The organism is Streptomyces sporangiiformans, assembly GCF_005768555.2.
GTDB lineage: Bacteria > Actinomycetota > Actinomycetes > Streptomycetales > Streptomycetaceae > Streptomyces > Streptomyces sporangiiformans.
The window spans coordinates 1-96,774 of the sequence record NZ_VCHX02000177.1 but is presented as its reverse complement, the minus strand read 5'-3'; the positions used below and the strand labels follow the sequence as shown (position 1 = coordinate 96,774).

At 68.5% G+C, this 96,774-nt stretch carries 97 protein-coding genes and 10 pseudogenes; 55 read left to right on the top strand and 52 right to left on the bottom strand.

Annotation, left to right across the window (positions count from 1 at the left end; genetic code table 11):
- Both FGD71_RS31870 and FGD71_RS31865 read right to left on the bottom strand, forming a co-directional pair.
- Positions 1–166, bottom strand: a 166-nt coding sequence (locus tag FGD71_RS31870; RefSeq protein WP_140935995.1) for a transposase, incomplete at its 3' end; no start/stop codon positions are given.
- Positions 167–293: 127 nt separating this feature from the next.
- Positions 294–833, bottom strand: a complete 540-nt coding sequence (locus FGD71_RS31865) for a Ku protein (RefSeq protein ID WP_119104012.1) — start codon at positions 831–833, stop codon at positions 294–296.
- Between the two features lie 68 nt (positions 834–901).
- On the opposite strand from FGD71_RS31865, the gene FGD71_RS31860 reads away from it, so the two are divergent.
- The 6 genes from FGD71_RS31860 to FGD71_RS31835 all read left to right on the top strand — a co-directional run bounded on the left by FGD71_RS31860 (position 902) and on the right by FGD71_RS31835 (position 8,558).
- Positions 902–1,753 (top strand): IS5 family transposase, encoded by an 852-nt coding sequence (locus FGD71_RS31860; RefSeq protein WP_119104011.1) that lies wholly within the window; start codon positions 902–904, stop codon positions 1,751–1,753.
- Positions 1,754–1,958: 205 nt separating this feature from the next.
- Complete coding sequence (locus tag FGD71_RS31855; protein WP_119104010.1) at positions 1,959–4,517, top strand: MMPL family transporter; 2,559 nt, start codon at positions 1,959–1,961, stop codon at positions 4,515–4,517.
- A gap of 139 nt (positions 4,518–4,656) precedes the next feature.
- Complete coding sequence (locus tag FGD71_RS31850) at positions 4,657–5,967, top strand: sensor histidine kinase (RefSeq protein WP_119104009.1); 1,311 nt, start codon at positions 4,657–4,659, stop codon at positions 5,965–5,967.
- Between the two features lie 328 nt (positions 5,968–6,295).
- The gene (locus FGD71_RS49760) at positions 6,296–6,421 is read left to right on the top strand and encodes a hypothetical protein (RefSeq protein WP_276147169.1); all 126 of its coding nucleotides are present in this window, start codon (positions 6,296–6,298) and stop codon (positions 6,419–6,421) included.
- A gap of 370 nt (positions 6,422–6,791) precedes the next feature.
- Positions 6,792–7,733: an SGNH/GDSL hydrolase family protein gene (locus tag FGD71_RS31840; RefSeq protein ID WP_119104007.1), complete on the top strand. Its 942-nt coding sequence runs from the start codon at positions 6,792–6,794 to the stop codon at positions 7,731–7,733.
- Between the two features lie 114 nt (positions 7,734–7,847).
- The gene (locus tag FGD71_RS31835) at positions 7,848–8,558 is read left to right on the top strand and encodes a response regulator transcription factor (protein WP_119104006.1); all 711 of its coding nucleotides are present in this window, start codon (positions 7,848–7,850) and stop codon (positions 8,556–8,558) included.
- Positions 8,559–8,642: 84 nt separating this feature from the next.
- On the opposite strand, the pseudogene FGD71_RS31830 reads toward FGD71_RS31835, so the two are convergent.
- Positions 8,643–9,453, bottom strand: a pseudogene (locus tag FGD71_RS31830) (IS701 family transposase); the annotation flags it as partial.
- Between the two features lie 53 nt (positions 9,454–9,506).
- A complete protein-coding gene (locus FGD71_RS50285) occupies positions 9,507–9,968 on the bottom strand; it encodes a hypothetical protein (protein WP_478131756.1) in 462 nt (153 codons plus the stop codon).
- A 663-nt stretch (positions 9,969–10,631) separates the two neighbouring features.
- Here FGD71_RS50285 and FGD71_RS48065 point away from each other — a divergent pair.
- From FGD71_RS48065 to FGD71_RS31810, 3 genes are read left to right on the top strand one after another with little or no spacing between them, the layout of a single operon-like run.
- On the top strand, positions 10,632–11,465 hold the full coding sequence (locus FGD71_RS48065) for an ABC transporter substrate-binding protein (RefSeq protein ID WP_119104005.1): 834 nt from the start codon (positions 10,632–10,634) through the stop codon (positions 11,463–11,465).
- Complete coding sequence (locus tag FGD71_RS31815) at positions 11,449–12,279, top strand: amino acid ABC transporter permease (RefSeq protein ID WP_240436870.1); 831 nt, start codon at positions 11,449–11,451, stop codon at positions 12,277–12,279. The genes FGD71_RS48065 and FGD71_RS31815 overlap by 17 nt, the downstream gene beginning before the upstream one ends.
- A complete protein-coding gene (locus tag FGD71_RS31810) occupies positions 12,279–13,046 on the top strand; it encodes an amino acid ABC transporter ATP-binding protein (protein WP_119104004.1) in 768 nt (255 codons plus the stop codon). Before FGD71_RS31815 ends, FGD71_RS31810 begins: the two co-directional genes overlap by 1 nt.
- A 1-nt stretch (position 13,047) precedes the next feature.
- On the opposite strand, the gene FGD71_RS31805 is transcribed toward FGD71_RS31810, so the two are convergent.
- Positions 13,048–13,485 carry an Lrp/AsnC family transcriptional regulator gene (locus tag FGD71_RS31805; RefSeq protein ID WP_119104022.1) on the bottom strand — a complete coding sequence of 146 codons (438 nt, stop codon included), beginning with the start codon at positions 13,483–13,485 and terminating at the stop codon, positions 13,048–13,050.
- Positions 13,486–13,671: 186 nt separating this feature from the next.
- Between FGD71_RS31805 and FGD71_RS31800 the strand changes: the two genes are divergently transcribed.
- Positions 13,672–14,949 carry an ArgE/DapE family deacylase gene (locus tag FGD71_RS31800; protein ID WP_119104003.1) on the top strand — a complete coding sequence of 426 codons (1,278 nt, stop codon included), beginning with the start codon at positions 13,672–13,674 and terminating at the stop codon, positions 14,947–14,949.
- A 102-nt stretch (positions 14,950–15,051) separates the two neighbouring features.
- On the opposite strand, the pseudogene FGD71_RS49275 reads toward FGD71_RS31800, so the two are convergent.
- Positions 15,052–15,173 (bottom strand): annotated as a pseudogene (locus tag FGD71_RS49275) (IS110 family transposase); the annotation flags it as partial.
- 212 nt (positions 15,174–15,385) lie between these two features.
- Here FGD71_RS49275 and rocD point away from each other — a divergent pair.
- Entirely contained in the window at positions 15,386–16,681 is a 1,296-nt protein-coding gene (gene rocD / locus FGD71_RS31785; RefSeq protein WP_119104002.1) for an ornithine--oxo-acid transaminase, read from the top strand.
- A gap of 19 nt (positions 16,682–16,700) precedes the next feature.
- On the opposite strand, the pseudogene FGD71_RS31780 reads toward rocD, so the two are convergent.
- A pseudogene (locus FGD71_RS31780) lies at positions 16,701–17,507 on the bottom strand (transposase).
- A gap of 613 nt (positions 17,508–18,120) precedes the next feature.
- Here FGD71_RS31780 and FGD71_RS31775 point away from each other — a divergent pair.
- Positions 18,121–19,395, top strand: coding sequence for a sensor histidine kinase (locus tag FGD71_RS31775; RefSeq protein WP_119104001.1), 1,275 nt, complete (start codon positions 18,121–18,123; stop codon positions 19,393–19,395).
- Entirely contained in the window at positions 19,392–20,048 is a 657-nt protein-coding gene (locus FGD71_RS31770; protein WP_119104000.1) for a response regulator, read from the top strand. Before FGD71_RS31775 ends, FGD71_RS31770 begins: the two co-directional genes overlap by 4 nt.
- On the opposite strand, the gene FGD71_RS31765 is transcribed toward FGD71_RS31770, so the two are convergent.
- Together FGD71_RS31765 and FGD71_RS31760 are read right to left on the bottom strand one after the other, a co-directional pair.
- On the bottom strand, positions 20,018–20,698 hold the full coding sequence (locus FGD71_RS31765; RefSeq protein WP_119103999.1) for a DedA family protein: 681 nt from the start codon (positions 20,696–20,698) through the stop codon (positions 20,018–20,020). The genes FGD71_RS31770 and FGD71_RS31765 overlap by 31 nt on opposite strands.
- Entirely contained in the window at positions 20,695–21,414 is a 720-nt protein-coding gene (locus FGD71_RS31760) for a class I SAM-dependent methyltransferase (RefSeq protein ID WP_119103998.1), read from the bottom strand. The genes FGD71_RS31765 and FGD71_RS31760 overlap by 4 nt, the downstream gene beginning before the upstream one ends.
- A gap of 132 nt (positions 21,415–21,546) precedes the next feature.
- Here FGD71_RS31760 and FGD71_RS31755 point away from each other — a divergent pair, with 132 nt between their 5' ends.
- The 3 genes and pseudogenes from FGD71_RS31755 to FGD71_RS49270 form a co-directional block, all read left to right on the top strand.
- A complete protein-coding gene (locus tag FGD71_RS31755; RefSeq protein WP_119104021.1) occupies positions 21,547–22,692 on the top strand; it encodes a sensor histidine kinase in 1,146 nt (381 codons plus the stop codon).
- Positions 22,689–23,342: a response regulator gene (locus FGD71_RS31750; protein WP_119103997.1), complete on the top strand. Its 654-nt coding sequence runs from the start codon at positions 22,689–22,691 to the stop codon at positions 23,340–23,342. Before FGD71_RS31755 ends, FGD71_RS31750 begins: the two co-directional genes overlap by 4 nt.
- A gap of 207 nt (positions 23,343–23,549) precedes the next feature.
- Positions 23,550–23,923 (top strand): annotated as a pseudogene (locus FGD71_RS49270) (hypothetical protein); the annotation flags it as partial.
- Here the strand turns inward: FGD71_RS49270 and FGD71_RS31740 are convergent.
- Positions 23,908–24,075, bottom strand: a pseudogene (locus tag FGD71_RS31740) (transposase); the annotation flags it as partial. The pseudogenes FGD71_RS49270 and FGD71_RS31740 sit on opposite strands and share 16 nt — an antisense overlap.
- A 303-nt stretch (positions 24,076–24,378) precedes the next feature.
- On the opposite strand from FGD71_RS31740, the gene FGD71_RS31735 reads away from it, so the two are divergent.
- The 3 genes from FGD71_RS31735 (at position 24,379) to FGD71_RS31725 (ending at position 25,283) form a co-directional block, all read left to right on the top strand.
- Positions 24,379–24,675: a hypothetical protein gene (locus FGD71_RS31735; protein ID WP_119103996.1), complete on the top strand. Its 297-nt coding sequence runs from the start codon at positions 24,379–24,381 to the stop codon at positions 24,673–24,675.
- 79 nt (positions 24,676–24,754) lie between these two features.
- Positions 24,755–25,024, top strand: coding sequence for a hypothetical protein (locus FGD71_RS31730; RefSeq protein WP_140935994.1), 270 nt, complete (start codon positions 24,755–24,757; stop codon positions 25,022–25,024).
- 28 nt (positions 25,025–25,052) lie between these two features.
- The gene (locus FGD71_RS31725; protein WP_140935993.1) at positions 25,053–25,283 is read left to right on the top strand and encodes a hypothetical protein; all 231 of its coding nucleotides are present in this window, start codon (positions 25,053–25,055) and stop codon (positions 25,281–25,283) included.
- Between the two features lie 146 nt (positions 25,284–25,429).
- On the opposite strand, the gene FGD71_RS31720 is transcribed toward FGD71_RS31725, so the two are convergent.
- Both FGD71_RS31720 and FGD71_RS31715 read right to left on the bottom strand, forming a co-directional pair.
- A complete protein-coding gene (locus tag FGD71_RS31720) occupies positions 25,430–27,376 on the bottom strand; it encodes an RICIN domain-containing protein (RefSeq protein ID WP_119103994.1) in 1,947 nt (648 codons plus the stop codon).
- A gap of 1,053 nt (positions 27,377–28,429) precedes the next feature.
- Complete coding sequence (locus tag FGD71_RS31715) at positions 28,430–29,326, bottom strand: AraC family transcriptional regulator (protein WP_119103992.1); 897 nt, start codon at positions 29,324–29,326, stop codon at positions 28,430–28,432.
- A gap of 86 nt (positions 29,327–29,412) precedes the next feature.
- Between FGD71_RS31715 and FGD71_RS31710 the strand changes: the two genes are divergently transcribed.
- Entirely contained in the window at positions 29,413–30,423 is a 1,011-nt protein-coding gene (locus tag FGD71_RS31710) for an aldo/keto reductase (protein ID WP_119103991.1), read from the top strand.
- 446 nt (positions 30,424–30,869) lie between these two features.
- Entirely contained in the window at positions 30,870–31,691 is an 822-nt protein-coding gene (locus tag FGD71_RS31705) for an alpha/beta hydrolase (RefSeq protein ID WP_205571160.1), read from the top strand.
- A 143-nt stretch (positions 31,692–31,834) separates the two neighbouring features.
- Here FGD71_RS31705 and FGD71_RS31700 read toward each other — a convergent pair whose 3' ends face one another.
- From FGD71_RS31700 to FGD71_RS31665, 10 genes and pseudogenes are all read right to left on the bottom strand, one after another.
- On the bottom strand, positions 31,835–33,307 hold the full coding sequence (locus tag FGD71_RS31700; protein ID WP_119103989.1) for an MFS transporter: 1,473 nt from the start codon (positions 33,305–33,307) through the stop codon (positions 31,835–31,837).
- The gene (locus tag FGD71_RS49965) at positions 33,202–33,774 is read right to left on the bottom strand and encodes an oxidoreductase C-terminal domain-containing protein (protein WP_338120095.1); all 573 of its coding nucleotides are present in this window, start codon (positions 33,772–33,774) and stop codon (positions 33,202–33,204) included. The genes FGD71_RS31700 and FGD71_RS49965 overlap by 106 nt, the downstream gene beginning before the upstream one ends.
- Before the next feature lie 219 nt (positions 33,775–33,993).
- Positions 33,994–35,085, bottom strand: a complete 1,092-nt coding sequence (locus tag FGD71_RS49260) for a DedA family protein (RefSeq protein WP_240436869.1) — start codon at positions 35,083–35,085, stop codon at positions 33,994–33,996.
- A 110-nt stretch (positions 35,086–35,195) separates the two neighbouring features.
- Positions 35,196–35,397, bottom strand: a pseudogene (locus tag FGD71_RS49255) (oxidoreductase C-terminal domain-containing protein); the annotation flags it as partial.
- A 1-nt stretch (position 35,398) separates the two neighbouring features.
- Positions 35,399–36,438 (bottom strand): NAD(P)/FAD-dependent oxidoreductase (locus tag FGD71_RS31685; protein ID WP_244951230.1); only part of this gene is annotated, 1,040 nt, incomplete at its 3' end.
- Positions 36,435–36,632, bottom strand: a complete 198-nt coding sequence (locus FGD71_RS31680; protein ID WP_119103988.1) for a ferredoxin — start codon at positions 36,630–36,632, stop codon at positions 36,435–36,437. The genes FGD71_RS31680 and FGD71_RS31685, both read right to left, overlap by 4 nt.
- A gap of 66 nt (positions 36,633–36,698) precedes the next feature.
- A complete protein-coding gene (locus tag FGD71_RS31675) occupies positions 36,699–37,928 on the bottom strand; it encodes a cytochrome P450 (RefSeq protein ID WP_119103987.1) in 1,230 nt (409 codons plus the stop codon).
- Between the two features lie 67 nt (positions 37,929–37,995).
- The gene (locus FGD71_RS49250) at positions 37,996–38,280 is read right to left on the bottom strand and encodes a hypothetical protein (protein WP_244951229.1); all 285 of its coding nucleotides are present in this window, start codon (positions 38,278–38,280) and stop codon (positions 37,996–37,998) included.
- 3 nt (positions 38,281–38,283) lie between these two features.
- A complete protein-coding gene (locus FGD71_RS31670; RefSeq protein WP_240436867.1) occupies positions 38,284–38,961 on the bottom strand; it encodes an SDR family NAD(P)-dependent oxidoreductase in 678 nt (225 codons plus the stop codon).
- 142 nt (positions 38,962–39,103) lie between these two features.
- Positions 39,104–40,309, bottom strand: coding sequence for a cytochrome P450 (locus FGD71_RS31665; RefSeq protein ID WP_119103986.1), 1,206 nt, complete (start codon positions 40,307–40,309; stop codon positions 39,104–39,106).
- A 235-nt stretch (positions 40,310–40,544) separates the two neighbouring features.
- Here FGD71_RS31665 and FGD71_RS31660 point away from each other — a divergent pair, with 235 nt between their 5' ends.
- Positions 40,545–41,174 (top strand): TetR/AcrR family transcriptional regulator, encoded by a 630-nt coding sequence (locus FGD71_RS31660; protein WP_119103985.1) that lies wholly within the window; start codon positions 40,545–40,547, stop codon positions 41,172–41,174.
- Here the strand turns inward: FGD71_RS31660 and FGD71_RS47610 are convergent.
- Entirely contained in the window at positions 41,145–41,360 is a 216-nt protein-coding gene (locus tag FGD71_RS47610) for a hypothetical protein (RefSeq protein WP_162931284.1), read from the bottom strand. The two genes, FGD71_RS31660 and FGD71_RS47610, sit on opposite strands and share 30 nt — an antisense overlap.
- Here FGD71_RS47610 and FGD71_RS31655 point away from each other — a divergent pair.
- Together FGD71_RS31655 and FGD71_RS31650 are read left to right on the top strand one after the other, a co-directional pair.
- Positions 41,348–42,406, top strand: coding sequence for an IS5 family transposase (locus FGD71_RS31655; protein ID WP_162931283.1), 1,059 nt, complete (start codon positions 41,348–41,350; stop codon positions 42,404–42,406). The genes FGD71_RS47610 and FGD71_RS31655 overlap by 13 nt on opposite strands.
- Positions 42,407–42,672: 266 nt before the next feature.
- On the top strand, positions 42,673–43,320 hold the full coding sequence (locus FGD71_RS31650) for a dihydrofolate reductase family protein (protein ID WP_119103983.1): 648 nt from the start codon (positions 42,673–42,675) through the stop codon (positions 43,318–43,320).
- A 128-nt stretch (positions 43,321–43,448) separates the two neighbouring features.
- Here FGD71_RS31650 and FGD71_RS31645 read toward each other — a convergent pair.
- The 3 genes and pseudogenes from FGD71_RS31645 to FGD71_RS49245 form a co-directional block, all read right to left on the bottom strand.
- Positions 43,449–44,083: pseudogene (locus FGD71_RS31645) on the bottom strand (ATP-binding protein); the annotation flags it as partial.
- Complete coding sequence (locus FGD71_RS31640; RefSeq protein ID WP_240436866.1) at positions 44,080–44,751, bottom strand: Mu transposase domain-containing protein; 672 nt, start codon at positions 44,749–44,751, stop codon at positions 44,080–44,082. The gene FGD71_RS31640 and the pseudogene FGD71_RS31645, both read right to left, overlap by 4 nt.
- Positions 44,688–44,939 carry a hypothetical protein gene (locus tag FGD71_RS49245; RefSeq protein WP_240436865.1) on the bottom strand — a complete coding sequence of 84 codons (252 nt, stop codon included), beginning with the start codon at positions 44,937–44,939 and terminating at the stop codon, positions 44,688–44,690. The genes FGD71_RS31640 and FGD71_RS49245 overlap by 64 nt, the downstream gene beginning before the upstream one ends.
- Positions 44,940–45,117: 178 nt before the next feature.
- On the opposite strand from FGD71_RS49245, the gene FGD71_RS50280 reads away from it, so the two are divergent.
- Positions 45,118–45,516, top strand: a complete 399-nt coding sequence (locus FGD71_RS50280; RefSeq protein ID WP_119103982.1) for a Tn3 family transposase — start codon at positions 45,118–45,120, stop codon at positions 45,514–45,516.
- Here the strand turns inward: FGD71_RS50280 and FGD71_RS31630 are convergent.
- Entirely contained in the window at positions 45,453–46,322 is an 870-nt protein-coding gene (locus FGD71_RS31630) for an NADP-dependent oxidoreductase (RefSeq protein ID WP_119103981.1), read from the bottom strand. The two genes, FGD71_RS50280 and FGD71_RS31630, sit on opposite strands and share 64 nt — an antisense overlap.
- A gap of 121 nt (positions 46,323–46,443) precedes the next feature.
- Here FGD71_RS31630 and FGD71_RS31625 point away from each other — a divergent pair, with 121 nt between their 5' ends.
- From FGD71_RS31625 to FGD71_RS31600, 6 genes and pseudogenes are all read left to right on the top strand, one after another.
- Positions 46,444–46,857 carry a winged helix-turn-helix transcriptional regulator gene (locus tag FGD71_RS31625; RefSeq protein WP_119103980.1) on the top strand — a complete coding sequence of 138 codons (414 nt, stop codon included), beginning with the start codon at positions 46,444–46,446 and terminating at the stop codon, positions 46,855–46,857.
- Between the two features lie 17 nt (positions 46,858–46,874).
- Entirely contained in the window at positions 46,875–47,069 is a 195-nt protein-coding gene (locus FGD71_RS31620; RefSeq protein WP_240436864.1) for a recombinase family protein, read from the top strand.
- A 1,353-nt stretch (positions 47,070–48,422) separates the two neighbouring features.
- The gene (locus tag FGD71_RS31615; protein ID WP_140935992.1) at positions 48,423–48,827 is read left to right on the top strand and encodes a hypothetical protein; all 405 of its coding nucleotides are present in this window, start codon (positions 48,423–48,425) and stop codon (positions 48,825–48,827) included.
- A 611-nt stretch (positions 48,828–49,438) separates the two neighbouring features.
- A complete protein-coding gene (locus FGD71_RS31610) occupies positions 49,439–49,627 on the top strand; it encodes a transposase (protein ID WP_119103977.1) in 189 nt (62 codons plus the stop codon).
- 138 nt (positions 49,628–49,765) lie between these two features.
- Positions 49,766–50,290 carry a P-loop NTPase family protein gene (locus tag FGD71_RS31605; RefSeq protein ID WP_119103976.1) on the top strand — a complete coding sequence of 175 codons (525 nt, stop codon included), beginning with the start codon at positions 49,766–49,768 and terminating at the stop codon, positions 50,288–50,290.
- Positions 50,291–50,388: 98 nt separating this feature from the next.
- Positions 50,389–51,200, top strand: a pseudogene (locus FGD71_RS31600) (IS5 family transposase).
- Here the strand turns inward: FGD71_RS31600 and FGD71_RS31595 are convergent.
- Together FGD71_RS31595 and FGD71_RS49960 are read right to left on the bottom strand one after the other, a co-directional pair.
- Positions 51,197–51,967, bottom strand: coding sequence for a DeoR/GlpR family DNA-binding transcription regulator (locus FGD71_RS31595; RefSeq protein WP_119104016.1), 771 nt, complete (start codon positions 51,965–51,967; stop codon positions 51,197–51,199). The pseudogene FGD71_RS31600 and the gene FGD71_RS31595 sit on opposite strands and share 4 nt — an antisense overlap.
- Before the next feature lie 413 nt (positions 51,968–52,380).
- On the bottom strand, positions 52,381–52,812 hold the full coding sequence (locus tag FGD71_RS49960) for a hypothetical protein (protein ID WP_338120094.1): 432 nt from the start codon (positions 52,810–52,812) through the stop codon (positions 52,381–52,383).
- A 4-nt stretch (positions 52,813–52,816) separates the two neighbouring features.
- On the opposite strand from FGD71_RS49960, the gene FGD71_RS49955 reads away from it, so the two are divergent.
- Entirely contained in the window at positions 52,817–53,131 is a 315-nt protein-coding gene (locus FGD71_RS49955; protein WP_338120093.1) for a Rossmann-fold NAD(P)-binding domain-containing protein, read from the top strand.
- A 242-nt stretch (positions 53,132–53,373) separates the two neighbouring features.
- Here FGD71_RS49955 and FGD71_RS31585 read toward each other — a convergent pair whose 3' ends face one another.
- From FGD71_RS31585 to FGD71_RS50275, 5 genes and pseudogenes are all read right to left on the bottom strand, one after another.
- A complete protein-coding gene (locus FGD71_RS31585; protein WP_119103974.1) occupies positions 53,374–53,793 on the bottom strand; it encodes a roadblock/LC7 domain-containing protein in 420 nt (139 codons plus the stop codon).
- Positions 53,790–55,772: a sensor histidine kinase gene (locus tag FGD71_RS31580; protein WP_240436863.1), complete on the bottom strand. Its 1,983-nt coding sequence runs from the start codon at positions 55,770–55,772 to the stop codon at positions 53,790–53,792. Before FGD71_RS31580 ends, FGD71_RS31585 begins: the two co-directional genes overlap by 4 nt.
- 451 nt (positions 55,773–56,223) lie before the next feature.
- Positions 56,224–56,304: pseudogene (locus FGD71_RS50405) on the bottom strand (integrase); the annotation flags it as partial.
- Between the two features lie 325 nt (positions 56,305–56,629).
- Positions 56,630–56,857, bottom strand: a complete 228-nt coding sequence (locus tag FGD71_RS47605) for a hypothetical protein (protein ID WP_162931281.1) — start codon at positions 56,855–56,857, stop codon at positions 56,630–56,632.
- Between the two features lie 147 nt (positions 56,858–57,004).
- Positions 57,005–57,181 (bottom strand): annotated as a pseudogene (locus tag FGD71_RS50275) (helix-turn-helix domain-containing protein); the annotation flags it as partial.
- A gap of 375 nt (positions 57,182–57,556) precedes the next feature.
- Here FGD71_RS50275 and FGD71_RS31565 point away from each other — a divergent pair.
- Positions 57,557–59,014 carry an amino acid permease gene (locus FGD71_RS31565; protein ID WP_119103970.1) on the top strand — a complete coding sequence of 486 codons (1,458 nt, stop codon included), beginning with the start codon at positions 57,557–57,559 and terminating at the stop codon, positions 59,012–59,014.
- A gap of 232 nt (positions 59,015–59,246) precedes the next feature.
- Here the strand turns inward: FGD71_RS31565 and FGD71_RS31560 are convergent, their stop codons facing one another.
- Both FGD71_RS31560 and FGD71_RS31555 read right to left on the bottom strand, forming a co-directional pair.
- Positions 59,247–59,750, bottom strand: a complete 504-nt coding sequence (locus tag FGD71_RS31560) for a GNAT family N-acetyltransferase (RefSeq protein ID WP_119103969.1) — start codon at positions 59,748–59,750, stop codon at positions 59,247–59,249.
- Complete coding sequence (locus FGD71_RS31555; RefSeq protein ID WP_244951228.1) at positions 59,714–60,142, bottom strand: hypothetical protein; 429 nt, start codon at positions 60,140–60,142, stop codon at positions 59,714–59,716. Before FGD71_RS31555 ends, FGD71_RS31560 begins: the two co-directional genes overlap by 37 nt.
- 192 nt (positions 60,143–60,334) lie before the next feature.
- Between FGD71_RS31555 and FGD71_RS31550 the strand changes: the two genes are divergently transcribed.
- Positions 60,335–60,826, top strand: a complete 492-nt coding sequence (locus FGD71_RS31550; protein WP_240436862.1) for an HNH endonuclease — start codon at positions 60,335–60,337, stop codon at positions 60,824–60,826.
- A 201-nt stretch (positions 60,827–61,027) separates the two neighbouring features.
- Entirely contained in the window at positions 61,028–61,354 is a 327-nt protein-coding gene (locus FGD71_RS31545) for a hypothetical protein (RefSeq protein WP_162931279.1), read from the top strand.
- 129 nt (positions 61,355–61,483) lie between these two features.
- On the opposite strand, the gene FGD71_RS50270 is transcribed toward FGD71_RS31545, so the two are convergent.
- Complete coding sequence (locus FGD71_RS50270; protein WP_109542219.1) at positions 61,484–61,558, bottom strand: 50S ribosomal protein bL37; 75 nt, start codon at positions 61,556–61,558, stop codon at positions 61,484–61,486.
- A 625-nt stretch (positions 61,559–62,183) separates the two neighbouring features.
- On the opposite strand from FGD71_RS50270, the gene FGD71_RS31535 reads away from it, so the two are divergent.
- From FGD71_RS31535 to FGD71_RS31505, 7 genes are all read left to right on the top strand, one after another.
- Positions 62,184–63,500 carry an ABC transporter substrate-binding protein gene (locus FGD71_RS31535; RefSeq protein WP_119103966.1) on the top strand — a complete coding sequence of 439 codons (1,317 nt, stop codon included), beginning with the start codon at positions 62,184–62,186 and terminating at the stop codon, positions 63,498–63,500.
- 4 nt (positions 63,501–63,504) lie between these two features.
- Positions 63,505–64,281, top strand: coding sequence for an ABC transporter ATP-binding protein (locus FGD71_RS31530; RefSeq protein ID WP_119103965.1), 777 nt, complete (start codon positions 63,505–63,507; stop codon positions 64,279–64,281).
- On the top strand, positions 64,278–65,015 hold the full coding sequence (locus tag FGD71_RS31525; protein ID WP_119103964.1) for an ABC transporter ATP-binding protein: 738 nt from the start codon (positions 64,278–64,280) through the stop codon (positions 65,013–65,015). The genes FGD71_RS31530 and FGD71_RS31525 overlap by 4 nt, the downstream gene beginning before the upstream one ends.
- Positions 65,012–65,884 carry a branched-chain amino acid ABC transporter permease gene (locus FGD71_RS31520; RefSeq protein ID WP_119103963.1) on the top strand — a complete coding sequence of 291 codons (873 nt, stop codon included), beginning with the start codon at positions 65,012–65,014 and terminating at the stop codon, positions 65,882–65,884. Before FGD71_RS31525 ends, FGD71_RS31520 begins: the two co-directional genes overlap by 4 nt.
- Positions 65,881–66,906, top strand: a complete 1,026-nt coding sequence (locus FGD71_RS31515) for a branched-chain amino acid ABC transporter permease (protein WP_119103962.1) — start codon at positions 65,881–65,883, stop codon at positions 66,904–66,906. Before FGD71_RS31520 ends, FGD71_RS31515 begins: the two co-directional genes overlap by 4 nt.
- A 54-nt stretch (positions 66,907–66,960) precedes the next feature.
- Positions 66,961–67,479 carry a MarR family winged helix-turn-helix transcriptional regulator gene (locus FGD71_RS31510; protein ID WP_119103961.1) on the top strand — a complete coding sequence of 173 codons (519 nt, stop codon included), beginning with the start codon at positions 66,961–66,963 and terminating at the stop codon, positions 67,477–67,479.
- Positions 67,480–67,613: 134 nt separating this feature from the next.
- Positions 67,614–67,940 carry a GYD domain-containing protein gene (locus FGD71_RS31505; RefSeq protein WP_119104015.1) on the top strand — a complete coding sequence of 109 codons (327 nt, stop codon included), beginning with the start codon at positions 67,614–67,616 and terminating at the stop codon, positions 67,938–67,940.
- A 103-nt stretch (positions 67,941–68,043) separates the two neighbouring features.
- On the opposite strand, the gene FGD71_RS31500 is transcribed toward FGD71_RS31505, so the two are convergent.
- From FGD71_RS31500 to FGD71_RS31490, 3 genes are all read right to left on the bottom strand, one after another.
- Positions 68,044–68,664: a TOPRIM nucleotidyl transferase/hydrolase domain-containing protein gene (locus tag FGD71_RS31500; RefSeq protein WP_119103960.1), complete on the bottom strand. Its 621-nt coding sequence runs from the start codon at positions 68,662–68,664 to the stop codon at positions 68,044–68,046.
- A 186-nt stretch (positions 68,665–68,850) separates the two neighbouring features.
- Positions 68,851–69,378 (bottom strand): lamin tail domain-containing protein, encoded by a 528-nt coding sequence (locus FGD71_RS31495; protein ID WP_119103959.1) that lies wholly within the window; start codon positions 69,376–69,378, stop codon positions 68,851–68,853.
- Positions 69,379–69,784: 406 nt separating this feature from the next.
- Positions 69,785–70,717, bottom strand: a complete 933-nt coding sequence (locus tag FGD71_RS31490) for a hypothetical protein (protein WP_140935991.1) — start codon at positions 70,715–70,717, stop codon at positions 69,785–69,787.
- Positions 70,718–71,140: 423 nt separating this feature from the next.
- On the opposite strand from FGD71_RS31490, the gene FGD71_RS31485 reads away from it, so the two are divergent.
- Positions 71,141–72,238: a hypothetical protein gene (locus tag FGD71_RS31485; protein WP_119104014.1), complete on the top strand. Its 1,098-nt coding sequence runs from the start codon at positions 71,141–71,143 to the stop codon at positions 72,236–72,238.
- A gap of 79 nt (positions 72,239–72,317) precedes the next feature.
- On the opposite strand, the gene FGD71_RS31480 is transcribed toward FGD71_RS31485, so the two are convergent.
- Complete coding sequence (locus tag FGD71_RS31480; RefSeq protein ID WP_119103957.1) at positions 72,318–72,899, bottom strand: HD domain-containing protein; 582 nt, start codon at positions 72,897–72,899, stop codon at positions 72,318–72,320.
- A gap of 236 nt (positions 72,900–73,135) precedes the next feature.
- On the opposite strand from FGD71_RS31480, the gene FGD71_RS49240 reads away from it, so the two are divergent.
- Complete coding sequence (locus FGD71_RS49240; RefSeq protein ID WP_162931278.1) at positions 73,136–74,461, top strand: chaplin; 1,326 nt, start codon at positions 73,136–73,138, stop codon at positions 74,459–74,461.
- A gap of 92 nt (positions 74,462–74,553) precedes the next feature.
- Here the strand turns inward: FGD71_RS49240 and FGD71_RS31470 are convergent, their stop codons facing one another.
- Positions 74,554–74,799, bottom strand: a complete 246-nt coding sequence (locus FGD71_RS31470) for a hypothetical protein (RefSeq protein WP_119103956.1) — start codon at positions 74,797–74,799, stop codon at positions 74,554–74,556.
- Positions 74,800–75,190: 391 nt separating this feature from the next.
- Here FGD71_RS31470 and FGD71_RS31465 point away from each other — a divergent pair, with 391 nt between their 5' ends.
- Together FGD71_RS31465 and FGD71_RS31460 are read left to right on the top strand one after the other, a co-directional pair.
- Positions 75,191–76,408 carry an NAD(P)/FAD-dependent oxidoreductase gene (locus FGD71_RS31465; protein ID WP_119103955.1) on the top strand — a complete coding sequence of 406 codons (1,218 nt, stop codon included), beginning with the start codon at positions 75,191–75,193 and terminating at the stop codon, positions 76,406–76,408.
- Positions 76,405–77,325 carry an RNA polymerase sigma-70 factor gene (locus FGD71_RS31460; RefSeq protein WP_119103954.1) on the top strand — a complete coding sequence of 307 codons (921 nt, stop codon included), beginning with the start codon at positions 76,405–76,407 and terminating at the stop codon, positions 77,323–77,325. Before FGD71_RS31465 ends, FGD71_RS31460 begins: the two co-directional genes overlap by 4 nt.
- Positions 77,326–77,347: 22 nt before the next feature.
- Here the strand turns inward: FGD71_RS31460 and FGD71_RS31455 are convergent, their stop codons facing one another.
- A complete protein-coding gene (locus FGD71_RS31455) occupies positions 77,348–77,644 on the bottom strand; it encodes a GYD domain-containing protein (protein WP_119103953.1) in 297 nt (98 codons plus the stop codon).
- A gap of 140 nt (positions 77,645–77,784) precedes the next feature.
- On the opposite strand from FGD71_RS31455, the gene FGD71_RS31450 reads away from it, so the two are divergent.
- The 3 genes from FGD71_RS31450 (at position 77,785) to FGD71_RS31440 (ending at position 79,367) form a co-directional block, all read left to right on the top strand.
- Entirely contained in the window at positions 77,785–78,147 is a 363-nt protein-coding gene (locus FGD71_RS31450) for a hypothetical protein (RefSeq protein WP_119103952.1), read from the top strand.
- 88 nt (positions 78,148–78,235) lie between these two features.
- Positions 78,236–78,643, top strand: coding sequence for a hypothetical protein (locus tag FGD71_RS31445; RefSeq protein ID WP_140935990.1), 408 nt, complete (start codon positions 78,236–78,238; stop codon positions 78,641–78,643).
- Positions 78,644–78,680: 37 nt separating this feature from the next.
- Positions 78,681–79,367 (top strand): HAD family hydrolase, encoded by a 687-nt coding sequence (locus FGD71_RS31440; protein ID WP_119103951.1) that lies wholly within the window; start codon positions 78,681–78,683, stop codon positions 79,365–79,367.
- Positions 79,368–79,460: 93 nt separating this feature from the next.
- Here FGD71_RS31440 and FGD71_RS31435 read toward each other — a convergent pair whose 3' ends face one another.
- Positions 79,461–81,578 (bottom strand): ricin-type beta-trefoil lectin domain protein, encoded by a 2,118-nt coding sequence (locus FGD71_RS31435; protein ID WP_119103950.1) that lies wholly within the window; start codon positions 81,576–81,578, stop codon positions 79,461–79,463.
- 363 nt (positions 81,579–81,941) lie between these two features.
- Positions 81,942–82,316 carry a hypothetical protein gene (locus tag FGD71_RS31430; RefSeq protein ID WP_119103949.1) on the bottom strand — a complete coding sequence of 125 codons (375 nt, stop codon included), beginning with the start codon at positions 82,314–82,316 and terminating at the stop codon, positions 81,942–81,944.
- A gap of 205 nt (positions 82,317–82,521) precedes the next feature.
- Between FGD71_RS31430 and FGD71_RS31425 the strand changes: the two genes are divergently transcribed.
- Positions 82,522–83,496 (top strand): alpha/beta fold hydrolase, encoded by a 975-nt coding sequence (locus FGD71_RS31425; RefSeq protein ID WP_119103948.1) that lies wholly within the window; start codon positions 82,522–82,524, stop codon positions 83,494–83,496.
- A 31-nt stretch (positions 83,497–83,527) separates the two neighbouring features.
- On the opposite strand, the gene FGD71_RS31420 is transcribed toward FGD71_RS31425, so the two are convergent.
- From FGD71_RS31420 to FGD71_RS31400, 5 genes are all read right to left on the bottom strand, one after another.
- Positions 83,528–84,637, bottom strand: a complete 1,110-nt coding sequence (locus FGD71_RS31420; RefSeq protein WP_119103947.1) for a LacI family DNA-binding transcriptional regulator — start codon at positions 84,635–84,637, stop codon at positions 83,528–83,530.
- A 48-nt stretch (positions 84,638–84,685) separates the two neighbouring features.
- Positions 84,686–87,256: a beta-galactosidase gene (locus FGD71_RS31415; RefSeq protein ID WP_119103946.1), complete on the bottom strand. Its 2,571-nt coding sequence runs from the start codon at positions 87,254–87,256 to the stop codon at positions 84,686–84,688.
- The gene (locus FGD71_RS31410; protein WP_119103945.1) at positions 87,256–89,067 is read right to left on the bottom strand and encodes a glycoside hydrolase family 35 protein; all 1,812 of its coding nucleotides are present in this window, start codon (positions 89,065–89,067) and stop codon (positions 87,256–87,258) included. The genes FGD71_RS31415 and FGD71_RS31410 overlap by 1 nt, the downstream gene beginning before the upstream one ends.
- 74 nt (positions 89,068–89,141) lie before the next feature.
- Positions 89,142–90,419, bottom strand: a complete 1,278-nt coding sequence (locus FGD71_RS31405; RefSeq protein WP_420878367.1) for an MFS transporter — start codon at positions 90,417–90,419, stop codon at positions 89,142–89,144.
- Positions 90,420–90,682: 263 nt separating this feature from the next.
- Entirely contained in the window at positions 90,683–91,261 is a 579-nt protein-coding gene (locus FGD71_RS31400) for a hypothetical protein (protein WP_119103943.1), read from the bottom strand.
- A gap of 239 nt (positions 91,262–91,500) precedes the next feature.
- Here FGD71_RS31400 and FGD71_RS31395 point away from each other — a divergent pair, with 239 nt between their 5' ends.
- The 3 genes from FGD71_RS31395 to FGD71_RS31385 all read left to right on the top strand — a co-directional run bounded on the left by FGD71_RS31395 (position 91,501) and on the right by FGD71_RS31385 (position 93,749).
- On the top strand, positions 91,501–92,187 hold the full coding sequence (locus FGD71_RS31395; protein ID WP_119103942.1) for a TetR/AcrR family transcriptional regulator: 687 nt from the start codon (positions 91,501–91,503) through the stop codon (positions 92,185–92,187).
- A gap of 240 nt (positions 92,188–92,427) precedes the next feature.
- Positions 92,428–93,099, top strand: coding sequence for a nucleotidyl transferase AbiEii/AbiGii toxin family protein (locus FGD71_RS31390; protein ID WP_119103941.1), 672 nt, complete (start codon positions 92,428–92,430; stop codon positions 93,097–93,099).
- Between the two features lie 227 nt (positions 93,100–93,326).
- Positions 93,327–93,749, top strand: a complete 423-nt coding sequence (locus FGD71_RS31385; protein WP_119103940.1) for a hypothetical protein — start codon at positions 93,327–93,329, stop codon at positions 93,747–93,749.
- 34 nt (positions 93,750–93,783) lie between these two features.
- On the opposite strand, the gene FGD71_RS31380 is transcribed toward FGD71_RS31385, so the two are convergent.
- Positions 93,784–95,205: a M1 family metallopeptidase gene (locus tag FGD71_RS31380; protein ID WP_119103939.1), complete on the bottom strand. Its 1,422-nt coding sequence runs from the start codon at positions 95,203–95,205 to the stop codon at positions 93,784–93,786.
- A 180-nt stretch (positions 95,206–95,385) separates the two neighbouring features.
- Between FGD71_RS31380 and FGD71_RS31375 the strand changes: the two genes are divergently transcribed.
- Complete coding sequence (locus FGD71_RS31375; protein ID WP_140935989.1) at positions 95,386–95,838, top strand: hypothetical protein; 453 nt, start codon at positions 95,386–95,388, stop codon at positions 95,836–95,838.
- Between the two features lie 8 nt (positions 95,839–95,846).
- Here the strand turns inward: FGD71_RS31375 and FGD71_RS31370 are convergent, their stop codons facing one another.
- A complete protein-coding gene (locus FGD71_RS31370) occupies positions 95,847–96,254 on the bottom strand; it encodes a RidA family protein (RefSeq protein ID WP_119103937.1) in 408 nt (135 codons plus the stop codon).
- A gap of 102 nt (positions 96,255–96,356) precedes the next feature.
- On the opposite strand from FGD71_RS31370, the gene FGD71_RS31365 reads away from it, so the two are divergent.
- Positions 96,357–96,737 carry a winged helix-turn-helix transcriptional regulator gene (locus FGD71_RS31365; RefSeq protein WP_119103936.1) on the top strand — a complete coding sequence of 127 codons (381 nt, stop codon included), beginning with the start codon at positions 96,357–96,359 and terminating at the stop codon, positions 96,735–96,737.
- Positions 96,738–96,774 lie beyond the last annotated feature (37 nt).

The following is a 96,774-nucleotide window of genomic DNA, read 5'->3' as shown; positions in this document are numbered from 1 at the left end:
GAATGCCGGTGTACAGCACGAACAGGATGCCCGACAGCACCTTGCGGTCGTCCAGACGCTTGCGCCCCGGGTGATCCGCACGGCGCGACACGACCGGCAGCAACGGCTCGATCCGCGCCCACAGCTCATCCGGCACAATCCATGGCAGCTGCTCACCCCTTCGCATGTGCAGGCCAACACTCCATCAGGCGCCAACATTCCAAGGGTGAAGGCGTCATTCTGTTAGGAGTTCTAATTCCGATCTCCGGTCAGCGGTCGTAGGCGATCAGTGACCGGAGACCGGACTTACTCGTCTAGGAGCTCCCCGCAGCCTTCGCCTTCTTCTTCGAGGCAGGCTTCTTGCCGGACGCCTTCTTCGCCGCGGTCTTCTTCTTCGGCAATTCGTGGACCTCGGCGTCCTCGCCGCGCGACACCCGTGCCTTCTTCACGGACTCCTCCAGCGCCGCCATGAGATCGACGACCTCGCCCGCCGGCGCCGCCGTCTCGGGCATCTCCGGCAGCTCCTTGCCCTCCCGCTTCGCCGTAATCACCTCGGCGAGCGCGTCCGTGTAGTGGTCCACAAACTCATCGCCCTCGAGATCATCGCGGATCATGCTGTCCATCAGCAGCTCGGCCCTCTGGATCTCCTCCTCCGACACCTCCACCTGGCCGGGTGCCAGGGCAGCCGGGTCACGGACCTCGTCGTCCCACCGCATCGCATGCAGCACGATCGCGTCTTCCCGGATACGCAGCAGGCCCAGCCGCTCCCGGCCGTGCCACGCGAACTTCGCGATCGCCGCCTTGCTCGTCCGCTCCAGGGCCTTCCGCAGCAGCACATACGGCTTAGAGGGCATCTGATCTAGGTAGTCAGTGTTTTGGGATGTTTTTGTGACTGTCGGGGCCGACGGTCGTTGCCTGGTGTGTGAGTGCTCGTCGTCCGTATCGCAGTGACGTGTCCGATGCCCGGTGGGCCCTGATCGAGCTGGTGTTCGCCGCTTGGCGGGCCGCCCGTACCGGGCCCGGCACGGCAGCGCGGGTGCATGATCTGCGAGAGATCGTGAACGCGATCCTGTACGTCAATCGCACCGGAATCCCGTGGGAGTATCTGCCCCAGGACTTTCCTCCGTACAAGACCGTGTACGACTACCACGCCAAGTGGGAAGCGGACGGCACCACACAGCGGGTCCATGATCTGTTACGGAACAAGACCCGCCAGGCCCATGGTCGCAGCAGGGAACCGACCGCAGCCGTGGTGGACGCGCAGAGCGTGAAGACCTCGGCAAACGTGGCTGAGTCGAGCCAGGGCATCGATGCCGGCAAGAAGCTCAAAGGACGCAAGCGGCACCTGATCACGGACACCCTCGGTCTGGTCCTGGCCGTCGTCGTCACGGCCGCCTCGGTCCACAACTCCACTGGCGGCAAGCAGTTGCTGACCGAGCTCGCGGCCACCCATCCGAGTGTGACGAAGGTCTGGGCTGACGGTGGTTATCAGGGACGTGTGTTCAACCACGGTGCCGCGTTGGGGATTTGGCTGGAGGTCGTCAAGCGGACCTCGGCCACGGGGTTCCATCCGTTGCCGAAGCGTTGGGTGATCGAGCGGACCTTCGGCTGGCTGATGCAGCACCGCCACCTGGTGCGGGACTATGAAGCCCTGCCCCAGCGGTCACGGGCGATGATCCACTGGGCCATGGCTAACAAAATGAGCCGCGAACTCACCGGAGAATCCACACCAACCTGGCGAAACGAAACGGGCATCACGCCCACAACGTCGTGAACGTTGATCAGATGCCCTCTTAGATCGGGGCATCGTCGGCCGACGGGCTGCGAGGAGGACAGGGCGTAGTACTGCGGTACTAACGGGCCCCGCCGGATTCGGTTCCGCGGTACGGGATGGTCGCCCGGTACCGCTTCTAGGTTGAGATCGCGGGTCAGTCAGGCCCAGCTCACCCAATGATCTCTTCTCCTGGTGGGAGTAATCCGTGGCCACCTTCCTCTATCGGCTCGGCCGGCTGACGTTCCGGCGACGACGCCTCGTCGTGATGCTGTGGGTCGCCGTCCTGGCCGCCATCGGCATCGGCGCCATGAGTGCACCTGGCACCTCCTCGGGGGCCCTGAGCGTTCCGGGCACGCAGTCGCAGAAGGCGATCGACCTGCTGCAGAAGGAGTTTCCGCAGGCATCCGCCGACGGTGCCACCGCGCGTGTGGTGTTCGAGGCGCCCAGCGGGCAGAAGCTCACCTCCGGTGCCAACAAGGCCGAGGTCGACTCCCTGGTGGCGAAGCTGGAGAAGTCGCCACAAGTGTCGGGCGTCTCCGATCCCTTCACCAGCGGCCTGCTCAGCAAGTCCGGCACCATCGCCTACGCCCAGGTGTCCTACAAGGTCGCCCAGGCCGACGTCAGCGGCGCGGCCCACGCCGTCCAGACCGATGTCGTTCAGCAAGGCGAGAAGGCCGGCCTGAAAGTGAGCCTGGGCGGCAACGCCGTCAAGGACAAGGCCGCGAGCAAGGCGGCCGAGCTGATTGGCGTCGGGGTCGCCGCCGTTGTTCTGGTGATCACCTTCGGCTCGATGATCGCGGCCGGACTGCCCCTGCTCACCGCGATCCTCGGGGTGGCCGCGGCCATCCTGTCGGTCACGCTCGCCACGCATTTCTTCGACCTGGCCTCGGCCTCCACGACCCTGGCACTGATGCTGGGCCTGGCCGTCGCCATCGACTACGCCCTGTTCATCGTCTCCCGCTACCGCAACGAGATCCGCGACGGCCACGAACCCGAGGAAGCCTGCGGGCGGGCCCTGGGCACCGCCGGGTCCGCGGTCGTCTTCGCCGGCCTGACCGTGATCGTCGCGCTGAGCGGCCTGAGCGTCATCGGCATCGGCATGCTCACCTCCATGGGCCTGGCCTCCGCCTTCGCCGTGGCCGTCGCCGTGATCATCGCGCTGACCCTGCTGCCCGCCGTGCTCGGCTTCGCCGGTATGCGGATCATGACGAGCAAGCTGCTCACCCGCCGTATGAAGGCGCTGGAGCGCGGCGAGGGCGAGTCGATGGGCGTGCGCTGGGCGAGGTTCGTCACCCGCAACCCGGTCAAGGTGCTCGCCGTCTCGGTGGTCGGCCTGGCCCTGGTGGCCATCCCCACGATGTCCCTGAAGATGGCCCTGAACGACGACTCCGGAAAGCCCCCCGGCACCACCCAGCGCATCGCCTACGACACCCTCAGCAAGGGCTTCGGGCCGGGCTTCAACGGACCGCTCACCGTGGTCGTCGACGCCCGGGACAGCGACAATCCCAAGGCAGCCGCCCAGGACGCGTACACCATGCTGAGCAAGCTGGACGATGTCGCGGCCGTCCGTCCTCCCTCCTTCAACCAGGCCGGCGACGTGGCCCTGCTCGGCGCCGTCCCCAAGAGCGCCCCCACCAGTGAGGCCACCAAGGACCTCGTGGGCGAGATCCGCGGCCACGGCGGCGCCCTGCATCAGGACACCGGCGCCGACCTGATGGTCACCGGCTTGACCGCCGTCAACATCGACGTCAGCACCAAACTCTCCGACGCGCTCGTGCCCTACCTGGCCATCGTCGTGGGCCTGGCCCTGGTCCTGCTCCTGCTGGTCTTCCGGTCGATCGTGATCCCGCTCAAGGCCGCCCTCGGCTTCCTGCTCAGCGTGGTCTCGACCCTCGGGGTCCTGGTCGCGGTCTTCCAGTGGGGCTGGCTGAAGGACCTCTTCGGCGTCGACCAGACCGGACCCATCGTCAGCCTGCTGCCCATCGTGCTGATCGGCGTGGTGTTCGGACTCGCCATGGACTACGAGGTCTTCCTCGTCTCCCGGATGCGGGAGGAGTACGTCCACGGCGCCGAACCCACACAGGCCATCGTGCAGGGTTTCCGGCACAGCGGCCGGGTGGTCACCGCCGCCGCGGTCATCATGGTCTCCGTCTTCTCCGGATTCCTCCTCGACGCCGAGGTGCTGATCAAGTCCATCGGCCTGGGGCTCGCCGCCGCCGTGTTCTTCGACGCCTTCGTCGTCCGGATGACCATCGTCCCGGCGGTGATGGCCCTGCTCGGCCACCGCTCCTGGACCCTGCCGAAGTGGCTGGACCGAATCCTGCCCGACGTGGATGTCGAGGGCGAGAAACTGCGCCACGCGCTCGAAGCCGAGCCGACGGACTCCGCGCCTGAACCCGTGCTCGCCGGTGTCGCCGCGGGGGTCCACACGGGCTCGGACGACCACGGCGCCCCCCGCACCCTCACCGGCGTCCCCACTTCTGGCGGCCCGGACACGCCGACACCTGCCCAGCAGGCCCCCGGGAAGGCACGCGGACTGTCCAGGCTCAAGAAGCGCCGCGCACGGGGCAGCGACGCCACCGCCCCCGCCGACACGAAGGAGTCGGAGGCACCCGCACAGCAGGCCCCCGGGAAAGCGCACGGACTGTCCAGGCTCAGGCAGCGCCGCGCACAGGGCGGTGACGCCACCGTCCCCGCCGAGACGACGGAGTCGGAGGCACCGGTACGCAGGAAGCTCCTGAAGAACCCGATGCGCAGGAGTTGACGAGAGCGAGCCGTAGCACCGGCTTCCGCACCGGCTCCTGACGTGGCGGCCGACTCTCCCCGGCCGTCTCCCCTGCCCCGCCCGCCGGCCCGATCCCCCCGGGCCGGCGGGCGGCCTGACATCGCGAAGGGCCTGTCCCGTGACCGCACCGAGTGCCCCCGTTCCCGCCCCACGCCCGGACGAGCGCCAGTTCCTTCAGGCCCTGACGAGCGATCCCGAGCAACGGGTGATCGGCTCGGTCGTCTCCCGGCTCGCCTCGTGGCGGCGGGCCGACCGGGCCCGTCCCTGGGTCCGGCGGTGGGGGGTCCCGGTCTTCTGCTTCGCGGGCGGCAGCGACGCGTACCTCAATCCCCACAACGTCGGCAATCCCCAGCTGCCCCTCGTCCTCGCCTTCTGCATCCCACTGCTGTGGCGGGAACGACGCCCCATGCTGGTCTTCGCCCTCACCACGGCCGTTTCCGTCGTGTCTCTTTCTCTGGGTGTGCTGACCGGCGCCGAATTCGCCCGGGTGGTCGCCCTCTTCAATGTCGGCCGTCACTGCACGCCGCGCCAGCTAGCCGTCGCCACCGGCGTCACCCTCGTGCAACTCGTCGCATGGGCCTACTTCTTCTGGCGCGGCCAGCAGCTGGAGTACGTCACGCGTCCGGAGCCCGTGACATTGATGGTGATGGTCGCCGTAGTGGCGTTCGCGGCACTGGGCCTGCTCCTGCGGCTGGCCTACGCCTACATCGACGCCCTGAAGAAGCAACGCGACCAGCAGGCCCGTCTCGCCACCGCGCAGGAACGCGCCCGCGTCTCCCGCGAGATGCACGACATCCTCGGCCACACCCTCGCCGTCATCGTCGGCCTCGCCGACGGCGCCGCCGCCCTCACCGAGAGCAAGCCCGAACGCGGCGCCCAGACCCTCCGCATCATCAGCGCCAGCGGCCGCGATGCCCTGGCCGAACTGCGCCGCCTACTCGCCGTCATCGGCGACGACCGCGAATGTCAGGGCCGGTCGCACGACGTCCCGCTCGCCCCGCAGCCCAGCCTCGCCGACCTCGACGCGCTGCTCGACCGGGTCCGCGCCGCCGGCCCCACCGTCGCCCTGCACGCGCACGACGACCTCACCGGCCTGGCCCCGGGACTCCAGCTGTCCGCCTACCGCGTCATCCAGGAGGCCCTGACCAACACCGTCAAGTACGCCGCCTCCGACACCTCGGTCCACGTCTCCATCGCCGCCAACCCCGACACCGTGCGCCTCACGGTCGAGGACACCGGCCCGCCCCGTACCCCGCGTGCACGCCGTGGCCGGACGGGCAGCGGCCGGGGGCTGGTCGGCATGCGCGAGCGCGCCGCCCTCTACCGGGGCGAGGTCACCGCCGGCCCCAACCCTCACGGCGGCTGGACCGTCCACGCCACCCTCATCCCCAACCCGCCGGTCAACTCCCTGGAGAAGGACCCCGCTTGACCATCGTCCTCACCGTCGACGACAAGGCGCTGCAGCGGATTGGGCTTCGGCATGCTGCTGGAGGCTCAGCCCCGGCCTCACCGTCGTCGGCGAGGCCGCAGACCAGCGCAGCAGTCCGTGCCGTCGCCGAACTCCGCCGATGCCGTCCTGACGGATGTCCGCATGCCCGGCATGGACGGTATCGAGACCACACGGCACATCGTCGAGTCCGGCGGACCTCCCGGGGTCCCTGCTGACCAGCTTCGAACTGCACGAGTACGCCTACGGCGCGCTGCGCACCTGAGCCAGCGGGTTCCGGCTCGCGGACGCCCACCCGGACGAACTCCTGGTGGGGATCAGGACGGTCGCGTGCGGTGACGCCGTGGACGTGCCCGCCATCCCGCGCCGCCTGCTGGAAACCGTCACCGCGCAGATCGCCCGGCCCGAGCTCGGCATCGCCGCGACCCGCGTCTGACCGGCCTGCCCAGCATGAGCGCAAGGCCCTGGCCGAAATTGCCGCCTGGTCACGATCGGCGTACAACCCACGACACGGGACTCGCCCGGCCGACCCCACCGCGCCTCCGCCCAGAGTCGACGCGCCTTCCTACCGCGGTACTACTCGGCACTGCCGTATTCGGTCCCGCGGTGCCGATGACATGCGCGTTTTCCCGCCTAGTTTGACGGCAGGGTCGCACACGCCTCGTCCCCGCCGTGATCCGGGCAAACCCTCTCCCCAGCCAACCCTGCCGGTCCCGCTCCGGGCACCGCCGCCCATCGCACGCAGCCGCCTGCGCTGCGGTGCCCGCCCAGCAGTTGGTCATCAGTGACGACGACAGGAGAAACTCATGGGACCGTATGCACGCACAGGTCTGGCCGGGATCGTGAGCTGCGGCGTTCTGTTCACCGCCGTCCTCATCGGGCGGCCGGACGGCACCGGCAACGACGAGAACGCCAAGGACGAGCGACCGCAGCCGGGGCCCTACGTCGCTCTCGGCGACTCCTACACCTCCGGCCCGAAGATCCCCCGACAGTCCGGGACACCGGCCGGCTGCGACCGATCCGACCACAACTATCCTGCGGTGGTGGCACGCCAACTCGGCGTCACGGCTGCCGACTTCCGTGATGTCAGCTGCAGCGGTGCCACCATCACCAACCTCAGCGCGCCGCAAAAGACGTCCAACGGCACCAACCCCGCCCAGCTTTCGGCCCTCTCGACGCGGACGCGGCTGGTCACCCTCGGCATCGGCGGCAACGACATCGGCTTCGGCTCGACGGTCACGAAATGCGTCACGATGGGCGCGATGTACCGTGCGACCGGCAGCGACCGTCTCTTCTCCGACGATGCGCCCTGCAAGAAGCAGCACGTCGACGGCGGCATCGACGAAGTGGCACAGAAGATCCAGGCGACCGGCCGACAGCTGTCCGCGGCGCTGGTCGAGATCGAACGGCGTGCGCCGAAGGCCCGGGTCTACGTCGTCGGCTATCCGGCGATCCTGCCCGCCGAAGGCAAAGGCTGCGGCAGGGAACTGCCCCTCGCGCCCGGTGACGCGACCTACCTGCACGACAAGGGGAAGCAGCTCAACACCATGCTGCGCGGGCAGGCTGAGGCCGTCGGAGCGACGTACGTCGACACCTACTCCCCGTCCGTCGGCCACGACGCCTGCTCCGCGCAGAAGACCCGCTGGATCGAGCCCCTGCGGCCCAGCAGTCCAGCCGCCGCCGTCCACCCGAACGCGCACGGCGAGCAAAGCATGGCCGACGCCGTGCTCCGCGCGATCGGCGACTGAACGCCCGCAGGAGGCAGGGGACTTCCAGTCGCCGGCGACCGGCCCGTCCGGTCCACCCCGCGGCACCCCCCTCGTCGCCGGCATGGTCCCACCCACAGGAAGAACCCAGGCAGCATGCCCACCGTTCTCATCGTCAACGACCAGGAGCTGCGACGCCTTTGCTATCACCTCCTGCTGGATTCCGAGCCGGACCTGAGCCCGGTCGGCGAGGCGGCCGGCGGTGCCGAGGCGGTCCGCATGAGCACCGCGCTTCGCCCGGACGTCGTCCTCATGCACATCTTCAAGCCCGGCACGGACTCAATCGACACCGTCCGCCGCATCGCACGCGGCGACAGCCCGCCCCACCCTCGCGTACTGGTGCTTGCCCCCGTCGGGCCCGACGGGTACGCCTGGGCCGCGCTGGCGGCCGGTGCTGACGCACTGCTTCCGGAGAACACCGCCCCGCACGAGCTGACCGCGGCCATTCGCGCGGTGGAGGCCGGAGGCGCCGTCATCCCGCCCGGTCTCACCCGCCAGCTTATCGACACCATCCGACGACGGCCGCCCGCCTCCGCGTCCCTCCCGACGGAACGGCTCGGCGCACTCACCGAACGTGAACGTCAGGTCCTTGCCGCCGTGGCCTCCGGCTGGAGCACCACCGAGATCGCCGCACACCTGTCTCTCGCCCCGACCACCGTCAAATCCCACGTCTGCCGCATCCTCACCAAGATCGGCGCCCGCAGCCGCGTCCAGGCAGTAGCCTTCGCCTACGAGTCGGGCCTGACCGAACCGCACACCACTCGCTCGCCGCTCCCAGCGCCCGGCCGCGCCCGCCCGACCCTGTGAGGCGGACCGTGGACCACTCGTCGCAGCCGCAAGGAGTGGCACCCTAGTACTGCACCGGTGTTTGTTCTGAGTGCTGGGCAGTTGTCATGGGCTATGTCCGCTGTAGTGACTGATACGGGCTTGGTGTTGTCGTCTGCAGCGCCATGTCGGCCAGTGCAGGATGTGTTCGTCGGCGCCGAGTTCGCGGGCGCGCAGAACGGTCAGGCAGGCGTGGGCGGCCATGGCCAGGGTCATGTGGCGGTGCCAGCCGGGACAGCGGCGGACCTGGTAGTCATCCAGGCCGCACTCCTGCTTCGCGGTCTGGAAGCACTCCTCGACAGCCCATCGGCTGCCCGCGATGCGGATCAACTCGTCCAGGGTCGTGTCGGCGGAGCAGTAGGCGATGTAGTAGGAGATCTCCTCGGGCGGGGCTGACACTGCGGCGGGCGAGAACCCAGTGCCGGCGATCCTCGCGGTGCCAGGGCCTCACTTCGACACGGGCCCAGTCGTAGATCCGCCGGCCGTGAGCCCCCGCGCCGCAGGGGCGGCGTTTCCACTTCTGCCGCGGCAGACCGGGAAACAGGTCGTGGACGGGATGGTCGAGGGCCCAGCGGGTGACGACGGCGTCGTGCCGGGTTGTGGCCATGACATGGAAGACATCGGCCTGCTCCAGCTCGAACCGCCAGCCCTTGCTGAAGCCGTAAGCGGCGTCTGCCGTCACCCACCTGAACGGGATCCGCTCGGCGATCGCCCGGCGGACCATCGTCTTGGCCATGGCCACCTTCGTCTCGAAGGCGACGTGGTCGTCGATGCCGGACCGGCGGCGTCGATCCCGGTCGTCCGTCCCTGACGTGGGCAGATACAGGCTGCGGTCGATCAGCGTCCGTCCGCGGCCGGAAACGTAGGCGAGGAACACAAACAGCGGGTACTGGATGGTTGCCGGAAGCATCACGACCAGCAGCCCGGGCCCTACCCGGCACGAGGCGGTCGAAGATCAGGGCGTGGCAGGGTGCTCGTCACCCGAGTGCGAAGCGCTTGGTGTCCGGGCGCCGAACGCCGATCTCGTGTCTGTTCCGCAGCGTGGTGAAACACTTCACTCCCGGTCAGCAGCGCGTCGGTGATTTCGCCCGCACGGGAGTTCGATCTCTGGCGGGTGCAGGAGGCGCGAAAGTCGGAGGTGAAGGCGCGGCTGCGCGACGGGGGGCGGCCACGGGGTAGATCCGCCTGGAGCGGGGGTCGGTGAACCAACGGTGGATCAGGCCGCGGGCCAGTCCGGTGCGGGACGGGGCCCGGGGCAGTGTGCCCGGCGACCCGGAACAGGTGATCGCCGTCCAGTGTCAGGTGCAGGGCGCGGGCGATCGCGGCGAGGATCGACTCGGAGGGCACCGGGCCGCGCTGCTGCTCGATGCGGGCGTAGTAGTCGGCGGACATGCCGGCCAGCAGCGCGGCTTCCTCGCGGCGCAGGCCCCGGAGCGACGCCGCGGCCCACGCGGCAGACCGGCGTCCTCGGGCTGCAGGGCCTTGGACGCCAGTGATGTATGCCGAAGGTCATCCTTTTGCCATGAGTTCGGCGTCGCTCCAGCGCCGGATGGATGGTCCTGTGGCCCTGGAAGGAGCGCCCGCAGTCATCAATGGCGTCGAGGAACCCGCCGTACCGGGGAAGGCACGCTGCAAACGCGGGGTGGTCAGAGCAGGGTGCCACCGGGGCTTCGATGCGCCGGCAACCCACCCCTCTCACCATGCGGGACCCACGCATACCGGCACGTGCGTCCGTATGCCGCCACCTCCGTCGATGCCTCCGAGCGGCGAGATTCAGCGAGAAAAACCGCGCAACGGATCGCCACACACAGTTCAATGACGCAAGAAAAATGATACGAAGCAACAAAATTAGCGATTGATTGCAGCAGGGTCTCGGCCCTAACATTCAGCGAGAACCCGGTGAGCCACCCGGAATTACCGACGATTCCACTTCGATGCGCCCCACTATTCAAATCGGGCCGCAATCGCCCGGGTCCGCAGAGATCTCAACAATGGGCCGAAACAGAGGTGTAGCGGTATCCGCCGCTGCCGGGCCCGTAACAAGGGAGCGTTCTGGTGAAAGTGGTCTGCACATCCGGCGTATTCTCTCGCCGTTCGGCTGCGGGTGTGGCAGCAGCTGGTCTTGTACTGACTCTGACGGCCTGCGGGACAAACTCCGGGTCCGGCGGCAAGGTGGAAGGCATCGGTCTGGTCTCCGCGGTGGATCTCACCATTTGCACGCAGCTGCCGTACAAGCCCTTTGTGTACAAGGACGGCGGCAAGGTCGTCGGCTTCGATGCCGATCTGCTGAGCCTGCTGGCCAAGGATCTAGGCGTCGAACCGAAATTTCTGAGCATCGAATGGTCGCAGATCACTTCCGGCGGCGCCTTTGCTGCCAAGAAATGCGACATAGGCACGGGCGCCATGACCATCACCGAGGAGCGAAAAAGGGCCATCAGAATTTCCGATCCCTACATGGATGCCACCCAGGTCCTGTTCGTGAAGAAGAGCTCCGGCTATAGATCTCTTGCCGACCTCACAGGCAAGAAGGTCGGAGTCCAGTCGGGGACCACCGGCCAGAAGTACGCAAATTCGCAGGCCAAGAAGTACGGGTTCACCACAGTTGTCTTCGAAGACCTCGCACTGCTCACCAACAATGTGAAGTCCGGCCGTGTGGATGCGGGGATCAACGACAACGGCGTGCTGTACAACTTCACCAAGAACAATCCTGACACCGCCGTGGTGGACGAGTTCCGTACCGGTGAGCAGTACGGGTTCGGAGCGGACCGGAAGGGTGCGAACGGAGCCAAGCTGCTCGCAAAGCTCAACGCCGTACTTGCCAAGGCCAAGTCGGACGGGGACTACGACCGGCTCTACAAGAAATGGTTCGGAGTTGACCGCGGTGAGTAGCGCGACTGTCATCGAAGAACGAACCGCGCTGAGTCCACGCCGCAAGGCCCGACGCAACCGCATCCTTCAGTACGTCGTGATCGCCATGCTCGCCGTGGGGGCGGCCGCGAGCGCCGACTGGGGCCAGATCGCGCACGTATTCCTCGAACCGCAGCTAATCAGGTCTGCCTTTGCGGACGGACTGCTGTCGGCGCTTGTCAAGACTCTCGAGTACACCGCCGGCGCCTTTCTGATCGGTCTCGTGGCAGGGACGGTGCTCGCACTGATGCGGCTCAGCCCGATCGGTCCATACCGGTGGTTCGCGATGGCCTACATCGAGTTCTTCCGCGGGCTCCCGGCCGTCATCGTGTTCATCGCCTTCAGCCTGCTCCCGCTGGCGTTCGGCGGATTGATCATTCCCTTCGATCCTTATGGCGTGGTCTGGCTCGCTCTGGGAATCGTCGCGGCGGCCTATATGGCCGAAACGATCCGGGCAGGAATCCAGGCTGTCCCGAGAGGGCAGGTCGAAGCCGCCCGCTCACTGGGTATGCCGGCGGGTCTCGCGATGCGCAAGATCGTGCTGCCACAGGCCTTCAGGATCATATTGCCGCCGCTCACCAATGAACTGGTGCTGTTGGTCAAGGACTCGTCCCTGGTGTTCATCATCGGCGTCTCGGCCACCGGCAACGAACTCACCGGCTTCGGCCGGGAACTGGCCAATACGCAGTCGAACCTTACCCCTCTGGTCACCGCCGGCCTCTGCTATCTGATCATCACCCTTCCGTTGGGTTTCTTGGCTCGGCGGCTGGAATCCTCCTCCGTAAAGGCTCGCTGATGGCTGCTTCCGGAACCGAACTGATCGAGATCAAGGGGCTGCACAAGTCCTTCGGTGACAACCATGTGCTTCGAGATATCGACTTCGCCGTCGGTGAGGGTGAGGTCGTCTGCCTCATCGGTCCGTCCGGTTCCGGCAAGTCGACTCTTCTTCGCTGCGTCAACCTGCTTGAGCGTCCAGACGGCGGAGCGGTGATCGTGCGGGGTGAGAACCTCGCGGACCCGGACTGCCACCTCGACGCGGCCCGGCGACACGTCGGGATGGTGTTCCAGCAGTTCAACCTGTTCCCGCACCTGTCCGTGCTGGAGAACTGCACGGTCGCCCAGAAGACAGTGCTGGGGCGTAAGACCGCCGAGGCCGACAGGATCGCCCGCGCCAACCTCGAACGGGTCGGGCTCACCGAGAAGGCCGCCGCCTATCCCGCCCAGATCTCCGGCGGACAGCAACAGCGGGTCGCGATCGCCAGAGCGCTCTCCATGGATCCGATGCTGATGCTGTTCGACGAGCCGACGTCGGCACTCGACCCGGAGCTCGTGGGAGACGTTCTCACGGTGATGCGAGACCTCGCCGAGGAGGGCATGACGATGCTCGTGGTCACCCACGAGATGGCTTTCGCCAGGGAAGTTGCCGACCGGGTCGTGTTCATGGACGGCGGAGTCGTCGTCGAGCAGGGCACCCCGGACAATGTGATCGGCAACCCGCGCCATGAGCGGACCCGAGCATTCCTCCGGCGCGTGCTGGATCCCACCCATGCGTTGCCGGCCTGAGTTACAGCCGGGGCCGGTCGATCAGCCGGGAGAGCACGATGACGCTCTTCGTCCGGTCGATCACCGGCGCCTCACGGACTCGCTGGATCGCCTGTTCCAGATGCGTGATGTCCCGGGCCAGCATGTGCACCATCGCGTCCGCGGAGCCCGACACCGTGCACGCCTCGATGACCTCCGGGATCTCCCCGAGGGACTCCCCCAGGGCTCCTGGGGTCGGGTTGCCCTTGCAGTACACCTCGACGAAGGCCTCGGTACGCCAGCCCATTGTCTGGGTGTCGATGAGGGCGGTGAACCCGCGGACGGCCCCGGTGGCGACCAGGCGGTCCAGCCGCCGTTTGGCGGCGGGCGCGGACAGCCCGGCCGCCTCCCCGATCTCGGCGTAGGTGCTTCGGGCATTGCGGACGACGCACCGCATGATCTCTTCGTCGATGGAGTCCACGAACTGCCTCCGTCTGGTCCCGCTGGTGATCGGGCTTTCCGCCCCGGACGCAAGATTGTGCCCCTCATCTCCGGCGAAGAGCAAGAAACAAAACTGATCGGGCTCAGAACGTCTCATCATTGCGCTGCTTGCCGATCGCGGAAATCGAAAAAGGCCCTCCGGCCACCGACCCGACAGGAGATCACTATGCCCGCAGGGCTCAGTGCCGAGGAGGCGTCCGCACTGGCGGCCGTGGACGAGGACGCGATCGCGACCGTGCTGCTCGACGTGCTCACGGTTCCGAGCGTGACCGGGAGCGCCGCCGAGTCGGAACTGCAACACCGGCTCGCCGGGCACCTCGACCGGCTCGGGCTCGATGTCGATCTGTGGTCCATGGACCTGCCCGAGCTTCGCGCCGACCCTGCCTTCCCCGGATCTGAGGCACCCCGCGACGAAGCCTGGGGGCTCGTGGCGACCACGCCTGACGGCGGGGACGGGCCGACGATGATCCTGCAGGGGCACGTCGACGTCGTACCCGCGGGTGACCGGGCGCAGTGGGACGGTGATCCGTTCGTGCCGAGGGTGGCCAATGACCTTGTTCACGGCCGCGGAGCCTGCGACATGAAGGCCGGCTTGGTGGCCAACCTCGCGGCGCTGGCCGCGATCCGGGCGAGCGGGGCGGAACTGCGCGGCCGGGTGGCGGCGCACTGTGTGGTGGGCGAGGAGGACGGCGGAATCGGAGCCTTCGGGACGCTCCGGCGCGGACACACCGGCGACGCGTGTGTCATCACCGAACCGACGGGCGGCACCTTGGTGACCGCGACGGCCGGCGCACTGACCTTTCGCATCGAGGTCGCAGGCAAGGCCGCCCACGCGAGTACGCGTGACGCCGGGGTCAGCGCCATCACCGCGTACGGAGCGATCCACGCGGCTCTGACCCGGTTGGAGGCCGAGCGCAATGTCGCTCCCGACCCCTTGCTGGCGGAATACCCGACCCCTTACGCGCTGTCCGTCGGCACGCTGCGCTCGGGCGACTGGCCGAGCACCGTCCCCGACCTGCTCGTGGCCCAGGGCAGGCTGGGCGTACGGCTCGACGAGGACCCGGCGGCCGCCCGCGCCGACTTCGAGCGCTGCGTCGCCGAGGTCTGTGCGGCCGATCCGTGGCTGCGCGATCACCCCGCGGCCGTGACGTGGCCCGGAGGCCAGTTCGCCAGCGGCCGACTGCCCGCGGGCCATCCCCTGCGTGACCTCGTCCGGACCGCGTACGCCGATGTCGCGGACGGCGGTGCCGTACCGCGCGAGCGCGGTGCGCCCTACGGAAGCGACTTGCGGCTCTACTCCGCGGCCGGCATACCGACCCTGCACTTCGGGCCGGGCGACGTACGCCTCGCCCACAGCCCCCAGGAACAGGTCTCGATCAGCGAGACAGTCGACGTGACCCGCGCACTGGTACTCACCGTGCTGCGCTCGGTCGGCACCAAATGACGCAGAAGGAGTCTCAATGACGAAGTCAAACCGCTTGCGCGACCGGCAGGGCGGGGGTGAAGACCCGGTTGTCGCGCAACAGGGCCCACAGGACGCTGGCTGGACCGCCGACTCGTCGTTGTCGATTTTCCTCGACCACAGGGTCGCGCGGTTTCGTCGATTACCGCGGCCCAGTGGTGGCCCTTGCCAGCGTCGAGGCCGACCCGGGCCCGTCGCTCGTTCACTCGCCTCTCCTCGTTCCGCGCAGCGTGCCGTCGGCCCGAGAAACACCCCGCCGTCATCTCCGTAATCAGCGACCGCACAAGGCGCGCACATCTCAATCAGCAGCCAGGGCGCCCCGGAGAGCCGGGCGGCCACTCCTGCTGAGCCACTGAAGAAAAGAACTCATCAGCCACACCCGGCCCGCCCGGGCCCACAACAACTTACGGAGAAACTCATGACGTCGTCGTCCACCGACACGCGCCTGCCCGGCGTCGCGACCGAACAGGCGATCCACGTCGTCGAGTCGCACTCGGCCGCCAACTACAGTCCACTCCCGGTGGTTGTCCGCGAAGGCGAGGAGGCGTGGGTATGGGACGTCGAAGGGAACCGCTACCTCGACATGCTCGCCGGCTACGGCGCCCTGAACTTCGGCCACCGCCACCCCGCGCTCATCGCGGCAGCCCAGGAGCAGTTGGAACGGCTCACCCTCACCAGCCGGGCCTTCCACAGCGACCAGCTCGGTGTCTTCTGCACGGAGCTGGCCGAGCTGTGCGGCATGGACCTCGTACTGCCGATGAACACCGGCGCGGAAGCAGTGGAGACAGCCCTGAAGATGGCGCGTAAGTGGGGCTACCAGGTCAAGGGCATCCCCGAGGGGCGTGCCAAGATCATCGTCGCGGGGGGCAACTTCCACGGACGCACCATCAGCGTCATCAGCTTCTCCGACGATGCTGTCGCGCGGCGCGGCTTCGGGCCGTACACGCCCGGGTTCGTCAGTGTCTCCTACGGCGATGCCGAGCAGCTCGAGGCGGCCATCGACGACGACACCGCCGCCGTGTTGATCGAACCCGTTCAGGGCGAGGGTGGGGTGGTCATTCCGCCCGCCGGCTACCTCGCCACCGTCCGTCGGCTGTGCACCCGGCACAACATCCTGATGCTCGCCGATGAGATCCAGTCGGGCCTCGGCCGCACCGGGACGACCTTCGCCTGTGACCACGAGGGCGTCACCCCTGACGCGTACATCCTCGGCAAGGCCCTCGGCGGCGGCATCCTGCCGGTGTCCGCGGTCGTTTCCACCCGAGAGGCGCTCGGGGTTTTCCGGCCAGGCGAGCACGGCAGCACCTTCGGTGGCAATCCGCTGGCGAGCGCGGTGGGCACTGCGGTCGTCCGGCTGCTGAAGGAGGGCACCTACCAGGAACGGAGCGCACAGCTCGGCACACACCTCGAAGCCCTGCTGCGAGCACTTCCCTCGGAGCATGTGTCAGCCGTACGGTGCCGCGGCCTCTGGGCCGGGGTGGATGTCATCGGCCGGGTAGGGCGCGATGTGTGCATGGGCCTGCTGCGCAGAGGAGTCCTGGCCAAGGACACCCACGGATCAACCGTCCGACTCGCGCCGCCCCTCGTCGTGAAATCGGCGGAACTGCAATGGGCCGTGGAGCAGTTGGCGGCGGTGTTGGCCGCCGACGATCGCAGCGACCTGCCCCCGGAGGGAATTTCACCCAGCGCTGTCTCCCCGCAATGGCGTTCCTAGGGCCTGTGTGACGTCATGATCAATCGGTTGCCTTCAGCAGGTCGTTGATCCAGATGATGGAGGCGCGGAGGTGGAGGCCGGCGAGGCAGCTCTCGAGTGTTTTGTCGCATCGAGTCGCGATGCCCCGTCAGGCCTGCCCCAGGCCGGGTCCGGGGACGGCCGACAGGCAGACGGATCCGCACCTGCTGCAGCACGGGGACGAATTGCGGGCTGTCGGCTGCCTGTCCTGCGGTCAGGACGAACGACAACGGACGGCACTTGCGGTCTGCGGCGAGATGAACCTTGCTCGTCAGCCCGCCACGGGACCTGCCGAGCAGGGCTTGTTTCAAGCGGAGCTTGCGCCGTCGCCTGATGTGCCGCCGCTCTTCCTGGTCGGGGGCGTCGCTTCCTTCTTGTCCGTTCTGTTCCGGCGGGCCGCCGCCCCCTTTTACCGGGCCCGTTCCTGGTCGGCGGCGGCTTCCTCGAGGGCGTCCATGACCTCCTGGCCGATGCACATGCCGACGGCGTCGTGGTAGGCGCGGGCGGTGGTGGAGTCCACGCTGACCAGGGATAAGTCTGTCCTTTCCCTGGCGGGCGGCCTCGGCGATCACGCCTTCCAGCAGTGCGGTGAAGACGCCGGCTCCCTTCAGACCCGGAAGCGGCCGTAGACCGTCGGCCACGGGCCGAACTCACGTGGCATCTCCCGCCACTGGCTGCTGGTGCGCAACCGCCAGATCACCCCCTCGAACTGCTCCCGCAGCCGCTCGGGGTACGGGCCGTACTCGCCCATCGGCAGAAACGGCTCGATCAACTTCCACTGCTCGCCTGTGAGTTGCCTGCGCGTCACGACCGTCTTCCTACCGGACCCACCTTCCACGCGGATCCGCATCGGCCAGATCGAGCACGACCTCACACAGGCCCTAGTACCCCGGTACTAGCCGGCGTCGCCGTATTCCCGCCCACAGTGCCGTAGCGCCAGTCGATACCGCTTCTAGATTGAAACCCGGGCCTGGTCAGGCCCGTCCACGCAAAGACCTCTTTCCTGGCGGGAACAAATCCGTGGCCACCATCCTGCACCGACTCTCCGCCTCGCCTTTGCCCTGTTCGAGGGCGAGAAGTCGCGCCACGCCCTCGACGCCCAGCAGGCCGCCCATCCCACGGCCCCCTTCTCCTCGGCTTCGGCCCCGGCTCCGGCGGCGCGGGCGCTGGCCAGGCCAGGACGACCGCAGAACCCGAGCCGTTGTCAGCCGTACGATCGCGGAAGAGCGGTCGGCCCCGGTCGGCGTTCTTCCCGAGTCGCCGCTCGTCTGTCCATTCCCCCGGGACCGGCGAGCGGATCGCCTGCACCGCGAAGGGCACAGACCTTGACACCCACGCCCCCACAGGATTCCCGGCCCGGTCGAACCGTCCCCAGCCGACCCGAGCTGCCCGAGGCACTGACGAACGACGCTGAGCAACGGGTGATTGTGTCGATCATCGCTCGGCTGTCTTCCTGGCGGTGGGCGGACCGGACCCACCCCCGGGTCCGGAGGTGGGGCGTACCGCTGTTCTGCGCCATCCTGGGACTGCCGTCCATACTCAACCCCGCCGGCGAATCCGGGGTCGCCGAAGAGCTGGTCCTCACCGTCGCCATAGCCGTCCCGCTGCTGTGGCGGGAGCGCAGGCCCATGCTGGTCTTCGCGCTCATCACTGCCACCGCCGTGCTGACGGCCTCCACAGGGTCCCTCCACGGCGCCAACGCCAGTGCTGACGTCGCCCGCATCGTGGCCCTGTTCAACGTCGGTCGCTTCGGCACCCCCCGCCAGCTGCTCATCGCCGTCACCATCTCCCTGATGCAGCTGGTCGCCTGGGCCGCCGGGCTGTGGGGTGACGGCCAGCCGGAGTACGCCACACGCCCGGAAATCCTCGTGCTGCTGGGGATGGTGACGGTGACGGCCATCGCCGGCCTCGGCCTCGCCAACCGCCTGGTGAACGTCGTCATCACCGCCCTGCAGAAGGAGAAGGACCAGCAGGCCCGCCTCGCCGTCGCCCAGGAACGCGCCCGCGTCTCCAAGGAGATGCACGACATCCTCGGCCACACCCTGGCCGTCATGGTTGGCCTCGCCGACGGCGCCGCGGGCCTGACCGAGACAAAGCCCCAGCGCGGTGCCGAGACCCTGCGGATCATCGCCGACAGCGGCCGTGGCGCCCTCGCCGAATTGCGCCGCCTGCTCGCCGTCATCGGCGACGACAACGACCGGCCGCCGGATGCCCCGCTCGCCCCGCAGCCCGGCCTGGCCGACCTCGATCCGCTGATCGAACGCGTCCGTGCCGCCGGACCGAGCCTCACCCTCAGCACAGACGGCGACCTCACCGCGCTGGCCCCCGGTCTCCAGCTCGCCGTCTACCGCATTGTCCAGGAAGCCCTCACCAACACCCTCAAGTACGCCGCCGCCGACACCTCCATCAGCGTCCGGGTAGCCGTCCGCTCCGAGACGGTCCACGTCGATGTCGAGGACACCGGCCCCCTCCACGCACCCCGCTCCCGCAGACGGAGCGCAGGAAGCGGCCGCGGTCTGGTCGGCATGCGCGAGCGCGCGGCCATCTATCAGGGCCAGGTCACCGCCGGCCCCAACCAAGAAGGCGGCTGGAGCGTCCACGCCCGCCTCCTGACCACCCCGCCCTCCCCCACTCTCGGCTCCGCTCGAGCGGGGGGACCCCCATCCACGACCACAACGGAGAACCCCCGCGCATGACCACCGTGCTTATCGTCGACGACCAGGCCCTGCAACGCCTCGGCTTCAGCATGCTCCTGGAACAGCACCCCGACCTCACCCTCATCGGTGAGGCCACCCACGGTGCCGAAGCCGTCCGCAAGGCCGCCGAGCTCAAGCCCGACGTCGTTCTCATGGACGTCCGCATGCCGGGCATGGACGGCATCGAGGCCACCAGACGCATCATCGAGTCCGGCGGACGCTCCCGCATCCTGGTCCTGACCACCTTCGACCTCGACGAATACGCCTACGACGCCCTGCGCGCCGGAGCGTCCGGGTTCCTGCTCAAAGACGCCCTGCCCGACGAACTGGTCTCCGGCATCCGCGCGGTGGCCGCCGGAGACGCCGTCATCTCGCCCGGTCTCACCCGCAAGCTCATCGACGCCTTCGGCAGCCGAATGCCGGGCCACACGCCCGAACAGCAACGGCAGCTGGCCCGCCTCACCAACCGCGAACGCGAAGTACTCACCGCCATCGCGACCGGCTGGAGCAACACCGAGATCGCCGAACGCCTCTGCCTTGCCGAGTCCACCGTCAAGTCGCACGTGGGCAGTATCCTCACCAAGATCGGGGTCCGGGACCGGGTCCAGGCCGTGATCTTCGCCTACGACACCGGCCTCGTCAGACCCGCCTGAACATGGCCGGAGGACGTCGTACCAGGCTCGGAAGCCGGTTCCTGGGCTTCAGATAGCGGGCGACGCTTCCTTCGACACAACAGCGCGCCCCCGATCGCCATCAGAGCGACCAGGGCGAAGGCGGGGCCGCCCAGCGTCAGGACGCGCTGGAGAGAGGTCGCGGCGGCGTATCCGACACCTGCTTCCGCTGTGGCCCACACACAGGCGGCGATGACGCTGTAGGGAGCGATGCGCCGGTAGGGCAGGCGTGTGGCGCCCGCGAAGTGCGGGGCGACAGTGCGCACCACCGGCAGGAAACGAGCCAGGAAGACCGCTCGGCCGCCGTGGCGCGTCATCAGCGTCTCGGCCTGATGCCATGCGGCACCCGGTATCCGACGGCCTATGCGGCCTCCGCGCAGCTGATCACCGAGGAGTCTGCCGGTGCGATGGGCGAGGAAGTCACCCGCCACCACGGCTCCGGCCGCGGCAGCGATCACGAGGGGAAGGCTGATGTGGCCGGTGCGGGCCAGCGCGCCAGCGGTCAGGAGCAGGGTGAGCGTGGGGATGAAAGCGCCGACGAGAAGGATCGACTCAGCCAGGACAGCGGCGGCCACCACCGCGTACGCCGAGGCCGGGGAGATGTGGCCGAGGATGTCGGAGAGCGCGTTCACCGCCGCGCCTCGACGGACTGCGGCTCGGGGTGCTCCGCGGAGACGAGGGGTCGTTGCAGGTGCCAGACGTAGGCGGGGGGAACGTTGGCCCACACCGTCCAGCGGCCGGTGGCATAGGTGCGCTGATAGGTGGCCATGATCTCGTCCACGGCGGCGTGGCGGCGGGCTTCGGCTCGTGATGCCGTCAGGGCACGGGCCTTGCGCGTGCCGAGGTAGGCGAAGTAGGTCAGCGTGCCGCCGGGGTGGAGCAGTTCCATGTAGCGGGCCATGATGCGCTCGACCTGCACGGGCGTGAAGTTGGTCAGCGGCAGCCCCGAGACGATGACGTCGTAGCGCTGGTCGGTGTCGAGCTGCTCGACGTAGGTCTGGTTCACGTTCACCTGCGCGGGCGCCAGGTGGGGATGCGTGGTGACGAGGTGGCGCAGTCGCGAGGCGAAGCGCGGGTTGGCCTCGACAATGTCCAGGCGGCTGGCTCGGGGCAGTTCGGGTATCAGGGTGCGGGTGACCGTGCCGGTCCCGGCACCGGCTTCCAGGACCGCCAGCGGGCGGGGCGCCTGAGCCCGTACGGGATCGGTCAGAGCGCGGGCCAGGGCCTTGCCGCTGGGGGCTATGGCACCCGTGGTGCGCAGATCACGGGCTGCCTCGATCAGGAACATCCATCCTTCGGCATTGCGCTGCGCCAGGACACGGTCGTGGGAGGTGGTCCAGTCGTTCATGGAATTGACGCTAGAAAGCCGCGTCCGGCATCGGACCCGTGGTTCTGCGACGGTGTCCCCCTACGAAAGTAGGGGACGGACATCGCCGATCGTCAGACTGAACGGCGCACAGGTCTGCCTAGGATGGCCCAGGTGAGCAGCAGAGAAGGCCGCAGGTGGGCGGCCTACGGGCGTGGGGCACTCGTGACGTTGTGCGTACTGGCCGCCGCACTGAACGCCGTCTCGATCGAAGGGGGCCGCCTGGTCCCCGTCATCGGTGCAGCGCTGGTGTGCGGAGTGGCCCTGCTCGTGCCCCGGCTGCGATGGCCCCTCGCGCCGCTGTTGGTCACCGTGGCCACGGCATGGTGGGGATGGCCACTGCTGCCCATGCTGTCAGTCGCCCTGTTCGACCTGGCTGTGGACCGCCGGGCGCGGGTGGCGGCGGGCTGTGCTGTCGCCGCGCTGAGCGCCAACCTGCTCAGCTACCGGGCCACCTCCCTGTGGACGGCGCAGTCCTACGCGTCCACGCTGCTCCTTCCGGTGCTGGCCGTGCTCGTCGGGCTGTGGCTGGGTGGCCGGCGCCGCCTGGTCCAGGCACTGGCAGCCGACGTCGAGCACCTGCGCATCGAGGCGAAGCTGCGCGAGGAAGCGGCCCGCATCGCGGAACGGTCCCGTATCGCCGCCGAGATGCACGACGTCCTGGCCCACCGCCTGAGCCTGATCGCGCTGCACACCGGCGTGCTGGCCACCAAGAACGACATGCTGCCCGCACCGGTCGCGGAACGACTCGGTCTGCTGCGCACGGCGTCCGTCGAAGCCCTCACCGATCTGCGCGACGTTCTCGGTGTGCTGCGCGACCCCGACACCACGCCGACCAGCGCCGCCCTTACGCCGATGATGAGGGAAGTAGGGGAACTGGCCGACGAGGCCCGCGCCGCCGGCCAGCACATTGAGCTGACCACCGACGGCCTTCCCGAGCAGGCTCCCACCACCCACCGTCTGGCCGTGTACCGCATCGTCCAGGAAGCACTGACCAATGCCCGCAAGCACGCCGACGGCGCTCCGGTGACCGTACGCATCGACTACGGACCGCCCGCCACACTCGTCGAGGTCACCAACCCCCCTGGCATTCCCCGCACGGACACCGTCGGCAGCGGGTACGGACTCGTCGGCCTGCGCGAACGCGTCACCGCCCTCGGCGGGCACCTGAACTCCGGACCGGCCGGCGCGGGCGCCTGGCGACTGGCCGCACGCATCCCCCACCCCGCCGGCATCGAACAGAACGGCACCCGCACATGATCCGCACCATGATCGTCGACGACGACGCCCTGGTCCGCCTCGGCCTGGCCGACCTCCTGGACGGCGACCCCGGCATCGAGGTCGTCGCCCAGGCCCCCGACGGCCTGAAGGCCATCGAACAGGCCACCGCCCACCGCATCGACGTCGCCCTCGTCGACGTACGCATGCCCCGCATGGACGGCATCACTGCCACCGCCCGCCTGCGAGCCCTTCCCCACCCGCCGAAGGTGATCACCCTGACCACCTTCGACCTCGACGAATACGTCTACAACGCCCTCGCCGCCGGAGCCGACGGCTTCCTCCTCAAGGACACCGACCCGGCCGAAATACTGCGCGCCGTCCACCTGGTGGCCGTCGGGTCGGCCATGCTCCACCCCACCGCGGCCCGCCGCCTCATCGACCGCTACCACGCCACCAACCAGCCCCAGGCCACCGCGGCCCGGGCCGGGTTGGAGCGACTCACCCCGCGCGAACGCGACGTGCTCGCCCTGCTGGCCCGGGGCGACACCAACGCCGACATCGCCGTTCACCTGGCGATGCGCGAGAGCACCATCAAGGCGCACGTTAGCCGCATCCTGACCGCGCTGGAGGTCACCAACCGCGTCCAAGCCGCCCTCGTGGCCCGCGACGTCGGCTTCACCTCCTCATGACTGCCTTGCCGGGCCGATGCCGTCGAGCCGATCCCTGGCGGAAGCCTTATTACAACCTTGAATGTCTTCGCCCTGTGCTCACACTCGGCGTCTGAGAAGCTGTTGTCTTTCTGGGCTTGAGGGCTGCGTTTCCGCTGGTCGGGCGTGGGGTTGGAGGTTCCGTGGGAGCAACGGCCTGTCGTGCTGTCGCTGCCCGGGAGGTCGTGGATGCCGTCGGTGGTTGGGCTGTTGGAACAGCGTGAGCTGGGTGCTCGCCGTCGCGTGGACGAGCTGTGTGAGGAGGCCGACCGCGTCCAGGCCGAGTTGGCCGCGCCGAGCTGGAATTGCAGGAGTGGGTTATCGCCCGCAGGCGGGTCGATACGGTGCTGGCTCCGGGCGGTGGCGACACCGCGGGCACGGAGATCACCTCGGATGTGCGGGATGCCGACGGTCGGTCGGCGCCCCGGGATGCGGTGAAGCCGAAGTCGCAGGTGCCCATGTGGCGGCAGGGGCTGGCCTGGTCGGTGCTGTCGTTGGACTACCAGCGCATCCTGCAGGTCGTGACGGACCGGGCCCGGCTCGGTCAGGGGCCGAACTCCTGCGGTATCTCCCGCCACTGCCCGCCCGTCTTGAACCGCCAGATCACGCCCTCGAACTGTTGGCGCAGCCGCTCGGGGTACGGGCCATACTCGCCAATCGGCAGATGCGACCCAATGAACTCCCACTCTTCGTTCGTCAGTTGTACTCGCGTCACGCAAGATGATCTACCGGATCAGACCTCGGAGCGAGGGCAAAATCCTGCAAATTGATCACGACTCGATACGTGCCAGGTAGGCGCGGCCGCAAGTATTGGTCGGAATGATGTGCGCCAAATCGCCCACCCGTTCGAGCGGGTGTTCACGCATGTAAATTTTGACGCGCTCCTGGCCCGCAGCGTCGACCGCGAGCCGCACCTCCGACTCGCGGCCTAACGACCAGATTTTCCAGCCGCGTGTACTAGGATCCGCCGCTAGCATCACTCGATCAACCGTTGCTCACGCAATCGATAGGAGGCCCGATGATCGGCGTGCTCGTGACTTTCACGCAGACCGACAAGTTCGATCGTTCAACTCTCGCAAAGATTGCCGGCGAACTCCGCGGACCGTTCGAAGGCATGGCCGGCCTTCGCTTCAAGAGCTTCATGCTCGACGAAGACGGCGTTCAGGCAAGGAACTTCTACATGTGGGATGACGACGAGAAAGGCCGCTCCTTCTTCACGGAGGAGCTCGTCGACAAGGTGACGGGGATTTATGGCGTCCCGCCGAAAATCGAATACCTCGATATCGTGGGGTTCGTCGACAACTCTGGCACCTGATTCTCAAGGAGGCTGTCGCACAAACCAGGCTGTCCAGGGCCGTTTTGGACCATCTGGGCATGCCACAGAACTTCCTCACATGCGATCGAGACCAACCGCTGCTGCAGCCCTGCAGCCCCCTGACCTGCGCGACTGGCTGCCCGAGGACCACCTCGCCTGGTTCGTGATCGAGGCGATCGAGCAGCTCCACCTCGAGCCCTTCTACGGCGCCTATCGCTCCGACGGGCACGGCCGGGCTGCCCACGAGCCGAAGACGATGCTCCCCCTGCTCGCTACTCCTACTGCGTCGGCGAGCGAAGCTCGCGCGGGATCGAGCGCCGCTGCCGCGAGAACGTCGCCTTCAGGGTGATCTGCGCAAACCAGGCCCCCGACGACGCGTGATCGCCCGCTTCCGGGTCCGCCACCAGGAGGCCCTCGCTGACCTCTTCGGCCAGGTGCTCGGCCTCTGCGCCGAGGCCGGCCTGGTCGCGGTGGCGGTGCTCGCCGTCGACGGCTCGAAGTTCGAGGCCTCGGCCTCCAACCACAGAGTGATGCGCGAGGGCGCCGCTTCGGCGGCGCCCCGAAGCCATACATACCGCCGGCGAGACCCGAGGGCAAGATCAACCTGACCGACCCCGACTCGAAAAGACCTCACCCGGACCGAATGGTGATCGCGACTCGATGCACGCCCTAGTGGTGCGGCGTTCGAAATCGCGCGCCAGGCGGCCGTTGCGCTTCAGGTGGGCGAAGAGGCGCTCAATTGCGGAGGGCAGGATCAGGAGGGGACGATCTGCCACTGCTGCCGCGTCTGTGACGCGTACGGCTGCTGCTCGATGTTGGCTCCGTCGGCGGTGCTGCCCTCGTCGACGCCGAGGGACAGCCCGCTGTAGCGGTTGATGAGGAAGTAGTGTCCGTCACCGGTGGGCGTGACGGCCCAGTGCTGCTGGGGGGCGTCGGCGTCTGACCAGATGCCGACGTTGCCGCCGTCTGCGCGGGAGAGACCGGCGACCTCCAGAAGCTTGCCGCTGCCCACACCCTTGATCTTGTAGTAGCCGTCGCCGGTGCTGGTGAAGGTCCACTTCTGGTTCGCCTGGTTGAGCCATGGCCACTGATCGACGTTGGTGCCGTTGGCGGTGCGCCCGCCCTCCACGTCGGCGACCTTGCCGCTGTGCCGGGCGACCAGCCGGTAGACGGTGCCGTCACCGGGGAGTGTGGGGGATACCAACGCAGGCTTGGCCGTCCGGCCTCCGATCCTGACGCCGCCGATGTTGGCGTAACCGCCGGTGGCCGCATTGACCTGGATCCGAACGAAGCCCACGTTCCTGGCTGGCCACTCGACCAGCTTGAGGGTGCGGTCCCCGGCCCAGGTGCCCGCGGCGACTTGCGTGAAGGTGACGCCGTCGGTGCTGGTGTGGATGGTGTACGAGGCGATGTCGCCGTCGGTGGAGTTGGTGCGGCTCCACTGCTTGGGCAGGTACTCCAGGGTGGAGACGTTGCTCCACACCCCGCCCAGGTCGATGGTGATCGACTGTGGCAGCGGCAGGCTCCAAGTCGACCAGCAGGTTTCGAAGCGAACGTCGCTGAGTCCGTCAATGGCGTTGAGCGGTCCCTCGCCAGTGTGGAAGGCGGTCGCATACGCGTTGACCGGTGTGACCGGGTACTCGGCGCGCAGTGGTTGGGTGGGCAGCGGCGGCCGGGAGGTGTTCGGGCTCCAGGCGGCACCCACTTCGGCGAGCCGGTTGACGATGTTGGTGTCCAGCAGGCCGTTGCGGTTGGGCGGGCAGTTGAGGATGAACGAGGTGTACTTCGGCTCCAGGTCGGTCAGGTGCGACAGGATGTCCGCCTTGCTCATGAGGCTCTCGGTCGGGGTGGAGGGGTGCCAGAACCAGCCGTTGCTGATGGTCTGCCCTTGCATTCCGGCGTAGGTGTTGCCCGCCGGCGCCGTGACGCCCAGCGGCTCCTCGAAGAAGATCGCGTCGCTGAGGAAGGGCACGGACAGTCCGCCGATGTCGATCATGACGCAGTCCGGCTGCAGCTGCTTCACCAGCGAACGGATCCTCTGGTAGGAGACGGCCTGCTGGCCCATCTGCCATGCGTAACCATCGGTCATGAACATGTCTATAGTGCCGTAGTTGGTCAGCAACTCGGTGATCTGACCGAGCATGAAGGTCATGTCGCCGGGCTGGATGGCATCGGTGATTTCGAGCCCGGTCACCTTGTGCCGGCTCTCCCATGCCTCGACGCCGAAGGTGCGGTCCCAGATGGAGTAGTAGAACCCGACCTTCAGCCCCCTCGACCGGAAGGCGTCGCAGTACGCCCGCACCACGTCCTGCTTGTAGGAGCTGTTCGCGACGTTCTGGGTGCCGTAGGCGCTCGGCCACAGCGCGAAACCGTCATGGTGCTTGGTGGTCAGGATGCCGTACCGCATCTTCGCGGCGACCGCCGCGTCGGCCCACTGTGCGCAGTTGACGCTCGGGGGAGCGAAGAGGGTGGGGCTCTGGTTGGGTTCGGCCCACTCCTGGTTCGTGAACGTGCCCAGGCTGAAGTGGTTGAACATGCCGAACCGCATGTCGACCACCTTGCTCAGGTTGGTCTGTGTGTCCGCGGCGGCCGCGTGCGATAGAAAGCCGGAGAAGCCGGGGACGATCGGCAGGGCGGTCGCGGCAGTTGCCGCACCCGCCGCGCCGAGAAACGTACGGCGAGTCATTCTTCGTGAGGACATGGCTCACTCCTGTGTGTTGGTGGCTTTGTTTGCGGTGGCGACGTACAGATGGCATGCGAGGCCGGTCTGGGTGTCGGGGCGTGCGGGCGGGGGCATCTGCCGCCCGCCGGAGAACGGATTGGCCAGGGGCTGCGAGACGGTGCTCCGCTGGAACTCTGGTGGGGCGGCGCCACGCGGAAGGTGTCCGCCCAGGGTTGGCGACCTGGCTGTCGTTGGGGACGTAGTCGGCGTTGAGCGGTGACGTGCGGGTCAACGGTGCCGGCTGCTAGTTCCATCGCGGGTTGCGGTACCGCTCGGGGGCCGAAAGCTGTCCTGCCAGGTGCGGTCGCCGCCGACGCCGGCGGTGTCGCCGAACCAGGAGACGTTGGTGACGGGACGAGCGCTCCTTCGGCGGGTGATCGGCTCCGACAAGGTCTTCTCCTGGCTGTTGGCAGGACAGCAACAGTGCTTCCCTCGGCACCAGGGCCGCACGGAGTGACTTCACCCTCGGACGGCACGACACACAGGAGGCCACACATCGCGGGTGTTCGCCGAAGTACATCGGACGTATTAAGCGTCAACAACGCAGGCTCTGTCTAGAGGTTCGACGGGATCCCCAGTACAGAGCTGACATTTCCCCCAGCCTGGGCAGCAAGCCTCCGGGAGCATGGACTGCAATCAGCTGATAGGTCGGGTGAATGAGTGGCTTGGCACCCTGCGAGCGCGCAACCACCCTGCCGCAGGTTCGCGAGGATTCGCTTCAGACATCAGCCAGCGCCACATCCTGGCGCAGCCCAGGGGTCGTTGCCGTAGCCGGGCGGGCCGCAGGCGCCGCGGAGCATGCGGATGACCGGACGTGTAGCCGTAGGGGAGCTTGTGGCCGATTTCGGTCTGCGACGAGAGCGGGGTGCCGAACCCGGCCCCGGTGAGCACGGCCGCGGTCGATGTGACGGCGGCGGCGTGTTCGTCATAGCCGTCGCTGGCGACCGGCTCCCTGCCGGGGTTGTACTCGAGGCTGCGGGCGCACCGACAAACCCCAAGATCGGTACGACAACAGCTACTGACGTCCTGGACCTATGCCCGCCATGGTGTGGCAGTGCGATTGTGGGTGTGTCGAGTGCGTAGCCGGGCCGCGTCCTGGCCCGGCGGGAGGCCGTAGGCGCTGCGGTACTCGCGGTTGAACTGGGTGGCGCTCACGTATCCGACCGCCTGAGCGATCTGGGCCACCGTGGCGTGGCCGGCGAGTAGGCGCCGCCGTGCCTCCTGCATCCGCAGGTGTTTCTGGTACTTGAGGGGGCTCATGCCGGTGGCCGCTTTGAAGTGCCGGTGCAGGCTGGCGGGGCTCATGTGTGCAGCGGCGGCGATCGCGTCGATGCTGAGCGGCTCGGTGTAGTGCGCGCATATCCATCGGGCCACTTTGCGCACCCGGGTCGTAGCCGAGTCTGCCAGCGACCACTGGCGCAGGACGGGGCCGAGGGAGCTGCGCAGCAGCCGGTACAGGATCTCGCTCTCGATCCGGGTGGCGAGGGGGCGGATGTCTTCGGGGGTGTCGAGGAGCTGGACCCAGCGGGTGACCGCGTCGACGAGTTCCGGTGTCATCGGCGCGTGGAGCTGCCCACCGGCGGTCAACGGGGCGGTCTGACCGCTCTCGTCCAGCTCGACGAGCAGCTCGGTGAGCGCCTGGTCGTCGGGTTGCATGACGGCGGCCCGGTAGGGCACCTGGTCCAGCTCGATGGTGACGGGCAGGTCGATCGTGGTGAGGTGCATCTCGCCGGGTTGCGCCACCTGTTTGAGTTCTCCCGCGGTGGTGCGTTTCACGCCGCTGGCGACGAAGCAGATCATCGGTTCGTACAGCACGTCGATGGGCTCGATGGGCTCTTCGACCGCGGCCAGGAAGAGCCGGGGCACAGCGGTCTCCGAACCCAGTCCCACGCAGTGCCGGACGATTGCCGCAGCGAGTCGGTCGAGCACGACGCCTCCTTCGCTGAGAGGATCAGGCAATTCTATGCGATCGATGCCCCATGACCTGCGGGTGCCGTGTCCCTAGCGTTGGGGGCATGGCACAGCACACCACGAACCTGCCCCTGCGCGTCCTCGGCGGCCAGGGCCTCAAGGCCGGGACGATTGGTCTGGGCACGATGGGCATGACCATGGCCTACGGGGCTTCGGACGATCAGAGCAGCATCGCCACCATCACCCGGGCCCACGAACTCGGGGTCACCCTCTTCGACACGGCAGAGCTGTACGGCTTGGGCACCGGCAGCAACGAGCAGCTCCTCGGGCGCGCCGTGAAGAGCTTCCGCGACGACATTCTGATCGCGACCAAGTTCGGTTTCGACCTCTCCGATCCGGCCAGGATCGGAGCTGCCCTGGACAGCCGCCCCGAGCACATCCGCGAGGTCACCGAGAACAGCTTGCGCCACCTGGGTACCGACCACATCGACGTGCTGTACCAGCACCGCGTCGACCCGGACGTCCCCATCGAGGACGTGGCGGGTACGGTCGGCGAGCTGATCGCCGAAGGCAAGGTCCGCTACTTCGGCCTGAGCGAGGCCGGCCCCGAAACCATCCGCCGCGCCCACGCCGTCCACCCGGTCTCCGCGCTCCAGACCGAGTACTCGGTGTTCGAGCGAGCAGTGGAGGCCGACGTCCTGCCGGTCGTCCGGGAACTGGGCATCGGCTTCGTGCCCTATTCTCCGCTGGGCCGCGGCTTCCTCACCGGCGCCGTCAAGCCGGCCGACGACTACTCCGCCTACGACATGCGCGGCAAGGACGACCGCTGGCAGCCCGGCAACTATGAGAAGAACCTTGCCGCGGTCCGCGAGCTCACCACGCTGGCGGAGAGCAAAGGCATCTCGGTCACCCAGCTGGCGCTGGCCTGGCTGCTCGCACAGGGCGACGACATCGTGCCCATCCCGGGCACCCGCAGCCCGCGGCGTCTGGAAGAGAACGTGGCCGCCGCGCAGGTCACGCTCACGTCCGAGGACCTCGCCCGCATCCAGGAGATCCTGCCGCACGGATCGGCCGGCTCCCGCTACCCGGCGGGGGTGATGCCGGCCTGGCAGTAATCGGCGACAGGGGCTCGCACCAGTCGACCGCGAGGCCCGCCCGGACCAGAGGCTCCCGTTCTCCACCGAGCATGGGGGTCAGGAACCAACCAGGGCACTGATCAGCTTGCGGGCCGCCGCCCTTGTCAACCGTTTCGCGACCATGGTGGTCCGCTGCCGTAAGGGCACGGTGGACGAGCCCTGGCTTTTCGAGTTACCCGTACTCCGGAAAACATGATCGCTGGTGGGTCGTGCCAACGAAGAGTCGTCAACACAGCAGGCAAGTGCTGAGACACGGCGTGCGCGACGAACCTCCAGCACCACTCACAAAGCAAGGCGCAAACATGTCATTTTCTTGGGCCCCCGAGGTGATCGAATTCTTCGGCGCACCGGGAGAATTCCCCTCTGTCCACAGGCCCGTCGGGGATGTCGCGACACGTCGCAGCACGATGGAACCCGTTCACGCCATGATCGACGCTGCGCAGCCCAGACCGGACGATGTGGTGGTCAAGGACTTCGAGACCACAGCGGGTGACGGTGCCAAGTTGCTGCTGCGGTGGTATGTCAAGGAAGGCGCGCAGCCCGGGGCCGCCGTGCTCTTCCTTCACGGCGGCGGCATGATACTCAGCAGCGTCTCGCTCTACGACGGAACCGTGTCCCGTTATGTGTCGTCCAGCGGTGTCCCGTTCCTGTCGGTGGAATACCGCCTCGCCCCCGAGTACCCTCACCCCACCCCCGTCGAAGACGCTTACGCCGGATTGACCTGGCTGACGGAACACGCCGGGGAACTCGGTGTCGACCCGGCACGCATCGCGGTCATGGGGGACAGTGGCGGCGGCGGGATGGCGGCCGGCCTGGCCTTGCTGGCACGTGACCGGAGTGGCCCGGCGATCGCCAAGCAGATCCTGCTCTACCCCATGCTGGATGACCGCACCACAACTCCTGACCCAGCACTCGCTGGACTGGCCACCTGGAGCTACGAGGACAACGCGACCGCATGGCAGGCACTGCTCGGCCCCGCGTGCGGCGGCCCCGACGTGTCACCCTATGCGGCGCCGGCACGGTTGAAGGATGCCACGGGCATGCCTCCGCTCTACATGGAGGCCCTCGAACTCGACATCCTCCGGGACGAGGACATCGACTACGCGCGGCGGACCGCAGCAGCGGGAGTCAGCACCGAACTCCACGTCCACCCCTCCATCCCGCACGCCTTCGAAGCCATCGCCTTCGACACCGCCGTCGCCCGGCGCATGAAGGCCGACCGCGTTCGCGTTCTCAAGGGACTATGACCAGTGAGCACATAGAGAGCGGACCAGAAGTGAAGGCACCGGTGCGCGCCGAACATGAAAGCGGTGCCCACACGCCCACGGAGCACGGTGTGCAGGCGTGTGGGCACCGAATATGCAGCTTCCTACTTGCTGGAAGCGGCGTCCTACTCCGCACCCGCGGTCTTCACGGCGGCTGACTCCACCGGGGCGGGGACCTCTATCGGGGGTCTACGGGGGATGAGGCTCGCGAAGGCGAAAGAGAGGACACCGGCGCCGACGCCCAGGGCCAGCACGGCCCGCAGGCCGTTCTCCGTCGGGATGTGCACGCTGTGGAAGTCGGTGGTCATGTGGGCCAGGATCAGGCCGGCGACGGCGCTGGAAACGGTCGTGCCGATGGAACGCATGAGCGCGTTGAGGCCGTTGGCGGCGGCGGTCTCGGACACAGGCACGGCTTCCATGATCAGCGCGGGCAACGCGCCGTAGGCGAAGCCCACTCCGGTCGCCACGATGCAGGAGGCGACCAGGACCTGCCAGACCCCGGACATCATCACCATGGTGATGATGTAGCCCGCTGCCACGATCGCGGACCCGATCATGAGGGTCACCTTCGGCCCCTTGCTCTTGGTGATGCGCGCTCCGTACGGAGAGACCGCCATCATCGTCAGACCCTGCGGAGCCATGACCAGGCCGGTGGCGATCAGGGACTTGCCCAGACCGTAGCCGGTGGCCTCAGGCATCTGGAGCAGTTGCGGCAGCGCCATGTTCATCGAGAACAGGGCGAGGCCCAGCGCCAGCGCGGCGAGGTTGGTGAGCAGTACCTGCGGTCGTGCGGTGGTGCGCAGGTCCACCAAGGGCTTCGGAGTGCGCAGTTGGAACCAGCCCCACAGCGGCAGCACGATCACGGCCACGGCGAACAGGGAGAGGACCGTGCCGCTTCCCCATCCCCAGTCCTGGCCCTTGGAGACCGCGAGCAGCAGGCAGACCAGGCCCAGTGCCATGCCGGCCGCCCCCGTCAGATCGAAGCGCCCGCCCGTACGTTCACTCGACTCGGGCACCAGCAGGACGACGAGTCCGGCGGAGACGGCGCTGAGGACCGCGGAGACCCAGAACAGTACGTGCCAGTCGAAGTTGTCGACTATGACCGCGGAGACGGGCAGGCCCAGGGCGGCGCCGACGCCGAGGGAGCCGAACATCGACGCCGTCGCCGCGGGCAGTTTCTCGGCGGGCAGTACCTCACGCATGATGCTCACGCCCAGCGGGACCACGCCCGCCGCCAGGCCTTGCAATGCCCGGCCGACGACCATCGGAGCGAGGGAGTCGCTCAGCGCGCAGATCACCAAGCCCACCAGCATCAGGCAGATGCCGAGCAGGAGCATGCGCCGCTTGCCGTACATGTCGCCGAGCCGGCCCGCCACGGGGGTGGAGACTGCGCCGCACAGCAGCGTGGCCGTGACGGCCCAGGCGGTGTCCGAAGCCTTGGCGTCCAGCAGTTGGGGCAGGAGGGGAACGATCGGGATCACCAGGGTCTGCGTCAACGCGCCAACGATTCCGGTGAGGGTGAGGGCCGCCACCATGGCGCCCAGCCGCGGTGGCAGGGAATTCTGTGCCTGGGCGACCGGCGGGTGCGTTCTGGACATGGGTGGGCCTCCGTGTGTCTGGTGCTGGGCTGAGAGCGGCCGCGGCGGGCTGGGGTGACGTCGGAACGGTCGGGAAGTTGGAGGAGCAGGTGGGGGTCCTCCTTCGGGCCGTGGCCCGTGTGCGTCGGCCTGGAGCGCGTTGGTCGCCAGTGCGTCGTGCCAGGGGTGTGGGTGGCGATGGCCTGGCGCCACGGGCGGATGGTCCTGGGCGGCACGCCGACGGCGAGGACTCCGGTCACCGTCTCGCCGGTGCGGTACGCGGCCACGAACCGGCGCTCGGTCACGTCGCTTTCCACGACGGCCACTTGCTCGTCGCCGCGCAGATATCCGTACGCCTGGATCCTCATGTCGTACTGGTCGAACCAGAAGTAGGGCACCGGCGCGAACTGCTTGCGGGCCTCGGGGCGGAGCAGGCTGCGGGCCGCGGCGATGGCCGTGGCGCTCTTCGCCTGAACGCTCGGCTTCACACACTGCCGTTACCGGCGAAGCATGCGACCGCGGGGACGGGTCCTGGACTCCGGCCCGAACTTCAGCCGATCGATGCCGCCTTCACGTGGCGGTCCTTGCTTCTTATGTGGTGCGACTTCGTGTCACACCACTGAGCAAGGCAGTTGTAGTCTTTGCGCGCCCCTGCGGACCATGAACCGCGGTCGGCTGAGGGCGTGTGCCTCCTCCCCAAGGCCACCTCACCCGGATGTGTTCGTTTCGACGATCGCGGTCGCTGCGTTCTTCCGTCGTCGGTTGCGGCGCCTGAGGAAGAGGGGGACACCCACGGCGAGGGCGCCGAAGAGGGCATACGGGACATAACCCATGATGTCGACCACCTGGTGCCAGTTCTCGCCGAGCAGGTATCCGGAGCCCAGCAGCATGCCGTTCCATATCAGGCTGCCAATCGCGGTGAGGACCACGAACTTCGGCAGCGCCATCCGCTCGACTCCGGCCGGTATGGAGATGAGGGGACGGACGACGGGCAGCATCCGGCCGAACAACACTGCCTTGGTGCTGTGCCGGGCGAACCATGCCTCGGCGCGGTCGACGCTTTCCGGCTTGATGCCCGGGAGCTTCACCAGCAGCGCTCGCGCGCGGTCACGGCCGAGCCGGGCGCCGAGCGTGTACTGGACGAGACTGCCCACGACCACTCCCGCGGCGGCGCAGACGATGGCGACGCCGATGTTGATGGCGCCCTGGCTGGCGGTGTACCCGATCAGCGGCAGCAGCACGTCGATGGGGAGGGCCCCGAAAAGCACGCTGTCCAGGACGGTGAGCAACGCGATCCCCAGCCCGCCGAGTGCGTCGATCACATCGATGGCCCACCCGGCCAGGCCCCCTGTCGGTTCGCCGGTGGTCTGGGCGAGGTACAGCATCATGTGTTTCCTCCGGGAGATTTCGGCAGCAATGTGCGTTGATGGACGGTGAGTGTGCTGGAAGCAGGGGTGTGTGAGGGTGCTGGAACGAGAGCCGCTGCTCCGTGGCCCCTGCTCGGCGTCAGTGGCGGGCTTTCCCGCGGCCGTGCCCGCCGGCGCGGGTGCTTCCGCGGAGTTGGCGTCCGACCGCCGGCGGGGGATGAAGGGCGCGCAGGCCAGGGAGACGACGGCGGTATCCGCCGATCGCCAGGACGTGCGCAGGCCGTTCCGGGGCGGCAGCGTAACGCCGTCGAAGTCGATGGTGTGGTGGGCGAGGATCACGCCTGCCACGGCGCTGGAGAGGGAGGTGCCGATGGACCGCATGAGGGTGTTGAGACCGACCGTGGCGGCGGTCCCGGACACGGGCACGGGCACGGCTGGAGCCTGTGGGAACGGCGATACAGAAAAGGGGAGCTTGTGGCGGTCACAGGGCTGGGCGCGCCTTACGGGGCTCCTCAGCCCTGCGTCGCGTACACGCGTGTCGCCTACGGCCGATTCGGCACGGCGTCGTGCCAGGCGGCGCGGACGGCGATGACCTGCCGCCATTGCCGGACGACCTTGGCCGGCATGCCGACCGCGAGGGCTGCGGTGATCCGGTCGCCGGAGCGGTACGCGGCAAGGAAGCGGTCCTCGGCCAAGTCCCCTTCCACGACGGCGACTTCGTCATGGCCGCGCAAGTAGCCGTACNTCCACGACGGCGACTTCGTCATGGCCGCGCAAGTAGCCGTACGCCTGGATCTTCATGTCGTACTGGTCGGACCAGAAGTACGGCACCGGCGTGAACGGTGTGCGTGCCCCGGGAGCGGCGAGCAGGTTGCGGGCGGCGACCATGCCCTGCTCGGCCGCGTTGGTGCGGTGCTCGATCCGCATCGAGGTGCCGAACAGAGGATTGTACCAGCGGGCGACGTCCCCGGCCGCGTACACTCCCCCAGCCTTCGGCCGGGGGGACCCCCAGGCGGCCTGGCAGTACTCGTCGCAGACCACGCCGTCGTCGACCGCAAGACCGCTGCCGGCCAGCCAGCCGGTGTTCGGCAGTGAGCCGATCGCGATCAGGATCTCGTCGCCCTCAACGACCTCGCCGTCCGCCAGCCGCACCCCGTCCTCGGTCACCTCCGTGACGGTGACCCCGCACCGCAGCTTCACGCCTCGCTCCCGGTGAGCCCGTGCCAGCGCCTGCCCCACCTCAAGGCCCACCGCACGCGCCAGCGGTACCGGCGCCGGCTCCAACAGGGTCACTTGAGCGCCCAGCTTCGACGCCACCGCCGCTGCCTCCGCCCCCAGGAATCCGGCCCCGACCACTACCAGCCGCCGTCCCGGTCCTATCCGGTCCCGCAGGGCGAGCGCGTCGTCGAGGGTGCGCAGGACGTGGGCGACACCGTCACCGGGAAGGCGCCGTGGCCATACGCCGGTCGCGATGAGCAGCCGGTCGTACGGCACCGTCGAGCCGTCCGCCAGCCGCACCAGACGTCCGGCGGGGTCGAGGCCGGCCGCGGCGACGCCGAGCCGCAGGTCGAGGTCGAGGGCGGCGAGGTCCTCCGGAGTCCGCAGGGCCGCCCTGTCGGCGCCCCACTGACCGGACAGGACCTGTTTGGACAGTGGCGGCCGGTCGTAGGGCGGGTGGGGTTCGTCGCCGATCAGGGTCAGCGTGCCGTCGTAGCCCTCCCGGCGCAGTGTCTCGGCCGCCGCCAGACCGGCGGCCGAGGCACCGACGACCACGATCCGCTTCACCGCTCTGCCAGACGGATCGCCGCGGCCGGGCAGACGGCCACGGCCTCCCGTACGCCGTCGAGGAGTTCGGCGACGGGGTGCTCCTCCAGCACCACGGCGACGCCGTCCTCGTCCCGTTGGTCGAACACGTCGGGGGCGGCCATCACACACTGCCCGGCCGCGACGCATTTCGGTTCGTCCAGCTCCACACGCATGGTTCTTGTCCTCGGTTCTTCAGGGGGACTTCAGGCTTCAAAAAGTGGTTCTTCAGGAGTGGCGGCCTACCAGGCGACTGGCAGCTCGTGCACGCCGTAGACCACCATGTCGTGACGGAAACTCAGCTCTTCCAGGGGTACGGCCAGACGCAGGTCCGGCAGCCTGCGCAGCAGCGCGGGCAGGGCCTCCTGCAGTTCCACGCGGGCGAGGGACTGGCCGAGACACTGGTGAACGCCGTATCCGAAGGCCACGTGTCCGCGGGCGTCGCGGTCGAGGTCCAGGACGTCGGCCATGTCGAAGACGCTGTTGTCCCGGTTGGCGGAGGGCACACCGAAGACCAGCATCTCGCCCTCCCGTACGGGGTGACCGCCGATGACGATGTCCTCGGTCGCCACGCGCACCAGCATGTCCTGGGCGATCGACAGGTACCGCAGCAGTTCCTCGACGGCGGCGGCGACCACCTTCGGATCGTCGGTGTCCCGGATCCGATCGGCCTGCCGGGGGTTCTCCAGCAGGGCCAGCGTCCCCAGCGCGATCATGTTGGCCGTGGTCTCATGCCCGGCGTGCAGGATCACCATGCTGCTCATGGCCACGTCGCGATGAGTGAGCTCTCCGGCGACCACCCGCTCAGCGATCAGCCGGCTGATGAGGTCGTCCCCCGGCTCGCGCTCCTTGCGCTTCACCAGATCCAGGAGGTAGCCGAACAGTTCGCCGCTCGCCGCCTTCCTCTCCTCCTGTGAGGTTCCCTTGCGCATCAGCGTGGCGCTGCGCGTCTGGAAGAAGGCGTGGTCGTCGTAGGGCACCCCGAGCAGCAACGAGATCACCAGGGACGGAATCGGCAGAGCGTACGTGCGCACCAGGTCCACCGGCGGTCCTGCGGCGATCGTCTCCTCCAGGAACCGGTCGACCAGCGACCGGACATGCGGCCGCATCGCCTCGACCCGCTTGACGGTGAACTCGCCGGTGAGGGTGCGCCGGATGCGGGAGTGCTCGGGGTCGTCCATCCGCGGGAACGCCTGCGGCTGGCCGTGCTGCTGGGTTTCCATCAGCTGCGGGAAGCGATGTCCGTCGGCACTGAGCCGCGGATCGCCCAGTACCTGCTTGACATCGTCGTACCGGGGGACCGCCCAGGCGATGCGGCCATTGCTCAACCGCACCCGGGGCAGCCCGTCGGCGCGCCGCCAACCGGCCTGCACAGGGGGCGGGTCGAAGGGGCAGCGGGGGGAACGCGTGCCAGGGTAGTCGGGAAGGCTGGTGCCGTCGTTCGGCTGGGTCTGGTCGGTCGCCGTACTCATGGTTACTCCTTGGGGGGAGGGGTGGACGAGCAGTGATCCGCCGGAGCAGGGCGTGCAAGGCACCTGCTCATGGGTGGTGTGTGGTGCTCCGCAGCAGGTGGGCCATCTCCACGCCAGGGTCCGTGGGGATGAAGGAGTCGTTCTCGTCCCGGATCCGGTCGAGGTGGTCACGTACGTCCTCGGCCGTCAGTGCCGGGTTGTGGTAGCCCCGCGTCCGTGCGACGAAGAACCGCGCGACCTGTCCGGCACCTGCGGTGTAGACCTCTCCGGACACCGGGCAGTCCTCGTGGGCCAGGAAGGCCACCACGGGCGAGACCAGCGCCGGGGCGAGACTGCGGGTGAGGGTGTTCATCATCTACAGGGCCGCCGGATCGACGGGGCGGCCGTTCGCGCCGCCGATCCCCGCGTCCGCCAGGGATCCCGCGAGCATGCGGGTGGCGGCGACCGGGGCGACGGCGTTGACCCTGATGCCGTGTGCGGCTCCCTCCACGGCGAGGACCCGAGTGAAGCCGAGGAGTCCCGCCTTGGCCGCGCCATAGCCGCTCTTCCGGGCGGAGCCCAGCAGACCCGCCGCGGAGGTGGTGTTGACGACGCGGCCGTAGCCCTGTTCCCGCATGACGGACCACGCCGGGACGGTCACGTGGAAGGCGCCTTTGAGGTGCACGTCGATGACCGGGTCGAGCTGGTCCGGGGTCATCTCGTGGAAGGGCTTGTCGCGCAGGATGCCGGCGTTGTTGACGACGATGTCGATCCGGTCGTAGGCATCGAGCGCGGTGCGCACGACGTCCCGTCCGCCTTCGGGGGTCGCCACGCTGTGGCTGTCCGCCACCGCCTGCCCGCCGCGCTCGCGGATCGCCTCTACGACGGCCGCGGCAGGAGCGTCGTCCACTCCCTCGCCTGCCATGGAACCGCCGATGTCGTTGACCACGACACGTGCTCCGCGGGACGCCAGGAGCAGGGCGTGCTCCCTGCCCAGGCCGCCGCCGGCTCCGGTGACGATCGCGACCCTGCCGTCGAATCGCAGGTCCGTCATGCCGGGGCCCAGGCCATCGAGCGTGCAGGTTGGGTGCGGGCAGCCGAGAGGGAGGGGTCGGGGTTCGGTGGGGACATGCTCGGTCTCCTGTGGGGGGAATGGGGTGACCTTGCCCCTCGTGCGGCAGGGCGTCCGGGTCGTGTCACCAGGCGATCGGCAGCGCGTGGACGCCGTAGATGCTCATGTCGTTGCGGAACCTGATCTCCTCCGGTGGCACCGCGAGCCGCAGGCCGGGCAGCCGGCGCAGGAGCACGGGCAGGGCGATCTCGAGTTCGGCACGGGCCAGGACCTGTCCGAGGCACTGGTGCACGCCGTGTCCGAAGGCCACGTGTCCGCGGGCGTCGCGCTCGACGTCGAGGCGGTCGGGGTCGCTGACGAAGCCGGGATCCCAGTTGGCTGCCGAGAGGTTCATGACCAGGAGGTCACCGGCGCGGACGAGCTGGCCACCGATCTCGATGTCCTCCTTGGCCACTCGGGTGACCAGGCTGTGCACGATCGTGAGGTGGCGCAGGAGCTCCTCCACCGCGGCCGAGACCACCTTCGGGTCGTCCGCGTCGCGGATCCGCGCGAGCGCGTCCGGGTTCTCCAGCAGCGTGAGGGTGCCCAGCGCGATCATGTTCGCGGATGTCTCGTGCCCGGCGTTGAGGAGGATAAAGCCGTTCACCGCCAAGGTCTCTCGGCTCAGCTGCCCCTCATGGAGGTGCTCGCGCACGACACGGCTGATCAGGGCGTCGTCCGGTTCGCGTTCCTTCTTCCCGATGAGGTCGAGCAGGTAGCCGAGAATCGACCCTCTGGCCTTCTGCCTCTCCTCCTCCGTGGCGGTGCGGCTCATCAGGACGGCGGTGATGTCCTGGAAGTAGGCGTGGTCGTCGTAGGGCACCCCCAACAGCATCGAGATCACCAGGGAGGGAATGGGCAGCGCGTACGCCTGGACCAGATCCGCGGGGCTGCCGGAGGCCACCATGGTGTCGATGAACTCGTTCGCCATCTCCTCGATCCGCGGGCGCATGGCCTGAACCCGCTTGACCGTGAAGTCCTTGGTCAGCATGCGGCGCAGCCGGGCGTGTTCGGGGTCGTCCATCCGGGGAAACATCTGGGTGCCGGGGCCCATGCTGATCTGCTGCATCGGGACCTCTGCGCTGATCCGCGGATCCGTCATCGCGGCCGTCACGTCCTCGTACCGGCTCACGGCCCAGGCGGCGCGGCCCCTGAAGTTCACCCGGCGCAGACCACCCGTCTCACGCCACTCCCGGTACTCGGGGGCGGGGGCCAAAGGGCAGCGTGCGTCGCGGTCAGCGGGGAACTCGGGAAGACCGATGACGTCATCGGTGTCGGTCGTGGTGGACATGGAACCTCCTGGAGCGTCGTGGGGGAAGGCGCCGAGGTACTGGTGAGCGAGCCGTCGTGACCACTCGAAGAACGCAGGGGCACCACGCGCGTCGTGGACCGCGCACAGCGCTCCGCGTTCGCCACTCACCGGATCATTCGCGAGCCGACATGCAGCGGTAACTGGCAGCTGACTGCCAGTTCCATGGTGCCCCTGATGCAAGTGGCAGTCAACTGCCTGTTGCTACTCTTTCCTCGTGGCCACCAATTCCGAGCGACTCCTGCGGACCGACGCAGCCCGCAACGCCGAGCGGATCCTGCGCTCCGCCCGCGAGGTCTTCGCCGAGAGCGGCCCCGACGCGCAACTGGACGAGATCGCTCAACACGCCGGGGTCGGTATCAGAACGCTCTTCCGGCGTTTTCCCAACAAGGCCGTCCTCGCCAAGGCCGCCTTGGAGCAGGGCATCTCCGAGTGCATCGCTCCCGTCATCGAACAGGCACTCCTCGATGACGACCCGCTACTGGCACTCAACTCCGTGATCGACGCCGCCATGTCGCTGGCCGCCCGCGAGCACAACACCCTGGCCGCCGCGAGAAACGCCGGCGCCGTCATCTCGGACGCCATCGGCCCGTACTACGCGTCGCTGACCCTTCTCACCCGTCGCGCCCAGGAGGCCGGACGCATCCGCGCCGACCTCGTACCGGACGACATGCCCAGAATCATGGCCATGCTCTTCAGCCTGCTGTGGACCATGGACCCGGCCAGCGACGGCTGGCGCCGCTACCTCTCCCTCATCCTTGATGGCCTGTCACCGGCGGCGGCGACCCCGCTTCCCGAGTCCGTTCCGCTGCGGCCATCACCACGACCTGGAAACTGGCCGATCTGACGCGAGGGTGCGGTGGCCGGGGTGGGGCACGTAGTTCCAGGCGTCGCCGTACTCGTCCTCGGTGAACGTGACGCCGGAGCGGCCGCCCAGCATGGCGTCGAAGAGGGCGTCGGCGCTTGGGTGTCCGGCCCGGCGCATGGCGGCGGGGTACTCCTTGGCGATGCGCTGGGCGAGTGCCCACAGCACGGCGGCGGAGTGGGCGCCGCCGGGGAGGGTGGGGCCGAGGGTTTCGTACGCAGGTACGGGGCCATGGCGAAGGTGGACTTGTCGAGGGCGGCCAGGGCGGCGAAGGCGAGCTTGTAGGGGGTGCGGCCCAGGCGGGCCGCGGCCGGGGAGGACAGCCGGAGGCCTACTGCCACCGGGCGATACTCGATGCGATCCGCTACCTGGTCGACAACGGCATCGAGCGGCGGGCGATGCCCGCCGACTTCCCGCCGTGGGACCGGGTATACGCGTTCTTCCGCCGCTGGCGCGACCATCGCATGGTCAAGGAGTTCCCCGACCGGCTGCGCGCCGAAGTCCGCGGGGAGTTGGGCCGCGACGCGGAGCCGAGTGCGGGTGTGATCGACTCGCAGTCCGTCAAGGCGGACGCCGTCGTCGGCTCCGACAGCCGCGGCTTCGACGGCGGCAAGCTGATCAACGGGCGCAAGCGGCACGTCGTGGTCGACACGCTCGGCCTGCTGCTGGGCGTGGTGGTCACCGCCGCGGACACCGGCGACCGCGCCGCCGCCCAGGTCCTGCTCGAGCAGGTGGCCGACGCGCACCACCGCTTGGCCCTGGTCTGGGCCGACGGCGGCTACACCGGTAGTTCAGCATATGAAGCCTTAGATGATCTCTTGGCACAGCTTGTAGCGGTGGAGGTGCTGATGCCGAGAAGGCGGTTGACCACTGCGGCTGGGACTTCGGCAGTCAAGTCGCGGATTGCCGCCGAGCGGCTCGGCAAGGACCGGATGCCCAGCCGTTTGAGTCGAGCAGCGAGAGTGACGCGGCTGAGGTGCTGGCCCGGACGGATTCCAGGGAAGAGCCACGGAGCGTCGAGCTGGCCGATGTGGCCATCGCGGCGGCGGTCGGCCGCGATCTGCTGGACCAGACCGCCGACGCAACGTCGTCGAACGCTGCGTCAACCAGCTCAAAGGGTTCCGCGGTCTCGCGACTCGATGCGACAAGACCGCCGCAACACACCGCGGGGATCAGCCATCTGCTGTTGCTCGGAAGGGTGGTTGAGCGGGTAGAGACACACCACTGACGCGTAAGTCCATGAGCGCGAAGACCTCCGCCTGGCTTCGCTCACGTCAAGCGGCAGCGTTTGTCCGTCTGTTCGGGCGCCGGTTGGCGGTCGACGGTGGCCTGAATGTTCACGAGAAATGACGTCACTGCCTGGGGTCGCCCGCCGTCTGTGACAGCAGGTGGCCCAGTTTCTGACCGGTCACGGATGCAGCGATGAGTTTTCGCGGCCTAAAGAGTCTCACCACCGTTGTCGACAACACAGGAGGAGCACGTGGCTCAGCTGCTGAGAGTCCAGAACTTCAACGTCTCGAGTGACGGCATCGGCGCCGGCGAGGGCCAGAGCCTTGAGAGTCCGTTCGGCCACGCCGTCGACCCGGCGAAGCTGTTCGCCTGGGCCGGTGCCACGGCGAGCTGGCCCATGCGCACCGATCCCGGAGGGAGCCGGGGCCTCGACGACTACTTCACGCGGGACTACGCGCGCAACATCGGTGCCGAGATCATGGGCCGCAACAAGTTCGGGCCCCAGCGCGGGCCCTGGAATGACCATGAGTGGCGCGGCTGGTGGGGTAACGAGCCCCCCTTCCGCACCCCGGTGTTCGTCATGACTCACCACAAGCGTCCTTCGTTCACGCTCTCCGACACCACGTTCCACTTCATTGACGGCGACCCGGCCACGGTCCTGGAGCAGGCGCGGGAGGCGGCGCAGGGCAAGGACGTCCGGCTCGGCGGCGGGGTTACCACCATCCGGGAGTTCCTGGACGCCGACCTCGTCGACACCATGCATGTGGCGGTCTCGCCGGTGAAGCTCGGGTCCGGACTACGGCTCTGGGAGTCACCCGATGAGCTGCTCGACCGGTTCCACCTGGAGGTCGTGCCCAGCCCGAGTGGCGTGACGCACCACCTGTTCTGGCGAAAGTGACCGGACCTCAGGGCTGGCCCGGGCTGCCTGTTTTGCCTCCTGGGGCTGCCCTGAGGCGGGCCGTCGAGTCGCGCCTCGGGCAGTCAGCCGGCCTTGGCGGGTTCCTCGGCTCGTGCCCGGTGGGGGCCATTGGAGGCGATAGCGACGCTGTTCTTCTCCTCGCGCTCGGTCAGCACCTGGAACAGCAGCTCAGCGCCGTGAGGTCCAGTTCCATGTAGCCGAGCTCGTCGATGCACAAAAGATCGACGCGGCCGTACCGGGCGATGGTCTTGTTCAGCTGCTTCTCGTCGGCGGCCTCGACCAGCTCTCTCACCAGCTTCGTGGCCAGTGTGCAGCGGACCCGGTAGCCCTTCATGGCGGCCTCGGTGCCCAGGCCGATCAGCATGTGCGACTTGCCGGTGCCGGAGTCGCCGATCAAGCAGAGCGGCTGCCCCTTCTTGATTCACTCGCTGGAGCCAAGGGTGTGGATGGTAGCCGGGTCGACATTGGGGTTGGCGTCGAAGTCGAAGGTCCGCAGGGACTTCTCCCGCGGGAAGCCGGCCGCTTTGATCCGCCGTTCCGACCTGCGGCGGTCCTGGTCGTCGCACTCGGCCATCAGCGGCTCGGCCAGGAAGCCGCGGTAGGTCTTCTGGTCCTTCACCGCCCGGTCGGCGATGTCGGAGAACTCGTTGCGGATGCTCGGCAGCCGCAGCAGGCGGCAGGCGGTGCCGACGGCGGCGTCGGCGGCCTGCTCGGTCAAGCCTCGCTGACGGGACAGGGTCACTGGGCTTCTTCCTCTCGGTGGGCGCCGCCGCTGGCGCGACGGCGTCGGAGCAACTGGTCATAGGGGGTCACCGAGAGCAGCGGCCTGGTGTCCGGCGGCAGGTGGGCAAGCCTCCACTCGTGCAGAAACGTCACGGTCCCCGACGGCTGTCCCGTCCCGGTGGTGGGCAGGCCGGGGACGGGATCGTCCTCGGCCAGGGCGGCCTTGCGGGCCTCCAGCGCGACCGCGTCCGCGGTCAAAGCACCCGCCGCCCGCAGGGCGGTGGCCAGCCCGGCGACCAGGTGCTCGTGCGGGATGTGCCGGCCCAGCAGCAGCACCCCGATCAGGGCCCGGGTGCCGTCCCGCTCGCCGTGGATCTTGCGGGCCTGGGCCCAGCAGGCGTCGTGGACCGGAGTGAACTTGCCTGCCGAGCGGGCCTGTTCGAGGGCGGTGGCTCCGGGAAAGGCGCCCGGCTTGCGGATCAGGGCTTCGAGGTAGTGGTCCAGCTCCAGGCGGCAGCCGCCCTTGGCAATCAGCCGCTCATGCCGGGCGACTTCCACGTTCTGGTCATAAACCACCAGGTGAGAGGCGTCTAGCACCACGCGGACCCGCTTGCCGATCAACCTCACCGGCACCGAGTAACGGTTGGTGCGGACCGCGATCTGGCTGTAGCGGTCGACTGGTCCCACTGCTCGACCATCTCGTTCAGCTCCGCCAGCGAGGCTACCTCCGGCACCGGGGTGAAGTGGTTGCGGCGGAAGTAGACGATCTGCCACTCGACCCCGCCCTTCTCGTGGGCGCCGTCGATGCCCGAGCGGCAGTAGAAGCTCTCGATGCCGAAGTGCGAGCGGAACGCGATCCACCGGTCGGTCTCCACCCTAGGTAGGGCACGCGCAGCACTGTGGCGACGCCACGCGACGGGCCGCCCGGCTCAACTGCGCAGCTGCGCAGTTGAGCGGCGAACCCGTCGGTGGTGCCACCAAACGGCGCGAACTCCGTGAACGCCTACGGCACGGGGCGGGGAGATCGCCTCCAACCGGCGCGACGAGCAGGAGATGTTCGTGCTGTGCCGGCGGATCCTCCAGTCAGCCCTGGTCTGCGTGAACACCCTCATGCTCCAGGACGTCCTCGCCGACCCGGAGTGGGCCGACCCGCTCACGCCGGCCGACCGGCGCGGCCTGACACCGCTGTTCTGGTCGCACGTGCGCCCGTACGAAGAAGTGGACGCCCGCCTGAACCTCACTGCGGTGACCGTGCCAGGCGCTCGCGGGCCGACGGACACGCACGGCCAGTGCCCGGGCTGGGGAGCGTACGGGCGCATGATCCCAATGCTGTCTGGATCGCCGTCGAGCCCGACAGGAGCCCAATGGTGTGGCACAGGTCAGTGCGGTCAGCCGTGGTCCGGAACGATGACCAGGCGTCCCCGCAGTCCGCCTTCGGCGAGCCGGGCGTGAGCCTTCGCCGCCTCCTCCAGGGCGTACGTCTCGGCGACCCGGAGTGTGAGCACGCCCTCGTCCACCAGTCGGACCAGTTCCGCCAGCCGCGCCCCGTCCGGCCTCACCTGGACCGCCTCGACGCGTACTCCGCGTGCCGCGGCCGGGCCCGCCCCGGGGATGACACCGACGTAGGCCCCTGCGTCGCGCGCCCGGGCGAGTGCCGGTTCCCCGAGGATCGCCGCGTCGAGCACGGCGTCGAAGTCCGCCCCGCCGGTGACACCGGTGACGTGCGCCGCACCCAGCGACCGCACGAGTTGCTCGTCCTTCTCGCGGGCCAGTGCGGTCACCGACACCCCTTGGCGGGTGGCGAGCTGGACGGCGTATCCGCCCACCGCTCCCGCAGCGCCGGTCACCAGCAAGGACTGTCCCTCCCGCAGCCCCAGCAGGTCCAGCGCACCCGCGGCGGTCAGGGCGTTCAACGGCAGGGTCGAAGCATGCACGGCATCGGCCGACGAAGGCGCCGGGGCCACCCAGTCGGCCTCCACGACGACGTACTGGGCATGCGTGCCGTCGGCCAGCGCCACCACCTCGGCGCCGACGCTCCATGACGTGTCCGCACCGGCCGCGTCGACCGTCCCGGCGACATCGCCACCCAGCCCGCCCGGCTCCCCGAACATGCCGGACCGCTTGGCCGCGTCGACCGGGTTCAGCGCGGCTGCCGCGACCTTGATCCGCACCTGGCGCGGCCCGGGGTCGGGCACGTCTACGTCCACGATCTCCACGGCTTCGGGACCGCCGAATGTCCTCACCACTGCAGCACGCATGGGAAATTCTCCTGAAATGACTTGTTAGCGCGTTTCCGCCTTGCTGAGGCAACCCTAGGGAGCGTTACTCTCTAACGGGAAGTAGTTACCTGAGAGTGCCTAGCGCACCGAGAGGAGAGCTGTGGCGACGATGACGGCGGCCCAGAAGCGTGAGCAGGCGCGGGTTGAGTACGACGCGTTCTGCCGCACCTGCCCGACCAACGAACTGCTCGGCCGTCTCAGCGACAAATGGGTCGGCCTGGTCGTCGCGGCCCTGTCCGACGGCCCCCGGCGCTATGGGGAGCTGAGCCGCAAGATCGCGGGTGTCAGCCCCAAGATGCTCACGCAGACCCTGCGTGCTCTCGAACGCGATGGTCTGTTGTCCCGCACGGTCACTCCGTCCGTCCCTGTCCGCGTCGACTACGAACTCACCCCCCTCGGCGCCAGTCTGGCCGGCTTGCTGACGGCCGTGAAAGCTTGGGCCGAGACCCACTTCGATGAGGTCCGCGCGGCACGAGAGCGGTACGACGCGACGGCCGATTCACCGGCATCCTGAGCCCGGCGTCTGGATCGGTGCGGTGCCTGCGCAAGCGCGGCGTCGGATTCACCTCGCCGCACGAGGCGCTCGACACGACCACGCCCGGCGGGCGCCTGATCTTCCATGCCTTCGCGGCTCTGGCGGAGTTCATCCGCGAACTCATCGTCCAGCGCCGATGGCCCATCTCCCCCGTCTGCCTGGCGCGCGGGGAGGCTCCGCAATTTCTGTAAAGCGGAACCTCAGCTTTCGCGGCTACAGCACGGCCCAGGCAGGGAACGCAGCACAGATTCGGTGACCGCAGACAGCACCCGAGGTCCCAGGCGGGCAGCGGGCTGGTTTCGTCGAAAAACGTGGTGATCAACCATCGACAGGCAAAGCAGTGTGAGACACCGTCCTACTCCAGCGGCATTGCGGTAGAGCGGAATGTCGACCTCGAGATCATTAATTAGAGATCACTAATGCGTGAGTGGCTAATTTCATACGTCAGCGATTTTCGGTCATTTCTCCACGACCACCTGTTGTGGGAATAAAAGGTCCGTTAACCTCCCAGAGATGCAGTGCAGTCAAGCACATAGAAAAGGGGAGGTCCAGTGAAATTACATTTTCGGCGCGTGTTGCCGAGTTGCGTGGCGCTTATCCTGGCCGCTGTCGCCAGTGTGTCCATGATCAGTCAAGCCACAGCGGCCGGGCCGGCACTTGACGGAACTTCGCTCAGCGCTTCTGAAGAGAAGCTGCTGAAGTCAGAAACGCCGAAGACAGTCACCCTCGACCCGGCCACCGGAGCCGTGCTCGCGGTCGAGGAAGGGAACTCGCGCGTCGAGCCGCTTATCAGCAGACGCAGCGTCTGCCAGTCGGGCGACGCTTGTTGGTACACAACCCGGGTTCCGTACGCCAATTTCGGCTTCTACGGGTCTGCAGGCACGTATTCAGCGACCATGCCCTACCGAGGTGACTATCACACGGGGAGATACACGACCAGGGCATGCTGGAACTATGGAGGGCCGGTCTGTGGCCCGGTCCTCGGGCCGAACACGTGGGGCACCCTCGGAGTGACCGTGACGGGCACTTCGTTCACGATCTACTGAGTAAACCCGGCCCGAGTTCAACTCGTTGCCCCGCCAATATTGGATGGGCAACGAGTGTCGCCGTATATAGCCCAATCCGCTTTCGTAGCACATAGAAAGTCAATGAGTGCGTGTTTCTGACCCGGGCAGGGTGACTTGACTCTGGATAGGGCAGCCGACTGAGGTTGGTGCTGTCACGCTGGGAGCCGTCAGCGGTGCGCAGCGTGGTGACGACTTTCTGGACGAGCTGCCGACTCTCCGTCGCGAAGGTGCAGGCAATGAAGCTTCGTGTACTGCTGTGGTTGGTGCCACTTCCAGTTGCGTTTGTCACCGTAATCGCCCTTGCGGCTTGGCGCTCTGCGGACACGGGAGAGACTCCCGAGGACCCGTCCTTTTTGCCGTTGGAGGTTGACAACTCTGAGAATCAGGGCAGCGCGGAGGAACTCCTGAAGTACTGGACGGAGGAACGAATCCGTAATGCGCAGCCCATGCCCATGCCCACACTCCAGTTGCCGGACGATGCGCCCGCTGGATAGCGCCTATTCGCTGGGGGTGGTAGTTCCCCGACTGAAAGTGATCGTCTCCTGGCGGGCGGCGTGCGAGCACACCTTCGCCTGCCTGAAGAACTGGCGGGTCCTCTCCAAGCTTCGCCAGTCCGCGCGTTACGCGCCCGCTACTGCTGCGCCCGAGCTGACCAACACCGAGGTCGCCCGCTGGCAGACGATCTTGCAGTCAGATCGAGTATGGTCCGCCACCACGGGGGGAGTGCCGGACTTCCATTGGGGTGAGTGGATCTCATTCGCCGGAGCCAGCATCTACGTGCTCTGGGAACTCGGCCGCATCAACGGCGCACTTCGCGAGCTCGCCGACCTCTGGAACGAGCAGTACCAGCAGCGGCAGGAATCGGCTGACTCCCTCCAGTGACACAGCCGGTCGGCGACTGCATGACGATTCCGCCGTCGACCCAGGGCATTCGCCTCCGGAGGGCTGCCGGGCCACGGGACGGCCCTGCCTGTCCAGTCCAGTCCAGTCCAGTCCACCAAGGAGTGGGCCTCATCGAGCTGGCCGACGGCGGCCTCGGTCTGCGGCGCCTCCCGTTCAGCGCAGGCTCGCGGGTGCCAGCCGGATCCCGCCGGAGCCGGTCCTGATCCGCACCGGCCGGGGCGCTGCCGCGGCCGGTCCGGGCTGGGCAGTAGGCCGCTGTTTGACCGGCCTGGTCAGCCGCCTGGTCATCAGCGTGATGGTGGCCCACGCGAGCGGCGGCTACGGCGCCGTCCACGACTACCTGCGCCCCCTGCGGACGACACCCCGGCTCCCCGGACGTCCGGCCAACCCTCGGTCAGGTCGGTCTCCGGCTGGATGCTCACCCATCCCGACGCCCTCCAGGATGACGACCGGCTGCGACTGAAGGCTGCGCTCGCCAACTGCCCCGAGCTGCAAGCCCTCGCCGGGCACATCCGCGCCTTCGCCCGGATTCTCACGCAGCGCAAAGGAGAGCAGCACACGGAGTGGATCGTGGTGGTTCGTAGGACGACTTGCCCAGCCTGCACACCTTCGCCAGCGGCCTCGAACGCGATCTGGACGCGGTCACAGCCGGCCTCTCCACACCTTGGAACTCCGGCGTCGTCGAAGGCCATGTCAACCGGATCAAGATGCTGAAGCGGCAAATGTTCGGCCGCGCCGGCTTCGCTCTCCTGCGGAAACGCGTTCTCCTCGCACGCTGAGTGTCCTGCTCCTGCGCCCACCAGCCTGGCCGTAGTGAACGGCAAAGGCGGTCAGCAAGAACCTGCCGGATGCACTGGGCTGGCTCCCAATGAAAACCACATGCTGCGATAGTCCGGGTTCTGCCAGGCTGACGAGCCATGACTGCTTACGAACTGTTGCTCATTGGCGGTGGTGCGGGCGTCGGGAAGACGACTGTCGCATGGGAGGTGTCCGCAGCATTGCAGGAGAACGGGACAGCGCACTGTCTGATCGAAGGGGACTACATGGACCAAATCCATCCCGCACCCGACGACGATCCTCACCGCACAACGATCACCGAACGGAACATCGCCGCGGTCTGGTCGAACTACGCGGCTCTTGGTCAGCACCGGCTGATCTATACCAACACGGTGAGTGTCCTGGAAGGGCCCATGGTCAGCCGGGCCATGTGCGGCGGCGAAATCAAAGTCACACGTATTCTGCTCACGGCAGCTGAAGCCACCGTGCGACAGCGGCTCGCCCAACGGGAAATCGGATCCCAGCTACACGCTCATATCGAGCGGAGCCTGCGGATGGCACGGCATCTGGACGAGGAGGCTCCAGCGGGCACCGTTCGTATCCCGACGGACAGCCGGCCGGTTCAGGACATCGCCATACGAGTACTTCAGGCCGCCGATTGGTAGACGTGACGCAACGATCAGGCGCTTACAACGGCTAACACAATGAGGTGGACCGGTCCTGGTTGTAGTGTCCGGGGCAGGAGTTGAGCGTTCGGCCCGGTATGGGGATGTCGCCGTGGATCGTGTCGGATGAGCTGTGGGATCACCTGGAACCGCTGCTGCCGAAGCGCGAGCGCAGGTTCCGGTATCCGGGTCGCAGGCCATTACCGGACCGGGACGTGCTGTGCGGGATCTTGTACGTGCTGCACACCGGAATCCAGTGGGAGTACCTGCCCAAGGACCTCGGCTTCGGCTCGGGCATGACGTGCTGGCGCAGGCTGCGAGACTGGAACGAGGCTGGCGTCTGGCAGCGGTTGCACGAGGTCCTGCTGGCCGAACTGAACGCGGCCGCACGTCTGGACTGGTCCCGCTGTGTGGTCGACTCTTCCCACGTCACGGCGCTAAAAGGGGGCAGCACACGGGCCCGTCGCCGGTCGACCGGGGCCGGGCCGGCTCCAAGCATCACTTGATCACCGACGGACACGGCACCCCGCTCGCGGTCCTGCTGACCGGCGGTAACCGCAACGACGTCACCCAACTCCTGCCGCTGCTCGACGCGATCCCGCCGGTCCGCGGCCGGGTCGGACGGCCCCGCCGCAAGCCGGACTCGCTGTTCGCCGACCGCGGCTACGACCACGACATCTACCGCGACCGGGTCCGCGCCCGCGGCATCGTGCCCGCGATCGCCCGCCGCGGCACCCTACACGGCACCGGACTGGGCACCTACCGCTGGGTGGTCGAGCGTACTTTCGCCTGGCTGCACGGCTTCCGACGTCTACGTATCCGCTGGGAACGACGAGCCGACATCCACGAAGCGTTCCTCCAGCTTGCCTGCTGCCTCATCACCCACCGGCAATGCAAGTTGCTCTGTTAACCGTGGATTGTGGCCGAAGCTGTTCCAGCCACCCTTACACCGGCCTCCCGCAGGGCCATACAAGTCGCGTGGCCTTCGGATTCATTGGTGATGATCACGTCCAGATCCTCGGGAACGCAGATTTTCACCATGCCGGTTCCGGGGAACTTGGTCTTGTCAGCCAGCAGCACCACCTTGTCGCTGGCGGCGATCATGGCGCGCCGGGCGGGCACCTCGGCCACGGTGGTGTCCATGACCTGGCCTCCAGGTCGCAGGCCGCAAGCACCCATGAAGAGCCAGTCGGCGTGAACTTGGCGGAGATTGTCCTCGGCCATGAAGCCGTCCAGCATGCGTGACTCGCGGATGACCATGCCTCCGAGCAACATGAGGTCGACGCTCTCGTCATCGTTGAGTTCGTCATATACAGCAAGGTTGTTGGTGATCACGGTAAGTCGGCGACCACGGAGCTGAAGCGCGAGCCGGTGGACCGTTGTGCCGCTGTCCAGAATGACCGACTGGCCGTCCTCGATCATGGCGGCTGCCCGGGCGGCAATCGCGTCCTTCTCCGCGACCTGAACCTCGGCAGCCTCGTCGAAGGGCGGTTGAGCGTCCTCAATGACCGCTCCACCATGGACACGAGTGATCAGCCCGTCCGCCTCCAGTTTGAGGAGGTCGCGCCGGATGGTCGCCGCGCTGGCGTCAAGCTGCTCGGCGAGGGCGGCCACAGAAGCGGTGCCGCTGACACGCAGGGCCCGAAGGATGAGTTGGTGTCGTCGTTCAGCCAGCACGCAACGGGACACTACACGCTGCTGGCTGAGACAACCTCCCTACTTCTAGCCGCACTTGACGAGCACGCATGCACACGCCGCGTCACTGCCGCGGTACTGGTTGGCCAAGTAACTGGAGGGTCGCTTCGAACCGCTTGGAGGCACCACGGGGCGCCAACGTCCCAGAAGCACAGCTCCATCACGTGCGGGACAAATTGGCTCTGATGACCGCTCGCCGCATTGTGTTAGCCGTTGTAAAGACGCACGATTATGGACCTGCGAGCCTCGGCGATGGCCCATGGCCCGGCATGCCCGATGGACTGTGGAACATGACACCGACTACGCCAACAACGTTGGTCCTCGCGGGAACAGGCAAGACTGGACGCCGGGTCGTGTCCGGGCTCGTAGCGCGTGATGTGCCGGTACGGATTGGCTCACGGCGTGCTGAGCCGCCGTTCGACTGGCAGGACGACACCACGTGGGAACCTGCACTGCGGGGCGCGGACGCGGCTTATGTGGCCTTCTATCCTGATGCGGCGTTCCCTGGCGCGGCTGGGATCGTGGGTTCCTTCGCAGACCTCGCGGTGGCTTGCGGCATCCGGTGCCTTGTCTTGCTTGCCGACCGCGGTGCTGCCGAGGCCGAGCGGTGCGAACAGGCGGTGCGGGAGTCGGGTGCGGAGTGGACCATCGTGCGGGCGGGGTTCATCACGCAGAACTTCAGCGAGGCGTTCCTCGTAGAACGGATCCGGGCCGGTGTGGTCGCACTTCCGGTCAGCGATGTGGCGGAACCGTTCACCGACGCAGAGGACATCGCGGATGTCGCCGTCGCGGCGCTGACCGAGAACGGTCACGCCGGCCAGATCCACGAAAGTGACCGGACCACGACTGCTCACCTTCGCCGATGCCGTCGGCGAGATAGCGAGGGTGACCCGCAGGGAGGTTCGTTATCTGCCGGTCACGCCCGAGCAGTTCGTCTCATCGCTGACGGGACGAGGTGTGTCGACCGAGTACGCGACGCAACTGGCCGGCCTGATGGTCGAGGTCTTCGACGGCCGCAGGGCCGGCGTGACCGACACCGTCGAGCGCATTCTCGGCCGACCAGCCCATGACTTCGCGGAGTATGTCCGCAAGACCGCCGCTACCGGTGTATGGGATGCCCGTGCTGAGTCCTCCGATGGAGCCTGACAAGACCAACAGCCCGTGCTGATGACCGCCAGGCGCACGGGAGGGCCTCTGGGCTTGCCTGGCAATATTGCCGGCCCTCCCGAACGGCCTGACCGGCATGCGCCCGGTCACCGAACGTGCCGGCCGCCGCGGGGACGCGGAAACGATCTTCGCCCGTTGTGAGGACGGCTTCTGGTGCCTGGTCCGCTGGGGCCCCGATGCCCCCGGAAGGCCCCGCGGAAGGTAGCCGGAGCGCGCCGTGACTATCCCGCGGCCAGGGGCGTGGAGTTGAGTTCGCGTATCAACTGCGGGGTGAGCAGATCGCCGGCGCGGTCGGCGAGGACAGCCATTTCGTAGCCGACCAGGCCGACGTCGCATCCCTCGGCGGCGAGGACGCCAAGGCAGCTGCCGTCGCGGATACGACCGACCATCAGGAAACCCCCGAGCATCTCGATCATGACGAGCTTCATGCCGTGGAAGCCGTGTGTTGTCGCCGCGTTCTGGGCGAGGCTGGTGATGCCGGAGACGACGGCGGCGAGGTGGTCGGCACGATCTCGGCCGAGGCCGTCCGAGGCGGCCATGAGGAGGCCGTCGGAGGAGACGGCGACGGCGTCGACGACGCCGTCGGTGGTGCGTACGAACTCCGAGATGAGCCAGCCGAAACTCTGAACGGCGGTGGTCACGATGACACTCCTTGTGTGCTTCTGGCCTCGGCACGGGCGACCCCTGCTCGGAAACCGTTGAGCAGGGAGGAGACAGCGGGCCTGGCGGGTGGGGGTGTGGCGGAGCTGTCCTGCGCGGGGACGAGCAGGCGCCCGGGAAGGACAAGGAGCGCGGACAAGCCGCCGCCAGGGGTGTCGAAGAGCTGGACCTGAGCGCCTTCACCGAGGCGGTGGGCGAGTCGGCCGACGACGAGGTGGCCGAGGAAGCGGGTGGGCGCGGTGAGAAGGGCTTCCTCGCCGGAGTCGGAGAGGCGGGCGCCGGCACGTTCCTTGTCGGCTTCGGACATGCCGATGCCGTGGTCGACGACAGCGAAGCAGTACGTGTCGTCCTCGGTGTCGTGCCAGCCGTGTACCTCGACTGGTTCGGTCGGCGGCGAGAAGTTCAGCCCGTTCTCGATGAGTTCGGCGAGCAGGTGGGCGACATCCGCGACGGCGTGCCCGCGCACCCGCACCGGCTCCACGGTCGCGATCAGGACTCGCCGGTACTGCTCCACCTCGGCGACGGCGGACTGGACGACCTCCAAGCCGTCGGCGGGTGCCGCCGTGGGCCGCGGCGGATTCTGCCCGGCCAGGACGAGCAGGCTTTCGGCGTTGCGCCGCATGCGGGTGGCGAGGTGGTCGAGCTCGAAGAGCTCGGCGAGGGCGTCCGGGTCGAGTTCCTGGCGTTCCAGGCGCGTGATGAGGCTGAGCTGGCGACGCACGAGGTTCTGGTTGCGACGGCCGAGATTGGCGAGCGATTCGGTGGTGTTGCGGCGCAGACCGGCCTGCTGGGCGGCCAGGTGGAGGGCGGTGCGTTCCACCTGGTGCAGGGACGCCGCGACCTCGGCGATCTCCGCCGCGCCACCCAGCGACTGCGCCTCGGGGGTGTCCGGGGCCTCCGCCGGCGGGAGGAACTCCCCATGGTCCTGCGGGGACTGCTGGATACGGGCGACGGTTGCGGGCAGCCGGTGCCGCGCCACGTCGTGGGCGGCCTCGGCGAGTGCGCCGAGCGGGCGCGTGAGGGAACGCGAGGCAAAGGCGGCGAGGCCCGCGACGAGGGCGGCCATGAGCGTTCCCGCGACGAGGTAGGCGGCGAGGCCCAGCTCCGCGTCGTGACTGAGCCTGTCGGCCCGGTCCCGTACGTCGTCACCAACCGACTGCTGGACGGCGTACAGATCGTCGACGAGTACGGTCATCGCGTCCCACCACGTGCCCGCGTCGGCGCGCAGCGCGGAGCCGTCGGCGGCGCCTTCCGCTTGATTCTCGTAGGCGGTGGCGCGTTGGGCGTCCTTGGTGCCGAAGGCGTTCTTCAGGGCGGCGCGCTGGGGCGCGGTGGCGACCTGGCGGAAGCGGACGAGGGCGGCGACGCGCGTGGCGCGCACCTCGGTGAAGGTGAGGTACTCGCGGCCGTGGAAGGCGCCGTCGGCGAACACGCCGTTGAGGAGACCGCGTTCGAGAGCCACGGACTCCTTGGCCGCGGCCAGTTCCCGCAACGCCGCCAGCCCGTCGCGCAGTTGACGGTCGGCGCGTGTCGCGCTCTCCGTCACCGGGTCGACGGCGTTGAGAGCGTCGACAGCAGTGGTGTAGAAGGTGAGAGTGGCTGCCCGGTCGGCGGTGTCTGTGCCGGCGGTTCCCCTGTCAGCGGCGGCGCGGATGGCGGCGAGGCGCCGCAAGTGCCGCTGGATGACATCCTCGACGGCTCGTTCGGGGCGCATTCCGCGCAGCGCGGTGTCAACGCGCTTGCGCGTAGCGGCGAGCGGTGTGCGGAAGCTCTCCTCACCGCCCAACAGACCGTTCGTCAGGCCGCGTTCGCGCTGCAGCTGGTGTACCAGTGCCTGGACCCGCAGGCTGAGGCCGACCTCGGCACGGGTCGTCCGCGCGTCGCCGAGGGCCTCGGCGCGGCCGTACACGGCCAGACCGGCCACCGCCAGCAGCAAGCAGATCGGGACTGTGATGACCACCGCCACACGGCCTCTGATGCTGCGCCAACCAGGCATCGGACGGCGGCCAGGCATCGGCCGGTCGCCGGGAGTCGTTCGGTCACCATGGCGGCGCCCTGCACCACCCCTGCCGAAACTGCCGTTGCCGGTTGCGCCGAGCCTGCCGAGCCTGCCGAGCCTGCCGAGCCTGCCGAGCAGCGGCCGTAATGGCGTCCACACCCTCATGCTCACGAAGTTAGTCCGACTGCCGTAGCGGCCGGTTTCCGACCTGTTAGACCCCGTGGGGACTTCAGTTGCGCCGCCCTCACACCGCAGGCCAGGACGCTGTGACCGCGCAGGACGGGAAAAGTGCTCGGCGTCAGAGGCGGGCGGTGTACTGCCCCAGGCAGCCTTCAGCAACTGTCTCTGTGCAGCATCGGGCTGTATTGCTGCCCCGTCGATCGACCTCCTGAAGCTGACATCAACGCGGCGGTCACTGACGACCGCGGCGCCTCCGCAGCAGCCGATCCATGTGACTCATTGCCTCGCGCCGCGTGTCCCGCACGACGTGCGTGCGGCCAGGAATCGGGCAGTTTCCGTCTGACCCTCGCGGTCTCACCGCAGGTGGTCGCGCTACCGGTCACGGGCGACGGCTGCGCAGGTTCCCTCCCGAAGGCCAACTCCCCGGGCAGGACGCCGTATACGGCAGAGGCCTGGGCATGGTCAGCGCGCTCGCGCACCGGTGCTGGACCGAGCACCTCACCGAACCCCAACGGCTGGCCTTTCTCGCGTCATTCGATGCCTACTCCGCCGCCCAGGCCGACAGGTGGATCGTCGAACTCCCAGCCTGCGCAGACGAGTTCAGCCCCTACGGCCGGTCGCCTCCGCCCTCGTTGATGTCAGGAGTGGATGTCACTCGGCCTAGGTTCGACGCGACTCCAACGGACCGATTCGGCACCGTTGTCCGGCTGCGCGCTGCCTTGCTTCCGGCGGCGGCCCAGAAGGCTGCTTTGCTCCTCCTTGAGCTGGGCGAATGCTTGTCGCGCGTACAGCGCGAGCTCCTCGGCAGGAAACGGCACGCTGGAGAGATGCTGCGTGTTGTCGCCACGCGCCCATTTGGCTTCCACGATCTCGGTACCCGGAGACGTGCGCGCTCAACTCGAGCAAGACCGTGGGTACCTGCGGCTCAGCGAGTAGGTCCGCCTTGGTGACGACCATGTCGCGCATGGCCCGGATGTTCGGCAGGAAGCCGGCCACGGGGCCGGTGGCGCACGGCTGGCCGGACCCTTGGATGCCAGCGCACGCTCCCCACCCTGCTCCCAGGCCCGGCGCCATCGCTGCGCCGACCGCACACTGACACGTAAGTCTTTGGCGACCGCGGCACTGTCATGCCCAGCTGCGAACAGCTCGGCCGCCTGCAATCGAATGTGCTCACGAAACGCCTGCCGCAAGTCAGTAGACGGATCTCGTGAAGGGCCGGCGCACGAGATCCGCCAGGCGCACAAGTTCCGCTCTGGACAAGTACGTAGAGATCGCTGTCCAGCATGGAGCATGTACCGCTTTCGAAGCCACTTCTAGCCTCCACATGAGACGTCCCGGACCGGGAGTTCTCAAAGAATCACAACCCGTGCGGAAGCCGTGGCTTGCCTGCGTCCACAAGACCATGCGGGTGTGCACCCCACCCCGACCAGCGGTAATGCAGCTGGGAGCGGCCGGTCTGTTCCCGGCATCGCGCATAGGTCACACCCCGCTCATCGTCCATCCTCAAGGTCACGGTCGGGTGAAGCAGAACCCCTGGATCTTTGAACCTCTAATCAAGGATGTTCATGAACACGACTAACGACGCCCAAGTGCCGTCCGGCACCCGTGAACAGACTCCGCCCTCGGACGGCCTCCAGGCAGGACTCAAGAACCGTCACCTCTCGATGATCGCCATCGGCGGTGTCATCGGCGCGGGCCTCTTCGTCGGCTCCAGCTCGGGCATCGCCACTGCGGGTCCCGGCATCCTGTTGTCCTACGCGCTCGTCGGCGCGATGGTCGTCCTCGTGATGCGGATGCTGGGCGAGATGTCCGCCGCCAACCCGACCTCCGGCTCCTTCTCCGCCCACGCCGACCGGGCACTGGGCCGCTGGGCCGGCTTCTCCATCGGCTGGCTGTACTGGTTCTTCTGGGTGGTCGTCCTGGCCGTCGAGGCGACCGCGGGCGCGGTGATCCTGGAGGGCTGGATCCCTGCCGTGCCCCAATGGGCATGGGCACTGATCGTGATGGTGGTGCTCACCGCGACCAACCTGGTATCGGTCGGGTCCTACGGTGAGTTCGAGTTCTGGTTCGCCGGGATCAAGGTCGTGGCGATCGCTGTGTTCATCGTCGTCGGCGGGCTCGCCGTGTTCGGCGTGCTGCCGGGCGTGGACAACCAGACGGCGGGACTGGGCAACCTGACCGACCACGGCGGCTTCCTGCCCAACGGTGCCGGCGCGATCCTCACCGGTGTGCTGCTGGTCGTCTTCTCGTTCATGGGCAGCGAGATCGTCACCCTCGCCGCCGGCGAGACCGCGAACCCGCAGCGCGCGATCACCAAGGCCACCAACAGCGTGATCTGGCGGATCGCGGTCTTCTACCTCGGCTCGATCTTCGTCGTGGTCTCACTGCTTCCGTGGAACGATCCCTCCCTCACAGAGAAGGGCTCCTACGTCGCCGCACTCGACTCCCTCGGCATCGCGCACGCCGGTCAGATCATGAACTTCATCGTCCTGACCTCCGTACTGTCCTGTCTGAACTCGGGTCTCTACACCGCATCCCGGATGGCATTCTCCCTCGGCGGGCGCGGCGACGCGCCGAAGTCCTTCGCCAGGACGACCTCACGCGGGGTGCCGCTCGCCGCGACGCTGGCCTCGGTCGTCTTCGGGTTCGTCGCTGTCTTCTTCAACTACGCCTTCCCGGACACCGTCTTCCTTTTCCTGGTCAACTCCTCCGGCGCGGTAGCGCTCTTCGTCTGGCTGGTCATCTGCTTCTCCCAGCTGCGCATGCGGAAGATCATCCAGCGCGAGACCCCCGAGAAGCTCGTGGTACGGATGTGGCTCTACCCCTACCTGACCTGGGCCACCATCGCGCTGATCGTCTTCGTCCTCGGCTACATGCTCACCGACACCGAGCACAGCGGCCAGGAGACGGTACTGCTCTCCCTGCTCGTGGCGGCCGTTGTCGTGGTGATCGCGGTGATCCGGCAGCGGATCGGCTCCGGTACCGGCAGCGAGCTCGAGAGGAACACGGCCATACGGCAGTAGAACGGTATGGATCGCCCCTCGGCCTGCCCCCCGGTCTGCTGCGACGGCGGGCGGGCCGATGTGGTGGGCCAGGACGGGAAGTGGATGCGCCGCATGGCCGCACCGACCGGGTCGTCGGAGGGGCAGGGCTGCGCGCGCCAGCCGGCGAACAGAGTCAGTGCGTCGGCGTCGGTGGCCTCGATCAGCGCGGCACCAGGGCCTCCTGATGTTGCTCGATGCCGACAACCGAACCTCAGTCGACGGACAGGAAGTAGCGCCGTTTCTCCTTCGCTTGGGCACCCAGCCGGTCATAGAACCTGATCGCGTCCTCGTTCCACGGTGGGGTCTGCCACTGGACCTGGCTGAGTCCACATGCACGTGCTTCGGCCAGCACGGCATCCACCAGCATCGGGCCGACGCCCAGGCCCCGGTGGCCGTCCCGTAGGAACAGGCAGTCCATGTGGAGGTACTCCGCACCGTCCCAAGTGGACAACTCGGGCGCGCACGAGGCGTATCCGATGATCTCGCCGTCGTCCAGCTCCGCGACGAAGCAGCGCAGGCGCGGAGCGGTCGGGCCGAAGAGCAGTGTCTCCAGCCGCTGGGGCAGGTCGGCAGGCGGCGGCACCGCCTTCTCGTACGCGGCGTGTTCGGCCGCCAGCAGAGCGATGTGCGGCAGATCGGCGGGGCGCGCATGCCGCACCCGCGGCACCCCGGCGCCCGTCAACGAACCTCGCCTTCCAGCAGGTCGCCGCGCCATGCGGACAGCCGCTCTTCGAAAGCGCCGTCTCCGTCCAGCACGTGCCGACTGAACGCGTCCCGTTCGTAGGCCAGTACGGCCGCTTCCCACACGCAAGGAGCAAGGCCCGACCGGCCGGGCCGCAGTCGGCTGATGTCCCCCGCCGGCCCGGTGAAGACAGCGAGGTCCGACATGTAGCCCTCGATCCACGTGTGCACCAGAACGTAGTCACCGTCGCCACCGGCATGCATCAGCAGCACGGAAAGCCCGACGGAGCCCCGCAGATGAGCCGACGACAAGTGATCGGCCGCGATCCGCAGCGCGGCCTGTGAGTCCTGGTCCGTCACGGTCCGCCCGGGCGCCTCGATCGCATAGGACTTCACCACGTGCCCGGCGACCTCAGGGCTGCCCAACGGGCGTACGGTTCGGGCATGGTGGCCATCAGCCAGCGCAAGTAATGCGTCCGCATCAGCAGGCGTCAGAGACTGGGTGTCATCCATTTTGGTCACACGGTCATGATGCATGCTCGTCCTGAACCTCGATCAGAATCGCCACAACTGCTTCCACGGCCGCCTTGCCCGTCAGCGCGTAGAAAGGAGGCACAGGTGAGCAACGCAGACCTGCCCGTACCCAGGCGCAGCGAAGCCAAGCGCGCCCAGGATCGTCGCCGCCGTGAGCGCATGCGGAGCAACGGGAGCATCGAGCGCTTCACAGTGGAAGAGATCGGTGAACGGGACGGCTGGGTTTGTGGTCTGTGCCAAGGTCCAGTGGACCTGGCCCATCAGCATCCAGACCCTCGGTCACCGAGCATCGACCACATCCGCACCATCGCGGCCGGCGGCACTGACACGCGCGACAATGTGCGCCTCACACACTGGGGTTGCAATCATGAACGCAACGACAGCACCCCGCTGGGGACCGTCGAGGAAGCCGAATCTCAGCGCGCTGTCCTCCTGCGGATACCCGCGCTCCGGGCCTATGCAGAGGGCCTCACGGCAGAGGACATGATCCGCCGCTCTCAGGCTTTCCACTCGCCTGAGAGGTATCGCGCCAAGTTGGCGCGTCGGGTGGAACGCTACGAGCGCGAAAGACGCTGACCGCGTATGCACCTACGAAGGAGTCGCGTGCCACAGCCGTGCCAGATGCAGGGGAACCAGCAAGTCACCGGCAGGACGGCCCCGCCTCTCAGTCGCTCATCGGCACAGCTTGCCACCCGCCGGCCCAGGAGGTGGCGGTGGGATGCTGGACCCCGAACCGTACGTGGCCGTCATGTCGGACTTTGATGAGAGTGTGTCCGCATGGAGACACCCGTTGCCCCCGAACCAGAGGGCCAGGAGCACGCCGTCATCGCTCACTTCCAGCTTGCCGGCGAGGGCTTCGGAGACTCTGAACAACGCGCTCTCGTCTACGAGGCTGCGCGAGCGATGGCCACAGCGGCTGCGGAGACCGGGGTCGGGGAAGTCGACGGCAATGAGTTCGGCGCCGGGAAAGCAGTGCTGTACGCCTACGGACCGGATGCCGATGCCCTCTTCGCCGTCGTAGGGCCGACTTTGCGCAGTCTGCCGTTCCGGCCCGCCCACGTCGTACTCCGCCGCGGGGACCACGAGTCACGCGTAGACCTCTGAACCTGGCAGCTGCCAGCGCCACCTGCTCCGAGGACTGCCCGGCACGGACCATGGTGTCTTTGAGCGTGGCACCGGAGCGCGTGCCGGGCGGCGAAGACGCGGGACCCCTCGGCCGTCTGCTCGGTTGGCTCAGGCGTTGGGACGCTTGCCGTGATTGGCCTTCTTCTTCTTACGGCCGCGGCGCTTGTTCCCTCGCTTGGACATGGTGCCCATCTCCCTAAGTCGGGACTTTCTACGCCTTCGCCAGTCTAGGTTCGGCCCGGGGTGTCCGCATCAGCCGTGCCGCGGCCACAGCGCCCACACCGGCGCTCCGGCGCCCCAAAGCATTCACTGGCTTCTGTTGTGGCAGCGGACCGGTCGCCGGCCCTGCACCCCGCGCGAGGACTCCTCGTCCGGGACCGTTTCGGGTGGCGGGCAGGTGGATGTGGGATTGAAGGGCCGAGGCGTGCGTCGAGCGCGGTCCACCCTGGTCGAATGTCAGGAAACCTGAGAAAGAGGTACGCCCGCTGAGCGGGCCGCGTCAAGACCCTCACGGCAACTTCTCTCCCCGAGGGCCGGACGGGTGGCCCCCGAGGAGTGCGCCCGATACGTCTCCGCCACACCCTTGTCATCCGGCGTCGCCGTGTGCATCATCATGCTCATCATCAGGGTTCCTGATATCGGGCACGTTGCCCGGCCCTACCGGGACGCGAAGGAACCCGCCACCGCTTTCTGCTGCCGGCTCTGGCTTCCCCAGCGGCTTCAGCCGCCCATTCCGGCTCCCCCCAGCAGCTTCACCATCCTCACTTCCGCTCCCTCGACGTGCCCGGAGGCATTCATGAGCGCACCCATGAGCACACCCGCGAACGGCAATTTGTCTCGAAGATCCGTTCTTCGGGGGACGGCCGGAGCCGCCGGTCTGTTCACCGCAGGCGGTCTGCTGACCGCCTGCGGCGGCATCAAGGAGTCCTCGGCGCAGACCGACGCGGTGCTCCGGATCGGCTACGTCTCGCCCAGCACGGGCCCGGCCGCGGGCTTCGGCGAGCCGAACGCGTATCTGATGAAGAAGCTGCGCGCCACCTTCAAGAGCGGGCTGAAGATCGGCGGCAAGACGTACTCCGTCGAGATCGTCGACCGCGACAGTCAGTCGAATCCGCAGACCGCCGCGCAGGTCGCGAGCGATCTGATCAACAGCGAGAAGATCGATCTGATGCTCGTCACCTCCACGCCGGAGACGGTCAACCCCGTCGCCGACGCGTGCGAGGCGGCCAAGGTCCCGTGTCTGTCGACCGCCGTGCCGTGGGAGGCCTGGTACTTCGGCCGCGGTGCCACCCCCGAGAAGCCGTTCACGTACACCTACCACTTCTTCATAGGCGTCGCGGAGATCCATGCCGCGTACACCTCCTTGTGGACGAAGGGCGGGGTGGAGACCAACCGGCGGGTCGGCGTCATGTGGCCCAACGACCCCGACGGCAAGGCGATCCGGCAGGGGCTCGGGCCGCAGCTGAAGAAGAGCGGGTTCAGGATCGTCGACCCGGGGGCGTACGAGGACGGGACGAACGACTTCTCGGCGCAGATCGCGGCGTTCAAGAAGGCGGACGCGGAGATCTTCAACACCTTCCCGCTGCCGCCCGACTTCGCCACGTTCTGGAAGCAGGCCCGGCAGCAGGGTTACCGGCCGCGCATCGCGAGCATCGCCAAGACCGGTCTCCTCCCCTCCCAGATCGAGGCACTCGGCTCGCTCGGACACGGCCTCAGCGCCGGCTTCTGGTGGTCGCCCGAGTTCCCGTACACCTCCACCCTCACCGACCAGACCGCCCGGCAACTGGCCGACGACTACGAGAAGTCGACGGGCAAGCAGTGGAACCAGGTCATCGGGTCCAACATGGCTCTCTTCGAGGTGGCCGTCCACGCGCTGAAGGCGACCTCCGACCCCAAGGACCGAAAGGAATTGGCGGCAGCCCTCGGCAAGGCCAAGCTCACCACCATCGCCGGGCCGCTGGACTTCACGTCCGGGCCGGTGAAGAACGTGTCCACGGAGCCGCTGGTCATGGCGCAGTGGCGCAAGGCCACGGGGGGCGGCAAGTTCGCCGTCGAGCCGGTCATCGTCGACAACGGCGCCTTCCGTGACATCCCGCTCGGAGGCGAACTTGAGCCCCTCCGCTGAGCCGATGACCGCCGGGGCAGGGAAGCCCGCCCCGGCTGCCGATTCGGCGGCCGCCCCGGCCCCGCCGGTGCTCGCGGCGAACGGCATTCACCGCCGGTTCGGCAGTCTGGTCGTCCTCGAAGGCATCGACATCACCCTCGCCCCCGGCGAGGCCCTCGGCATCGTCGGCCCGAACGGCGCCGGAAAGACGACCCTGCTCGACATCCTCTCCGGGGCCCAGGCCCCCTCCGAGGGCAGCGTCACCTTCCAGGGCCAGGACGTGACCCGCTGGAAGGTCGACCGCCGCTGCCGCAGCGGTATCGGGCGCTCCCATCAGGTGCCGCGCCCCTTCACCGGCATGACGGCCTACGAGAACGTGCTGGTCGCATCGGTGCAGGGCGGTTCGCACCGGCGCCGGGCCGCGCAACAGCACGCGCTCGGCGTACTCGAGCGCTGCGGCATGCTCGGCCAGGCCAACCGGCCCGCGGCCGCGCTCACCCTGCTGGAGCGCAAGCGACTGGAGATGGCGCGGGCGCTGGCGACCGATCCGCAGGTGCTGCTGCTGGACGAGATCGCCGGTGGCCTCACCGACGCCGAGACGGACGAACTGATCGCCACCATCCAGCAGTTGCGCGCCGACGGCATCGCCATCGTCTGGATCGAGCACGTCATCCACGCGCTTCTGCGGGTGATCGACCGGCTGGTCTGTCTCGCGCAGGGCCGGGTCCTGGCCGAGGGCGAACCGGACGCCGTCATGTCCGACCCCAGGGTCGTCGAGGCCTACCTCGGGAGCGCGGCATGAGTCTGCTGACGGTCGAGAATCTCGAAGTACGGCACGGTCTGCTGCGCGCCGTCCACGACGTCTCCTTCGCCGTGGACGAGGGCGAGGTGGTGGCGGTGGTCGGGGCCAACGGTGCCGGAAAGTCCACCCTTCTGCGGGCCGTCGCCGGAGCACACCGGCCGGCCGAGGGCCGTATCGGCCTGGACGGTGTGGAGGTGACGGCCCGGCGCGCCCACGACCGTGTCGCGGCCGGGATCGCGCTGGTCCCGGAGGGGCGGCGGCTCTTCGCCGACCTCACCGTGGAGGAGAACCTGCTCGTCGCATCCCGGGTACGGCGCCCCGGACCGTGGGACCTGGCAGCCGTCGTGGCCGCCTTCCCACTGCTCGACGGGCTGCTGAAGCGGCGCGCCGGCAACCTGTCGGGCGGCGAGCAGCAGGCCGTGGCCATCGGCAGGGCGCTGATGACCAACCCCCGGCTGCTGCTGCTCGACGAGGTCTCGCTGGGCCTCGCGCCCATCGTGGTCGACACCCTCTACGACTCGCTCGGCACGATCCTCTCCGGCGGTACGACGGTGCTGCTGGTGGAGCAGGACCTCGGCCGCGCCCTAGGGGTGGCCCGGCGTGTGCTGTGCATGCTCGAAGGCCGCGTCGTCCTGGACGAACCCGCCGACGAGGTCACCCGCGAGCAGGTCGTCGAGGCGTACTTCGGCCTGAGCCGCGCCACGGCCGCAACCGTGCAGGAGGAGCCGGCATGAACTGGATCAACGCCATCGTGCAGGGCGTCATGCTCGGCGGTGTCTACGCGCTCTTCGCCTGCGGCCTTTCCCTGATGTTCGGCGTGATGCGGACCGTCAACCTCAGCCACGGCGACCTCGCGGTCCTCGGCGCGTTCCTCGTCGCGGTGCTGGCCGCCGCCGTCGGCATCAGCCCGTTCTTCGCGGTACTGCTCGTCCTGCCCGTGATGGGCCTGGTCGGGGTGGCGTTGCAGCGGGGCATCCTCAGCAAGGCGCTGCGCACCGGCGAGATGTCGTCGATGCTGGCCACCTTCGGTCTCGCCATCGTGCTGCAGAACGTACTGCTGGAGATCTTCAGCGCCGACTCCCGCTCCCTGGACATCGGTTCGCTGTCCACGTCCGGTCTCCAGCTCGGGTCGTCGGTGAGCATCCCGTACCTCGGCCTGCTCACCGTGGCGGTGGCGGTCGCGCTGCTCGGCGGGCTGCAGTTGCTGCTGGCCCGTACGGGCATCGGCCGGGCGATCCGCGCCACCGCCGCCGACGCGGACACCGCCGAGCTGGTCGGGATCGACAGCCGCCGGGTGTACGCCTGGGCCGCCGCCATCGCCGTCGCCACCGCCGGTCTGGCGGGAGCGTTCTTCGCGATGCGGTCGTCGTTCAGCCCGTCCATGGGGCCGACCCAGCTGCTGTTCGCCTTCGAGGTCGTCGTGATCGGAGGGCTCGGTTCGCTGTGGGGGACGCTCGCCGGGGGCATGGTCCTCGGCGTCGCCCAGACGGTCGGCGCGCAGGTGGATCCGCGCTTCTCCATCGTGGCCGGACACGCGGTGTTCCTCGCGGTCCTGGCCTTCCGTCCGCAGGGACTGCTCGGCATGAGAAGGAGCCGCACATGACCACCGCATCACCGGTGGCCCCCGCCACCGCCACCGCCACCATCCACCGGTGGACCCCCGTCTCCCGTACGGCGTCCGGTGCCCTGGCCGCCCTGCTGCTCGCCCTGGCGTTCGCGCCCTTCGTCTTCACGCCCGAGGCGACCGCGAAGCTGACGACCCTGTTCGTCCTCGTCATCGTCGCGGCCATGTGGAACGCGCTGGCGGGCTACGCCGGTCTGGTCTCCGTCGGCCAGCAGGGCTTCATCGGCCTCGGCGCGTACGGAGTCTTCCTCTTCGTCGACCGAGGCGTCAGCCCCTTTCTCGCGGTCGTCCTGGCGGCCCTGCTCGCGGGTGCCGTCGCCGTACCCACCTCGCTGCTCGCGTTCCGGCTCACCGGTGGGCAGTTCGCCATCGGCATGTGGGCGATCGCGGAGTTCTTCCGGTTGGTCGTGGTGAACACGCCTTCGCTGGGCGGCGGTTCCGGTCGCTCGCTCACCGATCTGTCGGCCACCGATCCGGCGGTGCGGCAGGCTCAGGTGTACTGGCTCGCCCTGGCGCTGATGAGTGTGCTGCTGCTGGCCGTGTTCGTGCTGCTGCGCAGCAGGCTGGGATCTTCGCTGGAGGCGATCCGCGACGACCCGGTGGGCGCGGCGTCCGTCGGGGTACGGGTCACCTCGGCGAAACGCCTGGTCTTCGTCCTCGCGGCGGTGGGCTGCGCGGCGGCCGGCGGACTCACCCTCGCGAACACGCTGCGGGTGCAGCCGGACTCCATCTTCGGGGTCCACTGGTCCGCGTACATGATCTTCATGGTGGTCATCGGCGGCCTCGGCACCTTCGAGGGACCGATCACAGGAGCGATCGTGTTCTTCCTGGTGCAGGACTGGTTCGGCGACAACGGCGGCACCTGGTACTTGATCGGGCTCGGCGCCCTGGCCATCGGGATGACGCTGTGGATGCCCCACGGCCTGTGGGGTACCGTGGCTCGCCGACGTGACCTGGAACTCCTACCTGTCGGCTATCGGGTGAGGACGCCGGTCGTCTGATCTCCCCGACGGCCTCGCCCGACCTCCCAGACGACCGACCAAGAGGTGCGCACGATGGCGGAGGCAGCCGATCGGGATCCGGCTCCGGGATCGGCTCCGGGATCGGCTCCGGGTGCGGATCCCGGTCCGGACCCCGAGAGCCCCACGGGCCCGCTGACGATCTATCTCGTCAAGCAACTCGAACTGGCCATCCGCTCCTTCATGGACGAGGCCCTGCGGCCGTACGGGCTCACGACGTTCCAGTACACGGCCCTGACGGTGCTTCAGCACCGAGGCGGGCTCTCCTCCGCCCAGTTGGCCCGCCGTTCCTTCGTCAGGCCCCAGACGATGCACGAGATCGTGCGCGCGCTGGAGGAGCGCGGGCTGATCGAGCGCGACCATGCCCCGGGGAACCGGCGGATCATGGTGGCCCGGCTGACGCGGGAGGGCGAGGAACTGCTGGCGGCGTGCGCGCCGGCGGTGCAGAAGCTGGAGGACCGGTTGCTCCTCGACATACCGGAGGAACAGCGGTCCGCGTTCCGTCAGGGCCTGGAGGACGGGCTCGCCTCCTTGACGGGGCGGCACCACGGCTGACGGCGACCTGCCGCCGACGGCCGGCTGTGGCCGTGTCTGTCATCGTCCGCGGCCGTTCGGGGGATACGCGAGCCGCTTCCGGAACATTTCTCTCCCTGCGGTGGCATCACATGATGGACGAAAAGGGAGACATGATGCCGCTCTATCTATCGAGATTCAGCTACACGCCGGAGACCTGGGCGAGGCTGATCGGCCAACCCGAGGACCGCGCACAGGCCGCTCAGTCGTACATCGAGTCCGTCGGCGGGAAGCTCCATGGCTTCTGGTATGCCTTCGGCACGCACGACGGCTACAACCTGTGGGAGGCCCCCGACAACGTGTCCATGGCCGCGGTCTCGCTGGCGATCAGTGGAGGCGGCGCGCTCAGCTCGTTCGAGACGACTGTCCTGCTGACCGTCGACGAGACATTGGATGCCTTGCGCAAAGCCGGTCGAGTCCAGTACCGGGCTCCTGGCGCGTAGGAACACCGGGGGCATAGTTTCGGCGACGCTGTGCAGCACTACTGGACGGGGTCCGTTCCCGGTCAGCGTGTTCGAGAGCGGTGCGGGACCGTTCGCCCAGCGGTCAGAGGCTGGTGAGCAGGCCGTCGAGTGGGGCGGGTATGCGGTCGGGTTCGAGGGCCTCGACGAGGACGCGGCCGTAGTGGATCTTGCGTCCTTTCTTCGTGCCGAGAAAGCGCCGCAGCTGCTGCTGTGGGGTGCGGCCACGCTGTGCGGGCTGGCGCAGGAAGGTCTGCAGGGCCCGCAGGTCGCCCTCCGCCCGGACGAGCTCCTCCACCCGTGTCACGCCCAGCGCGCGGATGAGCTCGTCTTCCAGATCCGCCGCGCAGACGAAGAACCCCCCTCGCTGTGCTGCACCGGCGCGCTCCAAGGCACGGTCGTAGTAGCGACGCTCCGCCTCGTCGCACAGTCCCGTGAGGCGCAGGCCCAGGCCGGGTGGCCCGAGGAGGTGGACGAAGCGCCCGACGCTCATCGCACCGCCCATCGGCAGGACGCAGACTCCTTCGGCCGCCAGGTTCCGGCCGCGGCCCGCGGCCAGCGCGCTGACCGCTGCGACGTCGCTCGGCCCTTCGAGCAGGACGGCTGTCCGGACGGGCAGCCGCGCGGCCAGCTCGCGCGCGGGGCCGCCGGGGCCACCGGCCGCCCACGCGGTGACCGCCTCCCGGAACGCCCCCATGTCAGCCATGAGACGAGTCTCCGCCCTTTCCGGTCACCACGGTAGGGAATTTCCGCCGGCGCGTGATCGGCAGTGCCGAAGGCCGATGGTTGGCCCCCTGGCCGCTCGGGCTCGGTCCTGTTGCGCGAGGAGCCGGTACCGCGTCGCGGTACCGGCTCCTCGCGGTCTCATACGGCAGTACAAGACCGGGTTGTCTCAGTGGTTGTGGTGGCGGTGGTGGCCTCCGTGGCGGTGGTGGCCTCCGTCGCGGCGGTCGCGGACGTCCTGACCCCAGGTCTCGGTGTCGATGACGCGGCCGCGGTGGTTGCTCAGGGTGGCGGTGTCGGTGCGGTTGTCCCATACGTAGTTGCGGCGGTCCTGGTAGACGTCGCTGTCGATGTCGCGGCCGATGCCGGTGTGGACGCGGACGGTGGCCCGTCCCGCCAGCCAGAAGCCGTGGAAGGTGTAGGTCTGGCCGCCTTCGGCCGACAGCGTCCAGCCGTCCAGGTTCACCTCACGGCGCGAGGTGTTGGTGAGCTCCACCCACTCCCGGTTCAGGGACCGGTTGCTGCCGTTGTCGTAGCCCGGCGAGTCGTACTGCACCGCGCTGATCTCCACGACCGGCCGGTACGGAAGCCGGTCGTGGCCGGCGGAGGCCGACGCGGCCGTCGCACCCACCAGAGCGCCGGCCGCGAGGACGGCGGCGGTCAGACGGCGGGCAGTGACAGACAGGGAAGCAGACATGCAAAGCCCCTCGTTTCCGTGCTGGCAGACCCGAACCCGGCACCGACAGGTGCCGCTGATCTGCTTGTGCGAGCCCCGGCCCGGTGGCCGAGGGCCATCACATTGCGCCCGCACACAACCGATATGGGCGCTACACGAAGCCTGTTACCAATCGCCCATATTTCCGTGACGGTCGCCTGTGTGGTCCATTCAGGAGGCCAAAACAACCTGCTGGATGCCCCGTCGGAGCCGTCGGCCCCATGAACACCGGCCTGAGGCAACCGTCTGCCGGCACTCGCTGCCCGGCCCATTACCAGCCCCGTCACTCGAAAGTGCGTAACGCTGTCGGCGAATGCCGAGCGCCGTGGTCACGTGGCCGCATCCGGGTCCGGCCCTCGGCCCGCTGCCCGTGGCCCGCCGCAAACCGCTACGGGGCGATGGGCAGATACCGCGCGAACTCGTGGACGACCCGGGCGGACAGCTCCTGGCCCAACGGCAGTTGCAGGTCTGCTCCGCACACACGGACCCGCAGGAGCGGGCCATCCGCGCGTACCTGCTCGATGCTCGCGCGCGGAATGGCGTGTGTGTCCAGGCCGTGGCGGCCGCCGGTCGTATCGGCGTGCACCGGGTCGGCGAGGACGACGAGTTCGCGGGGCGTGAGTACGACGGCGGCGTACGCGGCTTCCGAGCGCCGGGGCACGGGCAGCGCCCCGGCGACGGCGGCGACCGGGTCGCCGTCGTCCAGGCGCGCCGCGTCCGAGGTGAGCAGTCGTCGCCATTTGTACGGCAGCCCGGCGTTCGGTGCGGGAGCGTCGGGCATGTCCAGCTCGGTGCGGGCGACACGGCGACGCAGGGACTGCACCAGGGGGTGCAGGTGGTGCCCGGAAACGGCGTTGTAGTGGACGTTCAGGCGCGCGTCGGTGGCGAAGATCGTCAGTCGGGCGTACAGCAGGATGTGAGCGGTCTCGATCGCGGCCACCCGCTGCGGATGGAGGGCCACCCGCACTCCGGGGAGGGCGGGAGCACCGACCCACAACGCCACTCCGCCGGGTCCGAATCCGAGCACGCTGGAAGGCGTCAGAATCTGAAGGCGGCTGTCTCCGAGACGGCCGGGCCGAGTGTGGGCGGGAAGGACGAGCAGGTCATCGGCATCCCCGGCCCCCACGGCCCGGCGCAGTGCACCGAGCGCGCCGTCGGGTACGTCCTCCGTGCTGCGCGGGCGGTACGGGAACCCGTGGACACCGGGGAGTATGTGGGCGCGCGCGGTCTGTTCGTCGACCGCCTGCTCCCACGGCTCCAGCAGATCGAGCCTCGGACGTGCGGCGGGGCGTCGCTTTCGCCGAAGGGAGCCATGGCGCATGGCGACACGGGCCAGGCCCCCCAACGGCCACTCAGGGCTTCTGAACACCGCCCACCTCTCGCAGCACACTCATCTGAGGCCCCCCTCAGCGAGCATGGCGTCGGCGTCCGCGTCCGCGTCGACGCCCGCGTCGGTGTCGGTGTCGGTGTCGTGGCACTGACCACCCGCCATGGACCGGGACGGTACCAGCCCACGAACAAAGTGGCGGCAGTTGTGAGGCGCGCGCTCACATGGGAGATGGCTTGGGAAAAATCAGCAAGGACCGGCATGCGACTGGGCCGTCCCTCGACCTGTTCCGTTCCTCGCCGTGCCCCATCTCGTCGTCGGCACCCACGAGTTGAACCGGCTGAGCCGTGTGATGATGCACCGATGACGACCGGCCGTGGGGAGCGGCCGGATCTGTGGGAGGGACAGGAGCGCATCGTGGGCAAGGGCGGGGCGTCCATACCGGACGAGGAATGGGAGCGCTTCCTACGGGAGGCCGAGGCCGGGACTCAGGACGCGCCCGAGGAGCCGTCGGCGCGGGCCCGGATGGTGGCGCGGCGGCTGCGCGAGGAGCCCGCCCCGCCGGAGGGGTGGCGGACCCACCAACCGGCCCGGCGGCGACGGAGCAAGGGCTGGTACGTGGTCGGTCTGCTGGTCGCGGTCGGATTGCTGGTGGTGGCACTGGCTCCGGGACGGGTGGCCGGATGGTTCGGAGGCGGGGACGGCGAGAGCGCGCCGCTCGCCGCGGAGTCGGAACGTCCGGACAAGCCGCCGGCGACGGAGGCGGCAGCCCAACTGCCCACGGTGAAGCAGCCGTTCAGGGGGTCGCCTGCGGCGCGGTGGGGCGACGGGACGGCAGGGATCCAGCTGCCCGCGGCGCGGGCAACCGGCTGGATGAGCAAGGAGCAGGTCGGGCAGGCACTCGATCGAACCCGGGACTTCCTTGCCGCGTCCAGTCTGGATTCCGGTGTGCTGCGCGGGGAGCGGCCGACGAAGGCGATCGCGTTGCTCAATCCGCATCAGCGCGATGTCCAGGACTATCTGGCGACCTCGTTCCGCGCGCCCAGCCGGGAGAACGACCCGCTGCTGCTGTTCAGCCGATTCGAGAAGGCGAAGGTGCGGCTTGTCGGGGACGTGGTCAAGACACGAGGCCGGATCACGTACCGGGAGGGTGAGCGCGGCGCGGTCGAGGTGACCACCGACGTCACGTACGTCTATCCGGTCGTACGCGCCGCAGCGGGAAGCGACGAAGTCGCGCGCACCATCGTGCGCCGCGAGGTCGTGATGAGCTGGGACGACCCGGCGAAGGTGGTCATCGAGCGGGGGACGTTCTCCCTCGTCTCCTACAAGGTGAACACCACCAACGGCGGCTGCGACACCTTCACCGGCTACCTCACCCCCGAGTTCAACGCCGAGCGCACGGCCACGGGTTCGGGAGACGGTCCCGAGGTCGACCCGTACGACCGGAGCAAGTCGATGGACGCGCGCCTGCGGGAGGCCGGCGAAGCGGGGTGCGGGACCGCTACTCGGTCGTGAGAGGGGCGCCCGGGCACCCCGACGAGCGCGGCTCTGCTTCGGTGGTGGCCGGTGGCGGTGTTCCTGCCGCCGGCCGTCGTCAACTCTGCTTCTCGCCGAGCGCTGCACGCAGCCAGTCCAGGGACCCGGTCTCCAGGATCGCGTCGGCGAGTTCGTTCGCGGTCCTGGTGGTGAGGCGGCCTCGGCTGTTGTCGATCCACCGCTGGGCATTCTCGTAGCCCTGGGTTCTGTACTCGATGCCCTGGATCATGCATTCCAGTTTGTCGGCGTCTCGGGCGCAGATCGCCTCGGCGGACTCCTTCGCCTCGTACTCGGCGACCAGTTCACGCACGGCCGAAGCCAGGATCTCGGGCATGCCGGCGACCTGGTCGGCGGTGACCGCCCGCGGGTCAGCCTCGGTGGCGTACTTCTTCCCGAGGTAGTTCACGTCACCGGTCCGCGTCTCCTGGGAGTCGTGCCACACCGCGAGGAATGCGGCCTGCGCGGGATCGGCGCCTTCGAGTTTCGCGATGATCGTCGCGATGAGGGCGGTGCGCCAGGAGTGCTCGGCGACCGACTCGGGGTCGCGTACGCCGGCCATCCACCAGCCGGTGCGCTTCGCATGCTTCAGCGTCCCCGCCTCGTACAGGAACCGCGCCACGGCGGAAAGGCCTTCAGCCACCTTCGGACTCCTCTCGCGCCTCGGCGAGCCGGATCACCTACCGGATGCTTTAAATTCCGACATGTATTTATAGGGTTTGTTCCCAGGTCGACCATCACGGTGAAAAGCGCAATCGTCGAGCTCGTTGATCGACTGCTTTCCGGAGCGTGTGCTGAAATTCGGGCTACCTGAAAGAGGTGGTGGCAATTTCCGCAGTGAAGATTTCCCGACGCACACGCATTGCACCAGTGTCCCTGATGGCACTTGCGATCGCGAGTGCTCCGCTGGCCGCTCAAGCCCAGGACCAAGGCCAGGCCCAGGCCCAGGCCCAGACCCTGGTTTCGCCGGCGGGTGTGAACGCCCTTCGTGCGCCCGGCACTGCGGGTGTGCCACAGGACCCGGCCACCGTGTTCGTCGAGGACTTCGAAAACGCAGGCGACACCCCGGTTCTCCTCGAGGACTATGTCGGGGCTCCGGCACTGAACGAGACGTACACCGCCGACCCACCGTGGCTGGACCCTGCACAGTGCAACGGCATCATCCTCAACCAGTCCGGTGCGGGACACCCTGACTGTCAGGGGGTGCCGATGGCACGCCTGAAGAACATGGCCCATACGTTGGGGCAGGTCGGCGGGACGAATCCGCCGACCAATCACGCGGTTGCCGCGTACACCCTCTCGGTGGACACAGGTGCCGACCGGGTGGAGTTCCGGACCCAGCAGCCGATCCCGATCGCGACGCCGAACCGCTATATCACCTTCGCGGTGGACGTGGCCGCGGACAATTGCGCGGTCGAGGATCCGCTGCTGAAGTTCTATCTGACCGGCAACGGTCCGGACATCCCGACCTTCACCGACCCCATCAACCCCTGCACCGACCCCAAAGCCACCCCCTATCCCGGAGGAAACGGGCTCATGGCCGGGTCGTTCGCCGGCAACAGGGCTGTACTGTTCGCCGGCACCGAGTTGGGCATCAAGATGCTCAACGGGCAAAGCGACTGGTACGGCAACGACCACGCCTTCGACAACATTCGGATCCTGGACGCGACTCCGCGGATGGACAAGGCGTTCAGTCCTGCCACCATTGACAAGCGCGGCGTCTCCACGCTCACCATGACGGTGACCAACACCAGTGAACTGGCGGCGAAGAGCGACTTCGGCTTCACCGACAGCCTGCCCGCAGGAGTGAGCGTGGCCTCGGACGCGAACGCGTCGACGACCTGCGGCGACGGCACGGTCTCCGCGGCGGCGAAGGGCTCGTCCCTGACTCTGGCCGGCGGAGACCTGGCCGCCGGTGAGACATCCTGCACGGTCACGGTGAATGTCACCGCTGCCAAGGCGGGGACCTACGTCAACAGCTCTGACGGGGTCACCACGGTGGGCCTGAACCCCCCGGCCTCCGCGACCCTGACCGTCAAGCGAAAAGGTGCTGCCGCGGTGGGCACCGCGACGAACTCGGGCGGCCTGCTGTCCGGCAATGTCGTGCAGGCACCGGTGAGTATCCCGGTCCACGCCTGCGGCAACAGCGTGAACGTCGTCGGACTGCTCAACCCGGCGGCGGGCAACACCTGCGTCAACGGCTAGCTCGTGCCGGGAGCACCGGCCAAAACGCCCCGGACCGATCACGGTCCGGGGCATTCTTGCGCGCGAGCGGTTCCAGGCCGTGCTCGACGTGGTCAGCCCTTCTCCCCGACGACACGGCACCCTTCGAGCAGCTTCTCCTGCTGTTGCCGAATCTGCCGCAGTTGGTCCTTGAGCGAATCGAGATGCCCTGCCACGAGGATCGACTCCGCGGGGGTCGTCCAGCCTGGCCGCCGCCAGGATTCCCGAAGCGTCTGCCAGATGTCCTCGTCCCGGATGACCTCGATGATCCGCACGATGTCATGGACTTTGCCGTCCAGTTCTTCTATGTCCCTTTCCACGTCCCCTCCTTGGGAAAACAGGGCGAGAGATGGATGTAGAGAGTCCAACCACAGTGAAAGCGGGACAAGGGCTCTCATTTGTCGGCCGCGCCCGATCGACCCTTTTCGGCCTGACTCATCATTGCCGCCTTTCCCTCGCTTCTCCCTGGCCCCTGAGCACCCGACGATGCGAAGTTCACCTGGCGCGCCGCCGGGCGCCTGCCTTGTTCTTCAGGGCATGGGGATCGGCGCGTACGAGAACAGCGAGATACGACGAAAGGTGGCGCGAAACATCCCGGGGGGACCCTCGACGCCATGTGACCTACATCACACCACCTCCATGTCACGCACGGACGGGCAGCTTGCATCTGGTGGTCGTCAACAACGAGACGAAAAAGAGGACGACGCAGCCATGAACGCACAGAACGAAGTCGGTACGGCGATCACCCACCGCGTGCTGATCCTGGGAGCGGGGTACGCGGGGATGTCCGCGGCCATCCAGCTCGCGGCCCGGAGCAAGGGGCGCGAGGACGTGCAGGTGACTCTGGTGAACGCGCAGGAGCGGTTCACCGAGCGGATGCGGCTGCACATGACGGCGACCGGACAGCAGCTCGCCGAGCTGAGCATCCCCGAGCTGCTGGAGGGCACGGGCGCGCGGTTCGTGCGCGGCTGGGTGACGGCCATCGACGCCGGCGCGAGGACCGTACGGATCGATGACGACCGGGTGCTGCACTACGACACCCTGGTGTACGGGCTGGGCGGCGTGGCCGACACGGCGGCGGTGGCCGGCGTCGAGGACCACGCGTACACCCTGAACGGCGTCCAGGACGCCGAGTTGCTCGGCGACCGGCTGGCCCGGCTCGACGGCGGCGCCGACACCGGCACGGTGGCGGTCTGCGGCAGCGGCCTGACCGGCATCGAGGCGGCCGCGGAGATCGCCGAGCAGTACCCGGATCTGAACGTCGTCCTGCTGGGCCGGCAGGAGCCCGGCGCGGCCCTGAACCGGAAGGCCAGGGCATATCTGGGCGCCGCGCTGGAACGTCTGGGTGTGCGGGTGCGCGGCGGGGTCGAGGTGGTGAAGGTGCGCCCCGGCGCGGTCGAGTTGGCTGGCGGGGAGAGTGTCGCCGCCGACGCGGTCCTGTGGACCAGCGGCACGCGGGTGTCGCCGCTGGCGGCTGCCGCCGGGCTGACCGTCGACGAACGCGGCCGCATCGTCACCGACGCCGCGCTGCGGTCGGTGTCCCACCCGGAGGTGTACGCGGTCGGCGACGCGGCCGCGATCCGCCAGGGCTACGGCGTCATGCACGGCACCTGCCAGGGCGGCATGCCGACCGGTGTGCACGCCGCGCTGTCGATCGACCGGGTACTCAAGGGCAAGCAGCCCAAGCCGTTCCGCTTCGGCTACTACCACACGCCGGTGAGCCTGGGCCGGAACGACGCCGTCGTGCAGTTCACCCGCCCCGACGACAGCCCGCGGCGGATCTGCCTGACGGGCCGCATGGCGGTCCGGTACAAGGAGACGGTGACTGCCTCCCCGTGGCCGACCTACGGCCGTATGAAGAAGATTCCCGCCTCGGGCGCTTTCTGGCCGCGCGGCGGCCGCTTCACCCGGAACCAGGAGGCGCGGTGACCGACCTGCCCACGAACCCCGACGAGCAGGTGTTCCACCAGCACCGCAACCTGCTGTTCTCCGTGGCCTACCGCCTCCTCGGCACCGCCGCGGACGCCGAGGACGCGGTCCAGGACGCCTGGATCAAGTGGTCGGCCGCCGACCGCTCCCAAGTCGCCGACCCCAAGGCGTATCTGACCCGGATCGTGTCCAACCTGGCACTGGCACGACTGCGCTCCACACGGCACAAGCGGGAGACCTACGTGGGCCCGTGGCTTCCGGAGCCCATCCTCACCAGCGGCGACACCGCCGACGCCGTCGCCGAAGCCGAGTCGGTGTCGATGGCGATGCTGGTGGTGCTGGAGACGCTCAGCCCCCTCGAACGCGCGGTATTCGTGCTGAAGGAGGTCTTCGACTTCAGTCACGCCGAGATCGCGGAGGCGGTGGAACGCTCCGAGGCGGCGGTACGGCAGGCCGCGCACCGGGCGCGTGAGCACGTACAGGCCCGGCGGCCCCGTTTCACCGCCGACCGGTCCCGCCGGCGTGAGGTCACCGAGCGGTTCTTCGCCGCCGCGACCGGCGGTGACGTCAACGCCCTGATGGAACTGCTGTCCCCGGACGTCACGTTGTGGACCGACGGCGGCGGCAAGGTCCGCCAGGCCCTGCGACCGGTCGTGGGCGCACAGACAGTGGCCTCCTGGTTCGCGGCCATCGGCACCGTCACGTACCAGGGTGTCGAGCCCGCCGACATGAACGCCGAACTCGTCGAGATCAATGGCGGGCCGGGCGTGCTGTTCAGCGGACCGGGCCGCGTGATCGCCACCGTCACCTTCGACTTCGACACCGACGGCCGCATCACCGCGATCCACAACGTGGCCAACCCCGACAAACTCCAGGCCATCGCCGACGGAACCGCTCGCGATGTCGGTACGCGGTGATGGCCGGGCCCTCCACTTGTCCTCAGCCGGCGGCCTTGGCGATGATGCGGCCCATTTCCTCTCGGTCGAACGCCCGCAGGGTCGTGGTACGGACGTTGCCCACTCCGCCGAGCTGCAGGAGCGCCGCGGTGGCGGTTTCGTCGTCGGGCGCCTCGACAATGGCCACGAGGTCGTACGAGCCGACGGTCCAGTAGATGTTCAGGAGCTTCGCCCCGAGCTTCTGCACCCCTGCGGCGAAGGCCTCGGCACGCTTGGCGGTGTCCTTGTAGTTTCGGATCCCTTGATCGGTCCAGTTCAGCAGCGTGACATACGTCGACATGGTCTTTCCTTCATGAGGGAATACATCGCGAGGCCAATTCTGGGCGTAATTACCGAAACGCGCACAAGGTGTGCATCCGAATGAGTAAGGCACCGACCTGCGCAAGGGCCGCGCCTGGTACATGGCTCCATACTGAGCGGATGCGCCAAGCATTCGCCCACGACGCGGTTCTCCTCATGGAGTCTGACGGTGATGTGCGAGCACCCGGCGCAGCCATCACGGTCGCGCTGTGCGGGCACTGGGACCATGAACCCCCGTGCCCGCTGGCACCGCACCACACCTCTGCCGAACGCTCCGGCGACGAGGTACGTCTGCGCGTGCTGTTCGCGGCCGAACCGGCGGCCGAGACCGAAGTCCGCTGCCGTATCGAGGCCGCCCTGTCCCGAGCCGCCCTCGACGGCCCGGACGGCATCACCACGCGGTGGCAGTTCCGCGGCGCACAGCCCAGTCCCGTCCGACAGGACGAGGCCCAGCATGCCGAGCGACTCACCAAGACCGCGTGACGGTGGTGGGCTGTGGGAGCGCCGCGCGCAGGCCCGCCCCGCGCGCTCCCGAATGAGGGTCGCATGTGCGGCGTGTCATCATGGCCGCATGGATGGCCTGGGGTGGGTCTGTGCCGGTCTGGTGGCTTTTCCCGTTCCCTTTCTTCTCTGGTTCGGTGTGATTCCGCTGTGGGTCGACCGGCGGCTGAGAAGGTCGGGCAGAGAAGTCATGGGGCTCTGTCGGAACGTCTCGACTTCCGAAGGGAGATACTCGACAAGCTTTGAATTCTCCACGCATACCGGAGACAGGATCATCTACATCTCCCCGCTCAGCGGCCGTAGATGGGGCACGCCGGGGAACGAAGCCCTCCTTGTGTACGACCCCGCCTCACCGTGGCGAAGGGTCCGCAGCCGACGAGAGCTCGACTCCCGTTCTGAAGCATGGGCCTCACTCTGGTGGCTGCTCTCGCTCGAGGTGATCAACCTGACGGTGTTTCTGCTCTACTTGAGCTACTGAGCCACTGATCTCCGCGGCCGCTCACCAGAATGATCGGGTGACGACACAACCACGCTCCCCCGAAGGTCTCCGTGCTGTTCTCTTCGACTCAGGCGGCGTGCTGATGCGGCCGATGGGCGGCCGGTGGAATCCACGAGCGGACTTCGAGCAGACCGTCCTCGCCCACGCCCCCTCGATCACCCCGGAACAGTTCGCGGCGGCCATCGTCGAAGGCGACCGTTTCTTCGACACCTCGTCGTCGACGCCCGACTACGACGCATACCACCGGGTGTTGCTTCGCGCCCTCGGTGTGGCCCCGACCTCGCAGCTCCTCGCCGACCTGCGTCGCGAAGTCCCCCCGGCCATGATCCTGGAGACGTACCCGGAGGTCGTGGAGACCCTGGAAGAGCTGAATCGGCGGGGCGTGCGCATGGCGGTGGTCTCGGATGCCTGGCCCGATCTGCCGGACCTCCATGCCGCACTCGGCATCAACCGCTTCTTCGAGGCGTACGCGATCTCCGCCGAACTCGGCTGCGAGAAACCGGACCCGCGCATGTACCACCACGCCAGCGGCGCGCTGGGGCTGGCTCCCGCGCAATGCCTGTTCGTCGATGACGTCCCGAGCCTGGTCGCCGCCGCGATCGCACTCGGCTACCAGGGGCGCGCGGTCTGCCGGGACTCGGACCCGGCTCCCTCGGACATGCCTTCCATCGCGTCCCTGTCGGAATTGCCGACCCTCTTCTGACGCGGTCCGGAGCCGGGTGTCGGAGGCTGACAGTAGAGCACCCCCGGGCCCTGGTAGGTCCGGGGGTGCTCCACCTGTGCGGGGGCTAGGGGGCTACTGCCGCGTCCACTTCTGGTTGGACGCGCCGTTGCAGGCCCACAGGACCATCTTGGTGCCGTTGGCTGTCGCCGCGTTGTAGGCGTCCAGGCAGAGGTTGGCGTTCACGTTGGTGATGGTGCCGTCGGCGTTCACGTTCCACTTCTGGTTGGAGCCGCCGTTGCAGTCCCAGATGACGACCTTCGTACCGTTGGTCGTCCCTGCCTGGAAGGCGTCCAGGCACTTGTTGCCGTAGACCACGAGTTCCTTGCGCGTGGTGTACGTCCAGGACTGGTTGGAGCCACCGGCGCAGTCCCACAGCTGTGCCTGGGTGCCGTTGACGATGGTGTTGTTGTCGATGTCGGCGCAGCGGCTGGACTGCTGGCCGACGAGCTGGGTGCCGTTCGTACCGGGCAGCGGGCGCACCTGGATCGCGTCGAAGTCGGGTGTCCAGGCGGTGGGGTTGGAGAACGTCAGGGTGTTCGTGGAGCCCTTGGCCAGGGACACCTCGACCGAGACGGTGCCGGGCGTGGACCACGAACCGGTCGGCGGGAAGGCGACCGTGGTGGGCGTCTGCCCGTTGACCTTGAGTACGGCGGTACGGGTCGCGCCGCTGCCGTTGGTGTAGGCGATGTCGACGACCTTGGTGCCCGTGGCGCCCGCCACGACGCCGTTGAACCGGAGGGTGTTGGCGGCGCCGTTGCCGACGTTGCCCACCTTGGTGGAGCCGGAGCAGCCCGAGCAGGTGGCGTCGGCCGCCGAGCCGGCCTTGGTGTTGCCGGCGGACTCGGCCTCGTACGTGCTGCTCGACGCCTCGGTGCCGCCGGTGACCGTGAGCATCACCGAGTCCTTCGCGGGGACGCTGGTGGTGTAACTGCCGCTGAAGTTACCGACGTTGGCCCGCGTCCACAGGTTGCGGACGGTCGCCGAGGCGTCGGTCAGACCCAGGTCCGACCAGCGGACGGTGATGTTCTGCGCGCTGCCGGTGCGGTTGAGCAGGACGACGGCCCGCTTTCCGGTGCCGGAGAGGACCTTGCTGTACACCTGCAGGCCGGAGGTGTCCTCGGCGACCTCGACGCCCTGGAGGCCGCGCGGGTCCTGGTCGACGGCGATGACCTCGGGATTCTTGAGGATCGCGGCGGTCTCCGCGCTCATCTGCGACAGGTCGTTGCCCGCGAGCAGCGGAGCGCCCGAGACCGCCCAGAGGTTCATGTGCGTGCGGTTCTGGGAGGCGGTGAAGCCGCTCAGGCCGACCATCAGCATGTCCGGGTCGTTGTAGTAGCCGGTGTGCTGGCCTGTGGGGTGCACGTTCGCGTCGTAGTTGGCGAGCATGCTGTCCCACGAGGGCGAGTTGCCGTGGAAGATGATGTCGGTGTTGGTGCGCCAGAGGGCGGCCATGCCGGCGCCCCAGTTCCACGGGTTCTGCTTGCCCCAGTTGCAGATCGAGAGGGTCAGCGGGCGGCCCGTGGTGGCCGAGGCCTTCGCGGCCGCGTCGCTGATGGCCTGGTACGTGGTCTTCGCGTCGAGCCCTTCGACGTCACCGCCGCACCAGTCGACCTTGACGTAGTCGAAGCCCCACTTCGAGAACTGGAGCATGTCCTGCTCGTAGTGGCCCTCGCTGCCGCTGCCGGGCGCCGCCGGGCGGCCCGTCGGGAAGTAGTAGCCGCAGCCGTCCTTGCCGGCGTCCGTGTAGATACCGGCCTTGAGTCCCTTGCTGTGGATGTAGTCGGCGATCGCGCTCATGCCGCCGGGCCACTCGGACTCATCGATGGTGATGTTGCCCTGGCTGTCGCGGGTGCCCTGCCACCAGCCCTCGTCGAGGTTGATGTACTTGTACCCCGCCTCCGGCAGTCCGGCCGCGACGAACGCGTCGACCTGCGCCTTGATCACGTTGTAGTCGATCTTGGCGGCGAACGTGTTCCACGACGCCCAGCCCATCGGCGCCGGAGGCACCGCGATCTGATTCGACGTCACCGCCATCGGCTGCACTCTGCCGAGGTCGGCCGGGGCGTCGACCGGGGCTTCCTGCTGGATGCCCACGAGCCCTGCCGCGGCCACCGTCGCTACCACGAGGGCGCGGACCGCGGCGTCCCTGCACCGGCGTCTCAGGCCGGTTGCGAGTGACTGGAGTGGCATGTGTTTTTCCTCCGAGGGAACACCAGAGTCAGCCCTGACCGCGAACTCTTGTCGAAATATCGGACGTTAATCGACCTACCGAACTTGCAGGCGCTGAAAATTAGAGCCGCCGAGAAGCGGAAGTCAATGGGTCCAACCGCCTTTGTGACCCTTGCCCGTTGACCACCACACGCGCGTCGAGGGCCTCAGCTCTTCGAAGTCACCGTGACCGTGCGGGCGAGGTCATCCGTCAGCGCGCACAGGGCGTCGGTGTGCGCGAGGGCACGCCGACGGGCAGCGCCGAGCCGGGCCACCTCGTAGGGGTCGCCCAGGTCCTTGGCACGCTCGAAGCGCGACTTCAGCTTCGCTGTGCGTGAGAGGGCGTCAGCCGGGCGGCACCCGGTCCTGTGGCTCGGCAGCCGCTTCCGCCGCGGCGGCGTCCACGGCGTCCTCGGCGTCCTCCGCCTGCAACGCCTGGGACACCTTCGGGTCGGTCGAGTCCGACACCAACTCCGCGACTCGCAGGGTGCAATACCAACGCGACGCCCTCCCCTTGATCAGTACGAGGTACGACGCGCGGTCGTCGAAGCGGTACACCCGGCGCCAGCTCTCGATGATCCTCTTCGTCGGCAGATACGTGTGGACGGCGGCTCGGAGCTCCTCCAGCGCCTGGCCTCTCGTGTCCAGCCCATCACGGATGATGTCGGTCACGTAGGAGTCACCGTAGTCGTACTGCGCGATCACGACCCAGTTGCCCATGCTCGCCCCCTCCCGGCGCCGTCGCGCGCCTCATCGAGACATCCACCCTCCCACTCGTACGCCTCAGACGTGCGTCACGTGGCGGATGTCGGGCTCAACTCCGTTGTGTGCCCGCGCTTTTGCCGCATCGGCAACGACGCTCGCAGACGTCGCACCGCCTGCTGCACGATCACTACTGGTGATCCACACACACCCGGGAGGACCCATGCCGAAGACGTCCGCCGCCGACCTCACCCACCGTCTGGTGCCCTCACCGGCCGGCCGCATCCACTTGGTGGAGCAGGGCAGCGGTCCGCTCGTCCTGCTGGTGCACGGGTTCCCGGAGTCCTGGTACTCGTGGCGGCATCAGTTGCCCGCGCTGGCGGCGGCCGGTTACCGCGCGGTGGCCGTCGACGTCCGCGGCTACGGCCGCTCCTCCAAGCCCGACGCGGTGCACGCGTACCGGATGCTGGACCTGGTGGAGGACAACGTCGCCGTGGTCCACGCTCTGGGCGAGCGGAACGCGGTGGTCATAGGGCACGACTGGGGTTCGGCCATCGCCGCCAACTCCGCGCTGGTCCGGCCCGATGTCTTCCGTGCCGTGGGCCTGCTCAGCGTGCCCTACACCCCGCGCGGCGGCCCCAGGCCGAGCGAGATCTTCGCGGGGATGGGTGGGGAGGACGAGTTCTACGTCTCCTACTTCCAGCAACCGGGTCGCGCCGAGGCGGAGATCGAGCCCGACGTACGCGGCTGGCTCTCGGGCTTCTACGCCGCCCTGTCCGCCGACACCATGCCCGCGCCGGGCGCGCCCGCCCCGCACTTCGTCAGTCGCGGCGCGACGATGCGCGACCGTTTCCCCACGGGGCGGCTGCCGTCCTGGCTCGACGAGCGTGATCTCGACGTGTACGCCGGGGAGTTCGAGCGCACCGGGCTGAGCGGAGCCCTGGCCCGCTACCGGAACATGGACCGGGACTGGGAGGACCTGGCCGACTACGACGGCGCCTCCATAACCCAGCCCTCGTTGTTCGTGGGCGGTTCCCTGGACGCCTCCACGAGCTGGCTGGCCGACGCGATCAAGGAATTCCCCCGCACCCTGCCCGGTCTGAGCTCTTCGCACATCCTCGACGGTTGCGGCCACTGGATTCAGCAGGAACGCCCCGGGGAGGTCAACCGGCTCCTGACCGACTGGCTCGCGTCGTAGCCGAGGAACGTGGCGGAGTCCGTCGGCTCCGTCAGACCGGTGCCGGGCCGGTGCTGCGGCGGATGATGAGTTCGACGGGCACGACGGGACCGGACTGCGGGCCTGACGCCGCCCCGGAGGGCGACCCGGAGGGCGACCCGGACGGTGGGCCGGCCGGGCCGTCGATCTGGGTCAGGAGGAGCTGCAGGGAGCGCGTACCGATCTCGGCGAACTCGGTGCGTACGGTGGTCAGCGGGGGAAGCAGATGGGCCGCCTCGGGGATGTCGTCGTAGCCGACGACGCTCACGTCGCCGGGGACATGGCGGCCGGCTTCGTGGCAGGCGCGCAGCACGCCGAGTGCCATCTGGTCGTTGGAGGCGAACACCGCGGTGACGTCCGGGCGCTTCGCCAGGCGGCGGCCCAGTTCGTACCCGGAGTCGGCGCTCCAGTCACCGATGAGGGGCTCGGGCACCTCCGCGCCGGCCGCCCGCAGGGTCGCCCGCCAGCTCTCCGCCCGTAGGTCGGCGGATGTCCAGCCGGTCGGGCCCGCGATGTGCCAGACGGTGGGGTGGCCGAGGCGCAGCAGATGTTCGGTGGCCTTGCGGGCTCCGGTCCAGGAGTCCGCGGTGACCAGTGGTGTGCCGTCGCCGAGGTCGTTCTCCAGGACCACCAGGGGCGTGTCGAGACGGACTTCCGCCAGGGCTTTTCTCACCCAGTGCTGCGGGGCGATGGCGATCACTCCGTCCGCGCCCTCGGCCGACAGACGGTTCACGGCGCGTACCACCGTGTCCCGCTCCGCCGTGTCGAGGGCGATGGAGCTGACCAGGTAACCGGCCTTCTGGGCCGCGGTGTTGATCGCGGTCAGGATGGAGGCGGGCCCGTAGCGCGCCGCGTCGAAGGAGATCACGCCGAGCATCCTGGTCCGGCCGCTGGCCAGGGAGCGCGCGCTGCGGCTCGGGCGGTAACCGAGCGAGCGCATGGCGTCCAGCACCGTCTCACGCGTCTCGGGACGGACGGCAGGATTGTCGTTGAGTACGCGTGAAACGGTCTGTTTGGAGACACCGGCCAGGCGTGCCACGTCATCCATCACCGGGCGCGCTCCCGCGAAGTTGCGTCGGCTGCGTCCCTTGGGAGCGGGGCCGTCAGGGGCGCTCGGGTTCATGGGTCGCGCTTCCTTCGGCATCGTCGCGGCATCGTCTCGGTGGCCTGGTCATCCGGGTCGGGTCACCCAGCAGCGGCTGGTCACCCACTCGGCGTGCCCGACAGTAGCCGTTCCCGCGGCCGTTCCGTCGCCCGCGTCTCGCGGCACGTACACCGGCGCGTCGGCGTGCAGGGGCAGCACCCTCAGCCGCAGACCGTGGGCGCGCAGGGCTTCGGCGGGGAGCCGGTCGAGGCCGATGTCCCAGACCCGCCCCGAGAAGAACTGATCGGCGACGAGGGTGTCTCCCACGTACGCGCGCGCAACGTCGCCGGTCCAGTGGATGCGCAGGAGGGTTCCCTCTCCCTGGCGCAGGAGGGTTCCCTCTCTCTGGCGCAGGAGGGCGTCCGGTACGTCGATGCGGTACTCGGCCGCGGTGCCGTCGAAGTGCCTGTCCGCGGGGACGCTCGCCCGGCCGAGCGGGCCCGTCACGGTCTCGGGTGCGGGGCCCGCGGGCCGGACCGGGGTGACCGCCAGGGTGCCGCTGGAACCCCGGTCACCGGACTCAACTCCGAGCGGGGCGGCGTCGGGCAGAACCGAGTAGCGGGTGAGCACCCCGTCCGCCGCCTCCCGCACGGACGCCCCAGCCACCACCGGAGCCCGGTCCGGCGCCGGCAGGACGGCGAACGAGGGCTCCGCCGCGGAGCTGTGCACGCGTACCTCGTCGTGGTCGAAGACGACGCCGTCACGGCACAGCACGAGCCGCTCGGCACCCCATGCGACACCCCGGTAGGCGGTGCGCGCCGTCACCGCGTCCAGGACCAGCAGACCGACCCGTCCGCCCTCCGCCGTGTCGACCTCGACCAGGGCGTCGGTGCCGGGGCGCAGCCCGGTGATCAGGATCCGGTCATCGACGCGCGTGATGTCCCCGGAGGGAGCGCTGACGGACGCCACGGTCCGTGCGCTCAGGGCGAGTTCGGGAGTGATTCCCTCAGTGGCGGCCAGCACCAGAACCGTACGCACGGCGCGCATGGCACCACCGTCGCCCGCGTCGCCCCCGTCGCCTTCGATGCGGCACACCGGCTGCGCGGTGGCCCAGTCGAGCCGCAGGCCGTCGACGTCGAGGCGCAGCGGCCAGCAGAAGTACGCGCCCTCGGGGACCGTCACGGGCGTACTCGGCAGCGTCAACGCGGCGGCGGCGTCGGGCAGTTCCACCGTGAAGGACGTGTCCGGGTGGTCCGGCAGCTGCTCGTGCGGTTGGTGGTTGTTGACGAAGAGGAAGCCCGAGGTGCCGTCGCTGCGCACCGCCCACCGCAGGGTGTCGCGGTCACCCTGCCCCGAGGGCTGCCGCTCCGGAAGCACGGACCGCATGGGCGCGATCAGGTGGCCGAAGTCGGCCAGCAGCAGGTGCTGGAGGCGCAGTTCGTGGTACGAGGGCCGGTACTGGCCGTACTCACCGAGCGGCGCCTGGAAGTCGTACGTCAGAACCGGGAGGTCGTTGGGGTAGTCGGTGGCGTGGGACTCCTGCAACGTCGTCAGCTCCCCGGCCGGGTTCGTGCCGCCGTGGAACATGTAGTAGCCCTGCCACACCGAGCCGCAGCCGATCTTGGTGAGGCCGAGCGCGCCGATGTCGGCGGGCTCGACGCGCGGCCGGCGGTGGTAGGCCACGGCCATGCCACCGCCCAACTCGCAGGTGGCCCAGGGAAATCGCTCGGCGAGAAGCATCGGGTCGCCGCCGCGCACGGTCGTCGGGCGCAGATCGGCGCCGATGCCCTCGTCGTCCCGCTGGTGGGTGAAGAAGTAGTGCTTGCGGCAGGTGTCGGGCCAGCCGCCGTCCGCCTCGGTCCAGAAGGCCTCCGGGTAGCCGCCGTACAGCGGAAGGAGTTCGTCGGGCGGGAGCTGGACCCCGCCCCAGGCCGTCGACGTCCACAGCGGCGCGTTCAGCCCGGCCTCCTGGGCCATCCGCTTGAGGGTGAGCAGATGGCCGGGCTGGTCGTAGAGCTCGTTCTCGATCTGGATGGCGACGACGGGGCCGCCGTGGGCGCGGTCCAGGCCGCGCAACTGCCCGGCGATGGCCGCGTACCAGGTCCGTACGGGTTCCAGGTACGCGGGATCGTCGGTGCGGGGTGTGCAAGGGCGGGCCAGCAGCCAGTCGGGCAGTCCGCCGCCCCGTACCTCCGCGTGGGACCAGGGGCCGATGCGGGGGATGAAGTCCAGGCCGTGGTGGGCACAGAGTTCGGCGAAGCGCCGCAGGTCTCGGTCGCCGTCGAAGCGGATGCGGCCCTCCACCTCCTCGTGGTGGATCCAGATGACGTAGCTGGCGACGGCGGTCACGCCGCCCGCCTTCATCTTGAGCAGCTCCTCCTCCCACTGCCCGGCGGGGTAGCGGGTGTAGTGGAACTCCCCGGAGACCGGGAACCAGGGGCGGCCGCCGCGCGTGAGGTAGCGGCTGGTCACCTCGATCGGGTCGGGCACGCCCGGCGCGTCGGCGAACGGCAGGTGGCCGGTCAGCGGGGGTGCGGCAGGGGCGGCCGGAACGCGCACGGAATGCGGGAGCGCGGCGGTCCCCGGCGCCGCCGTTCCCGGCCCGGCGGTTCCCGGCGCCGCCGAGGGTGTCGCCCGAGGAGTCGTCTTGGACGTCATCAGGGCTGCACCGGTCCGAGGTCGGGGACGTCGGTGAGCAGCGCGCGGGTGCCGGTGGTGGCGTGCAGCTCCAGCAGGACGAGCTCGTTGGTGCCGGGCCGCAGGACAGGCGCGGGGACGTACAGGGTGCGTTGCGGGCCGCGGTTCCAGTAGCGGCCGAGGTGGAAGCCGTTGACCCAGGCCTGGCCCTTCGTCCAGCCGGGCAGCGACAGGAACGTGTCGGCGGGGGTGCGGACGTCGAAGGTGCCGTGGTGGAAGGCGGGCACGGAGTCGATGGTGGCGTCGGACGGCGCGAAGGGGACCGCCTTCAGGCTGTCCGGGCCGTCGAGGGGCAGGGGGTGGCAGTACCAGCCGTGCAGGGCCGTGCCGTTGAAGGTGACCGGACCGAGCAGGCCCTTGGGGGCGCCGATGCGCGGCCCGTAGTTGACGCCGCCCATGTTCTCCACGAGCACCTCGAGGGTGGCGCCGGGGCCGGGCACCCTGACCGGCAGGCTCTCGTCGTGGCGTTCGCGTTCGAGTACGCCGACGGGGGCGCCGTCCACGAAGACCTGGGCGCGGTCGCCGACACCTCCGGTGAAGTGCAGCAGGCCGTCGCCGCCCCGGGGAACGGTGGTGCGGTAGAGGACGTATCCGGACCGCAGACCGAGTTCGTCCATGGTCACCGGATCCTCGGTCCGCTGTACGGGCCGTCGTACGTCGTCTCGTACGGTCCCTCGTACGGGCCCGGACAGGGCGTGCGCGTGCGGCAGCAGCGGGGCCCTGCGGTCCAGGACGACGGCGGTGGGCGGAAGTTTGGCGGCCGGCGCCGGGACCGGTTCCTCGGGGACCGGCGCGTGGCGGGCGATGACCTCACGGAAGGCGTGGTACTTGGGACCGGGATCGCCGGACTCGGTGAGCGCCGCGTCGTAGTCGTACGACGTGACCGTGGGCGAGTAGGCATGGTCGTGGTTGGCGCCGTTGGTGAAGGCGAAGTTGGTGCCGCCGTGGAACATGTAGATGTTGACGGACGCCCCGGCGGAGAGCAGCCGGTCGAGGTCGGCGGCGGCGTCGGCCGCGTCCCGCACGTGGTGCGGCTCGCCCCAGTGGTCGAACCAGCCGATCCAGAACTCCATGCACATCAGGGGCCCTTCGGACTGGTGGGCGCGCAGCCGTTCCAGGGACTGGGCGACCTTGCTGCCGAAGGTACCGGTGGCGAGCGTGCCGGGCAGGCTTCCGGCGGCCAGGTGCTCGGGGTTCGCCTGGTCGCATGTGAACAGCAGTTCCTCGACGCCGCGCGAGCGCAGACCCTGCTCCACGTGCTTCAGGTACGCGGTGTCGTCGCCGTAGGCGCCGTACTCGTTCTCCACCTGTACGGCGATCACGGGGCCGCCCGAGGCGGCCATGTGCGGCAGGAGCGGGGGCAGCAGCAGGTCGAGGTAGCGGTCGAACGCGTCGGTGAACCGGGGGTCGCTGCTGCGCAGCCGGATGCCGGAGTCCGCGGTGAGCCACGAGGGCAGTCCGCCGCCGTCCCACTCGGCGCAGATGTACGGTCCGGGGCGCAGCAGCACGTGCAGTCCCTCGGCGTGCGCCAGGCTCAGATAGCGCGGCAGGTCGAGGATGCCGTCGAGGACGAGGTCGCTGTCGGGGTCGGGCTGGTGGAGGTTCCACGGCACGTACGTCTCAACGGTGTTCAGGCCCATGAGGCGTGCCTTGCGCAGCCGGTCGGCCCACTGATCGGGGTGGACACGGAAGTAGTGCATCGCGCCGGAGATGATCCGGAACGGCTCGCCGTCGAGCAGGAAACCGTCGGACGTCGTCGTCAGAGCGGGCATGCGGAGGATTTCCCTTCGTACGGTTACTGGCATGTACGGGCTTGTACTTGCGTGCAGTGGCGGTTCGACCTGGGTCAGCAGGGCGGTGCGGTGGGGCGCGTGGCGCGGATGAGCCAGAGGGTGGCGGCCAGACACAGGGCGGAGACGGCGCAGAGCAGGAGCGGGACGGCACGGATACCGGACCACTCGATCGCCTTGCCGAGCGCCGGTCCCGCCGCGACGCCGCCGACCATGGACGCGGCGATGACCATCGCGCCCGCCCTGCGGGCCCCCGGGGCGGCGCTGTGGAGCCAGGGCAGACCGGTCGGGAAGATCGGCGCGATGAACAGACCGACACCGGCGTACGCGTACGGGGCGAGCCCCGGCACCGCGGCCAGCAGCAGACAGGCCGTCATGCCGGCGCACGAGACCGTGATGATGGCCTGGGCCGAGAATCGCAGCGCGATCGGCGCGACCAGGAAGCGGCCGACGGTCATCATCAGCCAGTAGACCGACGTGGCGGTGGCGGCGACACCCGCGCCGTAGCCGACCGTCTCCAGGTGGGTGGGCTCCCAGCCGCCGACGCCCGCCTCGACGCCCACATGCAGGACGTAGAGCGCGACGAACACGGCGAGCACGGAGCCCAGACTGCGGCCGAGCACCGACCCGCCGCCGGCCTCCGGTCGTATCGCGTCGGCTGACCGTTCCGCGTCGGCCGGCCGGGGAGCTTCGGTCGGCCGTGCCGCGTCGGCCGGCTGCGGTGCCCGGTCTCGTACGCCCTTGAGGCACAGCAGCAGCGGCAGGTTGGCGAGCGCGAAGCCGAGGAAGACGGCGGGGTAGTGCTCGGAACCCACCGCCGCGATCAGCGCGGGGCCGAGGATGGCGCCCACCCCGAAGTGTGCGTTGAGGATGTTCAGCATCGCGGTCGAGCGGTGGCCGAAGCCCACGGCGAACAGCTGGTTGAGGCCGTAGTCGATGCCGCCGAAGCCGAGACCGGCGAGCAGGGCCATGGCCAGGCCGACGGGCCAGTTCGGCGCGAGCGCGAAACCTGCCGCGCCCAACGCCATCAGCAGGTACGAGCCGCCGAGGATCCGCCGGTTGCCGATCCGCCCGTAGAGCCGGTCGAAGAGCAGCACACCGGCGACGCCGCCGATGAAGTGCGCGCTCAGCCCCAGCCCGGCGGCGGACGGTGACAGGGCGAACTCCTCCCGGAAGGCCGGGATCGCGGGCCCGTACAGGGCCTGGAGCGCACCGATGAGAACGAACCCCGCGCAGGACGCGACCACCGCCGCCGTACTGAAGACGGGGGCGGCGACCGGGGAGCCGGCCGACCGGGCGTCCGCGACCCGTTGTCCGGTGGATTGATCGGTCACGTGGTCTCCAGGTGACGGAGTGGTCGTGGTCGATGGGCGGTTGACCGTGGGCGCGCCCGGAGCGATCCCAACGGTTGATGTTACCGGTAACATTCACACCGTCAAGATCCGTGGGTCGAGGAACATCGGTAACCATCGGTGCACTTCGGCGCGAGCTGCCGCACCGTCAGGTTCGCCCGCCGGTAGGCGGCGACGGGCAGGACCGCGGCCTCCAGCCGCAGACTTCAGGGCCGGGCAGACTCTTGCGCACCAGGTCCGCGCACTCAGCCCAACGACGAGAACAGCCGGTCCGCGCCCAGCAGCCCCAGCGCCATCCCGACGGCGTTGGCGCACAGGAAAAGTACGTTCTGGCCCGTGGACAACTCCTCCGCCGCGGGATCGGCCGTCAGCACCTTGAGGCGGTCCCCGCTCAGCCCCCACACCATTCCCCGGACGCCCACCGGCTTTCGAGAGGCCAGGAGAAGCCCGACGGCCGCCAGTAGCGTGGCCGAGCCGCCCAGCGGGACACCCGCGGCGAACAACTCGACGGCGCCCGCCGCCAGGAGAAGCGGGATGACGAGCCGGTACGCCTCGTGCCCTCGACGGTACGGGCGGAAGACGACCCAGTTCAGGAACAGGACGCAGGCCACGGAGGCGGCCATGGCCACGAGCGCCGCGAAGACGTGCGCCGACTGCTTCCCGGAACACGTGACGCCGTACCGCGATCCACAGCCTCCGGTGATCGCCATGTCCCGGTAGATCAGGTACAGCGTCCCCAGCAGCACAGTCGCGACGCCGGTACACACCGCCATGACCACATACGTGCCCACCGTCGGCCGCGTAGGCACCGTTTGGACCGGCATACCAGTTCCCCACCTCCGTCACGGGCCGACCGGCCCCCGCGGGAGCCATCGGAACAGACACCGGCGGCACGCGACAAGAGGCTTCCGGAACTCCCGGCCGCTGACCGCGCGAACGCGGGCCGGCTTCCAGGACGGCCGCCGCTCTCAGCGGAAGTGACTGCTTCCCAGCCGCTGCCCTGTCGACGTGACCGACCCTCTTGAACTTTGTGCAATCCGGAATTCTGATCTAGCCTGGGCGCATGCCGCGTGAGACGTTGACCCGCGAACACATCGTTCAGGCCGCGATCGAGCTGCTGGACGCCGAGGGTCTCGAGGGCCTGAACATGCGCAGTCTGGGCAAGCGGCTCGACTCCGCCGCCACTGCCGTCTACTGGCATGTCAAGAACAAGGACAATCTCGTCATCCTGGCCAGTGACGAGGTGTGGAACGAGGTCCGGCTGCCCGACCTCGAGACCGTCGACTGGCGGACGGCGGCCACGTCGATGGCCAACGACCTCTACGCGATGATCACCAGGCACCCGTGGGTCGTGATGGCCTTCGCGTCCCAGCCTCTCTACGGGGTGAACAAGTCCCGCCACGACGACCACAGCCTCGCGGTCTACGAGAAGGCCGGTTTCGTCGGCGCGGAGATCGACCAGGCGACGGCCACGGTCTTCATGTTCGTACTCGGCAACGCCCTGGGCATGGCGGCCTCGGCTTCCGTGGACAGACGCCTCAGCCATGGGGGCAAGAACGCTCAGAACCTGATCCAGGACGCCATGACCCAGGCGATGGAGATCGCGGGGCAGTTCCCGCGGCTGCGGGCCCGCATCGACGCCTACGCCGACACCGACTACGGAGCGGCACCCGAGAAGAGCTTCGAGTTCGGCCTCCAGGCGGTCCTGGACGGCCTGGAGCAGCAACTCAAGCACCGTTCGCATCCCTGACTCCTGTTCCTGACTCCTGTTCCTGGCTCCTGATTCCTGACTCCCGCCGCCCCGGCCGGGGCGGCCGCCCGTCAGCTCGCCGGCCCGGCCACCGGCTCGGCACGCCGCTCACTCGCCACGACGAGCCCGGCCGAAGCCGTCGGGCGATAATCGCGGCATGGCCTCACCGTCCTCCGTGTCCGAGCTCCGCCGAGCCAGGTCGCCCCGGCGCATGCCCGGCGTGAGCCACCGGGCCGTCGCGTGAACCTGACGGAGCTGCACCGCCGCCTGCTCGCCGACGTACTTGCCGTGGGTGCCCCTTTCCCCCTCGCGCTCACCGGCGGTTATGCCGTCCAGGCACATGGTCTGGTCGACCGCCTCAGCCAGGACCTCGAGTTCGCCACCGAGAGCCCCGAGGGGATGGAGAAGATCGCCGCCACCGTGAGCGCCGGCCTGGTGGAACGGGGCTGGCAGGTACGCGTGCCGGAAACGGACCCGCTCGCCGCACAGCTGATCGTGACGGACCCGGACAGCGGCGAAGAGTGCGAGGTCGACCTGTACAAGGAGGCCCTCTGGCGTCCGCTCGTGCTGACCGAGCACGGGCCGGTCCTCTCCCTCGAAGACGTCGTCGGCACCAAGGTCCGCGCCCTGGCCGACCGCGGCCTCGCCCGGGACCTCGTCGACGTCCGCGCCGCCGCGGACCGCTGGAGCGCTCCGGAACTCGAAGAGCTCGGCCGCCGCCACGCCCCCGACACCTTCGACCTCACCGACCTCCAAGCCCGCCTCACCGGCGCGGAGTGGATCGACGACGCCGCTTTCGCCGTCTACGGCCTCGACGAGCGGGCCGTCTCGAACCTGCGCCGGTGGGCCCTGGAATGGGCGGACGACATCGCGGAGCGGCTGATGGAGATGGACGTCCCGGACGACGGGTGACTGTGCTCGACGCGAAGTGACCGGTGAAGTGGTTGGATCGGCTTCGCGTCGGGGAGTCGAGGGTGGCCAGAGAGGTGCCCGTACGGGAGAGGCTTGGCGTGACACCACAGACGTTTCCGGTGGGTGGCTGGAGGAAGCGCACCATTGCCGTTCGTCGTCCGCGGGGGACGCCGGCGCTGTTGAGGTTGAGGTCGCGGGGACCGTTCACCGCCTACGGCCCGACACCCGTGATCGACACCCCGCAGGAGCTGTCGTCGGACGCTGTTCTCTTCCACACGTGGGGGCGATCGTGGCATCCGTTCGTGCTGCCCGGCCGCTATACCCATGTGGAAGTGGGCAAGGCCGGGAAGAACGGCGTCGCTCGCTGGCAGCTCGACAGGATGTCACCTGACGACGTGCCACCCCTGCCGGCCACCGTCATCGGCCACGGCACCCGACTCTTCACCTGGGAGGGCGGAGAGTTGGAGCTGCGGTACGAGTGCCTCAGCCGTAGCAATGGCTTGCGGTTCACGCATCATGCGTTCGACAGCGGCGAGCCACTGGACTTGGACAGGACAGGAACCAAGAGAGGGATGGTCCGTCTGAGCGGGCCCGGCTACCTCTGGGTTCATTCCGTACCGGACGGCGATTGGACACTCAAGCGCGCCTGACCTTCGGCGAGCGAGCGGAATACCGCCGGCGGTTTCACCGGATGCGGTGCTGCTTCCAGAAGGGGTCCAGGTCCTTGTCCGTCACGGACTGTGCGGCCTTCTTGAAGTCGGCGGTGGTGGAGACGCCGTACCAGTGGTCGCGGGCGTACCGCTTGAGGAGTCGCGCCATGGTGTCGGCCCCGATGGTGCGCTCCAGGCGTGCCAGGGCACAGGATCCGGCCGTGTAGACGAGGTGGTACTCGTCCCGGTGCTTGGCCCAGTACGCCATCGAGTTGGTGAGCGCGGTGCGGTCGCTCGGCCAGTCGTCGTCCGACCAGCAGTCGCGTGTGTCCCAGCCGTAGAAGCGCGCGTTGGCGTATTGGGCGAAGCTCTCGTCCAGCCAGGGCGCGCCGTACTCGTCGTTGCCCACGATGCCGTACCACCACTGGTGGGCCACCTCGTGGACGACGGCGCTGCCCTCCTCGGTGGTGCCGAGGATGACCAGGCCGGGGTACTCCATACCGCCGCCGAACTTCTTGGTCATCACGAAGTCGATCTCACCGTACGGATAACGGCCGAACTCCTTGCCGAACCTGTCGACGGCGGCGACGCCGTCCTTGCGGTTGAGGCGCACACCCGCCGCGGGCGTGTTCGGCGCCCAGTACGACTTCACGCGCACACCGCCGGGCGAGGTCTCGGTCGCCGTACGGAACGGGCCCGCCGCCCACGCGAAGTCCCGCACCCGGTGCGCGACGCTGTGCGTGACCGTACGCCCGGGCTTGCCGTCGCGGGTCCAAGTGCGTCCGGTCGCCGGGACCTTGAGGGTCGACGGGTGGTCGATGCGCACCCGGAAGTCGCTCGCCAGGGCGTAGAAACTCTCGCCGGTCGACACATACGGGTCGAGGTGCCATCCCTTCGCGTCGTGCACGGCGAGCACCGGCAGCGCATTGCCCAGGAAACGGAACGCGCCCTCGCGGCCGAAGCGGTCGTTGCGCCCCGGCACGGTGATGGACACGTCGAAGGAGACGGCCGTCCGCTCGCCGCGCGCGAGCGGCTTCGGCAGGGTGACGCGCAGCGCGGTGCAGTTCACGGTGAGGCGGCCCGGAGTGCCCCCGCGCACCTTGGACATCTTGACGGGGGACGGCTTGCCCGGCGTGCCGCACTTGTCGTCGCCGTTGCCCCACAGGCGTAGGTACACCTCACGCAGGGGTCGATCGGAGGCGTTGCGGAACGACACCCGCTGCCGGCCCGTCCAGTGGGAGCCGTCGGCGTCGCCGCGCAGGGACACGTCGTAGCGAAGCCGATCGGGCGTCGCGGTCCTGGGGGTCGTCTCCTTGGCTTCGGATTCCGGTGCCGGTGCGGGTGCCGTGACGGCATCGGCGCCTGTGGCGGCCGCTGCCACGAGCAACGCGAGCGGGACAACGAGCAGACGGCGACCGGCCCTTGACCACCACGTGTGTGCCTGTAGCGACGACATGGCAGAGGATCGTGCCACATCGGTCCGACAATTGGCGGTTGTCAGGCGAACGGTTCGCCCGCCGCCCCCGGAGCCGGCGGCCACCGCGCGGCAGTTCGCGCAGGCTCTCGCACGAGGCGGGTCACGGACTTCAATGCCGCCTGACCACTGGCTGTTGGCACTGTGACTCTTGAGTTGTCGGTGAATGAGCCGATACTGTGCGCCCCCTGTCCGCTGTTCTCCGAACAGTTCCTTGTCGACTGGACGGAAAATCGGGGTGTTCGAATGCTGGGGATTCTGATATTTCTCTGCATCGTCCTGTTGAGCCTCGTGGTGAACCACGTTTCACGGAACAGCCTCAAGAAGCGTGGGGTGCGCGTTCGGGCAGTGTGCGTGGATCACGTCAAGGTCGGGGGAAAAGTGGGCCTGCTCATGGAGTGCACTGGTCCGGACGGAGTTCCGGTAAGGCCGACGGTCGGATACTTCAGTCACCCGCCGCTCAGAGTCGGCGAAGCCGCCGACATCGTTTATGTCCCGGCGAATCTGCAGGGGGCCCGATTCGCCAATGCCGCAGATTCCGGCAAGTGGGCCCCCGTGTTCATCGCAGTGGTGTCAGTCCTGGTGGTTGTCACCGGCCTGCTCACCTTCTCGTAGGCACCTGGTCAGTCGATGACCGCGGTGGCTTCGACCTCGACCAGATGGTCGGGTACGTCCAGGGCCGCGACGCCCAGCAGCGTGGCCGGCGGAACCGGAGGGCCCCCCAGCTTCGCGGCTGCCCGGGAGACCCCCTCCAGGAGCAGGGGCATCTTGTCAGGGGTCCAGTCGACGACGTAGACGGTCAGCTTCGCCACGTCATCGAAGGAGCCACCGATCTCGGTCAAGGCGGTGCCGATGTTGAGGTAGCACTGCTCGACCTGTGCGGCGAGGTCACCTTCGCCGACCGTGACCCCCTCGGCATCCCAGGCGACCTGCCCGGCGATGAAGACCAGCTTCGACCCGGTCGCGATCGACACCTGCCGGTACGCATCGATTTCCGGCAATCCGCTGGGGTTGACCAGGGTGATGGCCACTGTCCGCCTCCTGACACATGTGCTCTCTTGTGGTTACTCAGGAACCGTAGGAGAGTGAGCGCTGACATGGAAGAACGCACTTTTCAGTGACTGGGGAACCTAATGGTGACCGAGCAGTTCAAGGGCTCGCCCGAGGAAGCGGACCTGTCGCGCGCGGACTCTTTGGCGCGGGAGATCTTCTCCGACGTCGCCAACAAGTGGGCGTTGCTGATCATCGAGGCTCTCGGTGAACGCACCCTGCGTTTCAGCGAGTTGAGGAACGAGGTCGAAGGCATCAGCCACAAGATGCTGACCCAGAACCTGCGCATGATGGAGCGCAACGGCCTGGTCGAGCGGAACGTGCACCCCACCGTGCCGCCCCGGGTCGAGTACACCCTCACCGAGCCGGGCCAGGGCCTACGGGCGACGGTCGATGGAATGTGCGGCTGGACCCATCAGTACCTCGGTCACATCGAGGCCTCCCGCCGCCGCTTCGATGCCTGACACGCGCCGACCGCGGCCGCCACCGATGGCGGCCGCG

Excerpts from the sequence above, each read along its gene's own strand:
- FGD71_RS31865 (WP_119104012.1), bottom strand. The coding sequence starts at position 833 with ATGCCCTCTAAGCCGTATGTGCTGCTGCGGAAGGCCCTGGAGCGGACG.
- FGD71_RS31840 (WP_119104007.1), top strand. The coding sequence starts at position 6,792 with ATGGGACCGTATGCACGCACAGGTCTGGCCGGGATCGTGAGCTGCGGC.
- FGD71_RS31835 (WP_119104006.1), top strand. The coding sequence starts at position 7,848 with ATGCCCACCGTTCTCATCGTCAACGACCAGGAGCTGCGACGCCTTTGC.
- FGD71_RS50285 (WP_478131756.1), bottom strand. The coding sequence starts at position 9,968 with ATGTCCGCCGACTACTACGCCCGCATCGAGCAGCAGCGCGGCCCGGTG.
- FGD71_RS31810 (WP_119104004.1), top strand. The coding sequence starts at position 12,279 with ATGGCTGCTTCCGGAACCGAACTGATCGAGATCAAGGGGCTGCACAAG.
- FGD71_RS31800 (WP_119104003.1), top strand. The coding sequence starts at position 13,672 with ATGCCCGCAGGGCTCAGTGCCGAGGAGGCGTCCGCACTGGCGGCCGTG.
- rocD (WP_119104002.1), top strand. The coding sequence starts at position 15,386 with ATGACGTCGTCGTCCACCGACACGCGCCTGCCCGGCGTCGCGACCGAA.
- FGD71_RS31770 (WP_119104000.1), top strand. The coding sequence starts at position 19,392 with ATGACCACCGTGCTTATCGTCGACGACCAGGCCCTGCAACGCCTCGGC.
- FGD71_RS31760 (WP_119103998.1), bottom strand. The coding sequence starts at position 21,414 with ATGAACGACTGGACCACCTCCCACGACCGTGTCCTGGCGCAGCGCAAT.
- FGD71_RS31750 (WP_119103997.1), top strand. The coding sequence starts at position 22,689 with ATGATCCGCACCATGATCGTCGACGACGACGCCCTGGTCCGCCTCGGC.
- FGD71_RS31735 (WP_119103996.1), top strand. The coding sequence starts at position 24,379 with ATGATCGGCGTGCTCGTGACTTTCACGCAGACCGACAAGTTCGATCGT.
- FGD71_RS31730 (WP_140935994.1), top strand. The coding sequence starts at position 24,755 with ATGCGATCGAGACCAACCGCTGCTGCAGCCCTGCAGCCCCCTGACCTG.
- FGD71_RS31720 (WP_119103994.1), bottom strand. The coding sequence starts at position 27,376 with ATGTCCTCACGAAGAATGACTCGCCGTACGTTTCTCGGCGCGGCGGGT.
- FGD71_RS31710 (WP_119103991.1), top strand. The coding sequence starts at position 29,413 with ATGGCACAGCACACCACGAACCTGCCCCTGCGCGTCCTCGGCGGCCAG.
- FGD71_RS31705 (WP_205571160.1), top strand. The coding sequence starts at position 30,870 with ATGATCGACGCTGCGCAGCCCAGACCGGACGATGTGGTGGTCAAGGAC.
- FGD71_RS31700 (WP_119103989.1), bottom strand. The coding sequence starts at position 33,307 with ATGTCCAGAACGCACCCGCCGGTCGCCCAGGCACAGAATTCCCTGCCA.
- FGD71_RS31680 (WP_119103988.1), bottom strand. The coding sequence starts at position 36,632 with ATGCGTGTGGAGCTGGACGAACCGAAATGCGTCGCGGCCGGGCAGTGT.
- FGD71_RS31675 (WP_119103987.1), bottom strand. The coding sequence starts at position 37,928 with ATGAGTACGGCGACCGACCAGACCCAGCCGAACGACGGCACCAGCCTT.
- FGD71_RS49250 (WP_244951229.1), bottom strand. The coding sequence starts at position 38,280 with ATGAACACCCTCACCCGCAGTCTCGCCCCGGCGCTGGTCTCGCCCGTG.
- FGD71_RS31670 (WP_240436867.1), bottom strand. The coding sequence starts at position 38,961 with ATGACGGACCTGCGATTCGACGGCAGGGTCGCGATCGTCACCGGAGCC.
- FGD71_RS31665 (WP_119103986.1), bottom strand. The coding sequence starts at position 40,309 with ATGTCCACCACGACCGACACCGATGACGTCATCGGTCTTCCCGAGTTC.
- FGD71_RS50280 (WP_119103982.1), top strand. The coding sequence starts at position 45,118 with ATGTTCGTGCTGTGCCGGCGGATCCTCCAGTCAGCCCTGGTCTGCGTG.
- FGD71_RS31630 (WP_119103981.1), bottom strand. The coding sequence starts at position 46,322 with ATGCGTGCTGCAGTGGTGAGGACATTCGGCGGTCCCGAAGCCGTGGAG.
- FGD71_RS31615 (WP_140935992.1), top strand. The coding sequence starts at position 48,423 with ATGCGCCCGCTGGATAGCGCCTATTCGCTGGGGGTGGTAGTTCCCCGA.
- FGD71_RS31605 (WP_119103976.1), top strand. The coding sequence starts at position 49,766 with ATGACTGCTTACGAACTGTTGCTCATTGGCGGTGGTGCGGGCGTCGGG.
- FGD71_RS31565 (WP_119103970.1), top strand. The coding sequence starts at position 57,557 with ATGAACACGACTAACGACGCCCAAGTGCCGTCCGGCACCCGTGAACAG.
- FGD71_RS31560 (WP_119103969.1), bottom strand. The coding sequence starts at position 59,750 with ATGGCGCGGCGACCTGCTGGAAGGCGAGGTTCGTTGACGGGCGCCGGG.
- FGD71_RS31545 (WP_162931279.1), top strand. The coding sequence starts at position 61,028 with ATGGAGACACCCGTTGCCCCCGAACCAGAGGGCCAGGAGCACGCCGTC.
- FGD71_RS31535 (WP_119103966.1), top strand. The coding sequence starts at position 62,184 with ATGAGCACACCCGCGAACGGCAATTTGTCTCGAAGATCCGTTCTTCGG.
- FGD71_RS31530 (WP_119103965.1), top strand. The coding sequence starts at position 63,505 with ATGACCGCCGGGGCAGGGAAGCCCGCCCCGGCTGCCGATTCGGCGGCC.
- FGD71_RS31525 (WP_119103964.1), top strand. The coding sequence starts at position 64,278 with ATGAGTCTGCTGACGGTCGAGAATCTCGAAGTACGGCACGGTCTGCTG.
- FGD71_RS31520 (WP_119103963.1), top strand. The coding sequence starts at position 65,012 with ATGAACTGGATCAACGCCATCGTGCAGGGCGTCATGCTCGGCGGTGTC.
- FGD71_RS31515 (WP_119103962.1), top strand. The coding sequence starts at position 65,881 with ATGACCACCGCATCACCGGTGGCCCCCGCCACCGCCACCGCCACCATC.
- FGD71_RS31510 (WP_119103961.1), top strand. The coding sequence starts at position 66,961 with ATGGCGGAGGCAGCCGATCGGGATCCGGCTCCGGGATCGGCTCCGGGA.
- FGD71_RS31505 (WP_119104015.1), top strand. The coding sequence starts at position 67,614 with ATGCCGCTCTATCTATCGAGATTCAGCTACACGCCGGAGACCTGGGCG.
- FGD71_RS31500 (WP_119103960.1), bottom strand. The coding sequence starts at position 68,664 with ATGGCTGACATGGGGGCGTTCCGGGAGGCGGTCACCGCGTGGGCGGCC.
- FGD71_RS31495 (WP_119103959.1), bottom strand. The coding sequence starts at position 69,378 with ATGTCTGCTTCCCTGTCTGTCACTGCCCGCCGTCTGACCGCCGCCGTC.
- FGD71_RS31490 (WP_140935991.1), bottom strand. The coding sequence starts at position 70,717 with ATGCGCCATGGCTCCCTTCGGCGAAAGCGACGCCCCGCCGCACGTCCG.
- FGD71_RS49240 (WP_162931278.1), top strand. The coding sequence starts at position 73,136 with ATGGCACTTGCGATCGCGAGTGCTCCGCTGGCCGCTCAAGCCCAGGAC.
- FGD71_RS31465 (WP_119103955.1), top strand. The coding sequence starts at position 75,191 with ATGAACGCACAGAACGAAGTCGGTACGGCGATCACCCACCGCGTGCTG.
- FGD71_RS31455 (WP_119103953.1), bottom strand. The coding sequence starts at position 77,644 with ATGTCGACGTATGTCACGCTGCTGAACTGGACCGATCAAGGGATCCGA.
- FGD71_RS31450 (WP_119103952.1), top strand. The coding sequence starts at position 77,785 with ATGCGCCAAGCATTCGCCCACGACGCGGTTCTCCTCATGGAGTCTGAC.
- FGD71_RS31445 (WP_140935990.1), top strand. The coding sequence starts at position 78,236 with ATGGATGGCCTGGGGTGGGTCTGTGCCGGTCTGGTGGCTTTTCCCGTT.
- FGD71_RS31435 (WP_119103950.1), bottom strand. The coding sequence starts at position 81,578 with ATGCCACTCCAGTCACTCGCAACCGGCCTGAGACGCCGGTGCAGGGAC.
- FGD71_RS31430 (WP_119103949.1), bottom strand. The coding sequence starts at position 82,316 with ATGGGCAACTGGGTCGTGATCGCGCAGTACGACTACGGTGACTCCTAC.
- FGD71_RS31425 (WP_119103948.1), top strand. The coding sequence starts at position 82,522 with ATGCCGAAGACGTCCGCCGCCGACCTCACCCACCGTCTGGTGCCCTCA.
- FGD71_RS31420 (WP_119103947.1), bottom strand. The coding sequence starts at position 84,637 with ATGAACCCGAGCGCCCCTGACGGCCCCGCTCCCAAGGGACGCAGCCGA.
- FGD71_RS31415 (WP_119103946.1), bottom strand. The coding sequence starts at position 87,256 with ATGACGTCCAAGACGACTCCTCGGGCGACACCCTCGGCGGCGCCGGGA.
- FGD71_RS31410 (WP_119103945.1), bottom strand. The coding sequence starts at position 89,067 with ATGCCCGCTCTGACGACGACGTCCGACGGTTTCCTGCTCGACGGCGAG.
- FGD71_RS31400 (WP_119103943.1), bottom strand. The coding sequence starts at position 91,261 with ATGCCGGTCCAAACGGTGCCTACGCGGCCGACGGTGGGCACGTATGTG.
- FGD71_RS31395 (WP_119103942.1), top strand. The coding sequence starts at position 91,501 with ATGCCGCGTGAGACGTTGACCCGCGAACACATCGTTCAGGCCGCGATC.
- FGD71_RS31380 (WP_119103939.1), bottom strand. The coding sequence starts at position 95,205 with ATGTCGTCGCTACAGGCACACACGTGGTGGTCAAGGGCCGGTCGCCGT.
- FGD71_RS31365 (WP_119103936.1), top strand. The coding sequence starts at position 96,357 with ATGGTGACCGAGCAGTTCAAGGGCTCGCCCGAGGAAGCGGACCTGTCG.